Raw genomic sequence first — 108,829 nt, 5'->3', positions numbered from 1 at the left:
TCGGCGCCCGCGACCGCCTTGACCAGATCGCCCGCCGGGGCGTTCCGATCCAGAATGAAAGCGAAATCGCGGGAGAGCGGCTGGAGGTCTGCAAGTTCGAGCTTCGGCTTGATCCTTGTCGGCTTCGCCTTGGGCGCCGGCAGAACGTCGAGGACGATCTCGAACGCCGCGATCGGGCCTTCCACATCGAGGGCCTTCAGCGCGCGCGGATGCAATTCGCCGAAATGGCCGACGACGGCCTTGGGGCCGAATTGCAGCGTCGCCGAGCGGCCGGGATGGAACCAGGCCGGGCCGCCCGGAACCACCTGCAAGCCGCCCGTCGGCACGCCGAGCGCGCCAAGGAGCGCCATCACATCCGATTTCGCGTCGAACGCGCCGGCGCGCCGGGCCGGCGCCGACCAGTGCCGCCCCGCGCCCGCGAGGCCGCGGCGAATGCCGGCGGCGGCGAGGCGCTGGCCCTTTTCGGTGGGGTCGAGGAAGATCTGTCCGACTTCGAACAAATCCTGGTCGCCGAGCCCCCGCGCCGCGTTGCGGTTGGCGGCGGCGGCGAGGCCCGGCAGCAGGCTCGGCCGCATGTCGGAGAGATCGGCGGCGATGGGGTTCGCCAGCGCGAGTCCCGGTGCGCCGCCGCCGAAGGCCTCAGCCTGTTCTTTGGAGATGAAGGACCAGGTGACGGCCTCGACGAGTCCCTGCGTCGCGAGCGCGCGGCGCGTAGTGCGGGCGCGTTTCTGCATGAAGGTCAGCACGGGCGCGGCGACGCCTTCGGCGCGGGGCAGCGGCGTCGAGGGCACGGTGTCGACGCCGAGAATCCGCACGATCTCCTCGACGACGTCGGCCTTGCCCTCGATGTCGGGACGCCAGCTCGGCGCCGTCACGCGCGCGCCCTCGGTCCCGGTCTTTTCCACCGTGAAGCCCAAACGCTCGAGAATGGCCGTCGCTTCGGCCTGAGACACGTCGATCCCGGCGAGTCGTTGCGTCTCGGACCAGGGGAAATCCACGACCCGCCGCGCGCGCGGGATTTCGCCGGCGACGATGAGCGTCGACGGTTCGCCGCCGCAGAGCTCGAGGACGAGTTGCGTCGCGAGTTCGACGCCCGGCAGGGCGAAGTCGGGATCGACGCCGCGCTCGAAGCGGTAGCGCGCGTCGGTGACGATGCCGAGCTTGCGGCCCGTGTGGGCGATGTTCTGCGGGTCCCAGAGCGCCGATTCGATCAGCACGTCGGTCGTGTCGTCGTTGCAGCCCGAGACCTCGCCGCCCATGACGCCGGCGATGGATTCGACGCCATTGTCATCGCAGATGACGACCATGCCCGCGTCGAGTTCATGCGTGCGGCCGTCGAGCGCGAGCAGGGTCTCGCCCTTTCTGGCGCTGCGGACGACGAGATCGCCCTTTACCTTTTTGGCGTCGAAGACATGCAGCGGCCGCGCGCGGTCGAAGGTCATGAAATTGGTGATGTCGACGAGCGCGTTGATCGGTCGCAGGCCGATCTCGCGCAGGCGCTTCTGCATCCAGGCCGGGCTCGGGCCGTTCTTCACGCCCCTCACGAGACGCAGCGCGAAGAAGGGCGCGAGATGCTTGTCGCCCTCCGTGAAATCCAGCTTCACGCCGACAGGGCAGGGGAATTTGCCCTCGACGGGGAGAATGTCCTTCTCCTTCAGGACGCCGAGGCCGGCCGCCGCGAGGTCGCGCGCGACGCCGTAGACGCCGGCGGCGTCGGGACGGTTCGGCGTCAGATTGATCTCGATCACCGGATCGTCGAGGCCCGCCCATTGCGCATAGACCGCGCCGACCGGCGCGTCCTCGGGCAGTTCGATGATGCCCTCGCTCTCCGTCGCGAGCTCCAGCTCCTCGAAGGAGCACATCATGCCGAGCGATTCGACGCCGCGGATGACGCCCTTGCCGAGCGTGATTTTCTTGCCCGGAATATAGGTCCCCGGCGCCGAGAAGACGCTTTTCAGGCCCGTGCGCGCATTGGGCGCGCCGCAGACGACCTGTACCAGTTCCGGGCCGCCCGTATCGACCTTGCAGACGCGCAGCCTGTCGGCGTTGGGATGCTGCGTCGCCTCGACGATCTTCGCGATCCTGAAGTCTTTCAACTGCGCGGCGGGATCGTGCACGTCCTCGACTTCGAGGCCGATGCGCGTCAGCGTCTCGACGATCTCGGCGAGGGTGGCGGAGGTGTCGAGATGCTCTTTGAGCCAGGAGAGAGTGAGTTTCATGCTCGTCTTCTAGAACTTGTAGGTTTGCTTCAATAGGTCAAAGAGCTGTTTTGCTGACTCTCTTCCAAATTGGAGCGTCTGACTCTGCTTGCCTGGATTTTGGCGGTCTTCAGATCCGAAAGTGTCGATTTGGATGATGGGCGAGCTGTCTTGGATATCGAACACCTTCACGAATGCGATGACTTCGGAAGGCTGGCGACGCCCCTCTCCTTGTTTGCGCTCGACGCGTTTGACCCACGCCATCTGGACAGTTCCTTCTGGAGGAATCAGCTGCTCAACCCGCCCGAGAGCGTCGGAAAATCCAGCGGCCGGAAGCCGTAGTGCTCGAGCCAGCGCGTGTCGGCGTCGAAGAAGGCGCGAAGGTCCGACATGCCGTATTTCAGCATGGCGAGGCGGTCGATGCCGACGCCGAAGGCGAAGCCCTGATAGATGTCAGGATCGTGCCCGCAGTTGCGCAGCACATTGGGATGCACCATGCCGCAGCCCAGAATCTCCATCCAGTCCTCGCCCTCGCCGAAGCGGATTTCGCCGCCCTGGCGGCGGCACTGAACGTCCACTTCCATCGACGGTTCGGTGAAGGGAAAGAAGGACGGGCGCATGCGCAGTTTCACGCCCTTCACTTCGAAGAAGCTCTTGAGGAACTCTTCCAGCACCCATTTGAGATGGCCCATATGGGTCGACTTGTCGATGACGAGGCCCTCGACCTGGTGGAACATGGGCGTATGGGTCTGGTCGAAGTCGCAGCGATAGACGCGGCCCGGACAAATGACGCGGATCGGTGGTTTTTGCGACAGCATGGTGCGCACCTGCACCGGGCTCGTATGGGTGCGCAGAAGCTTCTTTTCGCCCGCTTCCGGCGAGAGGAAGAAAGTATCCTGCATTTCGCGGGCCGGATGGCCCTCGGGGAAGTTCAGCCTGGTGAAATTGTAATCGTCGCTCTCGATGTCCGGCCCTTCCGCCACGGCGAAGCCCATGTCGGCGAAGATGATGGAAAGCTCGTCCATCACCTGGGAAATGGGGTGGATGCGGCCGCGCTCCAGAGGGCTCGCGGCGGCCGGAAGCGTCACGTCCAGCCTTTCGGCCTTCAGCCGGGCCTCGAGCGCCGCCTCGGCGAGTTCGGCGCGGCGGACGGCGAGCGCCTCGGTCGCCTTGTCCTTGAGCGCATTGATCCGCGCGCCTTCTGTCTTGCGCGCCTCGGGGTCCATCTTGCCAAGCGTCGCGAGCAGCGCCGAAATCGTCCCCTTCTTGCCGAGCGCGGCGACGCGCACGGCCTCGAGCGCCGGTTCGTCGGCGGCTTCTGCAATCTGGCGCAGCGTTTCTTCTTCGAGTGTCGTGAGGTCGGTCATGTCGATGTTCTGGAAGGGCGCAGGACGGCCCTTCGTCCGCTTGCGTCGAGACGGCCCGCTTGGAAGCCCCCTCGGCGCAAGGGACAGGAAAGGCGTCCTGCCGGGAAATCTGTCGGTCAGCGGGGTTCTGCCACGCGCGGGCGCTTCTGTCGAGGCGGCTAGGGCGCGGGCCTCGGCCGATGGGCGAAGAGCTGGGCCAGCGCCGAGGAGGCGACCCGCGAGGCGACGTCGTCGGCGCGGCTTGTCAGCACGATGGGAACGCGGGCGCCGAGCACGATCCCAGCGGTATCCGCGCCGGCCAGAAAGACGAGCTGCTTGGCCAGTATATTCCCGGATTCGACGTCGGGCGCCACGAGAATGTCCGGGTCGCCGGCAACCTCCGAGACGATGTGCTTGGCCTCGGCCGCCTCGCGGGAGATGGCGTTGTCGAAGGCAAGCGGGCCGTCGAGGATGGCTCCCGCAATCTGCCCGCGGTCCGCCATCTTGCACAAAGCGGCGGCCTCCACCGTCGAGGGGATTTTCGGCTCCACCGTCTCCACGGCCGAGAGCAGGGCGACCTTGGGGCGCTCCAGGCCGATGGCGTGCGCGAGATCGACGGCGTTGCGCACGATGTCGCGCTTGATATCGAGCGAGGGCGCGATGTTGATCGCCGCGTCCGTGACGAGCAGCAGCTTGTGGTACGTCGGCGCGTCGATGACGAAGACATGGCTGATGCGCCGGTCCGTGCGCAGGCCCGTGCCCTCGCGCACGACGGCCGACATGAGTTCATCCGTATGCAGCGCGCCCTTCATCAGCCCATGGAGCTTGCCGCGCCGCGCCATCTCCACCGCCTGATCCGCCGCCGCATGGCTGTGCGGCGCCTCGACGATGTCGATGTCCTCGAGTGAGACTCCGGCCTGCCGCGCGGCGGCCTCGATCTTCTTGCAGGGGCCGATCAGCGTCGGCACGATCAGGCCCTTCTCGCGCGCCGCGAGCGCCCCTTCGAGCGAGGGCCGGTCGCAGGGATGCACCACGCCCATGCGGATCGGCGGCAGGGCCTGCGCCCGCGTGACGAGTTCGCCGAGCAGCGCGCCATGCGCGCGGGGAAACACCGGAGGCGCCGCCGCTTCAGTCATTCCCGTTCTCGCTCGTCACGATGCTTGCCTTTCAGGTGGCCGGATCGCGGGCGATCCGTTCGGTGAAGAACTTCGCCGCGCGCGCCCAGGATGTGTCGTTGTCGCCGCGGAAATCGAATCCCTGATGGAAGATCAGCTCTCCGGATGACGCGCGCGTGATGGAGACGCCCATGCTCAGGATCAGCGTGCTCACCTTGTTGACGAGCCCGGTCATGACGAGATCGGCGCCCGCCTTTCTCGCGAGCGCCGTCTCGCAGCCGTTGCAGGTGCGAATGTAGGTCTGTTTGAGAATCTGGTCGAGATCGGGCTGGATGACGGCGCGGTCGACGACCTCATAGGTTCTGCGCGCCGCAAGGCCCGAGGCGATCGCGTCGCGCGCCGCGGCGAGGCGCCGCGCGTGATCGGCGCGCTGATCGATTGGCTCGTTCGAAGTGTCGATGATCTCGAAATCCAGAACGAGAAGACGCTTGCCGGTTCGCTGTCCGGCCGTCTCCATTTCCGCTCTGGCCGCAAAAGGAAAGAGCGCCGCGGCGGCGATGAGGCGGCGCCGGTCGAGCGTCATTGCTTGGCTCCATATTTGTGCAGATGCGCCCCATTTGCGGATAGCCATGCTTCGGCGCGGTCGGTCTCGGGGCAGAGACGCCGCGCCAGCGCCCAGAAGCGCGGCGAATGGTCGAGGTGCCTGAGATGCGCGACTTCATGCGCCGCGAGGTAATCGAGAACGTAAGGCGGCGCCATGATGAGGCGCCACGAGAAGTTGAGCGAGCCTGCCGAGGAGCAGGAGCCCCAGCGACTCACCGTATCGCGCAGACCGACGCCACGCGGCGCCAGGCCCAGAGCCGAGGTGTGACGCGCGACGGCGCCTTCGAGATCGCGGCGCGCCTCCCGCCTGAAATGATCGAGCACGCGGCGGTGCACATGCTCAGCCTGTCCGGCGACGCAGAGCGCGACGCTTGTCTTCACCTCGTCACGCGGCTCCGTCCACACCGTGCCGCGCCGTTCCGGCATGTGCACGAGCGTGTGATCGACGCCGCGCAGCGGAACGATGGAGCCATGCGCGAAGGGAATGGTTTCCGGCAGGCGATCGAGCCGCGCCGCAATCCAGGCCGCATGGCGCTCGGCGAAGGCGCGCGCCTCCCGAAGCGAGGCGCGGCTCGGCATTGTGAGAACCGCGTCGCGCGCCGCGAAGCGAACGCGCAAGGTGAATCGTCTCGCCGTGGTCGCGCGGCGCAAGGCGACGACGATGGTTTCGCCGGCGTGCTCGAGAGTGATGAGGGACGCAGCGTCGGGAGCGGGTCCGTCACGCAGAAGTCGAAGCATGCGCTCATGCTACCCAAAGGCGCCGCGAGTCGCGAGTTCGAAAAACGCAACAGGGCCAAAATTTTTTCGTCGCTCAGAGGGGGACGTTCCGCTTCCGCGTCACAGATGGACCCTTCGCGTCAGAGATAACGCTTGAGGTCCTTCGCCGCATCTTCCGGCTTGCGGTTGACGTTGAAAGCGGTCACGAAACGGCCGTTCTTGTCCATGAGATAGACGACCGTCGTGTGATCGACAGCATAGTCTTCTTCCTTGCCGGGCGCGCGTTTGGCGTAGATGCGGTATTCCCGCAGCATGGGTTCGAGCTGCGGGCGCGGACCTGTGACGCCGATGATGCGCGAATCGAAATTGGCGAGATAATCCTTCAGGACCTCGGGCGTGTCGCGTTCGGGATCGACTGTCACGAACAGGCCGCCGATCTGCGCCTCGGGGCCGAGCGCGCGCATGATCTCCGACATTTCAAAGAGCGTCGTATGGCAAACGTCGGGGCAGTGCGTATAGCCGAAGAAAACGAGATGGGGCTTGCCGATGAGGTCTTTTTCGCTCACCTCCCCGCCGGTCTGCGAGGTGAGCTGGAACGGTCCCCCGATGGCCGAGGCCGAAGGCGCGGGCGCCGTATTGCTGGTGACGGCGACGAATGCGCCAAAGACGAGCGCGAAGACGGCGCCGGCGCCGATGAGCAGGGTTTTCGAAACAGCCGGGCCGTTTGCGGCGTTCCTGTCGCCGCGCTTTCCGGCTTTGCCGTTGCCTTTAACCGAGCCCTTGGCCATGTCCGCGTTTCCTGCTTTTCTTGTTTTGCTGTTGGCCGCCCGGCGCCGGGGGCTCTGTTGGGAGCCTAATCGACGAGGATTATGCGTCCGTCGTTGCAGAGGTCCACCACGCCAGCGTCCTTGAAGTCGTCGAACGCCCAGCGCGCCTCGAATTCGCATCCCGCTTCGCCCGAAAGCGGCAGGCGGACCGCGGCCCCGGCCGCAAGCGGCGCCGCGAGCTTCCCGACGATGCGCTCCGGTGCTCCGTTCCTGGCGGGCGCGACGATCTCGAAGGCGAGCAGCGCCACCGGACGCTTGTTCTCCAGATTGACCGCGGCGGCAGGCGCGAACGACTTCGGGGGCGCGACCTGCCCGCCCACTGTCGGCGCACAGATCGCGGGCGCGCAGACGCACCCGGCCAGTAGGCCGGCGATGACTAGACCAGACCGCATGGTTCTCCCTCTCGGGCCGGGAATTTAGCCCGGCCCGCGGCATTCGCCAAGCGGCCGCATCGAGCCATCGTTCCGGCCGCCTGATGCGGGGGTTGCGGGAATGAGGTAAATTTCATCCGCCCTTTCCGATTCCAGCCCGAAGCGCGACGATGGCCGACATGACGCAAAACCCGAACGACGCGCCCGGAAAAATTCTCATTGGCGCGACGCATGACGCGACGCCGCGCGCTTATCGCTATCTCACGCTCGCCCTCGGCAATCGCCACGGCCTGATCGCGGGCGCGACGGGCGGCGGCAAGACCGTGTCGCTGCAACTTCTGGCGGAGGGGTTCTCGAATGCGGGAACGTCGGTCTTTCTCGCGGACGTCAAGGGCGATCTCGCCGGACTGTCCCAGCCTGGCGACGGCAAGCCGCCTTTCGTGGCGCGCGCGGCGGAAATCGGGCGCGACTATCGCCCCGACCGTTTTCCGGTCGTCTTCTGGGACGTTTTCGGCGAACAGGGCCACAGGGTGCGCGCCACAGTTTCGGAAATGGGCCCTCTGCTGCTATCGCGGCTTCTCGGCCTCAACGAGACGCAGGAAGGCGTGCTCAACATCGTCTTCAAGGTCGCCGACGAACAGGGTCTGCTGCTGCTCGATCTGAAGGATTTGCGCGCGGCGCTCAATCACGTGGCCGAGAACGCCGGCGAGTTCAAACTGAAATATGGCAATGTTTCCTCCGCGAGCGTCGGCGCGATCCAGCGCCAGCTTCTCGTGCTGGAAACGCAGGGCGGCGACGAATTCTTCGGCGAGCCGGCGCTGGATATTCACGATTTCCTGGCGGTCGATCGCGAGGGGCGCGGCGCGATCAACATTCTCGCCGCCGAGCGGCTGATGCGCGCGCCGCAGCTTTACGCCACTTTTCTGTTGTGGATGCTCTCCGAACTGTTCGAGACGCTGCCCGAGGTCGGCGATGTCGACAAGCCGAAACTCGTGTTCTTTTTCGACGAGGCGCATCTTCTCTTCGAAGATGCGCCGAAGCCATTGCTGACCGCAATCGAGCAGGTGGTGCGGCTCATCCGCTCCAAGGGCGTCGGCGTCTATTTCGTCACGCAGAATCCGCTCGACGTTCCGGACACGGTGCTCGGCCAACTCGGCAACCGCATCCAGCATGCGCTGCGCGCCTTCACGCCGCGCGACCAGAAGGCCGTGCGCGCGGCCGCCGAGACCTTCCGCAAGAATCCCGCGTTCGACACCACCGAGGCGATCATGCATCTCGGCGTGGGCGAGGCGCTCGTCTCCATGCTCGGCGACAAGGGCGCGCCGGAGATTGTCGACCGCGTGCTGATCGCGCCGCCCGCCGCCCGCGTCGGCCCCGTGACGGCGGAGGAGCGCGCGGCGGTCATGGCGGCGAGCAGGGTCGCCGGCAAATACGACACGCCGATCGACCGGCAATCCGCTTACGAGACGCTCGAGGGGCGCGCGGCCGACAAGGCGGGCGGGGGCGGGCTGTTCGGGCCCATCGTCGGCGGCGTGCTCGGGACGCTCTTTGGCTCCAAGCGCGGCAAGCGCCTGTCCCCGGCTGAAATCGCCATGCGGTCGGCCGTGCAAAGCGCCGCCCGCTCGGCAGGGACCCAGCTTGCGAAGCAGGGCGGCGCCATCGCCAAGGAAATCCTGCGCAACATGCTGGGCGGCATGAGCAAATAGCCCTTTTGCGCCTTCGCTCCCGGCTGTGTTCGTCAACATGGGCAAGCGACGCTCGCCGGTCGATCGGTCGCGCTCCCGGCCGGCCGTCGGACTACGGATTATTACGGATTCTTAATCCGGGCTTTAGCCACTTGTCACGCGCAGCCGATTTTCCCGGCGGCTCTTTCCGGCCTATACTAACGTCGTTGCGATCGGCGAAGGCGCGATCGACCATTGCGGGCCCGCCGTCGCCCGGGAGCCCGTCAGGAGGGACGAGATATGGCGAATTCCTTGCCCATCGTCGCGGAAGGCGGCCTCGCCCGCTACCTTGCCGAGATCCGTCGTTTCCCGATGCTGGAGCCCCAGCAGGAATATATGCTCGCCAAACGCTGGCGCGAGCACGAAGACCCCAAGGCCGCCCAGGAGCTGATCACCTCGCATCTGCGCCTCGTCGCCAAGATCGCCATGGGCTATCGCGGCTACGGCCTGCCGATCGGCGAAATCATCTCCGAAGGCAATGTCGGTCTGATGCAGGCGGTGAAGCGCTTCGAGCCCGACCGCGGCTTTCGTCTCGCCACATACGCCATGTGGTGGATCCGCGCCTCCATTCAAGAATACATCCTGCGCTCATGGTCGCTCGTGAAGATGGGCACGACCGCGAGCCAGAAGAAGCTGTTCTTCAATCTGCGCAAGGCCAAGAGCCGCATCTCGGCCTTCGAGGAGGGCGATCTCAGGCCCGAACATGTCGAGAAGATCGCGACGCGCCTCGGCGTCTCGCAGCAGGACGTGATCGAGATGAACCGCCGCATGGGTGGCGACGCCTCGCTCAATGCGCCGCTGCGCGAGGAGGGCGAGGGCGAGTGGCAGGACTGGCTCGTCGACGACAGCGACAGCCAGGAGCACGTGCTCGCCGCGCAGGAAGAGAGCAGCAATCGCATGAAGGCGCTGCGGGGCGCGCTCGACGTGCTCAATCCGCGCGAGCGCCGCATCTTCGAGGCGCGCCGGCTGGCCGACGATCCGGTGACGCTGGAGCAGCTCTCGGAAGAGTTCGGCGTCTCCCGCGAGCGCGTGCGCCAGATCGAAGTGCGCGCCTTCGAGAAGGTGCAGGCCGCGGTGAAGAGCGGCGTCGCCCGCCTCGAGGAAGCGCAGCATCCGGCGATGTAACGGGCCGCGCTATATGACCCCCTGAGCGAGGGAGACGGCGCCATGTCGCATTGGCTGATCGCCGGGGCGAGCCGGGGCATTGGGCTGGAGCTGGCGCGCCAGCTCGCGGTGCGAGGCGAGCGCGTGACCGCCAGCCTGCGCGCCGAGAGCCTCCGGGAGCCGCTGGAAACGGCCTTGGCGCCGGCAGGAAAACGCGGCCGGATCATCGTCTTCGACACGCGAGATGCGGCGCAAATCAGCGCGGCGGCGGCGCAGGTCACGGAGCCCGTCGACGTGCTCGTGGCCAACGCCGGCGCCTATGGGCCGAGGCGCCAATCGGCGCTCGACATGGATTTCGCCGGCGCGCTGGACCTCCTCTCCATCAATACGCTCGGGCCCTTGCGCGTCGCACAGGCGTTCCTGCCGCAGCTTGCGCGGGGAGACCGGCCGCGCCTCGTCGTCATGTCGAGCGTGCTCGGCTCCATGGCCTTGCCCGGAACCTTCAATGTCGCCTATCGCGCCTCGAAGGCGGCGCTCAACAAGATCGCCCAGTGCCTCGCCGATGATCTGCGCCCGGCGGGGATCGCGGTCGTGTCCTTGCATCCCGGCTGGGTGCGCACCGACATGGGCGGACCGGACGCGACCCTTTCCGTCGAGGAAAGCGCCGAAGGGATCATCAGGGTCGCCGACGGGCTGACGCTCTCCGATACGCGCCGCTATCTCGATTATCGGGGCGTCGATCTCGACTGGTGACGATGGATCAGCGCCTTGCCGCCGCGAGCGCCTCGCGCGCCTGCGCCTCCAGCGCCTCGGCCTCCGCCTTCGACAGTCTCCCGCGGGGCGTCGGGATGTCGAGGGTCGCCACGACATGGGCGGGGCGCGGCGAGAGCAGGAAGAGTTTATCAGCGAGCGCGATCGCCTCGGCAAGATCGTGCGTCACGATGAGCGTCGTGATGCGCTTCTCCTCGATCAGCGCGGCGATCCTGTCGCGCAATTCGAGCGCGAGCGCGGCGTCGAGCGAGACGAGCGGCTCGTCGAGCAGCAGCAGATCGGGCTTGACGGCGAGAGCGCGCGCCAGCGCCGCGCGCCGCGCCAGGCCAAGCGACAATTCGCCCGGCAAATGCGTCGCATGCTCGCCGAGCCCGAGCGCCTCGAGCAGCGCGGCGATCTCCTGGGGCGTCGCCTCCGGAGCGGCGATGGCGATGTTTTCCGAGACGCTGCGCCAGGGCAAGAGGCGCGGCTCCTGAAAGACCATGCCGAGCCGCCCATGCGCGGGCAGGGCGATCCGCCCGGCAAACTCCCGGTCGAGCCCGGCGATGAGCCGCAGCAGCGTGGTCTTGCCGCAGCCCGAGGGGCCGACGACGGCGCCGGCCGCGCCCGCCGGCAGGACGAGGCGAAAATCTTCGAGCGCGCGCAGCGGCCTGCCGCTGGCGCGACGATGGTCCTTAGAGGCGATGGCGATGTCGAGCGGCGCCGCGCCGCCAGTGGGAGACGGTTCGTTCAAGGGGCTGCACCAGAATCGTTTCGACGCCGAGCATCAGCGCGACGAAGGGAAGGGCGTAGGCGAGCAGAAGCTTCATGTCGAAAAGCTGAAACGCCATGTTGATTTCGAAGCCGACGCCGTTGGAGCGGCCGAGCAGCTCCACGACGAGCACGATCTTCCATACGAGCGACAGGCCCGAACGCGTCGCCGCCGCGAAATAGGGCGCAAGCTGCGGCAGGATGAGGTGCCGCAGCCGCGCCGCGCGCGAAAAGCGGAAGGCCTGCGCCATCTCGTCGAGATGCGGATCGAGGGCGCGGGCGCCTTCGCGGATGACGACGATGGCGTTGGGCAGCTTGTTGAGCGCCACGGCGCCGATGGCCGCCGCTTCCGTCAGCCCCGCCCAGACATAGGCGAGCACGATGACGACCAGCGCCGGCAGATTGAGCAGCACGACCAGCCAGGGATCGAGCAGGCGGTCGGCGAGGCGGTTGCGCCCCATCAGATAGCCGATCGCCGCGCCGAGGCTCATGGCGAGCGCAAAGGAGGCGACGACGCGCGCGAGCGTGACGCCGAGATTCGTGAACAGGGCGCCGGAGCGCGCCTCCCCGACGATCGCCTCGAAGACGGGGAGCGGTCCCGGCAGCCGCCGCGGATCGGAAAGCCAGGCGCAAAGCTGCCACAGGCCGACCAGCGCGACGAGCGAGGCGAGGCGGATCAAGGTTTCGCGGCCTCGCCGCCCTTGTAGAAGGTTCCGGGGTCGAGGGTCTTTCCGGGGCCGACGAGCTTCTCGCCGCCGATTTCGGCCATCACGCCATAAAGCGCGGCGGCGTCGGCCTCCTCCTCGGCGACGCTGCGCTTCGGGACGCCCGCCGCATAGCGCTTGCGGTAAATGGCGAGGGTCGCGGGGTCTTTTGGCCCGATGCGCTGCGCGGCGGCGGCCCAGGCCTTGTCGTCGCTGGCGATCAGCGCCTTCGCCTTCGCCGTCATGGCGAAGAAGCGCGAGAGCGCGTCTCTGTTCTTGGCGGCGAAGCCCTCGTCGAAGACATAGCCGGTGACGACCACGTCTCCCTTGGCGCCGAGCGCCTTCTCCACGTCCGAGATTTCGATGGCCCGCGCGAACCCCTTGCCTTCGAGGTCCGCGGCGAAATTCCAGAACTCCAGCGCCGCGTCGATCTCGCCCTGAAGCGCCTTTTCGGCGATGAGCGGCGGCGCGCCGTAGAGAATGGTCGCGCTTTTCTCCAGATCGACGCCCTGTTTTTGCGCGAAGGCCTTCAGCATCAGCCAGCTCTTGTCGAGCGGCCCGCCCGCGACGCCGAGCTTCTTGCCTGTAAGATCCTTCACGGTGCGGATCGCGGGGTCTTTCGTCATCACCGCGCCGACGCCGGTGGAATAGGGAGAGAGCGTGAGCTTGGCGCCGGCCCCCCGCTCGCGCGCGACCCAGAGCCAGTCCGAAACGATGATGTCCGCGCCGCCGCCCTGAATGGCGATCTTGCCGGCTTCCGGCGCGGCGAGCTCCGTCACTTCGAGCTCGAGCCCGGCGTCCCTGTCGAGCCCGAAGGCGCGCACGACCGCGAGCTCCCAGCCGGTGGTGCCGGTCTTTTGCAAGGCGAGGCGCAGCTTTTCGGCCTGCGCGGGCACAGCGAAAAAGGCGGCGGCGAGAAGCCCGGAGACGAAGGCGCGTTGCATGTCCTGATCCCTGCGATGTCGCGACGGGTCTTAGCGCAGCTTCTCCCCGGCGTCGATTGCCGCGCCCGCGAGCATCTTCTCATAGACCGCCAGCGTCTCCGCCACATGGCGCGCGGGCGTCGCCGGGGCGGCCCAATAGGCGTCGTAAGCCCTGTGAGACATGTCGGCGATGACGGCGTCGTTGCGCAGCGCCCGGATCGCGGAGGCGAGCGAGTCGACGTCGCCGCTCCGAAACCAGAGGCCGGTCGCCTCATGCGTCACCGCCTCGCGCGCGGCGCAGCCGTCGGCGACGATCGCCGGCGTGCCCAGGGCGGCGGCTTCGAAAGCCGCAAGGCCAAAGGTCTCGTGCCAGAGCGAGGGGAAAACCAGGGCGCGGGCCGCGCGCATCGCGGCGCGCGCCTCGGCGGGATCGCGCCAGCCCAGGAGCCGCGCCTGCGGAAAGCGCGCGCGAAGCGCGCCGGCGATCGACCCGTCGCCGATGAAAAGCGGCGTCACGCCGGCGCGCCGGGCCGCTTCGGCGAAGAGGAAGGGGCCCTTCTCGGGCGAAAGCCGGCCCACGAAGAGAAAGTCGCCGCTTTGCGGATCGTTCTTGGGCCCGAGCGGCGCGACATCCACGGGGTTTGTCACGCGGTGAAGGCGCGCGGTCCTCGGCAGGCAGGTTTGAAGAACCTTCTCCTGCAAATCCGAGAGAAGGATGATGTCCGAGAAGGTTTCCGCGAAGCGCGCACGCCCGGCGACGAGGAGGCGGGCGTTGCGCCACAGCTTGATGGGATAGTTGCGCGAATCGCAGTGCGTCGCCCAGCAGGCGGCCGAGAGCGGGATCAGCGGGCAGACCTCGTTCTTCTGGAAATTGTAGAAGCCGCCATTGGGGCAGTGCAGGAAATATTCGTGCATCGTATAGGCGGCCGGAAGGCCCGACGCCCGGATGGGCCGCCCGATTGCGGGCGAGAGTGCCTTGGCCCAGCCATGCACATGGACGATCGTTTGAGAACGGGGCAGCCGCGCCAGCGTCGCGCCGAGGGCCCGCGCGGCGGCGGCGTTCCAGAGCCCGCGTCCCGCCGCCGCGAGGCGCGAGGGATCGTCGAGAATGTCGCGCTGGCCGAGGCAGACGGTCTCGATCCCCGCCTCGGCGAGCCGGGGATCGATCGGCCCGCAGGCGGAAAAGAAGGTCACCCGCGTCCCGGCCTGCGCGAGGCCGAGCGCGCTGTCGATCGCAACCTTGGCCTGCCCGCCGTTCACATGGGCGTGGTCGACGCAGATGACGACGGTGAGCTTGGGCATTCCGACCTTTCTCTTGAGGTCAAGCTTGCGCCGGGTCAAGGGGGGCGCTGATTTCGAGTCTCGAATCGCGCTAGTATGGCGCCATGGCCACCAAACCCGACCTTTTCGGCGGCGCCCCCCGCAAGGCGGCGCCCGCGACCAGACCCGCCGCAAAAAGCGCCGCTCCCGAATATTCCGCCGCCTCCATCGAGGTTCTCGAGGGGCTGGAGCCAGTGCGCCGCCGCCCCGGCATGTATATCGGCGGCACCGACGAGACGGCGATGCACCACCTCTTCGCCGAGGTGCTGGACAACGCCATGGACGAGGCCGTGGCCGGCCATGCGAGCTTCATCGACGTGACGCTCGAGCCGGGCGGCTGGCTCACCGTGACCGACAACGGCCGCGGCATTCCGGTCGGCCCGCATCCCAAGATGAAGGACAAGTCCGCGCTCGAAGTGGTGATGACCGTGCTCCATGCCGGCGGCAAGTTCGATTCTGGAGCCTATCAGACCTCGGGCGGCCTGCATGGCGTCGGCGTCTCGGTGGTGAACGCCCTTTCCGAGAAGCTCGAGGTCGAGGTCGCCATCGCGGGCCAGCTCTACCGGCAGGAGTTTTCGCGCGGGCTGCCGCTCGGCAAGCTGAAGGAGATGGGCAAGATCGCGAACAGGCGCGGCACGCGCGTGCGCTTCAAGCCCGATCCGCAGATTTTCGGCGACAGCGCCCATTGGAAGCCGGCGCGGCTCTTTCGCATGTCGCGCTCCAAGGCCTATCTTTTCGGCGGCGTCGAGATCCGCTGGCGCTGCGATCCCTCGCTGATCGAGCCGGGCGCCGACACGCCCTCCGAGGCGGTGCTGCGCTTCCCCGGCGGCCTGAAGGATTATCTCGCCCGCGAGACGCAGGGCAAGGAGCTCGTCACCGATCAGCCCTTCGTCGGCAAGGTGACGCGCGAGGGCGGCCATGGCTCGCTCGAATGGGCGGTCTCCTGGTTCGCCGAGGACGACGGCTTCGTCCATTCCTATTGCAACACCATCCCGACGCCGGACGGCGGCACGCATGAGGCGGGCTTCCGCAATGCGCTTTTGAAGGCGCTGAAGGAACACGCCGAACGCGTCAATCAGGCCAAGCGCGCCAAGGACGTCACGGGCGACGATCTCATGGGGCAGGCGGCGGCGATGATCTCCGTCTTCATCCGCGAACCGGAATTCCAAGGGCAGAACAAGAGCCGGCTGATGACGGTCGAGGCTTCGCGCATCGTCGAGAGTACGGTGCGCGACGCCTTCGACCATTGGCTCGCGGCCGCGCCGACGCAGGCCAACAAGCTCCTTGATTTCGCGGTGACGCGCGCCGAGGAGCGGCTGCGCCGCCGCGCCGAAAAGGACATCGCCCGCAAGACGGCCACGCGCAAATTGCGCCTGCCGGGCAAGCTCGTCGACTGCACCAATAATTCCGCGCAAGGGTCGGAGCTGTTCATCGTCGAGGGCGACTCGGCCGGCGGCTCGGCCAAGGAAGCGCGCAACCGCGTGACGCAGGCGATCCTTCCGCTGCGCGGCAAGATCCTGAACGTCGCCTCGGCGACGAAGGACAAGCTCCTCGCCAATCAGCAGCTCGCGGATCTCACGCAGGCGCTCGGCTGCGGGCTCGGCGCCCATTACCGCGACGAGGATCTGCGCTACGAGAAGGTCATCGTGATGACCGACGCCGATGTCGACGGCGCACATATCGCCTCGCTGCTCATCACCTTCTTCTACCGGCAGATGCCGCGCCTCATCGAGAACGGCCATCTCTATCTCGCGCAGCCGCCGCTCTACAAGCTCACGCAGGGCCCGAAGACGGTCTATGCGCGCGACGACGACCATCGTGACGAACTCATCCGCACCGCGCTGACCGGCAAGGGCAAGGTCGAAACCAACCGCTTCAAGGGCCTCGGCGAAATGAGCGCGGCCCAGCTCAAGGAAACGACCATGGACCCGACGAAACGCACCCTGCTCAAGGTCGTGCTCGCGGGAGAGGAGCGCGAAGAGGTCGCCGATTGCGTCGAGCGGCTGATGGGCAACAAGCCAGAAGCGCGCTTCGCCTTCATTCAGGAAAAAGCGGCGTTCGTGTCGGAGCTCGTCGACGTATGAACGCCCGCCCTCACGGGGAGGCGCTGGCTCCGGCGCTTCTCTTGCGGCTGGCGGATAGTCTATTGTGGGGGTCGAAAGGGGCGGGGCCGTGACCGACGCTGATCTCCTGCGCGACGAGGTCGCGCCAGAAACGAGGCGCGCCTGCGAGGCGCTCAACGATCAGGCCTATGCGCTCGAGCGCCTGCAATTGGCGCTCGACGCCGGGCGCACCGGGGTCTGGGACTGGAATCTCGCCACTGGCGAGGTGCATCTCGACGCGCGGGTGCGCCAGCTCTGGGGGCTCGCCGACGATGTGGAGGCGAACTTCGAAGTCTTCCGCAATGCCCTCCATCCGCAGGACCGACACCGAACGAAGGAGGCGGTCGGCCTCGCGCTCGATCCTGAACATGACGGAGACTACGAGATTGAATATCGTGTCGTCGGCATGGAGGACAAAATCGAACGCTGGGTGGCGATCCGCGGCCGCACCTTTTTCGAGGATGGCCGCGCCGTGCGCATTCTCGGCACCGCGCGCGATATAACGGAGCGCAAGATGCGCGAGCAGCATGTGCGCGTGCTGCTGCGCGAGCTCGTGCACCGCTCGAAGAATCTGCTTGCCGTCGTCCAGGCCATGTCGCGGCAGACGGCGGCCGGAGCGACTTCGGTGGAAGCGTTCCAGCGCAAATTCAGCGCCCGCTTGCAGGCGCTCTCCATGGCGCATGATCTGCTCGTGTCGCAGGACTGGCGCGGCGCCTCCATGCATGATCTCGTGCGCGCGCAAATGGCCTATTGCCTCGATGTCGCAAAGGACAGCCTCTCCGAACATGCCGCGATCGAGGGGCCGAAGATCATGCTGAAGCCCGAGGCCGCGCAGAATATCGGCCTCGCCCTGCACGAACTCGCCACCAATGCGCTGAGCTATGGGGCGCTGTCGCGTCCCGAGGGAAACATCTCCCTCAAATGGGGCTTCGAGGACGGCAGGCTCGTGATCGAATGGCGCGAGAGCGGCGGCCCCGCGCTCGCGACGCCGCCACAGGAAGGCTTCGGCCACAAGGTCGTGAAACGACTCGTCGCACAGGCGCTCGACGGCGCGGCCACCTTGAGCTTCCCCCCCGACGGGCTCATCTGGACGCTGTCGATCCCGGCGAGCTTCGCAACCTTGCGGCCGTGACGCCTCACGCCGCGCAATAAGCGATGCGGAACGCGCGCAGATCAGCCGCGGTCTGTCCGGCGTAGAGCATGGCGAAAGACGCCAGCGCATCGTCGAAGGCGTCGCTTTTGCCCATATATCCGGCAAGAAGCGCGGGCCGCGACGAACGGGCATGGGCGCGCGCCAGCGTGTAGCCGCAGAGTTCGGCATAACGCGGGAAAGCCTGGTCCTTCAGCAGGTCCGAGATGGAGCCGAGACGACGCGTCTTGAGATGGCGCAGGTAATAACGTCCGTCCGTCGCCTCGTCGCCGGCGCTTGCGAGAAAGATGTCGCTCGCCGCCTGCATGACGCGCTGCCCGGCGGTCACGCGCCGGCCTTGCGATCCCCGCCAACGCCCGAAGCCGAACCGCTCGAGCACGGAGGGCTTGGCTTCCTTGAGCTGCAAGGCGAGCGGCTGCTCGTCCTCCGAGACGAAAAGTCCAATGGCGCAGAACATGCCGACGCTGCCGACGCCGACCGCCTTGAAGGCCGTGTCGCAGAGCCGGTAGCGGGCGAGGAGCGTCGCCACCGGCTCCTGAAGACCGCCGGCGATCAGGCGCGAAAAGAGCGCCTCGAGATCGATGCGCGCTTCTGGATCATCTATCCTGTCGAGATGAACAAGTTTCGGCGGCTTCTCGACGAAGCGCCAGCCAGAGGGCGTTCGCTCGATCTTGGGCAGGCCGTCGATCCGGTCCTGTGGGCCGCTGCCCTTGTAGATCGCCGCGCTCAGCCTGTCGTGCAGAACGCGGTCGCGCAGGCTTCGCACGATATCGCGCAGATGGACGCGCACGTTCCAGATTTCGATCGGCGACATTGCTGCGAGTTCGAACATGCGCTCGCGATAGGCCCGGACCGCGCGCCGGGCGCATTTTCTGGCCTCTGACGCCGAATAGCTCATGTCCATCGCCGCCACGGCGACGCTCGCGGCGAGGCGGCGAAGGTCGCAGACGATGTCGATTTCGGGCAATGTTTCGTCGAAGTCGTTCACATCGAAAAGAACATTGCCCTCTGGCGAGAGAAACGCGCCGAAATTCATCAGATGGCCGTCGCCGCAGGCCTGGGCCGTGACGCCCGTCGCGCGCTGATGCGCAAGATCGAAAGCCATGACATCGGCGGCGCCGCGCAGGAAGGCGAAGGGAGTTTGCGCCATCAGCTCGACCCGCAGCCCGCGCAGGGACGCGAGCCGGTCGCCCAGCGTCGTCGCGATCACGGCGAGCGGGTCACGGCCCGCCGGCGGATCAAAGTCAGCGAGAGCCTCGCGCGGCGTGGCGTCCCGCAGACGCTTGCCGCGCTTGTATTCCTCCCGGCGGCTTTCGGCGGCCGCGTCCGTGCGAGCCTTCTCGGACATGCGCCATGCTAACTGGCGCGCCCCTGTGAGTCGATCAGCCGAGGAGGTCGATCAGGGGCGCGATAAGCGGCGCGTCGGCGGGGGGCATGTCGTACGTCCGCAAGTCGCGCGCGCGCACCCATTTCACCGCCTGCCCCTCGGCGGGCGCGACGAAGCCCTCCCATTTGCGGCAGATATAAAGCGGCATCAGCAGGTGGAAGTCCTCATAGGCGTGGCTCGCGAAACTGAGCGGGGCGAGGCAGGGCGCCTTCACGGCGATCTGAAGCTCCTCGGCGAGTTCGCGGATCAGCGCCTCTTCCGGCCGTTCGCCGGGATCGAGCTTGCCGCCGGGAAACTCCCATAGGCCCGCGAGCTGCTTGCCTTCGGGGCGCTGCGCGATCAGCACGCGATTGTCGGCGTCGATCAGCGCGCAGGCGACGACGAGGAGGAGTTTCATGGGCGCCCTTATTTGCCGGAGACGACGACCTCCACGGGCTTGGTCTCCGCGCCGGTGACGGTCACCTCCTCATATATCAGGCCGCCCTCCGGCAGGAAGGCGCCGTCAGGCTTCCAGATCAGTTGCGTCGAGACGAAATAGTCGCCCGGCGGGACGTTTTCGAAGACGAAGCGCCCGGTGGAGCCCGCCTTGGTCTGGCGCGTGTGAGCGAGATAATCGGGGTCGGGATCGTTCTTGGGGACCAGCGCCGCGGGGGCGAATTTTGCCCCCTTGAAATAATAGGCGAGCCGCGCCCTCGAATAGCTCGTCGCCGGAATGAGCCGCACGACTTCTCCCGCCGCGAAGCGGGCGTTCACATGCCCTGTCTTGTCGGGCAAAAACGCCTGGCCCGTGATTGTCGTCTTGCCGGGCTTCTCCATGAAGGCCGCCTCGGCGGCGTCGAAGCGCGCCTCCGGCGCCGGGGCCGAATTGCAGGCGGCAAGGACGAGGGGAAGGCAGACGATCAGAAAGACACGCGGGGAAAACATACGAAAACGCTCCAGCCGGACTGCCGCCATTATGGCACAGTCTCAGCTTGGCGCTCAACGCAGCTTTCCCCTTGCCCCGCCCCTGCCGGTCAGCTCCGATAGTCGCCGTTTATCGCGACATAGTCCTTTGTCAGGTCGCAGGTCCACACGGTCGCGGCGCCGGCGCCGAGTCCGATGTCGACATTGATGACGACCTCCGGCCGCTTCATGGTCTGCGACACTTCTTGCTCGTTATAGGCCGGATCGCGCAGACCCTTGTAGGCGACGCGCACGCCGCCGAACCAGATGGCGAGCTTGTCGCGCTCGGCGCGTTCGCCGGCCTTGCCCACCGCCATGACGATGCGGCCCCAATTGGCGTCTTCGCCCGCAATCGCCGTCTTGACGAGCGGCGAATTGGCGATCGAAAGCGCGATCCGCTTGGCGGCCTTGGCGCTTTCGGCGCCCGTGACGGTCACCTCGACGAATTTGCGCGCGCCTTCGCCGTCCTTGACCACCTGATGGGCGAGATCCAGCAGAGTCTCGTCGAGCGCGCGCCGGAAATCGGCGAGGCGCTTGTCGCTGGCCTTCTCGATCTTGGGCGCGCCGCGCTTCCTGGCCGCGCCCGTCGCGAAGAGGAGCAGCGTGTCGGAGGTCGAGGTGTCGCTGTCCACGGTGATCGCATTGAAGGACCCCTGCACGGCCTTGGAGAGCATGGTCTGCAAGGCTTCGGCGGCGATGGGCGCGTCGGTGAAGACGAAGGACAGCATGGTCGCCATGTCGGGCGCGATCATGCCGGCGCCCTTGGCCATGCCGCTGATCGTCACCTCGACGCCGGCGATGGTCGCCTTGCGCGTCGCGAGCTTGGGGAAGGTGTCGGTCGTCATGATGGCGCGGGCGGCCTCGAGCCAGGCGTCCGGCCGCGCCGTGCTGGCGAGATTGTCCAAAACCCCGTCGAATTTCGTCGCGTCGAGCGGTTCGCCGATGACGCCCGTGGAGGCGATGAAGATCTGGCGCTCGCTCGCGCCCGTGGCGGCGGCGGCGATCTTGGCGGAGAGCTTCACGGCCTCGGCGCCGGCCTTGCCGGTGAAGGCGTTGGCGTTGCCTGAATTCACGAGCAGCGCCCGCGCCTTGCCGCCCTTGAGCTTGGCGCGGCACCAGTCGACGGGCGCCGACGGGCATTTCGACTTGGTGAAGACGCCGGCGACCGCCGCGCCCTCGTCGAGAATCGCGAGCATCACATCGGTGCGCCCCGCGTAGCGAACGCCCGCCGCGCCGGCGGCGAAGCGCACGCCTTCGAGTGGGGGAATCTCGGGCGTCGTTGCGGGCGCGAGCGGGGAGAGGGGGGCGTCGTGGGCCATGGAATCACCCGGGGCAGGATGGGAATGCGCCGGGTTTGGCGTCGCCGCGCGGCGACGTCAAGTTTTGATTGCGTCGCAGCAATCGCAAAGGGGGGCGATTGCGGCCGGGGAAGCAACCCAGGAGCCATGGGGCGGCGCTGGATTGCTTCGCTTTCGAGCGTGGTCTACCGGCTTACTTCTTCTCCGCGGGCTTCGCGGCCGGGGCGGCCGGGGCGGCCTTGTCGCCGTCGGCGGGCTGGTCAGCGCGCTCGATCTTGGCGCCGTCGCGCAGCTTCACGACGAGATCGCTCTGCGCCTTCTGCACGACATAGCGCGCGACCTGATCCTTGATCTGGTCGAGCGGCGGGAAGGTCTTCGGGCGGGTCTCGTCGAGCTTGATGATGTGCCAGCCGAACTGCGACTTCACCGGCTCGGAGAGCTCGCCGGGCTTCAGCTTGGCGGCGGCCTCGCCGAATTCCGGCACCATGCGGTCCTTGGTGAACCAGCCGAGATCGCCGCCCTTGGAGCCGGGGTCCTTCGACATTTCGCCGGCGACCTTGGCGAAATCCTCGCCGCTCTTGAGGCGCGCCAGCGCCTTCTTCGCCTCCTCCTCGGTGGGCACGAGGATGTGATGGGCGTGATATTCGGTCTCGGGCTTCTGGTTCTTGGCCGCTTCGTCATAGGTCGCCTTGATGGCGGCGTCGGTCGCGGCCTCCTTGGCGACATTGCCGAGCAGCGTCTCCATCAGCGCCTTGTCGCGCAGATAGGCCATCTTCTTGGCGAAGTCGGGCGTCTCGGCGAGCTTGTCGGCCTGCGCCTTCTGCACGACGAGCTGCTCGTCGATCAGAAAGTCGAGCACATAGCTGTCGCGCGCCTTGCCCTGGAGCTGGTGGGGAATGCCGGGCCCGAGATCCTCTATGGCGATCTTGAGGTCGTCGTCGGTAATCTCGACGCCGTTCACCTTGGCGAGAACCTTCGCCTGCGCGGGGGCGGCCGCCATCAGGGCGACGAGGCCGAGCGTCCCCAGCGCGGCGCGGGTCAGGGAACGCGCATTCTTGCGGGCTATTGACATGAGATGCTCCGAGTAAGAGGCGGTTCGCCTCGAAAAATCGCCGCCAGCCGGCGCAAGGGGGTCCTGCGTGACGAACCGGGCGTATCTATGCCTGCGGCCCGGCCTCTGACAACTCCCTGCCACCCGACATGTCCGCGCCCTTCACGGGACCGACGACGGCGACGAAGATGTCGCGGGTCTTCTTCTCCGTCTCGGTCAGGAGCGCCTCGAGATGCGAGAGATCGGGCGAGTCGCCGACCCTCAGCAACAGCTCCGCCAGCCCGCGCGGCGCGTCCGCCGGGCGGAAGGCGCCGTCGATGGCGAGGCGCAGCAGTTGCAAAAGCCCCTGATACAGACGATAGGCGGCGAGCAGCGCCTCGGCGGCGCCGGAATCGAGCTGGCCGGCGTCGCGCAGCTTCACGAGGGCGTCCGGCGTCGTCGTCGAGAAGACCTCGGGGCGCTCCGGGCCATGCAGCAGCATCAGATATTGGGCGAGAAACTCGACGTCGATCAGCCCGCCCGCGACCTGCTTGACCTCCCAGGGGTTGGTCGAGCCCTTTTCCTTTTCCAGAAGCCGGCGCATGGCGAGCGTGTCGGTCTTCAGCTTCTCGGGGCTGCGCGGCAGGATCATCGCCGCGCGGATCGCCCCCTCGACGCGCTCCGCGAAAGCCGCCGGTCCCGCGATCACCCGCGCGCGGGTCAGGGCCATGTGCTCCCAGGTCCAGGCTTCTTCCGCCTGATAGCTGACGAAGGAGGAGAGGCTCACGGCGATGGGGCCCTTGTTGCCCGAGGGCCGCAGGCGGAAATCAGTCTCGTAGAGAAGGCCCTCGGCAGTCGGCGCGGAGAGCGCGGTGATGAGCCGCTGCGTGAGCCGGGCGTAATATTGCGGCGCGTAGAGCGCACGCTCGCCACCCACGGATTCGGCGAGCGGATCGGCCTCGTAGAGGAGCATGAGGTCGAGATCGGAGGCCGCGGTCATTTCGCGCCCGCCGAGCTTGCCCATGGCGACGACGACGGCCGCCGCGCCCGCGATGCGGCCATGGGCCTTTTCGAACTCCGTGGACACCACCTCGAACAAGGCCGAAATGAGCGTCTCGGCGAGGCGCGAATAGGCCGCGCCGGCCTCCGCCACCGAGATCGAGCCCGTCAGCACGCGCACGCCGACGAGGAATTTCTGCTCCTGCCCGAAGATGCGGGCGCTATCGAGCGCGTCCTCATAAGAGCGGGCTTCCGCAAATTGCGCCTCGAGCCGCGCGCGCAGCTCCTCCGCGCTCGGCGCATGATGGAAGAAGGCGGGCTCCATCAGCGCGTCGAGCACATGCGGGCGCCGCGAGATGGTGGCCGAGAGCTTCGGCGCCGCGCCGGTGATCGCGGCGATGAGATTGAGCAGCCGCGGCTGCGAGACGAGAAGCGAGAAAAGCTGCACGCCGGCGGGCAATTTCTGAATGAGCTTGTCGAAGGCGAGGAAAGCCTGGTCGGCGTTCTCGGTCGCGGCGAGGGCTTCGAGCAGCAGGGGCGTCAGTTCGGTGAGGCGCTCGCGCGCGACCGTCGAGCGCGTCGCGGCGTAGCGTCCGAAGTGCCAGCCGCGAATGGTCGCCGTGACCATCCTCGGGTCCTTGTAGCCCATGCGCGCCAGCGTCTCGATCGTGCCCGGATCGTCGTCGTCGCCAGTGAAGACGAGATTGCCGCCCGTGGAGGAAAGCTGCGGCGCGCTCTCGAAAAGGCGGGCGTAATGGCCCTGCACCACGTCGAGACGCCTGAGCAGGGCGTCCGAGAACGCGTCGAAACCGTCAAAGCCCATCATGCGGGCGATGGTTTCGACGCCTTCCCGCGTCTCTGGGAGCGTATGCCTCTGCTCGTCGGCGACCATCTGGATGCGGTGCTCGACGTCGCGCAGGAACAGATAGGCCTCGCGCAGATCGTCGCGGGCCTGCGGCTCCACCCAGCCGCTTTCGACGAGCTGATCGAGCATGGCGAGCGTCGCGCGGCCGCGCAGGCGCCTGTCGCGGCCGCCGGTGATGAGCTGCTGCGTCTGCACGAAGAATTCGATCTCGCGAATGCCGCCGCGCCCCAATTTGATGTTGTGGCCGATGACGGCGATCTTGCCGTGGCCCTTGTGGGCGTGGATCTGCCGCTTGATCGAGTGAACGTCGGCGATCGCCGCGAAGTCGAAATATTTGCGCCAGACGAAGGGCGACAGCTCCTCCAGGAATTGCTCGCCGGCGTAAAGGTCGCCCGCGACGGGGCGCGCCTTGATATAGGCGGCGCGCTCCCAGTTCTGGCCCATGCTTTCGTAATAGGAGAGCGCAGCCTCGAGCGGGATGGCGATGGGCGTGGCGCCGGGATCGGGCCGCAGCCGCAGATCGGTGCGAAACACATAGCCGTCGCTCGTCCGGTCGCTCATGATCTTCACGATGCGCTTCGTGAGCTTCACGAAGAGATCGACGTCCTCGAGCGGATCGGCGACGCGGGCGCGGGCGCGGTCGAAGAAGACGATGAGATCGATGTCGGAGGAGTAATTGAGCTCATAGGCGCCGCCCTTGCCCATGCCGAGGAAAATCCAGCCCGACCCGCGCTCGGGGTCGCGTTGGTCGGCGAGCTCCAGCTTCCCCGCGTGCTGGGCTTGCCGCAGCGTGAAACGGATGGCGGCGGAAAGCGTAGCGTCGGCGACGCGGGTCAGCGCCTCCGTCGCCTGGAGCGTCTCCCAGGCTTTGGAGAGATCGGCGAGCGCGATGACGAGCGCGGCCTCCTGCTTGACGAGGCGCAGCCGACGCATGAGGTCCGCTTCGTCGTCGGTCTCGATGGCGCTGGCCTCGTCGATCAGCGCCGCGACGCGGCTTTGCGGATCGGCGCCGAGCGCAGAGGCGAGCCGCGCCGGGTCGCGCGCCGCGAGGTCGGTGAGATAGGGCGAGGAGCCGAGGGCGCCGAAGATCAGCTCGCGCGCTTTCGGGTTTTCGGCAAGGAAAGCCGCGAGCGCGCCCGTGTCCTTCTCCAGAACGCGGTCGAGCGCCTGCTGGGCCTTGCCGGCGTCGGCGGGCGCGATGATGACTTTGGCTCGCTGGATGAGGGCGTTGGCGTCTGGCGTCAAAAGTCCTGTCCTCTCATCGACCTTGCGGCCGCTCGGCTTGGGCCGTCCGCTGCGGCCTTTGCCTCCCCGTATAATCCGGCTATGCCGGTAAATCAGCCCCGATGGCCAGGGAACGCGCAAGCCCCATGACGACGCCCGATATCGCCGCCAACCTTTCCCGCATCGCTGACGCCCTGGAGCGCCTCGCGCCGTCCGCGCCGCCGCCGCCGGATTTCGCCGCGGCCGAGGCCTTCGTCTGGCGCGCGGCGGGGTCGGTCTTCCACGCGGTCGAGAAGGTCAACCGCGTCGATCTCTCCCTGCTCGAGGGCATAAATCTCCAGCGTGACATTCTCTTCGCCAACACGGAGCGCTTCGCGCGGGGCCTTCCCGCCAACAATGCGCTGCTGTGGGGCGCGCGGGGCATGGGAAAGTCCTCGCTGGTCAAGGCCGTGCATGGCGCGCTCGCCGCGCAGGGGCGCCTGAAGCTCGTCGAAATCCACCGCGAGGACATAGAGGCGCTGCCCGGTCTCCTCGGCGCCCTGGCGCCGGCGCCGTTCCGCTTCATCGTCTTTTGCGACGACCTCTCCTTCGACGGGCCGGAGACGAGCTACAAGGCGCTGAAAACCGCGCTCGAGGGCGGCGTCGAGGGGCGCCCCGGCAATGTGCTGTTCTACGCCACCTCCAACCGCCGCCACCTGATGCCGCGCGACATGGTGGAGAATGAAGCGGCGGGCGCCATCCATGGCAAGGAGGCGGTGGAGGAAAAGGTCTCGCTCTCGGACCGTTTCGGCCTGTGGATCGGCTTCCACACTTGCAGTCAGGACGAGTATCTCGCCATGGTCTTCGGCTATGCGCGCCATTACGGCCTCGACGCGCCGCAAGCCGAAATCCGGGCGCAGGCGCTGGAATGGGCCATGACCCGCGGCGCGCGTTCGGGCCGCGTCGCCTGGCAGTTCGTGACCGATCTCGCCGGGCGGCTGGGCAAGTCCCTGTAGGCGCGTGCGATGAGCCGGCGCGGAGTCCTTTTTCTGGCGGCGGGCGCTGCGGCGCTCCTTCTTCTGCTGTGGTTCTTCTGGCCGGCGGGCGAGGACGAGACGGCGACGCTGATCGAACGCGGCGCCGGCCACGATCTCGTCGCCGCCTGCAACGCGGCCGCGAACGGGCGGGTGCGATTTACGCCCGGCGACGTGCGCCGGGCGTCGGCGGAAATTCCGAACGGCGTCGTCGCATTCGCGTCGATGCTGGAGGCCCGCCGCGACGGCCTCGTCTGCCGGTGGAATGGCGTCGATCCGCCGGCGATCGCCCGCGAATAGGTCAGTGATCGGGGTGGGCGTGGTCGTCGGCGGGGGGAGCCGGGATGATCGACCCCTTGCCCTCCGGCATATTGGCGGGCAGCAGCTCGAAATTCAAAAGCACGACCGGCCCCGCCCCGACATTTCTCGACTCGTGGGTCGTCGCCCCTGTCTCGGTGAAGCAGTCGCCCGGCTTGTAGATCGTCGTCTTGCCGCCGATCTCATATTTCATCTCGCCCGATTGGATGCAGCGCAGGCCGGGGCCGAGATGGTGATGGGCGTGCATGTAGCCGCCGGGCTCCATCGTCACCTCCGTGACGCGCAGGCGGTATTTGCCATTGAGTTCCGAGAGATGGCCGAGGTCAGCGAGTTCAGCTTTCACGGTCGCATGAAAGCCCTTGAGATCGACGCCGTCCGCGCGGGCGGCGGTCGCGGTAAAAAGGGCGAGCAAGGCGAGGCTGGCGGCGGGTCTTGCGAGCATGGCGTTTCCTTTATTGACTCTCGCGGTCGATTCTTGCGGAAGACTAGCCCGGCCGCCGCCTGCGGCAAGCGACCTTGTCACTGTGCCGAGCCTGGAGCGTGGCCACGACCTGGCCGAGAGGAGGATTCGCTTGCGGATTGGAGGCGCGGGCGCCCCCTTCACGCGCGCCTTCCGCTGGCCTAAGAGAAACGCCATGCGCGATACGCCCCAGCCGAAACCCGCCGCCGACACGCTTGCCGAATTGCGCGCCGAGATCGACCGCATCGATCTCGAAATGCACGGGCTGCTCATGGCGCGCGGCGAGATCATCGACCGCCTGATCGCGGTGAAGCGCGCCCAGGGCGGCGGTTGCGCCTTCCGGCCGGATCGCGAGGCGCAGATGATGCGCGCGCTGGTCGAGCGCCATCGCGGCCTTCTTCCGGTCGATGCAGTCGAGGGCGTGTGGCGCGTCATCGTCTCGACCTTCACCTATGTGCAGGCGAATTACGCGGTGCACGCGGATGATTCCGGCGGCGACGCGCAGATGCGCGACAGCGCGCGCTTTCACTTCGGCTTCACGGTCCCCTATGTGCCGCATCACGGCGCGGGCCCTGTGATCGACGCGGTCGCGGCCTCGACGGGCGATCTCGGCATGTTGCGCGCCTCGGGCGGCCTCGCCGACGGCGCCTGGTGGATGCGGCTCATCGGCGCGGACGCGCCCAAGATCATCGCGCGCCTGCCTTTCGTCGAGCGGCCCGACCATCCCGCCGGCCTGCCGGTCTTCATCGTGGCGCGCCCGGCGGCCGACGCCGCCTCGTGCGATATTTTGCTCCATGCGCTCAACGTGCCGCGCTGGTCGCATTCCATCCCGGCGGTGGTGTCGGCGCTTGAGGGCGAAATCCTCGCGAGCGCGCCCCATGCGGGCGGCCTGTCGCTGATGGTCGCGGCCCCCGGCCGGGTCGAGGCCGCGCGCTTCGCGCAGGAGCTCTCCGCCGCCGGCGTCGCCGACGCCGTCGTCGAACCCATCGGCAGCCATGCCGGCCGTTACGAACTTAATGAGGCGCGCAGCGGCGTCTTCGCGCCAAGGAGCTAAGCAAAATGTCGCGTCCCATCCCCCGCCCCACCGTGCTGGAGATCGACGCCTATGTGCCCGGCAAGAGCGCCGCGCCCGGCGCGGGGCCTGTCTTCAAGCTTTCGGCCAATGAGACGCCGCTCGGACCCTCGCCCGCCGCCGTGCAGGCGCTACGCGACATGGCCCATCAGATCGCCCTCTATCCCGAGGGCTCGTCCCGCGTCTTGCGCGAGGCCATCGCCGCGCAATATGGGCTCGACCCGGCGCGCATCATCATGGGCGCCGGTTCGGACAATATTCTGGAGCTGCTCGCGCTCGCCTATATCGGGCCTGGCGACGAGGGGCTCTACAGCCAATACGGCTTTCTCGAATACAAGATCGTGACGCTCGCCGCGGGCGGCGTTCCCGTCGTCGCGCCGGAGAAGAACTTCACCGCCGACGTCGACGCCCTTCTCGAACGGGTGACCGAGCGGACGAAGATCGTCTTCCTCGCCAACCCCAATAATCCGACCGGGAGCTATCTGCCGGCGAGCGAAGTGGCGCGGCTCGCCACGAACCTCCCCCCTCACGTTCTGCTCGTACTCGATGCGGCCTACGCCGAATATGTGACCCGCCCGGATTACGACGCGGGGATCGCGCTCGTCGATCAGTTCGACAATGTCGTCGTGACGCGCACCTTTTCCAAGATTTACGGCCTCGCCGGCCTGCGGCTCGGCTGGGGTTACGGGCCGCGTCACGTCATCGAGGCCCTGGACCGCATCCGCTCGCCCTTCAATGTCTCGACCGCCGCCAGCGCCGCCGGAATCGCCGCCGTGCGGGATGACGCCCATCTTCGGGCGGCCATCGCCCACAATGAGAAATGGCTGCCCTGGCTCACGCAGGAGATTTCGGGCCTCGGTCTCGAGGTTCTGCCGAGCGTCGCCAATTTCATCGCGATCCGCTTTCCCGACCGGCCCGGCCGAACGGCGGCGGAGGCGGATCGTTTTCTTACCTCGCGCGGTCTCGTGCTGCGGGGGATCGGCGCCTATGGGATGCCCGATTTTCTGCGCCTGACGATCGGCGTCGATGAGGCCAACAGGCGCGTCGTCGCCGCGCTGGGCGACTTCATGGCGGAGGCGAAAGCGGCGGCCCATGGCTGAGCCGGTCTTTTCGCGGGTCGCCCTCGTCGGCGCCGGCCTCATCGGCTCCTCGATTGCGCGCGCGGCGCGGGACTATGGCGTGGCCCGTGAGGTCGCCATTGTCGACGCCTCGGCCTCGGTCATGGCCCGCGTGCGGGAACTCGGGATCGCCGACGAGGCGAGCGGCGATGTTTCGCGGGCGCTCGAGGGCGCCGACCTCGTCGTCATCTGCACGCCGGTCGGCGCCTGCGCCGCGGTCGCGGCGACGCTGGCGCCGCATCTCGCGCCCGGCGCCATTCTCTCGGATGTGGGCTCGGTCAAGAGCGCCGTCGTGGCGCAAGTCGCCCCCCATGTGCCGCCGGGCGTGCAGTTCATCCCGGCCCATCCCCTTGCGGGAACAGAATTCTCCGGACCCGACGCGGGCTTCGCGTCGCTCTTTCAGAATCGCTGGTGCATTCTCACGCCGCCGGACGGCGCGGACGCGCGGGCGGTGAGCCGGTTGGCCGATTTCTGGACGCGAATCGGGGCCAGGGTCGAGACCATGAGCGCCGAGCATCACGACAAGGTGCTGGCCCTCACCAGTCATCTGCCCCATCTCATCGCCTATAATATCGTTGGCACGGCGGATGATTTCGGCGAGCAGACGCGCTCGGAGGTGATCAAATTCTCCGCCTCCGGCTTTCGCGACTTCACGCGCATCGCCGCCTCCGACCCGATCATGTGGCGCGACATCTTTCTCAACAACCGCGAAGCGGTGCTGGAAATGCTCGGCCGCTTCAACGAGGATCTGAGCGCGCTCCAGCGCATGATCCGTCGCGGCGACGGGGACGGACTCTTCGCCTTCTTCACCCGCACTCGCGCCATCCGCCGCTCCATCATCGAGCAGGGCCAGGATACGGCGGCGCCGGACTTTGGGCGGCCGAAATCCGATTAATTCTGGAAGAGTGATTTATTAACCGTCAAGGCTGAGACATTTTGCCTCTTCAACTCAAGCGCGAGCATATGATACAAGGTTGACATTAACGGCTACCCTCAAGGTCACAAGAGATGATTGTCTACCTCATCGCCGGGCAGGGCGAGCGGGACGCGATCGCCACGCTGCTTTCCGGCCATACTTATGAAATCAGGCCCTATCCGGATGTCGCGGCCTTCCTCGCCGAGGCCGATCTGGAGCCTCCCGGCTGCGTCCTCATCGATGTTCAGCCGTCGGATCCGACGGCCATGCGGGAGCTTCGGGCGATTCGTCGTTCCCTGCCGATCATCGCGCTGTCGTCGCGCGCCAATGTCGCTCTAGCTGTCAGGGCGATGAAGGAGGGCGCGGCCGATTTCCTGCAAAAACCGATCGAGCCCGAAAAGCTGGACGCCGCCGTGCGCGCCGCGCTCGACGAGAGCCGCGCCTGGTTCGAGCGCGGCCGCAAAAAAAGGGAGCTGCTCGCGCGCTTCGAATCGCTCAGCACGCGGGAGCGGGACGTCGTGGACGCCGTCATGCATGGCTGCGCCAATCGAGAGGTCGCGTCGCAACTGGGGATCAAGCCGCGCACGGTGGAGATTCACCGCTCCAATGCAATGAGCAAGCTCGGCGCCCGCACCTTGCCGGACCTCGTGCGAATCTGGCTCGACGTGGGGTCCTCCCTGGCGCAACTGAACGCCGAATAAAGCTGCGCCGCGAGCGCAGCTTTCAGGATTTTCCGATCTTGAGCACGTCGCTGGCGTTGCGGGAGACGAACTCCTTGACCCTTCCGGCGATGGCGGCGAGAAGCCAGGGAAGCTGCACCTCGATCCGCACCATGTCGGGGAGCACGTTCATCTGCGCGGAGGCCTGCTGGCCAAGCGCGCTGACCCTTATTGTCGCCACGTCGCCGGACCACGTCACTTCCGAATGGGCGATCTTGTCCACATAGTCGCGCTGGAGCATTTCCAGCCGCTCGGCCAGGCGTTTCTTCGCCGTCTCGATCCCGAGATCATGCGGCACGGTGACAGTGATCGTGTTCTGCATCGGCGTTTCTCCGCGTAGCGCCTGATGTAGGCCCGGCCCGCGGCAAAAGAAAGCCAGCGACATGCCGGGCAGGGCGGCGCGCGCCCGGGCGCAGGCGCTTTTCTCATCCGCTGAGCAAAAAAAGCCCGGAAGCGTCGCTTCCGGGCCCATTTCCCGCGCCTTTCGGTCTGCCGCGGCGCCCGACGCCGCGACAGCGAGAAGGCTCAGTAGGAGTAGTACATGTCGAACTCGACCGGATGCGGCGTCATTTCGAAGCGCATCACGTCCTGCATCTTGAGCTCGATGTAGGAGTTGATGAAGTCTTCGTTGAAGACGCCGCCGGCCGTCAGATAGGCGTGGTCGGCCTTGAGGCTCTCGAGCGCCTCGCGCAGCGAGCCGCAAACCGTCGGGATCGCCTTCAGCTCCTCTGGCGGCAGATCGTAGAGGTCCTTGTCGGCCGGTGCGCCCGGATCGATCTTGTTGATGATGCCGTCGAGGCCGGCCATCAGCATCGCGGCGAAGGCGAGATAGGGGTTCGCCGTCGGATCGGGGAAGCGAACCTCGATGCGCTTGGCCTTCGGGCTCGAGCCGAACGGAATGCGGCAGGAGGCCGAGCGGTTGCGCGACGAATAGGCGAGCAGCACCGGCGCCTCATAGCCCGGGACCAGACGCTTGTAGGAGTTGGTCGACGGGTTGGTGAAGGCGTTCAGCGACTTGGCGTGCTTGATGATGCCGCCGATGTACCACAGGCACTCCTGGGAGAGGCCGGCGTATTTGTCGCCCGCGAAAACCGGCTTGCCTTCCTTCCAGATCGACTGGTGGACGTGCATGCCCGAGCCGTTGTCGCCGAAGATCGGCTTCGGCATGAAGGTCGCCGACTTGCCGTAGGAATGGGCGACCTGATGGATCGCATATTTGTAGATCTGGAGGTGGTCGGCGACGGTGACGAGCGTCTCGAACTTCAGGCCGAGCTCGTGCTGGGCGGAAGCGACCTCGTGATGGTGCTTCTCGACCTTGACGCCCATGGCCGCCATGGCCGCGAGCATTTCGCCGCGCATGTCCTGGGCCGAGTCGACCGGCGGAACCGGGAAATAGCCGCCCTTGGTGCGGACGCGGTGGCCAAGGTTGCCGCCTTCATAGGCGGTGTCGGAGTTCGACGGCAGTTCGACCGAGTCGAGCTGGAAGCCCGTGTTGTAGGGCTCGGCGGAGAAGCGCACGTCGTCGAAAACGAAGAATTCGGCCTCGGGGCCGAAATAGGCCACGTCGCCCACGCCGACCGACTTCACATGCGCCATCGCCTTCTTGGCGATCGAGCGCGGGTCGCGGTTGTAGGGCTGGCCGGTGGCGGGCTCCACGACGTCGCAGACGATCGACATGGTCGAGGCCGCGAAGAAGGGGTCCATCGTGCAGGTTTCGAGGTCGGGCAGGAGGGTCATGTCCGACTCGTTGATGGCCTTCCAGCCAGCGATAGACGAGCCGTCGAACATGATGCCTTCGGTCAGGGCGTCCTCATCGACGATCGAAACGTCGAAAGTGACATGCTGCCACTTGCCGCGCGGGTCGGTGAAGCGGAAGTCGACGTATTTGACGTCGTTGTCCTTGATCTGCTTGATTACGTCCTTGGCCGTTGTCATGTCGGTCCTTGCCTCTTCCTTGTCGTTGGTAGTGCGCGTCTGCGCCTCGGCGCGGCGAAACAGTCTTTCCAGAAAGCTCATGATGGGGCTCGAGAAGGTTAAATTGCGTCCACGCCGGTTTCGCCGGTGCGGATGCGGATCGCGCCTTCGATGTTCGAAACAAAAATCTTGCCATCCCCGATGCGGCCGGTCTGGGCGGCCGTGCGGATCGCTTCCACCGCACGATCGACGGCCTCGTCCGCGAGAACGATTTCGATTTTCACTTTCGGCAGGAAGTCGACGACATATTCGGCGCCCCGATAGAGCTCGGTGTGCCCTTTCTGGCGGCCGAAGCCCTTCGCCTCGGTGACGGTGATGCCTTGCAGCCCCGCCGCCTGCAAAGCCTCTTTCACCTCATCGAGTTTGAAAGGCTTGATGATCGCCTCGACCTTTTTCATCGCTTGTCCCCGCTGCGCCTGAGCCCTCGCCCGCACCCGCGCTTCGCCGTCAGCCGACGCCGCCGAGCTTCTACCATTTGAGCGAATTCCGCGCCATGGCCAAACGAGTGGCGCCGGATTCGCGGGAATCGCCTGAATTTCGGCTCTAATGCCAGTTTTTTAGGCATTAGGCGACCAATTTTTAGGCTCTAGTCGACATATGAGACGACAGGGAGATCGGCGCGGCCGCCCCATTCGGACCAGGAGCCGTCATAGACCGTCGCCGGCGACCGGCCCGAGGCCGCGAAAGCCAGGCTGAGAATGCAGGCCGTCATCCCGGAGCCGCAACTCGCGATCGTGGGTTTTTCCGGATCGACCCCGGCGGCGGCGAAGGCGGCTTCGAGCCCCGGTCTGTCCTTCATGCGACCCGCCTCGACGACGGCGGAGAAGGGCAGGTTGCGGGCGCCGGGCATGTGGCCGGCGCGCAGGCCCGGGCGCGGCTCCGGAGCGCCCATGAAACGTTCGGCGCCGCGGGCGTCGACGACCTGCGCCTCGCCGGAGAGCAGCGCGGCGTTGACGCGCGCCGCGTCGGCGACGAGCGCGGCGTCGAACTTCGGCGTGAACTCGCGGGGCGCGTGGGTCGTCTCGCCGTTCTGGAGCGCGCGGCCTTCGGCTTTCCAGGCGGGCAGGCCGCCGGCGAGGATCGAGACCTTGTCGGCGCCGAACACATGCATCGTCCACCACAGGCGCGGCGCGGAGAACAGGCCGACGCTGTCATAGACGACCGCGTGCATGCCGTCGCCGAAGCCGAGACGCCGCATCTCGGCGGCGAAGACCTCGGGAGACGGGAGCATGTGCGGCAGGCCGGAGGAATGGTCGGCGACGCGGTCAATGTCGAAAAACACCGCCCCCGGAACATGTTCCGAAAGATATTCGGCGCGCGGATCGCAGTTCGTCGCGGGCATGTGCCAGGAAGCGTCGAAGACGCGCAACTCGGGAGAGTCGAGATGGTCCGCCAGCCATTGCGTGGAGACGAAAAGGGTCGAAAGGTCGATCTGTCGCGACATGATCCCGCTCTTTGGTCAGGAGGGCGCCGTCGGGAGATGCGGCGCGGCTTGCATCCGGCGCGGCGAGGATGACAATAAGCTGATTCGATTCTCACTGTCTTCCGGCGCCCAAGTCCTCATGCTCGAAATACCTGGCAAAACCTGCGGCACCTGCTCTTTCTGCTGCAAGGTGCTCGAAATCGAGGAGTTGAAGAAGACGGCTGGAAAGCTGTGCGGCCACTGCATGCAGTCGGGCGGCTGCGGCGTCTATGCGTCCCGCCCGCAAGTCTGCCGCGACTACTATTGCCAATGGAAGGAAGATCGCGGCCTGCCCGCGACGATGCGGCCCGACAAGGTGGGGACGCTGCTGATGGACGATCCCGACAGCGACGAGTACCACGCCGTCTGCGACCCCGAAAAGCCCTTTTCCTGGCGCAATCCTCTCATATTCCGGCATCTGTTGGCTGAGGCGAAGGCCGGCCGCATCGTCATGGCGAAAGCCGGGCTGCGCGCCTGGCGCATTTATGCCGACGGACACTGGCAGGAGTCGGCGTGAGGCCTGGACCCGCAGCAGAGGCGTCGATTGACATGAGCCCGACCCGGAAACGCGCGCCCGCCGCCCTCGCCGCGTTGCTCCTCTGCGCCGCCGGGACGGCGCGGGCCGAGACGATCAAGGCCCATTACGCGCTGAGCCTGATGGGGATTTCCATCGGCAGCGCCTATGCGACGGGCGTTCTCGACCGCAGCTACCGCATCGATATTTCGATGCGCACCACCGGCCTCGCCAATCTTGTGAACAACACCAAGGGCGCCGCGATGGCGAGCGGCGGATTGACCGCGGGCGGTCCCTCGCCACTCGCCTATGCGAATACGACCTCCAATGAGGAAGAGATCCGCACCGTCCGCATGTCGCTTGCGGGCAATGCCGTGCGCATGGTCGAGGTGAAGCCGGAGCCCTGGGACGTCGACCAGCGGATTCCGGTGACCGAAGGCAACAAGAAGCGCATCGTCGATCCGGTGAGCGCCCTGATCATGAGCGTGCCGCAGGGGCAGGATCTCACCGGACCGGCGGCCTGCAACCGCAACATCTCCGTCTTCGACGGCGTCACCCGTTTCGACGTCGCGCTGACCTATGCCGGGCAGCAGATGGCGAGCACGCGGGGGTATTCCGGCCCCGTCGCCGTCTGTTCGGCCCGCTACACCCCGATCTCCGGCCATCGGCCCGACAGCAAATCGACTCGCTACATGGCCGACAACCACGACATGAACGTCTGGCTCGCGCCGCTACCCGAGGCCCATGCGCTGGTGCCGATCCATATCGACATCAAGACCGCGGCCGGCGACCTCGTGATCGACGCCTCCGATTTCCAGATCGGCTCGAAGCACGCCGATACGGCGCGCTGACGCGCGCGGCGGATCGCCTGGTCAGTCGATCCGCACTTCCTTTGTCTTCTTCCGGTTGCGGCGGTCCGCCTCATATTCGAGATAGCGTATTTCCGTCGGCTCGCCGCCGGCGCGCAGGCAGAAGGCGGGACGAGGCGAGAAGCCGCCGGCCGGATTTTCGAAACAATCCGTGAAGCGGAGCTCGCACTGGAACATGGTTTCGGTCTTCGGCGCGGCCCGCGCCGCGACCGCCCTGGCCTTTTCCACCGCCTGCCGGCAAAGCGACGAGTCGAGCCCCCAGGCCTGACAATCGGCGACGCTCGCCATGTATTTGCCGTCCCCCGCGCACACGGGCGCGGAGCGTCGGGCGTAGAAGAAGGAAAAGCCGGCGGCCGCCAGCGCAACGAGGATGACGATGTATTTCAAAGGCGCGCCGGTCATGCTGGCTCTCTTGTTTGCAAACTGCGCGGACATTAGAGGCGGCGACTCCTTCGCCGCAAGCGCAATCTCCGCCAGCCAGCCGCGCCTCCGCGACATCTCGCCGCCGGGGGCGCCCGCCATGTCGCGTCCAACTCGCTTGACAAGGGTACCCGACTACAATAGTTCGTTTGCTCACCGCATTTCGGAAGCCACAGACGAAAAGCTGTGGAGCGAGATGGCTCACCGGGCGCGGACAGAGCCGATGAATGTGCGCCCGCCCTTTCGAGGGTCGCGTTTCGACGCAATGGGAACATGTCCGCGATGCATCCGAAAACGCAGATCTGACGACTCCGTCGGGAACCGGGGGAGAAGTTAGCAGCATGTCGGCAATTGAATACGACCGACATAAAGTGTGACAGAAGGAGGAGATTATGGGCGCTATTCTCGAACTGACCAGCTATGCGGCGACCCCGGTCGGCATGATCGCGATCATCGTTATCGGCGCGGCTGCTTACTTCGCGGCTCGCTGGATCTTCACCGACTAATTCGGCGAAGAGAAAAAGCCTTTTCAGGCGCGACGCGTCGGCTTTGCCGATGCGGCGCGCCTTATTTTTTTTTGATCTGAGCGCAACGTATTTTCGTCAACGACTGTCGGGTGGAAGTGTTGGGGATTTGGCTTGCGCCGCCGCGCCGCCCGAGTATTCTAGGATGGCTGGCCCACCTCGAATGGGCAGGTATGCATCCGGCGCCGTCGAAAACAAATGCCGCCCGCAAAAAGGCGCTGGCGTGATCCCATAGCGGTTTTCGGTTCTTGCGCGGATCTCGTGTGAGCCTGGAGGATATGATGGCGCCTACCTCTTCGACCGGGGCTGCAGAGAGTCAGACGGAGCTCGGAAGCAGGGGAGATGCGGAGCCGGTGCGCGCGCGGGCGCGCCCCGAGAATGACGATGGCCTCCCGCCTGTTCTGGCCGGCCGCATCGACGTCGCCATCGCCGACAAGAGCCCGCTGATCCTTGCGGGTCTCGACAAGCTGCTCTCCGACGACAAGCGCTTCCATCTGGTGCTGAAGGTGACGGATGGCGAGGAGTTTCTCGAGGCCGCGCGCCAGCAGAAATTCGCCATCGCGGTCATCGGCTGGCAATTGCCGACGCTCCATGCCCGTGACGTGCTGCGCGCCCTGTCGCGCCAGGTCTCGGCGCCCAAGATCGTTGTCTACAGCGGCACCAACGACCCGGCGGCGCCGGCCGAGACGCTGCAATTGGGCGGCGCCGGCTTTGTCTCCAAGCGCGCGCCGCCGGAGCGTCTTCTGGACGTTCTCGCCGCGGTCGCCGCCGGCGATATGGTGTTTCCCTTCGTCGACATTCGCAAGATGCGCAGCGATCCGCTGGAGAACCTCACGCTGCGCGAGAGGAGCCTGCTGTCGGCGCTCGGCTCGGGTCACACCAACAGCCAGCTCGCCAAGGATTTCGGCGTCTCGATCAACACGATCAAATTCCACCTGCGCAATCTTTTCGAGAAGCTGGAAGTCCGCAACCGCGCCCAGGCCATCGCCCTCTTCCTCGAGATGAAGCATGGCGCCTGGCCGGGCGGCGCGACCGGCCGCAGCATGGAGCCGACGACGACGACGAGAGGCCGGCGGCGCGGCGAATGATCGGCCCCGCCAGCGGGCTCTTGCGTCACGGCGCGGGAAACAGCGCGTCGGTCTTGCCCGTCAGCCTGTAGGCCGCGAGCCCCAGCCATTCGTGCAGGGCCGCCTCGGCGAGCTGGAAATTGCCGGATGCATGGCGGGGCGGACTCCAGTGCGAAAGCGAGTCGACCGCGCGGTAATCGACAGGATAGGCGACGACCGGAAAGCCAGCCTTGCGGAAAATACCCACCGCGCGGGGCATGTGCATCGCCGAGGTCACAAGCAGCCAACGGTCGCCGGGCTTCGGCTTCACGAGGTCGCGGGTCGCGACGGCGTTTTCATAAGTATTGCGCGACTGGCTCTCGTAGAAAACATCGCCCTGGTCGAGCCCCGTCTCGCGCCAGAAGACGCCAACCGCCTCCGCTTCCGTATGGATCCCGCCGAGGAGCGCCCCCGAGCCGCCCGTGAAGACGAGGCGCGCCGAGGGATATCGGCGCTTGAGCGCGATCGGCGCGGTGATCCGCTCGGCGGAGTCGTTGATCGCGACGCTGTTGTGAAGCCCGCTCATCTTCTCGTCGACCGAGCCGCCAAGCACGATGATCCCCGCCGGGGCGGGTGCGTCGCCCGGCGGGAGGGGAAACCGCGCTTCGAGCGGCATGGCGAGGAGTTCGGGGAGCGGCGAGAAGCCGAGGATCAGCAAGAGCAGAACGGCGCCGGAAAGCAGCGCACGGCCGGTCTTCGCGTAGCGGGTGAAGGCGAGCAGGACGCCCAGCGCGCCCGCGAGAATTGCGAAGTTGACGGGCGTAAGGACGAATTCAAAAATCTTGGAAAGCACAAAGAACATGGCGCAGCCCGGCCCTCGAGAAAGCTAAAGACGCTCGGCGCTTTCAATCTCTTCCCGCCGCGCGACGGCGGCGAGGCGACCTGGGGACGGCTTCCGCTCCAGGGCGCCTCGCTTCCTTCGCAACGATGGCGCGCGCGGCCTCACATATTGGGATAGTTCGGCCCGCCGCCGCCTTCCGGCGGGACCCAGGTGATGTTTTGCGCCGGGTCCTTGATGTCGCAGGTTTTGCAATGGACGCAATTCTGCGCATTGATCACGAAACGCGGATCGGTCTTCGCCGCCTCGTCGGCGTAGACGACTTCATAGACGCCTGCCGGACAATAGAGCCGCGCCGGCTCGCCGTAGATCGGCAGATTGTCTTCGATCGGGATCGACGGGTCCCTCAGTTTCAGATGCACCGGCTGGTCTTCCTCGTGGTTCGTGTTCGAGACGAAGACCGAGGAGAGCTTGTCGAAGGCGGGTTTCTGCGTGAGCTTCTGATAGACGATCGGCGTCACTTCCGAGAGCGGCTTCAGGCAGGCGTGGTCCGGCTTGCCATGCGACTGCGTGCCGAAGAAGGAGAAGCCGAACAGCGAATTGGTCCACATGTCGAGCCCGCCGAGCGCGGCGCCGAGATAGGTGCCGTATTTCGACCAGAGCGGCTTGACGTTGCGTACCGGCTTCAGGTCGCGTCCGATGTCGGACGCGCGCCAGGCGGCGTCATAGGCCGTCACTTCGTCATAGGCGCGGCCGTCGGCGACGGCGGCGGCGACATGCTCCGCGACGAGGATGCCGGAGAGAATGGCGTTGTGCGAGCCCTTGATGCGCGGCACGTTCATGAAGCCCGCCGCGCAGCCGATGAGCGCGCCGCCGGGGAAGACGAGCTTGGGCACGCTCTGCCAGCCGCCCTCGGTGAGCGCGCGCGCGCCATAGGCGAGGCGCTCGCCGCCCTCGAGCGTCGGCGCGATCATCGGATGACACTTGAACCGCTGGAACTCGTCGAAGGGCGAGAGCGTCGGGTTCGAGTAATTGAGGTGCACCACGAAGCCGATCGACACCAGGCCGTCCTCGAAATGATAGAGGAACGAGCCCCCGCCCGTGTCCGACTGCAGGGGCCAGCCGAAGGAATGCTGCACCAGGCCGGGCCGGTGCTTCTCCTTGGGGATGCGCCACAGCTCCTTGAAGCCGATGCCGAATTTCTGCACGTCGCTGTTTTCGGCGAGCCCATATTTGGCGATGAGCTGCTTGGAGAGCGAGCCGCGCGCGCCTTCGGCGAAGAGCGTATATTTGCTGCGCAGCTCCATGCCGCGCGTGAAGCTGTCCTTCGGCCTGCCCTCGCGATCGACGCCCATGTCGCCGGTGGCGACGCCGCGAACCTCGCCATTCTCGCCGTAGAGAACTTCGGCGCCGGCGAAGCCCGGATAGATCTCGACGCCCAATCCTTCCGCCTCGGCGGCGAGGAAGCGCACCAGATTGCCCAGCGAGCCGATGAAATTGCCGTGATTGTTCATCAACTTCGGCATCAGGGCGTTGGGCAGGCGAACGCCGCTCTTTTCGGTGAGCAGGAGAAACTGGTCGTCATGCACCTGCGTCTTCAAGGGCGCGTCGTCGCGCGTGCGCCAGTCGGGCAGCAGGCGGTCGAGGCCGATGGGATCGATCACGGCGCCAGAGAGAATATGCGCGCCGGGCTCCGAGCCTTTTTCGATGACGACGACGGAAAGGTCGGGCGCAACCTGTTTGAGGCGAATCGCCGCGGCGAGGCCGGCGGGGCCCGCGCCGACGATCACCACGTCATAGTCCATGCCTTCGCGCTCGGGCAATTCCGTAATCTCTTCAGCCATTTCCGATCCCTTTTTGCGACCCTTTCGCAACTGCGGCGGCGCACTGTAGCCTTTTTGCGCGCGGCGCGCCAAAAGGAGTTTCTGCCGGTTTGAGGCGGCGTTTCGCGCAAGGAGGCGGCGGATGCGACGCGTGGCCGCGTTGGCGGCGATCCTTCTCGCGCTCGGCGGCGTCTTCGCCTGGCGCATGATGCGCGACTGGCGCGCCGCCCCCGCGCCCTTCCTCGGCTATGTCGAGGGGGAGGTTCTCTACATCGGTCCCAATGAGGGCGAAAGGCTCGCGAGCCTCGCGGTGGCGGCGGGTTCGACCGTGAAACCCGGCGACATTCTCTTCGTCATGTCGACCACGCTGCTCGACCGGCAGCGGTCGGAGATCGTGGCGCGCATCGGCCAGCTCGAGGCGCAAGTGCAGAATTTGCGCGCCGCCACGAGCCGCCCGGAGCAGGTCGCAGTGTTGCAGGCCGGCCTCGAGCGCGCCGAGGCGGCCCTGAAACTCTCGCGCAACGACTACGATCGCCAGTTGAAGCTCTTCAAGTCCGGAAACGTCGCCAAGGCGACGCTGGATCGCGCTGAAATGGCGCTGCGGCGCGACGAGGCGAGCGTGAAGGAGGCGCGCCGGCAGGTGAATGCGGCGCTGATCCCCGGCCGCTCGCAGGAGATCGACGCCGCCGAGGCCGCGATCCGCCAGGCGCGGGCGCAGCTCGAAGGGATCGACATTCGCATCGGCCGCCAGAAGGTCCGCGCCCCGGCGGCGGGCGTGGTGCAGGATGTGTTCTTCCGTCCCGGCGAGGTGGTGAACGCGGGCCAGCCCGTCGTGGCGCTGCTGCCGCCGGAAAATCGCAAGGTGCGGTTTTACGTCCCGGAGCCCCGGCTCGCCGGCGTGAAGGTCGGCGAGCGGGTGAGCGTGGCCTGCGACGGCTGTCCCGCCGACCTCTTCGGCCGCATTTCCTTCGTGGCCAGCCGTCAGGAATACACGCCGCCGGTGATCTTCAGCGACGTGGAGCGGACGAAGCTCGTCTTCAAGGCCGAGGCGCGGCTTGAGGGCAGGGCGCGGGACCTGCCGCTCGGCATGCCTGTTTCCGTGACGCCGCTGGCGGCGGGGGAGGCGGGAAAGTGAAGGTGAGGGACGCGCCCGATGCCGGTTGAAAGCATGGCCCCCGCGCCGGACATCGTCATCGACGTCAAGGGCCTCACCAAGTCCTTCGGCGACCGCAAGGTCGTCGACGATCTCACCATGAGCGTCGCACGCGGGCATATTCGCGGCTTTCTGGGGCCGAATGGCAGCGGCAAGACGACGACGATCCGCATGCTCTGCGGTCTGCTGACGCCCGATTCCGGCGAGGGGCGCTGTCTGGGCTACGACATCCGCACCGAGCAGGAGGAGATCAAGCGCCGCGTCGGCTACATGACGCAGGGCTTTTCGCTCTATCGCGACCTGACCATTCGCGAGAACCTCGAATTCGTCGCGCGTATTTACGGACTCGAGTCGCCGCGCGCGGCGGCGCAGGCGGCGCTGGAGCGGCTCGGGCTCGCGGCGCGCGCCGATCAGCTCGCGGGCGAGCTTTCGGGCGGCTGGAAGCAGCGGCTCGCGCTCGGTGCCTGCATTCTGCCGGGCCCGGCGCTGCTGCTGCTCGACGAGCCGACGGCGGGCGTCGATCCCAAGGCGCGGCGCGATTTCTGGGACGAGATCCATCATCTCGCAAATGAAGGGCTCACCGTTCTCGTCTCGACCCATTACATGGATGAAGCCGAGCGCTGCCACGAGATCGCTTACATTCTCGACGGGAAGCTCCTCGTCTCCGGCACGATCGAAGAGATCCTTCGCGACGCCGGCCTGTCGACCTGGGTGGTCGTTGGCGAGGGGCTCGACGATCTCGCGCAACGTCTCAGAGCGGAGCCCAGCGTCGACATGGTGGCGCGTTTCGGCGCCGCGCTCCATGTCGCGGGGCGCGATGCGACGGCGATGGCGGCCGTCGCCGCGCGCTACGCCGGTTCCGCGCATCGCTGGGCGCAGGATCAGGCGACGCTCGAAGACGTCTTCATCGAGCTGATGATTCGCAATCATCGGAGCGGGAAATGACCGATACGCGGCAAAGCGCGACAAGGCCGCGCCGGCAGGGCGCCGTTGCGCAGGCGTGGGGGCGTTTCGTCGCCATGTTCATCAAGGAGTTCATCCAGCTGCGCCGCGACCGCCCGACGCTCGGCATGATCGTCGGCATTCCGCTCATCCAGCTCCTGCTGTTCGGCTACGCCATCAACACCGATCCAAAGCATCTGCCGACCGCGCTGCTGGCGAGCGACGACAGCTCCATCGCCCGCGCCATGATCGGCGCCCTGCGCGCGACGGATTATTTCGACGTCAAATATGTGGCTTCCGGCGAAAAGGACGCCGACCAGCTGATCCTTTCCAACCGTGTGCAATTTATCATCCAGATTCCGCCGGACTTCACCCGGCGGCTCGTGCGCGGCGAGCGTCCCGCCGTGCTCCTCATCGCCGACGCCACCGATCCGACGGCCACCGCGGGGGCCGTTGCGGCGGCGCTCGGCGCGGCCTCGCAGGCGCTCGACCGCGAACTCACGGGCCCGCTCGCGACGCTTGCGCAAAATCCGCCGCCCTTCGATCTCGTCGTGCAGCGGCGCTACAATCCGGCCGCTGAGGCGCGGCGCAACATCGTGCCCGGGCTGATCGGCACCATCCTCACCATGACCATGCTCACCTATACGGCGCTCTCCGTCACGCGCGAGATCGAGCGGGGAACGATGGAGGCCCTGCTCGCCATGCCGGTCAGGCCCGTGGAGATCATGCTGGGCAAGATCACGCCCTATGTCATCGTGGGCGGCGTGCAGATGGCGACGATTCTCGTCGTCGCGAGCTTCCTGTTCCGCGTGCCGATCGTCGGCTCGCTGTTCGTGCTTGTGTCGCTGACGTTGCTCTTCATCATCGCCAATCTGTCGATCGGCTACACGCTTTCGACCATCGCCTCGAACCAGCTACAGGCGATTCAGATGACCTTCTTTTTCTTCTTGCCGAGCATGCTGCTCTCGGGCTTCCTCTTTCCCTTCTATGGCATGCCGGTCTGGGCGCAATATCTGGGCGAGGTTCTCCCGCTCACCCATTATTTGCGCATCGTGCGCTCGGTCATGCTGAAAGGGTCGGGTTTCGCGGATCTGGCGGTGGACGCAGGCGCCTTGGCGGCTTTCACGGTGGCGGCCATGTCGCTCGCCGTGATGCGGTTCCGTCAGACGCTGGATTGATTTTCGGGACGAACCGGCCCGGCCTGACATCAAAGCGACGCCGCCCCTTTCCGTCATGTCCGCGCTCGTCGCGGCCTGAACGCCGGAAGCAGGGCGATTGACGGATGGCCGGCGCGGCCCAACATTTGAGCGGAGGGAGGCGGTCATGTCAGAGCCGGAGACGGATCCAATCACGCGCTTCAATACGATCGTGAAGGTCGCAGCCATACTCGCGCTGCTGCTCGGCGGCTACAATCTGTGGTCCTTTTTCAACAGCAGCCGCTATCAGGCGCTTTGCGGCGCTTCCTACTGGGAGCTCAATCGCGCGCAGCTGGATTCCTGCCTGGATCAGAAGCGCGAGCTCGAAGGCAAATAGCGCCGGCCCTCGTGAAGGAGGGGGATGAGATGACGAGAGCCTACGCCGTTCTTGCGATTGCAGCGCTTCTCGCGCCCGCGGCGCGGGCCGCCGAGATTCACCTCGATTGCGGGCGCTCGAATCAGACAGCGATGGTGGATATCGACACCGACCGGCAATTCCTGCAGATCATGTGGAGCGAAGGCGTCGGCGAGGAATACAAGCAGGGCGATTCCTATATCTCCGGCCCCGACAGATATGGGCGCAAGGAGAGGGTCGTTTATGTGATGAACGTCGACAGGAGCCTGATCACCTTCGGCACGGATCGGCTCTGTATGGAGGACGGCGCGAAGAAGTGCAGCGAGCAGCATGTGCGCAATACGCTCGACGTCGGCCGCGGCGAAATGAAATATGACAATGGCGACGAAATCGCCGTGATGACCTGCCATCCGGCCCCGCCAGGCCGGCGGTTCTAGCCGCCTCTCGTGAGAATCATGCGAGATTCGCCAAGCTTTGCAGGAAGAAGCCTGCAAAGAGCAGGAGGCCCGCGTCGCGGTTCGAGCGAAAGAGCTTGAGAGCGGTCTCCGTCGGCGCGCCTTCTTGCGTCAGCGACGCTTGCCAGGAAAGATGCGCGCAATAGGCCGCGACGCCAAGCCAGACGAAGAGGCCGCCGCCGATCGCATGGGCGGAGAGCGCAACGCAGAGCGCCGAGCCTGCGTAAAGCGCGCTTACGGCGCGCTTGACCTTCGCCCCGAAGAGGCGCGCGGTCGAGCGCACGCCGGCGATGGCGTCGTCGCGCACGTCCTGCAGCGCGTAGATCGTGTCGAAGCCGATCGTCCAGAGAATGCAGCTCGCGTAAAGAAGCAAGGCCGGAAGGCCGAGAGAGCCGGTCTGCGCCGTCCAGCCGAGCAGGGCGCCATAGGCGAAGGCGAATCCCAGGATCGCCTGCGGCCATGAGGTGAAACGTTTCGCGAAGGGATAGACCAGGACGATCAGCGGCGAGAGCAGGCCGAGCGCGATCGTGTAGCCGTTGAACGAAAGCAGGACCGCAAGGCCGATGAGGCATTGCGCGACGATGAACCAGAGCGCGGCGCGCGGGCTGACGCGTCCGCTGGCCAGCGGCCGGCCGCGCGTGCGCGCGACTTTCACGTCGATGTCGCGGTCCACGTAATCGTTATAGGTCGAGCCCGCGCCGCGCATGACGACGGCCCCGATGAAGAACAGCGTCAGATGCCAGAGATTGGGTGCGCGATGCAGCGCCGCCGAGGCGAGCGCGCTCGATTCCCAGCAAGGCAGCAGCAGGAGCCACCAGCCGACCGGACGATCGAGCCGCGCGAGCTGGACATAAGGGCGCAGGCTTTCAGGCGCATGGCGCCAGAGCGGATGGTCGGTCTGCGCGTCGGGCAAGGCGGCGCCGTCGCCGCCGTCGTGTGAGAGGGTCACAGCGGTCCGGACGGAAGTTTCGGCGGGGCGCCCATGCCGCCGCTCGCGGCCTGCTCGCGCTGCTGCTGCTCCATCTGTTTCATCTTCGCGGCCGCCGTGCAGGCCTGGGTGGCGAAGGTCTTGGTCTTGTTCGCGGCCTGCCTGAAGCCCTCCAGGACATTGTCGGGAATGTTGCACCATTCCTTGTTCTTGACCATGTAGCCCGCCATCTCGTTCTCGACGCCGACGAGCTTCTTGGCCGCGGGGCAGGCGGCGTTGGGGTCCATCTTGCCCTTGCCGGCCTTGCCGATGGCGTTCAGAGCCTGAATCTGCGCCATGCGGCGCTCGGACAGTTTCTGAAAGTCCTCCTGGCAGGATTGTGCGTGGGCGACGCCGCCCGCGGCGCAGAAGGCCATGAGCGACAGGCCCGCGACGACGCGCAAAAGGGAAGGGGCGCTGATCTTCATTTTGGAACCGCTCTGCAAATGTTGCTCTTCTGTTAACAGCAGGCTTGCCGCTCGCGCAAGTTTTCGCCAACCTGTCCGCGAACAAAACGGCTGCTTCATGGCGGCCGATCGGCGACGGGGCCGGCCCGCCGCGGGCTTCTCTCAGGACTTCGACACTTGTCCCACTATGATTTTTCCGCGCAGCGCCTCTTCGTCGAGGCGGCGCTGGCGCCGGGCGTCGACTTCGTTCCCCCGCCCGAGGCCGTCAATTATCTGCTCAATGTGCTGCGCCTTCGCACGGGAGATCCGATTCTTCTCTTCAACGGACGCGATGGCGAGTTTCTCGCCCATCTCGCGGAGGCCGCCCGGCGCTCGGCCAGACTGCGCGTCGAGCGGCTGACGCGGGCGCAGACTCCGCGCCCCGATCTCGACTATTGCTTCGCGCCGCTGAAACAGGCGCGTCTCGACTACATGGCGCAAAAGGCGACGGAGATGGGCGCGGGCCGGCTCACGCCTGTCGTCACCCGCCGCACCCAGGTCCGCCGCGTCAATTCGGCGCGGCTCAAGGCCAATGCAATCGAGGCCGCGGAGCAATGCGGCGTCCTCGCCGTGCCGGAGACCGCCGAGGCGGTCGATCTTGTCGATTTCCTCGCCGCCTTTCCGGCGGGGCGGCTGCTCGTCTTCTGCGACGAGGACGCCCCCGTCGCCAACCCCGTGACCGCGCTTTCCGGCCGCTCGGGGCAGGGAATATCGGTTCTCGTCGGGCCGGAGGGCGGCTTCGAGGGCGCCGAGCGCGCCGCTATCGCGCGCCTTCCCAATGTCGCCCCAATCTCGCTCGGACCCCGCGTGCTGAGGGCCGACACGGCGGCGGTGGCGGCGCTCGCGGTCGTGCAGGCCGCGATTGGCGACTGGGGCGTTAACGATTTGTAAAGGCTGTTTAATCAAACCTTTCGCGTAAACGAAAAATAAAGCGGAGCGTGTTCTTTAATACACAGGTGACGCAGGCGTCACCCGTCCGGGACACGATGCTGCCATGATGTTGAGCTCTAGTGTCCAGATCGCAGAATCGAGTCCGGCGACGTCGTCCGGCCCGTCTGCAATCGGATTTGGGCAAGAGATTGCAGACGCCTCGAGGCGCGCAATCGGAGAAAGGCCGCCAATGATGTTCGCCGACTTCCGCCCCAATGCGCCGCTGATGATCGCAGCGGCCGCTGCGCTCGCTGCGTCTCTTTCGGCCGCTCCGGCGATGGCGGAGACCTCAAATCACTGCGCGCGCTACGGCGCGGATTATGTCGCCGTTGCGGGCTCCAACGGCTGCGTCAAGATCGGCGGCCATGTCCGCGTCGACATCGCCCGCGCGCCGGTCGCCCCCATGGGCTACGCCGCCATGACCGACGGCGTGCAGCGTACCTCCCAGCTCCAGCCCATGGCGCCGTTTGGCCTGAACGATCTGTTCCCGCGCTGAGCTACGCGCTCGAGGATACCGCGCGTCATTGCGCGGTTTTCTGAGCGCCTGAAGTTGGCTGCGGGCGCGCGATGATTCGGTGGTTCTATAACGGGATCACGCAATCCGCGAAGGCGCCGTCCACCGACTCGCTCCAGGCGCCCTGATAGGCTTCAAGGCGGCGCTCGGCGAGCGTGCGGCCTTCCGCCACGATCCGTTCCAACGGCGCGAGATAGACCGTCTCATCCTGGCCCTGATCATTGGTTTTCGCGCGCCGCCTGAGGCCGGCGGCGGCCAGGGCCAATGCGTCGCGGGCGACGTCGCGCAGGCTGCGGCCGTCGATCGTCGCGCCGAGCGCCAGCGCCGGAACATCTTCGCGCAGCTTCTGCCGGGCCTCGGCGCTCCATCCCTTGGTGAGCTGGCGCGCCTGATCGAGCGCGGCGCTGTCGTAGAAAAGGCCGGCGAAGAGCGCCGGTAGCGCAGTCATATGGGCGCGGGGTCCACCGTCGGCGCCGCGCATTTCCAGATAGGTCTTGAGGCGGACCTCGGGAAAGATCGTCGAGAGATGGTTGGCCCAGTCCGAGATGGTGGCGCGTTCGCCGGGCAGTTGCGGCAGGCGCCCCTCGAGCAGGTCGCGGAAGCTCGCACCCGCGACGTCGTGATAAACATCGCCCCGCTTGACGAAATACATCGGCACGTCGAGCGCATAATCCACATAACGCTCGAAGCCGAAGCCCGCTTCGAAGGCGAAAGGCAGCATGCCGGTGCGGTCGCGATCGGTGTCGAGCCAGATGTAGGAGCGCTGGGAGAGGCGGCCCGTCGGCTTGCCGTCCAGGAAGGGCGAATTGGCGAAGAGCGCGGTCACCATCGGTTGCAGCGCGAGCCCCACCCGCATCTTCTCGACCATATCCGCCTCGCTGACGAAGTCGAGATTGGCCTGGATGGTCGCCGTGCGAAACATCATGTCGAGGCCGCGCGACCCGACTTTCGGCATATAGGAGGCCATGATCCGGTAGCGCTGCTTCGGCATGGCCGGGGTCTCGGCGCGCGACCATTTCGGACTGGCGCCGAGGTCGAGGAATTCCACGCCGAGCGCCCTGGCGACGCCCGCGAGGGCGGAGAGATGCGCGTCGAGCTCCGCGGCCGTTCCGTGAATGTCCGCGAGCGGCGCGCCGGAGAGTTCGAATTGCCCGCCGGGTTCGATGGAAATCGCGCCGCCGCCATCCGTCTGCGCAAGTCCGATCAGCGCGTCGCGGTCCATGATGGGCGCCCATCCGGTCGCCTCCTGAAGACCCTCGAGCAGCCGGCCGACGCCGCAGCGGCCGTCGACGCATTCATAGGGAACGGGTCCGCGCGTGTCCGAATAGAAGGGGATCTTCTCATGTTCCGTGCCGACGCGCAGCGTTTCCCCGACGGTCTTGCAGCCGGCGGCGAGCCACTCTACGAGCGCCTCAGGGGACTCGATCGGCCTCGTGTCTGTTACGTCGCGAGCCATGATTCGACTGAGTTTTCCATAAAATCTAGGGTGGGACGACCGAAAGGCGCGAAAGAAGGCGGCAGGGCTGCGCCGGGCTATGGCCGGGCGGCGGCAAGAGCCGACGCGCGTCACAGGCCGGATGGATGCCGTAAAAGACGGCCGGGCGCAAGAGCGGCGGCTTCGCGCCAGCGTGACCTGCTATTTGCCTCTTCCGACCCCGTGAGGAGGCTTTGGCGCAGGAGGCTTCATTGAAGGAAAGGCTTCGCCGCATTTTTGCGGAAAACGGAGGCTTCACGGCGACCGAATACGCCGTCGTCGCCTTCATCGTTTCGATCGTGATCGTGGCGGGAGCCAAGGCGATCGGCGCGAAACTGTCGATCAATTATCTTGGCGCGGTCTCGGCCAATCTCTAGCGCGCTCCAGGGCCGCGCCGGCCCGTGAGCGCGCCGGCCGGCGGTTTTCATCGCTTCCCGAGGATTTGCCCCAGGATGGCCTCGAGATCGGAGCCGCCGCTCTGGCCGGCCGGCCGATTGGTTTTCTGCCCGATCTGGAGCGTCTTCTTGATCTCGTCGATCGCCTCCTGGACCGCGGCCTGATCGAGCCCCGGCGGAAGGGCGCCTGACCCGGCGTCGGCGTCGAGCGGGCCGCCCGGCCGGACGGCTCCGCCCCCCGAAGGGGGCGCGGGGCGCCTGCCCAGCAGCGCGCCGAGAACGCTCCCGAGCAGCCCGCCCAGTCCGCCGCCCGAATTGCCCCGCGGCGCCGGTTCGGGCGCGGGCCGGGGCGCGCCGCCGCCGCCAAGGAGCTGCTCCAGGATCCGGCCGAGCGCGCCGGAACTCGCGAGTTGCCCGAGCAGGCCGCCGAGACCCTTGTCATTGATGGATTTGGTCAGCCCGCTGAGCAGCACGGAGACGAGGATTGGCAGGATCTGGCCGAGTATGTCCGCCCGCACCCCCGATTCGCGCGCGGCCGCCTGCAAAACCTGCCCGGTCGCGGCCTGGGAGCCGAACATCTCGTTCAGGAGATCGCGCCCGAGATCGACGGCGTCCTGGCTGTGCGCGGCCTCCGGCTCGTCGAAGAAGGAATAGCGCGAGGCGCCGGCGAGCGCGCCGACGGTCTTTTCGAAGACCTCCGGCTCCTCTGCGGCGCGATCGAGGCCCATGGCGAGCGCAGGGGAGAGCGCCCGGATGGCGCTTTCGATCTGCTCCTCCGTGAGGCCGAAGCGGTCGGCGAGATTGGCGACGAGCTGGCCGCCCTGGGCCGAAGAGAGAAGGGTTTCGAGATCCGACATGAATCCTCCAGCTGGCAACGAGGGGGGAAGCCTCCCCTCTCCTTGTTCGAAACCCGCGCTGGCCCGTCGGATTTTTCCTGATGTTAGCCTATGCCGGCCCGAATCGGTAGTCCGCTCCGCGGCGGGCGCGAGCGAGGCCCTTGCCGCCCCCTCGCCAGGCTGTCGGCTTGACAGAGCCCGGCTGGCGCGACATTGCTTCCTGCCGATCGACGCCGATATGGTCGCCCGGACGGGCGAAAGGCCGACGATCCGCGGCGCGGCCGCGCACAACCTTGCCGAAGGCGCCATTCATGAATGTTCAGCCCCGCGGCATGAAGCCGCCGCTCAAGATTCTTCTGTGCTCCCCCCGTGGTTTCTGCGCCGGCGTGGTTCGCGCCATCGACGCCGTCGAGCGGGCGCTCGCGAAATTCGGGCCGCCGGTCTATGTCCGTCACGAGATTGTGCACAACCGCTATGTGGTTGAATCGCTCAAATCCAAGGGGGCGATTTTCGTCGAGGAGCTCGACGAGATTCCCGACACCGCCGCGCCGGTGATCTTCTCCGCCCATGGCGTCGCCAAGGCGGTTTCGGCCGACGCGCAGTCGCGCAATCTTCTCGCGATCGACGCCACCTGTCCGCTCGTGACGAAGGTGCACCGCGAGGCGGAAATCCACTGGAAGCGCGGGCGGCGCGTGCTCCTCGTCGGCCATTCGGGCCATCCGGAAGTCGTGGGCACGATGGGTCAATTGCCGGAAGGCGCGGTGGTGCTCGTCGAATCCATCGACGACATCGACGGTCTGCGCTTCGACAACGAGGAAAATCTCGCCTATGTGACGCAGACGACGCTTTCGCTGGACGACTCGCAGGAAATCGTCAGCGCGCTTCAGCGCCGTTTTCCGTCCATCGTCGGCCCGCACAAGGAAGACATCTGCTACGCGACGACGAATCGCCAGGCCGCGGTGAAGGAAGTCGCGCCCAATGTCGACGCGGTGATCGTGGTGGGCTCTCCCAATTCGTCCAATTCCCAGCGTTTGCGCGAAGTGGCGGAGCGCGCCGGCGCCCCCGCCCAGCTCGTGCAGGGAAAGGGCGAGATCGACTGGGACATCTTCGGAAACATATCCTCGCTCGGCATCACCGCGGGCGCTTCGGCGCCGGAGGTGCTCGTCGAGGAGATCATGGACGCGTTCGCCGAACGTTACGAGGTCACGGTCGAGACCGTCTCGACGGCGGATGAAAGCGTGTCCTTCCCGCTGCCGAAGGAGCTGCGGGCGATGGCCTGAACGGGCGTTGCTCCTGGAAAAACGCCCATGGCTGTTTACACGCAGGTCGACGACGCAGAGCTGATCGCCTTTCTCGCGACCTATGACATCGGCGCCCTCCTCTCCTGCAAGGGCATCGCCGAGGGGGTCGAGAATTCTAATTACTTCCTGCATACGAGCGCGGGAAGCTTCATTCTCACGCTCTACGAAAAGCGCGTGGCGGAAGGCGATCTGCCGTTTTTCCTCGGGCTCATGGAGCATCTTTCCGCCAAGGGCGTCACCTGTCCGCAGCCGGTGCGCAACCGCGCCGGCGCAGCGCTCGGGAGGCTCGCCGGCCGTCCGGCCATGATCGCCACCTTTCTCGACGGTTATTCGGTGCATCATCCGGAGCCCGCGCATTGCGCGGCGCTCGGGGAGGCGCTGGCGCAGCTTCACCTTGCAGGGGCCGGTTTCGAATTGCGCCGGGACAATGCGCTCTCGGTCGGCGCCTGGCGCAAGCTCTTCGCGCCCGCCGCCAGCCGCGCCGCGGAAATCGCCGAGGATTTGCGCGAGACGGTGGAAGCGGAGCTCGATCTGCTCGAGAGCCGCTGGCCCGCGGGGCTCCCGACCGGCGTCATTCACGCCGATCTCTTTCCCGACAATGTCTTTTTTCTGGGCGAGAGAATTTCCGGCCTGATCGACTTCTATTTCGCCTGCGTCGACGCGCTCGCCTACGATCTCGCCATCTGCCTCAACGCCTGGTGCTTCGACGAGCGGCACGCCTATGCGCCTGAGAAGGGCGTGGCGCTGCTCGAGGCCTATGCCCGGCTGCGGCCGCTGTCGGCCGCCGAGATCGAGGCCTTCCCGCTGCTCGCGCGCGGCGCGGCCCTCCGCTTTCTGCTCACCCGCTATGTCGATTGGCTGAATGTGCCGCCGGGCGCCCTGGTGCGGCCAAAGGACCCGCGCGAATATCTCGCCAAGCTGCGCTTCCACCGCACCGTGTCGGATATGAGCGGCTACGGCCTCATACTGTGACGAAGCGCGTCTCGATCTGGACGGACGGCGCCTGCTCCGGCAATCCCGGCCCCGGCGGCTGGGGCGCGATCCTGCGCTTCGGCGACCGCGAGAAGGAGCTTTGCGGCGGCGAGCCGCTCACGACCAACAATCGCATGGAGCTAATGGCCGCCATCATGGCGCTCGAGGCGCTGACGCGGCCCTGCGCCATCGACCTCTATACCGACTCGCAATATGTGCGCGGCGGCGTGACCTCCTGGATCACGAACTGGAAAAAGCGGGGCTGGACGACCGCCGACCGCAAGCCCGTCAAGAATGTCGAATTGTGGCAGAGGCTCGAAGCCGCCGAGGAGCGCCACGACGTCGCCTGGCATTGGGTGCGCGGCCATTCGGGCGACGAGATGAACGAGCGGGCGGACGCGCTGGCGCGCGCCGGCATGGCGCCTTTTCTGCCCCGGCGCCGCGCGCCGGCCTGAGCCGCCCTTGCAGGCCGCATCCGCGCGCCTATGTGTTTATTTATACCCAGGACTCTCTTCTCTAGCCTGAGGGGCGCGGTCGTTCCCGCGCCCCTTCTTTGCGCCATCTTCTTGACACCTGCGCCCGTCAGACAAGGATGCGTTCCGAGTATGCGCGTCTTGGCTGATTCTCTCTCCACGGGGGCAGGACGTTCATGCACCAGCCCAGGAAATGGTGGATCGGGCTGCCGGTCCTCGCCGGCCTCGTCTATTTCGCGGCGCAATCGCTGACGCCCCGTATCGAAGCCGATCTCGCCGCCCGCATCGCTGCGCGGCTCGGGGTCGATCCCGCAAAAGTCGCCGTATCGGGCCGCGACGCGACGCTCTCCGGCGCGCCGCCCAATGCCCGCGCGGCGCTGCGCGACGAGCCGGGGCTACGCAGACTCGTCTTCTCCGCCGCGCCCGCCGCGGCCCCTGTCGCGGAGCCGGCGAAACAGGCCCCGCTCGCCGACGCCTATGTCTTTTCCGCGACGCTCGGCGACGGCGTCGTCGCCCTCGGCGGCGCGCTGCCGAACGAGGCTCTGAGGGAAAAGGCCGTGGCGCTCGCCTCGGCGGCCGGCGGCGGCCGCGCCGTGAGCGACGGCGCCAGGATCGACGCCCATGCGCCGCCCGGCGATTATGCGGCGGCGCTCGCCGCCGCGCTCGGGGCGCTCGGGGCGCTGGAGCAGGGCAAGACGACGCTCTCGGACGGGCGCCTTTCCGTCGACGGCAGGGGCCGCGCCAATGTGCGGGCCGAGGCGCTGGCGACGCAACTGAGGGCGCGCCTGCCGCAGGGATTCGAGCTCGCCCGCGTCGCGGTCACGCCGGGGCCGGTGTCGCCTTATCTCTTCGAGGCGGTCCGCAAGGGGGGCGCGCTGACGCTTTCGGGCTATGCGCCCGACGAGGCGGCGCGCGGGCGTCTGGTCGAGGCGGCGCGTCGGCGCGCCTTCGACGCCACGGTCGAGGATCGCCTCGAGATCGCGCCCGGCGCGCCGCAGAAATTCACCGAGGCTGCGGAGGCGGCGCTCGGGGCGCTCGCCCGTCTGGCGGACGGCCGGCTCGCGCTTTCGGACACAAGTCTCGCGCTTTCCGGCGCGGCGCGCGTCGAGGGCGCCCGCGCGTCGATCCAAAAGGGACTCGACGAGCGGCTACCCGGCACTGTCGTCAGCGATCTGCGTCTCGTCGCCCCTGCGCCGGGCGCGCCGCTCGACGCCGCCGCCTGCCGCGCCGCGCTCTCGGCGCTCTCGCAAACGCCGATCCGCTTTGAAAACGACGATTCCGCCGTCAGCGAGGAGTCGGCGGCGCTCATGGACGGTCTGACGGCGACGGCGCTGCGCTGTCGCGGCGTCTCGATCGAGGTCGCCGGGCATCTGGACGATCAGGGGGCGCCCGAGCTTGCGCGCGAGCGCAGCAAGAGGCAGGCGCAGCGCGTGGTCGACAGATTCGTCGAGGCCGGCGCGGACCCCTTTCGCGTCTGGGCCATGGGCTATGGCGCCGAGCGCCCGCTCGCGCCCAATGACGGCGAAGACAATCGCGCCCGCAACCGGCGCATCGAGTTCAACGTGAAGTAAAGGCCTGGATGACCTGAACCCTACGGAAGGAGAGCGACGAATGACCTATCTGCTCATGTTCGGTTGGCCCTGGTTCACGGGCGCGGTCGCGCTCGGGGCGCTTGTCGGTTTCCTGACGTTCTCGCGCGCCAAAGGGGCGTCCTTTTCGGGCGGCTGGATCGCGCTGCTCGGCGCCTCGGCGCTGGCGACGGGCTACGCCGCCTCCTTCGCCGAGATCCTCGACGGGCGCGAGGCGACGACGCTGGACATCGCCGTTCTCGCCGGTCTCGCCTATGCGGCGGGGCTCCCGCTCGGCGGCTGGCTGAAGTCTTCCGCGCCCGAGGCTGAAAAGAAACGGCCAGCGCCAGCGCCGATCATCGTCGCGCCGGCCGCCTCCCTGGCTGCGGAGCCGCCGGCTTTCCCCCTTGAAGAGGCGGCGCTCCTCTCGCCGGAGCCAGTCGCCCTCGGCGTCGCGCCGCTGGTCTTCGAGGCGGCGCCGCTGGTTCTCGACGCGGCGCAGCCCGGCGTCGGCGTTCTGGCCAATGGCCACGCCCGGCAGGAGAAGCCGTCCGTTGCGCTGCTGTTGGAGGCCGCCGCGCCCGCGAACGTCGAAAGCGCGCCCGCGCCGGCTCCGGCGCTTTCACAAGGCCGTCCCAAAAAGCCCGCGCCTGGCCTCCGGCCGCAGCCGCTCGCCGGTCCGCGCGACGGCGGCCCGGACGATCTCGCGCGCATCAAGGGCATTGGTCCCAAGAGCCTCGAAAAGCTCAACGGGCTCGGCGTCTTCCATTATGATCAGATCGCGGCGTGGTCGCTCGACAACGCCAGATGGGTCGGCGCCGCCATCGGCGCGCCGGGCCGGGTCGAACGCGACAAATGGATCGAGCAGGCGCGGGCGCTCGCCGGCGCCGGAATGGGACAGTGATGAAGGGTTTGCTATTGCGCGCCGCCGTCGGCGCGCTTCTTTTCGCCCCGGCGCAGATGCGCGCGCAGGACATGCTGCAAGGGGTCGATCTCTCGCAGCCGGCCTATTCGCAGTCCGAACTGACGCGCGCCGAGGTCGAGGCGGCGCTGAAGGCGGGCCGAACCGATTTCTCCGGCAAGAGCCTCAATGGCCTCGATCTCTCGGGGCTCGACCTCTCGAAAGTCAATTTCCGCGCCGCGCGGCTCAACAAGGCGCGCCTGTCGGGCGCGCGGCTCGACGGCGCCATTCTCGATCAGGCCTGGCTGATGCAGGCGGACCTCACCGGCGCCTCGCTCAAGGGCGCGCAGGCCTTCGCCGCGCAGATGCAGCGGCTGCGGGGCGACGGGGCGGATTTCTCGGGCGCGCGACTCGCGGGCGATCTGACCGGCGCCTCGCTCAAGGGCGCCAAATTCGACGGGGCCAATCTTTCGGCGGACATGAAGAATCAATCCATGGGTCTGATGCGCGCCGTGCTGCGCTCGACGTTTCTGGAAGACGCGACTTTCGCCAGGGCCAATCTCATGAGCGCCGATCTGCGCTTCGCCCATGCCGGCGGCGCGGATTTTCGCGGAGCCAATCTCGTAAACGCCGACGCCTCGGGCGCGGATTTCACCGGCGCGCTTTTCGAGGGGGCGGCGGCCAGGGACCTGGACCTCGATTCCGCGCAGATCGACAGGGCGGCGGAAGGCGCCTTGCAGCAGGCGCAGCATCTCGACCGCGCCCGCAGGCAGTGAGCGATCCATGAGCGAGGAATCGATTCGGATCGGCGTCGATCTCGGCGGCACCAAGATCGAGGCGATCGCGCTCGATTTTTCCGGTGAAATTCTGGCCCGCCGCCGGGTCGCGACGCCCGCACAGGACTATGACGAGATCATCCGCGCCGTGGCCGCCCTCGTGCGCGACATCGAGATGGAGACGCAGCGGCGCGGAACCGTGGGCGTCGGCGCGCCGGGGTCGATCTCGGCCCATACCGGCCTCGCCAGGGGCTCCAATACGCAGGTCGTGAACGGCCGGCCGCTCGACGCCGATCTCTCGCGGGCGCTGGCGCGTCCGGTGCGGGTCGAAAACGACGCCAATTGCTTTGCGCTGTCCGAAGCCGTCGACGGCGCGGGGCAGGGCGCGCGCGTGGTCTTCGGCGTCATCCTCGGCACGGGCGTCGGGGGCGGCGTCGTCATCGACGGCAAGGTAATGGCCGGGCGCAACCGCATCGGCGGCGAATGGGGCCATACGCCGCTGCCCTGGATGACGGCCGAGGAATTTCCCGGCGCCCGCTGCTTCTGCGGGCACGCAGGCTGTATCGAGACCTTCCTTTCGGGACCGGGCCTCGCGCGGGATCATGCGCGGCGCGCCGGCGAGACGCTGCGCGGCGAGGAGATCGTCGCGCGCGCCGATCAGGGCGAGCCGGCGGCGCTTGCGGCGCTCGAGACCTATCAGGACCGCCTTGCGCGCGCGCTCGCCATGGTGATCGACATTCTCGACCCGGACGCAATCGTTCTCGGGGGCGGCCTTTCGAATATCGGGCGGCTCTTTGCAGGTCTGAGAGAGCGCGTCGCGACACACGCCTTCACCGATGCGCTGGATACGAAACTTGTCCGCAACGCCCATGGCGACTCCGGAGGCGTTCGCGGCGCCGCCTGGCTGTGGCGTTGAGGGCCGCCTTTCATTCCCCGGGCCCGGCGTGTATCGGATTGTCGACGCACTCTTTGGAGCCACCCTCGCATGGGCGCCGCGGGCGAAGCCTCGAACGCAACCCGTAAACTGGCCTTCCTCTCCTCGGGCACGCCCGAGGCCGAGGAGGCGCGGCTGCGTCTCGTCGAGAAATATGGCGACGTTCCGCCCGAGGATGCGGATTGCATCGTGGCGCTCGGCGGCGACGGGCTGATGCTGCGCACGCTGCACAATTACATGGATTCGAGAAAGCCGATCTATGGCATGAATCGCGGCTCGGTCGGCTTTCTGATGAACCAGTATCGCGAGACCAGCCTGCGCAAGCGCATCGGCGAGGCCAAGGCCTCGATCATCCATCCGCTGCTGATGCACGCGACCAATGTGCACGGCGACGAATTTTCAGCCCATGCGATCAACGAGGTCTCTCTCCTGCGCCAGACCTCGCAGATCGCGAAGCTGCGCATTCTCATTAACGGTCACGAGCGCCTGCCCGAGCTCGTCACCGACGGCGTGCTGGTCTCGACCCCCGCCGGCTCGACCGCCTATAATCTTTCGGCGAACGGCCCCATCCTGCCGCTCGACGCGCCCTTGATGGCGCTTACGCCCATCTCCGCCTTCCGCCCCCGCCGCTGGCGCGGGGCGCTGCTGCCGGACGCCGCGAAAGTGCGCATCGAAGTGCTCGAATCGGAGAAGCGCCCCGTCTCAGTCGTCGCGGATCACGATGAATTCCGCGACGTGACCTTCGTCGATATCGAGATGGACCACGCCACCAATCTCGTCCTGCTGCACGATCCCGGCCATTCGCTGGAGGAGCGCATTCTGCGCGAGCAGTTCGGCTATTGAGGAGCGACGCCAGCGTGTCCGACATCGACCCCTTCCGGCTCCACGTCTTCGTCTGCACGAACAAGCGCGACGGCCGTCCCGCCTGCGAGGATCACGGGGCCAAAGCGGCGCTCGCCCAGGCGAAGGCGGCGCTGAACGCTTTGCCCGCAGCTGACCGCGACGGCGTCCGCCTCTCCGCCGCCGGCTGCCTCGGCCGCTGCCCGCACGGGCCGGTCGCGGTGGCCTATCCGGCGGGAGAATGGATCAGCTACGGGTCGGCGGAGGCGCTGACCGCCTTCGTGGTCGACGCCGCCAAAAGGCCCTGACGGACTACGCGGCCTGCCGCAGCTCTGCGTCGAAGGCGGCGAGGTCGATGAGCGGCGGCCTCGGCGCGGGCTGCGGAACCGGTTCAGCTTCCGGCGCCGGCTCCGGGGCGGCGAGGGCCGGCGGTTCGGGGGCCGGCGGTTCGGCAAGGAGCGCCTCGGGCGCCAACGCCTCGGCAGCGAGGCGGGCGGTCTCGCGGCGCGCGTCCTCCAGCGCCGCTTCGCGTTCGAAACGGCGCAGCAGCGCCATCAGCGGATCGAACTCGGCGTCGCCGATGCCGGCGCAGACGGCGATGGCGCTGCGGATCAGCGGAAGCGACAGGCGCGCGTCGGTCGCTCGCTCCGCTCCCTGCGCCTGCTGCGCGGCCAGCACGGCGCGGAAGGCGGGCAGGAATTTTTCGGGCAGGCCGGCGCGGGCGTAGAGCGCCGCGAAGCCGGCGCCGCGAAAGTCCCGCGTCAGCCCGGCGACGCGATCGTCTCTTAGTCCCGACAATTCCGCGAGCGCCGCCTCGAAGAGGTCGCGATTGTCGGAGAGAAGCCCGCGCAGGAGCAGGCTTGCGGTGAGCTGGCCGGAGGCGCAAAGATGCTGCACCAGATCGCGCACGCCGACGCGGCCGTCCTGTTCGACCGTGTCCGCGACGATGATCACATTGGCCTTGTCGCGCTCCTCGCGCGAGAGCCGCTCCGCCCGCGCCGGCGTGAGCCAGCCGCAGTTGACGACGAAGGCCGAAAGACTCGCGGCGGCGGCGTTGACGAGCGCGTTGCGTACTGCCGCGGGCAGAAAGGGGCGCGACAGAAGCGCCTCCCGCGCCTCGCCGTCCGCGCCGAACCGCTCCACCATGCGGCGCAGAGAGAATTCGGCGATGTCGGCGCCCGGATTGATCGCGAGCGAGATCGCCGCCTCGCGTGCGCCGATCTCCGCCAGCGCGGCGCAGACGCCGGAGGACACGCGGGCGCGCAGCGCGATGGCGGTCTGCGCGAAGGCGTCGCCGATGGCGGCGCAGTCGATGAGCTCGGCCTCGCTCAGCAGGGGCGAGCGCGACAGGATGGGGCTTGCGACCTCGGACTGGTCGCAGGCCAGGGCCGAGACGAGCGCGCGCGGCGCGTCGACGGCGCTCGCCAGGCTCTCGGCGAGCGCGCGGCGCACCAGCGGCGAAGGATCGTCGGCGAGCGAGGTCAGCGCGATCTCGGCCTCGCGGCGCTGCGCCGGGTCGAGATCGGCATGGAGATAGGCGCGCGCGAGCGCGTCCGCGGCTTCCGCGCGCCGTGCGGCGCTGGCGGTCTGCGCCCAGCAAAGGAAATGACGCAGGATCATGGAAGGGCTTCCCTGTGAAAGTAACAGTCAAGGTTAAGCGATCATGTGCATTCATGGTAAATGCGGGGTTTAAGGGCGCGGCCCGCTGATGCGCTCGGTTCTGGCCTTGCCGGCCGACAGGCGGAAATCCGCCATTGACGCGCTGTCCTGCGGGGCGTCGGCGCTCCTCCTGCGTCTGGGGCCCGCAGGGGGACTGGCGCGCGACGAGGCGCGGCTCTGGGCGCGGGGCTTCATCGAGGCCGCGCGCGGGCGTGAGGGCCGGCCGCGGTTCTTCGTGCAAATCCCCGCGCTGCGGGAGGAGGCCGCCGAGGAGGATGTCGCGGCGCTGTCGATTGCGGGGGTAGATGGATTTTTCCTCGAGGGCTGCGAAGGCGTAGCCGATCTCCAGCATTTGTCCGTGCGGCTGGCGGTTCGGGAGGCCGAGGCGGGCCTTGCGCCGGGGGCGCTGCGCATCGTCGCGCTCGCCGCGCAGACGCCCGCCGGCGTCTTCGCGCTCGGAAAATACGCCGGCGCCTCGACGCGACTCGCGGCGCTCGCCATGGACGACGCGCCGCTCCCCGGCGGCGCGTCGGCGCGGGCGATGGCGCGCACGCTTCTGACGCTCGGCGCGGCGGCCGCTGGCGTGGGGGCGCTCGCCGCCGCGCCGCCGTCGCGTGGCAGCGCGCTGGAGGCGGGCTGTCAGGCGGTCCTCCGCGACGGGTTCTCCGGCCTCGTCACCGCCGCCGCAGGCGAGATTCCGGTCATCAACCGCGTCTTCGGCGGGCCGTGATCGACAAAAGGCCACGATCGGGCGCATAGAGGTTTCCATGAGGAAAACGACATTCCGGCTCGCCGGCTGGCCTCTCGCCCTCGCCCTCGCGCTGGCGCCCGTCGCGGGCGCGGCGCTGGCGCGCAGCGGCCATTCCCCGCAGGATCAGAATGCGCCGCAGGCGGCGGGCGCGACGACGGCGGGGGGCGCCTTGCGCCTCAGCGCCACGCTCGGCGCCGCCGACGCCCAGCCCGTGCGCAGCGGCATGGTCTGGCGGATTTTCGAGGAAGCCGTCCAGCCGGACGGGTCGCACAAGCTCGTCGCGCAGTCCGAGGAGGCGACGCCCACCATTGCGCTGCCGGATGGCGCTTACATCGTTCACGCGGCCTATGGGCTCGCGGGGGCGACGCGCCGCGTGGCGATCGAGGGCCGCCATGTTTCGGAACGCCTCCCGCTCAACGCCGGCGCCCTGAGGCTCGTCGACATGCTGGGCGAGGCCAAAATCCCGCCGCAGCGTCTCTCCATCTCGATATATGTGCCGGAGCGCGGCAATTCGGAAGCCAAGCTCGTGCTCGCCAACGCCAGGGGCGACGAAGTCATCTGCCTGCCGGAAGGCGCCTATCACATCGTCTCGACGCTCCTCGACACGACGCAGGGCGCGCAGGGCGGCAACAACGCCACCAACTCCGTCGTCACGGCGGATCTCAAGGTGCCGGCCGGCAAGCTGATCGAGGCGACGCTCAAGCACCATGCCGCGACGATCACCCTGAAGCTCGTGAAGGCGCCGGGCGGCGAGGCGCTGGCCAATACGAGCTTTTCAATTCTCACGCCCGGCGGCGACGTGATCCGCGAACTGATCGGCGCCTTTCCCTCGCTCGTGCTGGCGGAAGGCGAATATGTCGCCATCGCCCGTCATGAAGGAAAAACCTACCAGAACACCTTCCGCGTCCAGTCGACGAAGGACGCGGACGTCGAGGTCGTCCTGAAGGACGACAAGGCCCCCGAGGAAGCGCCCCAATAGAGGCGGCCGCCGGCCGAGGGGCGCCGCGTGCGCTCCTGCTGGCGCCATGCCTAAAGGCGATCGTGGCGCCGGGTGGCCCTTTTGTGTGGCTGCGTCTCTGTCTATATTTTAATCATAGTGATTGCGATCTAATCGTTCACTGCACAAATTGCAGCCCCTCTGGCTGCCAGACGGACAGATCAGCCAAGGGATTTCGCTCATGTGGTTCCATCGCGCCGCGCACCTCGTCCTCCTGTCCGGTTTCTGCCTTGCCGCTCTGGCCTCCGCGCAGGCGCGCGACCACGGCGTCCGCCAGCCGGCGCAGCAGGACCGGGAGTTTTACGCTACGGCTCCGGCGCCGAGCGAGGCGGTGGTCACGCCGGCCGCGAGCCATGGCTGCTTCGTCACGAACAGCCCCATGGAGTCGACGAAGGGCATCCGCCACTGGAGCAACCACTGCTGAGGCTGCGCCGAAGCAAAAAAGAAAGCCGGCGAACGCTGTCGCCGGCTTCTTTCATTTCAGGGGTTTCCCTCGCTGCGATCAGAGCAGGGTGAAGGGAATGATCACGTCCATGTTGAACATGCCCTGAGAGCGGCTCTGGCCGTTGCCATTCGGGCCATTGAGGCCGCGGAAGAAGGGCGTCGTGCCATTGACCGCCGTGTCCCAACGGAATTCCGGACGCAGGATCAGGCCGGTGATGATCGGCAGCTTCGGCAGTTCCGGGGTGATCGTCGTGCCGACGGTGAGCGCGAGATAGCTCGTGCCGACATTCGAGGGCCGGAAGGTGCAGGACGGGCAGAAGAAGCCATGCAGGGCGTTGATCGCGTCGAAATAGCCCGGATAGCCGGCGACGAAGAAGTTGTTGGCGTCGCGGTAATATTCGACACGGCCATTGATCTTGAAGATGTCGTTGACCTTGTAGGACGCATATTGCGCGACCGCGTAGGACTCCGCGCCCTTCGGATATTGCGGCAAATAGGAGAGCGCCGTCGTCGGCCAGCCGGTCGGGGCCGTGAAGCCCGGGAAGAACTGGTCGTAGAGCGGGTAGGAGTTCTGCGGAATGCCGCCGAGCGCCGAGGCCGGGTTCCAGCCGCTCTCGCGGTTGAAGGCCATGTCGGTGATGAGGGTCAGATTTTCCGTCACCTTCCAGGTCGTGGTCAGATTGGCGTAGGTGCGGTTCGTGGCGTTCGGATTACAGACGCAGGCGAAGGGCGTGTTCGGCCAGGAGGCTATCGGCAGGCCAAATCCCGGGTCATACGGGCCGCCGATCTGCTTGGGGTTCTCCGGACCCGTATGCACAATGCCGAGGATCGTCAGATTGCCATCGAGCAGGTTGAGGCCGAAGCCGCCGTGGAAGGACGCCGCCGCATTGTTGTCGCCCGGCCAGCCGAGGAAGGTGTTCACGCCGGACGTCACGCCGGCATAGACGTCGAGCCATTCGCGGACGTGGGTCGTCGTCATGACGCCGGTGTGAAGGAAGGGCCCGAAGTTGAAGATGTAGGAGTGGCTGTAGAAGAGGTTGTCCTTGGCGTACATGACTTCGGCGCCATTGTACGTCGGGAAGATGCCGGCCTTGACGTCGATGCCGCCCTCCGAGAGGAAGGTCTTCCAGGGCAGATGCGCCTGGACGTTGGCTTCGAGCGGACCGACCTGGGTGTTAGTGTGCATCCAGTATTCGGTCGTGCCGGTCAGATGGTTGTAGCGCATGTCCTCGCCGAGCTGGACCTGCGCCTTGAAGCCGAAATCATAGGTGTCCGACTTCGGATCGAGCGGACGCTGCATCGTGACGACGAGGCCGTTGAAGGTCGGCTGGTTGGCGTCCGACGTGTAGAGATGGCCCCAGTTCCACTTGTTGAAGGGCTGGTTGAAGTTCATGGCGACGCCGCCCTCGACGTAGCCGTCGATGCTCAGCGTATCGAGCCAGGCAGGCGGCGGCGGCGGAGGCGCTTCGACCTTGGCCTTTTTCAAATCGGCCGCCTGGGCCAGGCTGGCGGCAAGCGACGCCGCGGTCACAAGGGGGAGGTAGTACCACTTCATGCCAGGAGCTCCGGTGTCGGGGAGGCGAGGACTTCAACGATAACAACGCCGGGGCCGTCCGCCTTCAAGCTCATCTGTGGCGCAATTGCCTATCGTTTGGGCAAATCAGGTTGTTGCTGAAAAATGTCTGGCCTGCTGTGGCGCCGATGTCACATTTCGACCGCGCCTCGGAGAGCCCGCCCTTTCCAATTAGTTAACCATACGCAGCTTGAGCGGCGCTTTTCCGGCGGCGGCCGCGGTGAGGCTGTCTTTGAGTGATTCGCGCCGCCATCTGCTTGCCTGCGGCCCAGCGGCTCCCACCTCACCAGAGGCGGCCGCGTTCACGACGTCGCCGGAAAGAGGGGGTAAATGTCTCAGGATGAAGAAATAACCGGTCCCGACTTCGCGCTGGGAATCGACATGGGCGCGGTCGTGGACGGGACGCCGGTCGGCGGGCATGTCGGCGGCAAGGCCGCGATCATGGTGCGCAAGGGCGACGAGGTCTTCGTCGTCGGCGCCTTCTGCACCCATTACCACGGGCCGCTGGCGGAGGGGCTCGTGGTGGACGAAACGATTCGCTGCCCCTGGCACCATGCCTGTTTCAGCCTGCGCAGCGGCGAGGCCGAGCGCGCGCCGGCCTTCGACGCTCTGGCGCGCTGGCGGGTCGAGCAGACCGGGGGCAAGATTTTCGCCCGCGAACGGATCAGGACGGCGGAGCCGAGGCCCGCGCCGGCCCGATCGCCGCGCAATGTTGTGATCGTCGGGGCCGGCGCCGCCGCCTTCGCCGCCGCCCACAGACTGCGGGCCGAGGGCTATGACGGCGTGATCGAGATGCTCGGGGCCGACGCCGCCGAGCCCTATGACCGCCCCAATCTCTCCAAGGACTATCTCGCCGGCACGGCGCAGCCCGAATGGCTCCCGCTTCGCGATCCCGCCTGGTACCGGGACAATCGCATCGATCTGCGCCTTGGGCGCCGGGTCGAGGCGCTCGACCTGGCCCAGCGCCGCGTCGTGCTGGCGGGCGGGGAGGGCGTCGGATTCGATGCGCTACTGCTCGCTACGGGGGCCGATCCGGTGCGCCTGCCCATTCCCGGAGCCGAGGGGCCGAACGTCCATTATTTGCGCAGCCTCGCCGACGCCGACAAAATTATCGCCGCGACGGCGGGCGCGCGCCGCGCCGCTGTCATCGGCGCGAGCTTCATCGGCCTCGAAGTCGCCGCTTCGCTGCGCACGCGCGGGCTCGAGGTGCATGTCGTGGCGCCCGAGGCGGTCCCCATGGCCCGTATTCTCGGCCCCGAGCTCGGCGCGCACATCAGGCGCCTGCACGAAGACCATGGCGTCGTCTTCCATCTGGAGGATACGGCGACGGAGATCGCCGCCGGGGGCCTGACGCTCAAGAGCGGGGGAACGCTCGCGGCGGATGTCGTCGTCATCGGCGTCGGCGTGCGGCCCAATACGGCGCTCGCCGAAGCCGCCGGCCTCGCCGTGGACAAGGGCGTGCTGGTCGATGAGTTTCTCGAAACCAGCGAGCGCGGCGTCTATGCGGCGGGGGATATCGCCCGCTGGCCGGACAAGATCACCGGCGCGCGCGTCCGGGTCGAGCATTGGGTGGTGGCGGAGCGCCAGGGGCAGACGGCGGCGCGCAATATGCTCGGACGCGGCGAGCGTTTCGACGCCGCGCCCTTCTTCTGGTCCCAGCATTACGATCAGGCGATCTCTTACGTCGGCCATGCGCCGGCCTTCGACCGCACGGAACTGTCCGGCGATCCGGCTGCGGGAGAATGCGCGGTGACCTTCTATGCGGGGAGCCGCAAGCTCGCCGTGGCGACGCTCGGGCGCGATCTCGAAAGCCTGCAGGCGGAAGTCGCCTTCGAACGGGCGATCGGCGCGCTCTAGAAAAGGGAAGGGCGCGGGGCTTTATCGGCCCGCGCCCTTTTGCTTATTCGAACCGGCCCGCCGCGTGGCCGAGCATGGTGTAGACCTTGCCGGCGTCGCTCGTGAGCAGATCGAGCGCCTTGCCGCCGTCGCGGTCGCCGCGGCTCGTTTCGAGCAGAAGCTCCTCGAAATGGCGCACATAGTGGTCGAGCGTCGCGCGGAACTCGGGATCGGTTCGGTAGCGGCGCCGGATTTCCTCGAAGGTCTGATGGCCCTGCGTCGTGTAAAGGCGACGGCCGAACAGCCCGCCTTTTTCGCCGCGCTGATAGCGTCGCCACAATTCGGAGACCGCGGCGTTGTCGACCATGCGGGCGATGTCGAGCGTCAGGCCGTCGAGCGCCGCGCCGCCGCCACGCGCGGGACGCGGCCGGCCGCTCTCGTCTCCCTCGTCGCGCGAGGCGCGGGCGAGGAGATCGCTCAGCCAGCCCCCCTGCGCGTCACGCGCGCCCGCCGCCGCGCCCGTGTCGGCCGCGCGCGGCGCGGGAGCCGGCGGCGGCGGAGCGGCGACGCGCGGACGCGGCGGCTCGGCGCGCGGCGCCTCATAGGCCCGGCGCGCAGCGGCAGGCGGCGCCTGTTCGGCGATGTCGTAGACGCGGCCCGAGCGCGCCACGAGGTCGGTCAGCTCGTTGAGCGCCTTCACCTGATCGCCGACCACGCGGCGCAGCGCCGCCGCCTGTTCGGCCGTGTCGCGCGGCAGTTCGATGGCGCCGCGGCGCACTTCCTCGCGCGTCTCCTCGAGTTCGCGATGAACCTCCTTCGACAGCGCGCGGATTTCATCGGCCGTGGACTGGAAGCGGGCGCTCGCCTCGCCGAAGAGGCGGTTGATCTCCTCATTGGCCTTGGCGAAAGTAGCGCGCATCGACTCTTCGGTCTGGGCGCGCTGGCCTTCCGCCGCCGAGCGGATTTCCGCGAAGCGCGCCTCGACGAGCGCGGCCGTCTCCCGCGTCGTCGCGGAGAGGGCGCCGCCGACGGAGCCCGAGCGGCTCTCGATGGCGCGGAACGCCTCCTCCATCTTTTTGGCGAACTCCGCCATCGTGTTTTCGACTTCGGCGCGCTTGCCGTCGACGAGCGTCAGAACGCCCTCGAGCGAGCGGCGGCGCGCATCGAACGCCTCGTCCAGCGCCTTCTGGCTCTTGGCGAGCTGGGCGGCGCTCTCGGAGAGGGTCTCCTGCCGTTCGCTCAGCGTCTCCACGATGTCATAGGCGTTGGCGACCGTGCCGCTGGCGGCTTCGTTGATGCTCTGCACCTGGGCGGACACGTCGCGGATCGCCGTCTGGAACTCGGAGAGCCGCGCGCCGAGGGCGCGTTCGAGCGTGACGAGATTGCCGCCGGTCTTGTCCATGATGGCGTGCAGCGAGCTGTTGGTCTGGCCGAGCTTGTCGAGCAGATTGGGCAATTCGGCGCGGATCTTGTCGTTCATGGCGACGAGCGCGCCGATCGAGCTCTGCGCTCCGGCGTCGAGCGCCGAGCCGAGAGAGGCCGCCGACTGGTCGATCGCCTCCGCGAGTTCCTCGCGCTTGTCGCCGAGATGGCGCACGATCGCGGCGCCGCGCGTCTCGATCGTCTTGGCGATGAGCTCGCCGACGCTGGCCAGTTCGTTGGTGACGGCGCCGCCGCGTTCGCCGAGCGTCGTCTCGATCTGCGCGAGCCTGTCGTCGAGCGCTGTCTGGATCTGGGCGAGGCGGGAATCGAGTGCACCGCTGATTTCGCCCACCCGCTCGCTGAGCGCCTTGCCGAGATCGCCCGTCCGCGCATGCATGGTGGCGTCGAGCTCGCGCCGCGCCTCGGCCAGCGTATGGTTGATGTCTTCGAGGCGCGCGCTGATCGATTCGATGACGCCCCGGCCGCGTTCGTCGATCTCCGAAGAGACCGCGCCCAGGCGCTGGACGACGTTCTTCTCGAAGAGGTCGATGCGCCCATCGAGCGTCTCGGCGAGATCGCGCGCCCGGCCGCCGAGCGTGTCGTTGATTTCGGAGGCCTTGGCGGCGAGCGTCTCGGCGATTTCCGAGGAGCGCGACAGCAGCACCGAATCGACGTCCTTGATCTTCTCGTCGAGGCTGCGGACGACCTCGCGGCCGCCTTCGCCCATCACGCGGGCGACCTGCAGCGCATGGCTCGCGAGCGAGGCCTGAAGCTTCTGGCCGCCGGCGCCAAGTCCCGCGTCGAGCTGCCTGGCGAGCGCCTCGACGCGTTCGGTCGCCTCGCGCGTGCGGGCGTCGCTGACGGTCTCGAAGGCTTCGATCTTGTTCGCCATGGCGGAGGCGAGATCGATCGCGCGGTTTTCGAGCTTCTCGACGAGCGCCTCCCCCTTCTCGCCGATCGTGTGGTCGATGGCGTCCAGCTTGGCGCTGACGTCGCTTGCAAGCTTCCCGACCTCCTCGCTGATGCGCGAGAAGGCTGAGACCGCCGTGGCGTCGAGCTCATTGACGAGCCGCGAGCCGCGAACCGAAATCGCTTCGTCGAGCGACTCGAGCCGCGTGTCGATTTCATGCGCAAAGTGACGGGAGTTGTCGCCGATGCGCGAGGCGAACTGATCGACCTGCTCGGAAAGCTTCTCGACGAAGACGCCGCCGTTGACGCTCATCGTCTGGTCCAGCGCGTCGAGCTTGGCGTCGAGCGCCTGATAGAGCTCCTGCGAACGTTCATCGAGGCGCGAGACCAGGCGATCGGACTGCGCCGCGAGACTGTCGACGAGCCTGCCGCCCTCGGTCGACACGGCGCCGTCGAGGGCGCTGAGCCGCGCTTCGATCTCCTCGGCGAAGTGGCGGGAGTTGTCGCCGATGCGCGTGGCGAAATAATCGGCCTGCGCGGCGATGCGCTCGACGAGCGCGCCGCCCTGTCCGGCGATGGCGTGGTCGATGGCGTTCAGCCGGTCGTCGACGCTCGAGACGAATTTTTCGGTCTGGGCGCCGATGCGGGCGTCGGCGTCCTCGGTGCGCTCCGTGAGGCTTTGCACCAGCTCCGTGCCGCGGCCGCCGATGACTTCCTCGATAACGGTGAGTCGCTGCGCCACGTCGTCGGAGAGCCGCGCGGCGTGAGCCGCGACGCGATCGGCGATCTGCTCGCCGTCGCGCACCACCGCATTCTCGAACTGACCAAGCTGCTGGCCAACGGTCTCGGCGATGCGGTCGCCGTGCTCGGCAAGCGCCGAGACGACCTCCTGGCCCTGCGACAGGACCGATTCCTCGAAGGCGACGAGACGGTCGGACAAGAGTTCGTTGAGCCGCTCCCCCTGGGTCGCGATGGCCACGACGGCGTCGCCCGCCGTGGCGGCGAAACGCTCGTGCAGCCGATCGGAATTGTCGGCGAGCGCGGCGCTCGCCTCCTCGACGACGCGGTGCAGATTTTCGCGCAGGGCGGCGCCATGGGCCTCGAAATCCTGCATGGCGCGCTCGCGCGTCGTCTCCATGGTGTGCGCGACCGCCATGCCCGCGGTCTCCAGCGCGGTGAGCCGCTCGCCGAGCAATTCGTCGACGCGCTGCGCATGTTCCGCGACGATCGCCGCGACATTGTCGCCGTGGCGCCTGACCGAGTCCTCGAAGGTCCCGACGCCGCTCGTCAGCGCGCCGGCGACGCGGGCGCTCTCTTCTTCGAGGCGCCGCGCGGTTTCGGCGTTCGCCTGCTGCACGGCGCTCTCGAAGGCGCGCAGCCTTTCGGACAGCTCCTCGCTGCTGAGAACCGCCTGATCGAGCACCCGCTGCGCGACTTCCGGCCCCTGCCGCAGGAACGTGTCTTCGAAGAGGGAGAGTCCCCTGGCGAAGGCGGCGTTGACCTCCTCGGTCTTCGAGGAGATGCGGCTCGCGGCGTCGCCGCTGTGGAGCGCGACGGCGTCGGCGAAGGCGGCGAGCCTCTCCGTGATGACGGCGGCGGCGTGGTCGCCGTGCTGCGCCACGCGGGCCGTGACGGTCTCGCTCTGGCGCAAAATGGCGTCTTCGAGCGAGGCGAGCCCGACCGAGAGATTGGTCAGCGCGCGGTCGCCCTGTTCGGCGACGCGGGTCGCGGCTTCCTCGCTCTTGCGGGCGACAGTCTCTTCGAGCGTGGCGATCTGGTGGGCGAGCTCCGCCGTAGCGCGCTCGCCATGGGTCGAGACGAGCGCCGCGACCTCCTCGCTCTTGCGGGCGACGGTCTCTTCGAGCGTGGCGATCTGCTGGGCGAGTTCGGCGGTGGCGCGCTCGCCATGGGTCGCGACGAGGGCCGCGACTTCCTCGCTCTTGCCGGCGACTGTCTCCTCGAGCGCGGCGATCTGCCGGGCAAGCTCCTCCGCGGCGCGGCCGCCCTGGGTCGACATGAGCGCCGCAACCTGCTCGCCGCTGCGGGCGATGGTCTCTTCGAGCGCGGCGAGCTGGAGAGCGAGTTCCGCTGTTGCGCGCTCGCCATGGGTTGCGACGAGCGAGGCGACTTCCTCGCTCTTGCGCGAGACGGTCGCTTCGAGCGTGGCGATCTGGTGGGCGAGCTCCGCCGTGGCGCGTTCGCCATGCGCGGAGACGAGGGCCGCGACTTCCTCGCTCTTGCCGGCGACGGTCGCTTCGAGCGTGGCGATCTGGTGGGCGAGTTCCTCCGCGGCGCGGCCGCCCTCCGTCGACATGAGCGCGGCGACCTGCTCGCTGCTGCGCGCGACGGTCTCTTCGAGCGTGGCGAGCTGGCGGGCCAATTCGCTGGCGGCGCGCTCGCCCTGGGAGGCGACGGCCAGGGCGACTGTCTCGCCGTGGCGGGAGACGTTGTCCTCGAAAGCGGCGAGCCCGTCGGCGAGGAGGGTGCGCGCGCGTTCGCCTTCCGAGACGACATGGGCGGCGACCGCCTGGCTCTGCTGGAGCACCGCATTCTCGAAGACGGCGAGGCCGGTCGCGAGATTGTTGAGCGCGCGGTCGCCGCTCTCGGCGACGCGCGTGACGATGTGGTCGCTGTGGGCGCCGACCTGCTCGGCATGCGCGGCCATGGCCTGCTCGAAAACCGAGAGCCGCTCCGCGAGCGTCTCCGCCGATCTTTCGCTCTGCTCGGCGAGGCGGGTCGTCAGCTCCTCGTGCCGCTGCGCGAAGGCGTTTTCGAAGCGGGCGACCTGATCTGCGAGCGTCGCCGCGGCGTTGGCGCCGCCGACCGTGAGGCGGACGGCGATGTCCTCGCCCTGCTGGGCGACGGCGGCCTCGAGCGCGACGATCTGGCGGGCGATCTCGCGCGCGGCGCGATCGCTCTGCTCGGTGACGCGCACGGCGGCGTCTTCGGTGCTGCGCGAGAGCGTCTCCTGGAAGTCGGCAAGGCGCGAGGCGAGGGTGTTGGTGGCGCGATAGCCGTGCTCGGTCACGCGCGCGGCGAGCTCCTCGCCGCGGGTGGCGAACACTTCTTCGAAGGCGGCGAGCCGCTCGGCGAGCGTCGCGTCGAGCTGGCCGCCATGTTCGGCGACGCGTGTGATCATCTCTTCGCCGCGCGTGAGCACCATGCGCTCGAAATTGCCGAGCCGCTCCGCGAGGGTCTCGTTGACGCGGTCGCTGTGGGCGCCGAGCGCCGACACCGCGTAAGCTGCGAGATCGGCGAAGCGGTCCTGGATCGTCTGGCCCTGATCGGCCAGGGCGGCGGCCGTCTCGTCGATGGTGCGCCCGAGCGACTCGCGTAGCGCAGCGCCGCGCTGTTCGAATTCCTGCTGCGTCCTGGCGCTGGAGTCGTCCATGGCTCCGAGGAGGCGCGTTTCCGCGCCCTCGAAGACGGTTCTGGCTTTCTCCACCTGCGCCGCGACGCCGGTGGTGAGGCGTTCGGTCGTCTCGGCGAGAGACTTGTCGAGCGCGCCGCCATGGGTCGTGACCGCTTCCTGAATGGCGCCGCCGGTCTCGGCGAGGCGGGCGACGAGCCGGTCGCCCTGGCCGCCGATCGTCTCCGTGAATGTCGAGCCGAGCGTCTCGAAACGCTCGACGATCTCGGCGCTGCGCGCGCCGAAATCGGTGGTGGCGGCCTCGCTCGCCTTTTGCAGCTTCTCGCCGACCTCCGCGACGCCGTCGGTGAAGCGGCGGCTCACGTCGTCGGAGGCGTCGCCGATCTTCTGCGCGACGGCGTCCCCCGTCTGCGTCAATACGCCGACGACGCGGCCGCCATGCGAGGCGAGCGTATTTTCGAAAGAGTCGCCCGCCTTTTCCAGCGCGAGCTTGATCTCTTCGCCCTTGGAGCCGAGCGAGGAGGTGACCCGCGCGCCGGCCGCGCTGACCGTCTCGGCGAGATGCGCGGAGGTCGCGGCGAGCTCCTGCGAGAGTGAATCGCGCGCGCCATAGAGCGCGGTGCGGGCGTTGTCGGCGTTGACGAGGATCGCTTCGCGCTCGCGCGTCAATTCGTCGATCAGGAGGCGGATTCGGCGTTCGTTCTCGGTGTACGAGCGTTCGAGATTGGAGACCTCCGTGCGCACGATGACTTCGAGCTCGCCGGCGCGCGCCAGTGCCCGCTCGATGCCATCGCCCATCGAGGCCGCCTCGCGGCGGATCGCCTGCGACAGGGAGACGACCTGCTCGGTCGCGATGGTCTCGGGCTCGATGAGGCGGATCGCGACTTCGGTCATGGAATTGGCGATGAGCCGCATCTCATGCGCGCGCCGCGCCATCAGGCCGGTGATGAAGAGAAAGATCGTCGGGCCGACGAGCGCGCCAATCGCCAATATCGGCTTGGGCGCGAGCAGCGAGCCGTCGGGGTCGATGATTTCGCTTTGGTGAAAATACACATAGAAAATCCAGCACACCGCCCAGAGCCCGATCGAGGCGAAGGTCATGCCCATGATCGAGCGGTTCGGCGCGATTTGCAGCGCGGCGCGCAATTCGCCGACCGTGCGCCGGTCGTCATTGGCGGGCGCGAGCGCCGGCGCGACGACGGAGGCGGGCTCTCGCGCCTCCGCTTTGCGGGACATCGCCTGGGCAAGGCTGGGCTGAGCGGGGCTCGGCGCCTGTTGGCCGGCCGGGTCCTCGGCTTTTTCCGGCGCGTCCGACCTGCCGGTCTTCCCGCCCGGCTTTTGCGGTCCCGGCTGGGCCGCCCCGTCGTCGCCCGGCGGCGGAGCGCCAAGATCGAGCGCGTCCTCGATCGCGGATAGAGCAGCAGAGGCCGCGTCCTGAATTTTGCCCGATTTCGACATTCGACGATCTCCGGGCGGCCGGACGAGCGCGGGCGCCCTCTGCTGCGCGCCGCAGGGCGCGGAAAGGATTAACCAATTATTACAGCCCCTCTCCCGCAATGGAAACACAGGGGTCCGACGTAATCGGAAACTTCGTTAACGCGCCTTTCAGGACTCCGCGCGAGGCTTGGCGTCTCACCCTCTCGACCGGGCCGGCAAGTTCCCCAGATATCGTTGTAAGCTCGGCGGTTTTTTTGCAAGGCGGGGGGGCGCGGGGGCAAGAACGGAGCATATGATGGCGAATCCGGCTGCTGTTAACCTTTCCCGCAAACATCCCAGCGGCGACCCCGATCCAGCCGAGGCCGTTCTCGATCTCGTCCATCTCTCCCGCCAGACTTTCGGCGATCACGCTCTGGAGACGGAGCTTCTCGCTCTCTTCGAGCGGCAGGCGTCGCAGCTTTCGAGGCGTCTCGAGGCGCCCCGCAGCATGGGCGACGCCAGCGCTCGCATCGATCTCGCTCACATGCTGAAAGGGTCGGCCCGGTCGGTCGGCGCCTTCGCCGTCGCCGCGGCCGCCGAGGCCTACGAGACGGCGCTGCGCGCCGGCGATGCGCGCGAAGCCGCTCTCTGCGGCAGGTTGCTGGCCGAGATCGAGGCGGTGCGGGGAGCCATCGCCGACATTCTTTAGCCCTCGCCGCGAATTGCAACTCGTAACAAGACTTAACTATTTGCAACGGCTCGCGCGACGGCCGTGCAGGAAGAAAACTACGTTTATCCTTCGCCGCGTTCCTTCGCCTCGGTGAGGCGGGTTATCTCCTCATGAGCGTCCAGCACCATCTTGCTGAGTTTGGAAATGGTCCTGACGGCGAGCAGGGCGCTCTCCGCCAGAAGAACGTAAGCCAGGAACGCACCGAGAAAATTCACGCAAAGAGAGAGCGTTGCGAAATATTTTTGAGAAACTGCAAATGAGACGGCGAAGAGCGTCGCGGAAAAGGCCGAGAAAAGGAAGCCGATGAACCTGTCTTCCAGGAAGCCGGTGAGAATGACGATCACGCACAACAAGGGGCGGACGGTCACGTCCTTTCCAGTGGCGATGTCCAATGCCCATATGGCGCAGGAGGCCACGGCGAGAACCGCGGCGGCCCTCAGTTTCGTCCGCATATCCGGCGCCGCCGGCTAAAGAAATCGCAAAATCAAGAAAGCCAGGCTACCCGTCAATTCCTCTCGGCGGGACATAAGTTATTTCCAGTCTAGAGGAATGCCTATTGATTCATGTCGAGCGCCGTGGAGAGGCTCATGAGATCCTTGAGTCTCCTGGCGATGAACGGCTCGATCGGCAAATCGACGGCCGGCCGGCCGTCCACGGTTTTGAGTTGCCAGCCGCCCTCATTGTCTTTCTCGACGAGCCCTTTCTTTTCCAGAGCCATCAGTTTTCTGCGGGCCGTCTCTCTCGGGATGTTGAGCTTGCGCACGAGGTCCATGAGCCGGACGCCCTTTGCAGTGAAATCCAGGCATCCGCCCGTTTGACGCGCGACAAGCTCCTCTCGTTTCTGTCGCTGGTGAATGACTGCGATGATCAGCGTGTCGTGAAGGTCGTCGTCAAATGTGTCGGAGAGATCACGAAGCAGCGACACGAACATCTTGATGGTCCGATATTCCGTCAGCGTCTTGCTGGACGCTTCCTGCTGGTGATCCTCAAATGGCGCAAACATAGTCATTTTCGAGCATCGCTTTCACAATCGCCAGGCTCAAATGCCCAGCGAAACGAGTAACATTATGTCACAATCTCGCAGTGGTGAAAAGCTTTGGCGTTAGATGATTGCGGCCGGTTTCATGACGCGGAGGGCGTTTTCCAGCGCCTCGACCGAGGCCGGCTTTGTCAGATGCGCGTCGAAACCGGCTTCTTTGGTCCGCTCGCGGTCGCTGGCCTGGCCCCAGCCTGTGAGCGCCACGAGCCTCACATCGCCCCCGGCTGCGCCGGCCCTGATCCGCCGCGCCGTTTCAAAGCCGTCGACGGGCTGCATGCCGAGGTCCACGAGCGCTACCTGGGGCAAGAATGTTTCGACGAGCCTCGCCCCTGCGGCGCCATCGTAGGCGACGCGAACGGCGGCGCCGAAACTTTCCAGCATCAACCTCAGGCTGTCCGCGACGTCGCGCTCGTCGTCGATGACGACGACCCGAAGTCCGTGAAGGTTCGGCTGTGCCGCCGTCTTCTCCGGTCCGCGGCCGGCGATCGCGGCCTCCCTTGGCGCGAGCGGAAGCGTGACGACGAATTCGCTGCCTGCGCCCGGTCCGGGGCTCGACGCCTCGACCGTGCCGCCGTGAAGCTCGATGAGCCTGCGCACGAGGGCAAGCCCGATTCCGAGACCGCCCGCCCCGCGGTTGTTGTGGTCGATCTGCGTGAAGAGATCGAAGACATGCGGCAGAGCATCGGGCGGAATGCCCCGCCCATTGTCGCGCACGCGAAGAACGCCTTCCTGGCCGCGCCTTTGAGCCTCTATCTCGATCAGCCCGCCGTCCTGCGTGAATTTCGCGGCGTTGTTGATCAGATTCGTCACGGCCTGCGACAGCCGCATCGGATCGCCGTCGATGGGGAGCGGTTCGCCGCCAAGCCGCATGACGAGCCGATGCCGGCCTTTCTCGATCTGAAGCTGGCTGGTTTCGAGCGCCATCCGGACGATGGCGGCGAGATCCGTCGGCTCCCTGCGCAGCTCTATCTTGCCGCGGTCGATGCGCGAAATCTCGAGCAGATCGTCGACGAGCTTGACGAGTTGGCCAACCTGGCGCTCCATCATGCCGAGCAAGCGGAGATTGCCGTCCGCCGTCGTCTTCAGCAACTGCACGCCATAGCTGATGGGCGCCAGCGGATTTCTCAGCTCATGGGCGAGCGTCGCCAGAAACTCGTCCTTGCGTCGGCTGGCGTCGAGCAGCGCCGTCTCCGCCCGTTTGCGTTCGCTCACGTCGCGATTGGCCTCGAGGACGAGTCGCCGCTCGCCCGTCCGGATCAGCTGTTGGCGACTCTCTACGCAGATCTCATGCCCGTTTTTGGCGATGTGTCGCAATTCGCCGGCCCATTCCCCCGAAAGAGAAATCTGCGCCTCATAGTGTTCCAGGGAGACCGGAAAGCGGGTCTGAAGCAGCTTGTGGCTCGATTGGCCGAGCGCCTCGGCGCGTGAATAGCCGTAGAGCTGCTCACATCCGCGGTTCCAGGTCACGATCCCGCCATCCCAGTCCCAGACGAAGATCGGGTCGAAGGAGAGGTCGATGAGGCGGGACTGCTGCTCCAGAGACTGCTCGATCTGGCGACGTTCCGTTATGTCGATGGCGACGCCGCCCGTGCCTCTGACCGCGCCGGAGCCGTCCTTCATGGGGAATTTGCTGACCAGCGAATGATGCAGGACGCCGTCGCCATGCGCGAGGGTCTCTATCGCGACGACGCCCGTGTCGCTGGCGAGCGCCCGCAGATCGTTGTAACGGAACGCCTCGGCCGTCGCGGAATCGAATATTTCGTGGTCCGTCTTGCTGTAAATCTCTTCCAGCGGTCGCTGAAACGCGGCCTCCGCGGCCTCGTTGACGTAGATGTAGCGACCCTCTGCGTCCTTGATCCAGGCGAGCCCCGGAAGATGCCGCATGAAGCTTGCGAAACGCGCCTCGCTCTCGCGCAGCGCGTCCTCGACGTCCTTTATTTCGGTGATGTCCGTGTTGGTCCCGAACCATTTCTTTATGCGCCCGCGGTCGTCTTTCAGGGGCACGGCGAGCGTGTGGAACCAGCGATAGACTCCATCATGCCTCCTGATGCGGAAATCGAGGACGAAATCCTCCCCGCGCGCGTTTGCGGCGCGCCATTGCTCGATCGCGCCTCGCCGGTCGTTTGGGTGAAGCCGCTGAAGCCAGCCGTCCCCGAGTTGCGCGTCTTCGGGTATCCCGGTGTAGGCGACCCATTGGGGGCCCAGATAGTCGCAGGCGCCGTCCGGCGCGCAGGTCCAGACCATTTGCGGAAGCGACTCGACGACCTGCTTGAAACGCTCCTCGCTTTCGCGCAAGGCGGCGTCGGCCTTACGCTTTTCTGTCACGTCGCGGATGACGCCGAGCACGGCGTCACGCCCCTCGTAACGGATGCGCTGGGTGGAGAGCTCCACGTCGAGCCGCTGGCCGTTCTTCCTGATGAACTGGAGCGGATAGTGCTGGGGCGGTTCGGGACCTTTGGCGACGCGCGCCTCGAAGCGCGTCGTCCAGAGCGCCAGATCCTCCGGCGCGACGACGCTTTCAAAAGGCAGGCCCTCGAATTCGCCGGGAGCATAGCCGAGTATCGCCGGCAGCCTCGGATTGGCGAAAATGAAACGGTCATCACGCGCGATGAAGACTCCGTCGGCGATCGCGCCGAGGAGGGTTCGGCAGAAGGCGTCGCTATCGGCGGAAACGTCGGGGGCGGCGTCGATTTCTCTCACCGAGCCGATCAAGCCGAGGCAGCGGCCATCGGTCTCGACGCGCGGCGTCCCCACGGCGAGTGCTGGCCGGTAGGCGCCGTCAGAGCGGCGCAGGCGGAGCCGCAGGGTGAAAGGGGCGCGGGTGGCCCAGGCGCGGCGCCATTCATGCGCCGTCGCGGCGCGATCGTCCGGGTGGATGGCCTCGAGCCAGCCAAAGCCGAGCGCCGCCTCCTGGCTTTGGCCGGTGAAGGTCAGCCAGGCGGGGTCGACGAAGACCCAGCCCGCGTCGCCTTCGGCCATCCAGCTTGCGATCCAGGCGTCGAACGCTCGCATTGCCTCTTTCGGCGCTCCCTGCCGCGTCCCGATGGTGAAGATATTGCGCGCCTTTCCGAAGGAAGCCCCCTGCTTCCGATCGGCCCCGAGGCCTTCTGGCGTTCCGGCGATTCGTCAGAAGGGGCCGACGGGGAAATATTTCAGGTAAAGCTCGCCCAGCGCCCCGCGCCGATCGAGCCGGGCCAGTGCATAATCTAGGGCGCGGCGAAGCGGTTCGTTGCCCTTTTTGACGGCGACGCCGACGCCTTCGCCGAAAAAGCGCGGATCGGTGAAGGGGCCGTCCTTGAAGGCGCAGCAGCCGCCGGCCTCGGCGCCGTTCAGCCAGAAGGACAGGCTGACGGCGTCGCCGAAATGGGCGGCCACCTTGCCGCTCTTCAGCGCATTGCGGGCGAGCGCCGGCGTCTCGAAGGTCACGAGTTCGACGCCCGGATAGAAGGCCTTGAGAAACGCCTCGTGACGCGAGCCGGCGACGACCGACACCTTGCGATCGCCGATCGCTTCGGGCGTCGCGGCCGTCAGCGTGGTGTCGGCGAACATTGCGAAGCGGCCGGGCGTCAGGAAATAGGGCGCCGTGAAATCCGCCTGCTTGCGCGTGTCGTCATTGATCGCGAGGGAGGCGATGACGGCGTCGCCGCCGTTGTCGTTGAGCGCCGGGATCAGAAGGTCCCAGCTGCGCCGCTGGATCGTGCAGGGAAGCTCCAGCTCTGCGCAGATCGCGCGGGCGAGATCGACATTGTAGCCGGCGAGCTGTCCGTCCGGGAGAAGGAAATTGAACGGCGGAAAGTCGTCTTCCGTGAGAAAGCGGATTTGCCGGAGACGGGAGAGGTCCGGCTTCTGCAACGGATGGTGGGGATCGAAAAAGGATGGAATCGCCGCCCCGGCGCGCGCCGGGCCGGAACCGGCCGCAAACGCCAGCAGGAGACAGGCGGCGAGGACGCTCGGGCGAAAACGAAGCAAGGGCGCTCCCTGGGGATAAGCGAAAACCCAACCTTTGGTTGCTTGCAGGAAAACCGCCGGCGACCAATAGTCAAGTCTAAGCGGCTTCCCTCAGTGAGTTTTAATTCATGTCCGAGGCGTCGGTCGACCCTTATTACGCCGATCCGTCTCCCCGCCTCCGGGAGGAGGGGCGCAAGACGCGGCGCCCGGGCGCGCCCGCCGCCTCGACCCGGCGCGGCGCGGGGCGCGCCGAGACCTCGCCGCGCCCGCCCGCCGTCGAGATCGCCTTTCTGGCCAGGTATGGCGTGCCGTTGGAGGCGCTCCATTACGCGACGGCGCTGGCGCGGCGGCAAGGCGTCTCGGCGGACGCCGCGCTGCTTGCCGAGGGGCTCGTGACGGAGGGGGTCTTCTATCGCGCCCTTGCGGATCATCTGGGCGTGGATTTCATCGAGGACGAGATCGAGCTTCCGTCCGGCGTCGCCGGCGCCGCCGAATGCGGCTATGTCCCTTTCCGCGACGGCCGCGACGGCCGCGACGGACTGCGGTGGCTGCTCGCTCCCGCGGGAACCGAGATTTTCCGGTTGATGAGCGCGGCGCGCATCGCCCGCGGACGGCCGCTATTCGCGCTGACGACGCGCGAACGCTTCGTTCGGGCGCTGCGCGGCGCGCGGGCGGACGAGGTCTGCCGGGCCGCGAGCCTCTCGGCCGAGCGCGCCGATCCGCGGCTCTGTGTCCGCAGCGCGTTGCAGCGAGGCCCTCTCGCTGTCGGGACCGCCGTTCTCTTCGGGCTTGTCGCTTGCCTTTTCGCACCCTGGGAGGGTGTTCACCTTGCCGCCGCCTTCCTTCTCGCCGCCGCCTTTCTGGCGGGAATCATGCTGCGTCTCTCCGCATGCTGGGCGAGCGTCGGAGCAAGGGACGACGCCTCGCCCATCGATGACTCCCGGCTGCCCGTCTATACGGTGGTGATCGCCCTCTACAGGGAGGCGGCCGTCGCGCGACAACTCGCCCGCGCGATCGACCGGCTCGACTATCCGCGCGCCAAGCTCGACGTAAAATTCGTCGTCGAGCAGGACGACGCGGCCACGATCGCCGCCTTGCGGGCGCATCCGCCGCGCACGCCGCATGAGATCGTGGTCGCGCCCGATGGGGCGCCGCGGACGAAGCCGCGCGCGCTCAATATCGCCATGCCGCTCGCGCGGGGGTCGCTTGTCGCCGTCTTCGATGCGGAAGACCTGCCCGAGGCGCGCCAGCTGCGCCGTGCCGCCGCGCTTTTCGACGCCGCGCCGGAGGAGGTCGCCTGCCTCCAGGCGAGCCTCGTCATCGACAATGGCGGACTGAACTGGATGACGCGCCTATTCGCGCTCGAATACGCCGCGCTTTTCGACGTCGTCAACAAGGGGCTGGCGGCGCTTGGGCTGCCGCTCTTTCTGGGCGGCACGTCCAATCATTTCAGGCTCGCCGCGCTCCGCGCAATCGGCTTCTGGGACGCCTACAACGTCACGGAGGACGCCGATCTCGGGCTGCGTCTCATTCGGGACGGCTATGCGGTGCGCATGTTCGACTCCGAGACTTTCGAGGAGGCGCCCGCGACCTTCCGGGCGCTGGTGAAACAGCGCACACGCTGGTTGAAAGGCTGGATGCAGACGGCCATCGTTCACTGCCGCCACCCCGCGCGGTTTCTCGACGATCTCGGGCCCCGTGGCGCCCTCGCCGTCCTGGGTCTGTTCGCGGGAGGGATTCTGGGCCCCCTGTTCGGGCCGCTGGTCATCTGCCGTCTTCTTCACGACGCGCTTTTTGGCCAGCTGCTGTCTCCCCATGAGGCTCTGGAGGCCGCCGCCGTCGGGTTATGGATTTTCGTCGCGGCCTCGGGCCTTTTGTCGCTGATCCTGCCATTGCTGATGGGCGCGCGGCGTCGCGGGTTTACGGGCTCCCTCGGCGCATTGATGTTCCTGCCGCTATGGCTCTCGATGTTGAGCCTCGCCTGCTGGCAGGCCTTTTTCGAGCTCTGGCGTCGGCCGTTCCATTGGGAAAAGACCGAACATGGGCTCACCCGGCGCGGCCCCTGCGATGAAGCGGCGAACGAGGCGGCTTCCGGCGCCGCGGTTCCGCTCGATTTCGAGGCGGCGACGTTCTCCGACTCCTGCTGGAATTTGATAGACCCGGACGAGGGGGCGAGCTGCGCCGCGCCACGCTTCCTGTGAGCCTTACCGCATGACTCACTCTGGCGCATTCAGCTTCGACAAGGCTTCGGAAGCCCTCGCCCGGATCAAGGCGACCAAATCGGCGAGGGAGTTCGAGCGCGTCTTTCTCGAAGTCGTTTCCGAAATTGGCTACCGCTTTTTCGTCATCAGCGGAATCCCGGGAAATGGAGAAAGTCTGGCGGATCTGCTCATTGTCGCACATGTGCCGGACGCCTGGCGGAATATTTATTTCGCGTCGAACTATATCGAGATCGACCCCATCGCGAGGCGGTGCGCCGTCGCCCCCGAGCCTTTTTTCTGGATCGAGGTCATTTCTCAGCTCGAGCGCGATTCGCCCGAACATGCACTCATGCGAAGGGCGGAAGAGCATGGATTGATCAATGGCGTGTGCTTTCCCGTCCATGGGGTCAACGGGCTCGAGGCGGGCGTCTCACTCAGCGGAAAAGCAGGGACGCTAAATCCGTCCGACATGCGAAACCTGCATCTCTTTTGCCTCTATGCATTCAACAGGCTGAAATCGATCGCCAGAGGGAGCGCGATCAGCGTCCCGTCACTGACGAAGCGCGAGCGCGAGATATTGCTGTGGAGCGCCTTCGGCAAGACGAACCGGCAAGTGGCCGACATTCTCTTTCTCTCGGAAGAGACTGTCGCAACGCATATGAAAAACATCATCAAGAAACTATCGGCGCAAAACAAGGCGGAGGCCATTGCCGTCGCCTTGCGGGCGGGGCTCATCCCCGGTTAGCAGCCTGCCGTCCGAAATCGGCTAACTCGTGCAGAATGCGCTTTCTTTCCTGCGCCGGGATTCGCATTGCGGCCAGCACCAGCGGCTTGATGCAAGGTTCCTCTAGAAAATAAAGCAGCATCATGGTTTCAGCCGCGCCATCGGCCGCCGTCCCGAGCGCATGTCTGGCGAGCGTGAGGTTGGGGCTCTGCGTGGCGTCGTCGAAGAGGTTGCTCAACAACCGCGCGAGAGTCAGCTCGACGCCGATGCGGCCGGGATATTTTCTTCTCGAAGGCGAAAGGCGTTCATCTTGGTCGGCTTTATCCATAAAGGTCGCTCGGGGTGGTCTGCGCGATGCCTGGTGAGTGAAAAAGTTCTTGCGTCAAGAATTTACCGGCGCGCATCCCCGTTGAAAGCGCGGGGGTCGCCGTAAGCGATGGCTCCGTAATCCGGCGAAATTGATCTGAGTGGATAGTAGCTGCCATCCACCCCGACTCCGCAATACCCGAAACCGGGTATTTTCTGGCGCCGCGGCGCCGCCCAGGCGGATCAGGCGAAGAGCCATTGTTTGAGCAGAAAGCCGGCGCTGAGCGCCTTGCTGTAATGTTCGTACAGGGCGGTATGCGTCATCCCCGCGCGCGGCAAGTCGCTTTTCTTGAGACGCCGGAAGAAGGGAATGACGACTTCTTCAAAATTGCCGACCGTATATTTTCCGCCATGCCGGTCGGCGACGCGCTCTGCCACATTGGTGAACAGCAGCATAAGCGCCTTGAACAGCGCCGGATTTGCGATGTTATCGTCGATGCCGTGCAGCCCCAGTCCGTGGCGGCAGGCGCGCAGATAGGCGTTGAGCGCGGCATAGACCTCCTCGGGCGGCGCGCCCACGAAGGCGCTCTTGATGGAGCGCAGGGCGGCGTTGAAGGTGACGCGCGAGATCATGCCTTTCTTGCGCTCGGCCGGGCTGAGCAGGCCCGCGAGCGCGCTGTCCTTGCGCGCGTGAAAGAGGTCGAAGACATTGTGGAGCAGCGCCTCCGTTTCCGTTTCGACCTCGGAAAGACGGCGTATGTCGAGCAGCAGCTCGTTTGGAACGGGCCGCTGCTTGGTGTTGATGTCCATGAACAGGCGGCATTCCTGGGCCCGGGTGAGCCTGTTGTAGATGACGACAGGCACGCTCACCGAGGATTTGGCGAGCCGGAACCCATAGATGCGATGCTGGCCGTCGATGATGAGAAAGGCCTTTCTGTCCTTGCGGAAGGTAAGCGCGCCTTTGTCCTTGTCATAGGTCAGATGCGCCCGCGCCTGCGCGGACAGAACCACCGCTCCCGGCACGGTGCCGAAGCCCGCGTCGATATAGCGGGCAATGGATTTGGCCCGGCGTTCGTCGAGCAGGCGCTGAAAGCCGTCGATCGGGTTTTCGATACGCGGCTCCACCATACAGGTCGCCGCCAGGAGGTCGCTCGGAAGGACAAGCGAATAGAAACGATGCTTGCCCTGTGTGACGACGAGCCCCTTTTCGCAGATCGTCTCTACACTTGCGCCTGCCTCGCGGGCCGTGGAAAGGGCGGCGTCGTTCTCACGAAAGGGGGAGGAATCGGCGAGATCGCCCAGCGTGTCCCGATCCATGTCTGTGATCCTCATCGCAGCGCGAACTTGACAGCGTTCGCGGAAGCTGACTCAGACGAATCAATCGGCACTCATGACAAGGCTAGGCGCGAAACAGCCATGAAACAAGAGTTTGGGCTTGAAAGCGCGGGCAGAGCCGCTTTTCAACCTTCCTTTGGACGCCGGACGGATGTAGATATGCGTCAAGGCGGCCCGGCGGGCTGGAGGCGTATCGCCCATGTGGTCGATCATCAGGTCGCTTCGACGGCTGACGGGACAGCCGCTGACGCGGCGGCTCAACAGAAGATTTCGGATGAACCGTTACGAACGCACCCCCCAACCGGCTGGCGAGGCCGAGGTCGAATATCTCGACGGCGAATATCGCGTTCGCAAACCGGGCGCCTATGTGCGCTGCGCGGTCACCGGCGAACCGATCCCGCTCGAGGATCTGCGCTACTGGAACGTCGATCTGCAGGAGCCGTACAGCGGCCCGCACGCCAAGCTGATGAAGCTCGGGCTCAAGAAACCCGACTGAGCCGCGCCGCGGAGAGCCTTGCGGCGAGCGCCGCAGCCACGGCGTCGGCGTCGTCGAAGACGAGTCGCACAGGGAGGACGTCGACTTCCGTCGCGCCCTCGGGCAGGCGGACAACGTCTTTTTCCGTCGTGACGAGTCGCGCCTCGTGGCGGCGCGCCAGCGTGGCGAGCTGCTCCAGATCGCGCGCGCTGAAGCGATGGTGGTCCGGGAATGCGCGCCGGGCGACGAGTTCGGCGCCGACATTCTCGAGCGTGCGGAAGAATTTCTCCGGCCGGCCGATCCCGGCGAAGGCCACGACGCGCCGGCCGCTCCATGTCTGCGCGGCGGGCTGCGCGCGCAGCCTTGCCCAGAACGCCGGTTTTTCAGCCGTCGCCATGAGGGCTGCGGCGGCCGCACCGTCGCCGATGACGATCAGCGCGTCGGCGGCTGCGAATTGGGCCGCGAGCGGCGCGCGCAGCGGCCCGGCCGGCGCGCAGCGGCCATTACCCGCGCCATAGTGCGAATCGACGACGAGGAAAGAGAAATCCGGCGCGATGCGCCGGCTGTGGAAGCCGTCGTCGAGGATCAGCGCGGTCGCGCCCATGTCCCGCGCGAGTTTGGCGCTCGTCGCCCGGTCCGCCCCGACGATGGTCAGCCCATGGCGCGCGAGCAGCAGCGCCTCGTCGCCCGTCCTGTCGGGACTGGCCGTCGCGTCGACGGCGAAGGGGCTCGCGCGGGCGTCGCGCCGCCCATAGCCGCGCGTCAGAAGAGCCGGGCGCTCTCCCTCTGCGACAAGCAGCCTCGCGAGCGCAATCGCCGTCGGCGTCTTGCCGTCGCCACCCGCCGTCAGCCCGCCAACCACGATCGCAGGCAGGGCGGGGCGCGGCGATTCGCGTCGCAGCCGCCGTTGCGCAAGGGCGCCCGTGAGCGCGCCGAGCGGCGCCAGCAGACGCGCGGCCACGCCGTCGTCACGCCAGAAGGCGGGCGCGCGCGGCAGGCTCATCGTCCCGCGATGGCGACCTGGGCGAGGAAGGGCTCCACGGCCGCGATGATGCCTCTCGCGGCGCCGCCGAGTTTCTCGACCGTCTCGGCGCCGGCGCGGCCCATGCGCCGCATGCGGGCCGGATCGGCGAGGAGATAATGAACCGCCCGCGCCAGCGCCTCCGCGTCATTGACGCGCGCGGCCGCCTTGGCGGCGGCGAGTTCACCATAGACCTCGCTGAAATTGTCGACATGCGGTCCGAACAGAACGGCGCAGCCGAGCTTCGCGGGCTCGATCGGATTCTGCCCCCCGCCCGGCGTGAACGACTTGCCCATGAAGACGACGCCGGCGCTGCGGAAGACGAGGCCGAGTTCCCCAACCGTATCGGCCACATAGACGCCGATGTCGCGGCGAGGCTCGCCGTCGCGCGTGCGCAGGCCGACGGCCAGACCGCGCGCCGCCGCCAGTTCCGCGATCGCCGCGCCCCGCTCGCGATGACGCGGGACGATGACGGTCAGAATCGAGGGGATCTTGCGGGCGACCTCGGCATGGGCGGCGAGGATGATCTCCTCCTCCCCGTCATGGGTCGAGACGGCGGCCCATACGGGGCGGGCGCCGACCGCGCCGCTGAATTCGGCCAGCCGGGCGGCGTCGGCCGGAGGCGGGGGCACGTCATATTTGAGATTGCCGGCGACGCGCACGCAGGGCGCGCCGAGCGCAATGAGGCGCGCCGCATTTTCGGAGTCCTGGGCCAGGCAAAGATCAATGGAGCCAAACAGCTTGCGGGCGGCGCCCGGCAGCCGCCGCCAGCGCTCCGCGGATTGGCGGGAGATTCGGGCGTTGGCGAGAACGAGGGCGATTCCGCGTCCGTGCAGCGCCGTCACCATATTCGGCCACAGCTCTGATTCCGCGAAAATGGCGATGTCCGGCCGCCAGTAATCGAGGAACAGATCGACGAATCCGGGGGCGTCGAGGGGAAGATATTGATGGAACGAGCCCGCGGGCAGCCTGGCCGTCAAAAGGCGCGCGGAGGAGACCGTGCCGCTGGTCACGAGCACTTCCGCGCCGCGCTGGATGAAGCGCTCCACAAGCGGCAGCAGGGAGAGCGTCTCGCCGAGGCTCGCGCCATGCAGCCAGACGAGTCGGCCCGGCGGCCGCTCCCGGGAGGGAAGCCCCAGGCGCTCGTCCAGCCGGGCCGGGTCTTCCTTGCCCCGCGACGCGCGCCAGTTGAGCGCGGCGCCGGCAAGGGGCGTCAAGGCGATCGTCGCCAGTCGATAGAGCTTCAGAAGCGGCATGATCCCCGTGCTTTTGAACTGGCCGCGCCTTGCGTCAGGGCCTTGCGCGCCGGCGGGATGAGTGTTCTCTGCGCCCTCCCCGAAGGCCCCCTCTATTGCTCTTGAAAGCTGGCTTAATTTTGGAAGCGCCTGGCGGCCTGCCTGATATCAGAGCTTGTCGTGATCCGGGTCCAGCAGCTTGTAGAGATGCACGACGAAATAGCGCATATGGGCATTGTCCACGGTCGACTGCGCCTTGGCTTTCCAGGCGGCGAGGGCGCTGTCGTTGTCGGGATAGATGCCGACGATGTCGAGCTTCGACGGGTCGCGGAAGGACACGCCGTCGAGCGTCTCGAGCTCGCCGCCGAAGACGAGATGCAGCAACTGCTTTTCCTGTTTCGGGGGCGTCGCGTGCTTTGTCATGACCAGTTTATTCCTTTCGAAACGGTCCGGGCGATGGCGAGGGTTTCCTCGATGAGGGGCTTGGGCGCGGCGACCAGCATGCCGCGCTTCGACGAACTGCGATTGTAGGTGAGGGCGCCGCCCTCCACCTCCGCGAGCGCGACGCCGGCCTCGCAGAGAATCACGTCGGCGGCGGCGATGTCCCAGTCCCGGGCGTTCGGCGAGGAGATGACGAGATCATGGCGGCCGGCGGCGATGTCGACGAGCCGGAGCGCAAGGGAGGGCGTGCGCGGCGCAAGCCCGATGTTCTGCGGCAGTTCGGAAAGGCGCGCGTGAAGCGGCCGCGGCGCGATCGCCAGCGCGCCGGAAAGCGATTCCCGCGCCGGCGGGTCGAGCCGCTCGCCGTTCAGAAAGGCCCCCAGCCCGCGCGCGGCCGTGAAGGTCTCCCCCCGCGCGGGGGCGTGGACGACGCCGGCCGTGGGTCGGCCGCTTTCGATGAGCGCGATGGAGACCGCCCAGCGTTCGTCGCCCTGCGTGAAGGCGTTGGTGCCGTCGATGGGATCGACGATGACGATGCTCTCGCGCGACAGCCGCGCGTCGGTGTCGGCGGTCTCTTCCGAAAGCCAGCCGGCCTGGGGCGCAAGGCGGCGCATCCGCTCGAAAAGGAAGCGGTCGACGGCGAAATCCGCCTCCGTGACCGGCGAGCCGCCGCCCTTGTAGGAAATGGCCGCCGCCGTGCGCGCGCCGCGCCTGAAATAAGCCATGGCGATGTCGCCGGCTTCGCGCGCGACATCCTCGAGGCGAGACAGGAAGGCGGAGAGATCGGATTCGGAAAGGGGCATTGCCTTGAAGCAGTAGGGGAGGCGTCGCGGCCTCGCAAGCCGGTCTAGGGAGCGAATTGCCGACAATTTGAACGATCCGGTTTGCCGCCGCTATACCGTGAGGCCGTAATCCTGCCGGAAAAGCAATGGTTTATGCCGGATTTACCGTCGTTTTTAGCAAATTCCGGCGCGCTCTCGGGCAAGAATTCGCCTCATCGGAAGCGTTCGAGCCTTTGGGCCGCGAGGAGGAAATCATGTTCGAAGCCGGTCAAGCGATGAAAAGCGACGAAGCGTTTTTCGTGCAGCGCGACTGGCGGGCGGATGGCGGGGCGCGCCGTGTGCGGGTCACGCGCCGCGATATTCTCATCGCCCGACGCTTCAACGGGGTCGACATGAAGATCGCCGTGCCGGTGCCTGCCTATCGGGGCGTGCTGCTCGACGTGGCGGCGGGCGAGGCGGGCGCGCCCTGTTACCGTCTGCTGCTGGCGCATCGCGACCGCGACCTCGACGTGGTGCTCGGTGAGACAGGGGACAGCACGGCCGCCGCCGCCGACTGGAAATATTGGGCCGCCTGGCTCGATCTGCCGCGCCTCGCCGCAGAGAACGGCGACTTTGCGGAGGTCGACGCCCCGGTTTGCGGAGCGGCCGCGCCGGGGCGGCGCGGCGGCTCCTCCGTTCGCCGGAGGCGCCCCCGTTTTCTCGCCCTTCGCCGGAGCGGGGACGCCCGCCGCTTGGCGGAGGTCTTCGCCGGCGAGCGCGAGATCATCTGTTACGAGTGAAGGGGCCTTTACAGCTTTTCCTTCACCTTCTTGGCGTCCGCCTCGACGGCGCGCCAGGCGTTCTTGACCTTCGTCATGAAGGAGCCGCTCGTCTCCTTCTTGCAATCGTCGATGACCATGGGAACCACCTTCTCGGTTCCCTCGATGTCGACGATCGAACCCGGCTTGCCGCTCTTGGCTTTGGCGGTCGCCCAGTAAATCACCTTCGGCTGGATGTCCCCTTCCACGGCGAGAAATTCCTCGCAGCTCCAGTTGGAGACAGGCTTCTTGTCGTCCGCGAAGGCGGCCTGGGCGCAAAGGGCGGCCCCGGCGAGCACGAGATAACGTAGCTTCATGAAAAAGCTCCTGAATGTTGATGGCGAATGGCGGGCGCCCGCTGTGGCCTGCGAGCGGCAGGCGAAGCGCCTGCCGCCATGAGCTTTTTCGCTCCGATCGAGCTCCTTTTCAAAGCTTTTTCGGAGCGAAGGACAGTCGCCTCAGCCGATCAATAGAAGGTCGTGCCGTAGGGCGCGTTCTGGCGCTGAAGGATGAGGCCGTTCACGAAGCCGGTCTGACCCTCGTAGCGCACCTTGCACCAGCCGTAGAGCCAGCCCTGGGAGCAATAGGCGACGTCGACCTGCGTTCCCGAGGGAATCACCGCCAGCGAGGGCCAGTTGGTTCCCGGCCCCTTGCGCAGATTGACGATGTCAGTGGTGACGATCGGCGCGACGATGACGTCGTTGGCGCCCGACGGCGCAAGCGCGCCGACCTGCACATAGCCCTTCACCTTCTTCCACTGGACGGCGCACCAGCCGCCCCCCCATCCCGAGTAGCAGCCGGAGACATTGACATCGACGCCGGCGGGGATACGGGCGATGGTCGGCCACTGGATGCCGGGGCCGGACCGAACGGTCGCCGGACTGACCATGGAATGGGCGGCGGCCTCTCCGGCGCCGACGGCGAAAACCGCCGCGCAAGCGCCGACAAGAGTCAAAACTTTGTTCTTCATGACGTTTCTGTCCCTGTAACGGCGTTTCTCAGCCGATGCGGCGGGATAGGAGCACAGGCCCGCAAACTTGGCCACTCGCTTGGTGGCCATTTTGAGCAGTCTCCGCCTTGACGCTGTGAACTTGCCTTGTTCCCTGACGGTTATAAGCTCGGCCGGTAATGCAGGATCGCTGATGCAACTTACACGCGAAAAATACCGGCTCATTCAGTATCACTTCGTGCAATTCTTCGCCGAGCATCTGTCTGACGCCTCGAAAGCCTTCGACGGGGATCTTCAGGAGATGCTGGTGCTGGCCGTCATTGGCCAGGTGGCTTTACAGGCCGACGGGCAGGGCCGAGGGAATGCGTCGATCAGCGCCTCCCGCCTCTCCGACGTGACCGGCGTTCCGCGGCAGACCGTGCGCAGAAAACTGGAATCGCTCAAGGACCGGGGATGGATCGAGAAGGTCGAGGACGCCGGGTGGCGTCTGCTCGTCGAGCAGGACCAGGCCGCGCCGGCGCAGGTCGATCTTCTCGAGCTCGACGCCAGAGGCATGGAGCGCATCATCAAACTCGTCAGAACGCTCGGCCCGTATGTTTGACCGCCGCCGCCCGAACCTGCGCGGGAAGCGCGAAAATTCACGGGCGGGGCGAAGGCTCAAAACGAGCAGGGTCTGCGTTGACTTTGTTCCCGGCTTCCGTCGTTAGCCTTCATCACCCGCATCGCACGGGCAGAGACGAGAGCACTGCAAACCCAGGGAGTCCCCTTGTGACTTTGAACGATTTTACCTTGTCGCTTCCGGACCACGAAACGCTCAAGAAGAATTGGGGATGGACGGTCGCGTTCGGCGCGCTGCTCGCCATCGCCGGCGGCTTCGCGCTGAGCACCGTCGTGCTGACGACCGCCGCGACCGTTCTCTTTGTGGGCTTCGCGATGATCATCGGCGGCTTCGCGGAAGTCTTGCACGGTTTCGCCATGCGCAGCTGGAAGCATTTCTTCTGGATGCTCGTCATGGGCGGCTTTTATATTCTGGCTGGCGCGCTCGTCGTCCGTAATCCGATGCTCGCGGCGAGCTTCCTCACCTTGCTGATCGGGGCGAGCCTCATGGCCTCCGGCATCGTGCGCACCTATGTCTCGGTGCAATTGCCGAGCGGCGGCGCGAAGGGCTTTCTGATCTTCTCCTCGATCCTCACGCTTGTCGTCGGCACGCTGATCATCGCGCAGTGGCCGAGCTCCAGCCTCTGGGTGATCGGAACCTTCCTCGGCGCCGATCTCTTCTTCTCCGGCATGGGCTGGGTCGGTCTCGGCCTCGCCATGCGCAAGGCTTGACGGGCGCATGTCGTTCACGCGCCGGCCTTGAGATGCCGGCGCGCCTTTCCTTTCATTTGCAAGACACATTCAGCCATGAGACAGCGCCTTCGGCCCGGACGCAAAGGCGGCGGCAAGAACGACGCCGGCAAAAAGGGCGGCGCCATTCTGCGCCCCTGGACGTCACTGGCCACCCGCCGCGTCGCCTTTCGCATGCGGCTCCTCGAGCGGCGTCGCCTTCTTCTCGATCTGGCCCGAAATGGTGACGCGGTCGGAGAAGGCGAAGAGAAAGGTCGATAGGACGAAGGTCAGGTGGATGGCGATGTAATAGGTGAGCTCGACCGCTTCGAATTTCGGCACGTCCATGAAGACTTCGAGCAGCTTGATCGCCGAAATCGCGACGATGGTCGAGAGGAGCTTCAGCTTGAGCTGCGTGAAGTCTATCCCGCCCATCCAGTTCGGCCAGCCTTCGCGCCGCGTCGCCGGCACGCCGGAGACGAAATTCTCGTAAACCGAGATGGTGACGATCATCACCAGCGCGCCGGTAAGCGTGAGGTCGATGAGCCCCAAAAGCTCGAGAATGATCCTGTCTTCGCTGGCGGAGCCGATGGAGAAGAGAATCCCGACGAGGTGACGCGCCGCGTTCACCATGAGGGCGAGAAGCCCCAGAGTCAGCATGACGAAGAAGGGCGCGAGCAGCCAGCGCGACAGGAACAGATAATGCTCCAGCAAACGCTTCAGCATGCCGGCCCCTCGGGCGCGACATGCGCCGCTCCCTTAACGAATTAGGCGCGGCCCGGCAGGGAGCAACCGCCGCCGCCGCCGCGCCGCGTGAGCGGTGCGCTGATGGCCGTTCGTCAGGCGACCGCCTCTTCGAACCCCTTGCGGATCGCGTCCTCCTTCAGCTTGCGCCCGATGAAGACGAGGCGCGACTCGCGCGCCTCGTTCTCGCGCCACTCGCGTTGAAGGTCTCCGTCGAGAATCATGTGCACGCCCTGGAAGACGAAGCGTCGCGGCTCGTTCTTGAAGGCGACGATGCCCTTGCAGCGCAGAATGTCCGGCCCCTCGCGCTGAACGAGGTCATTGAGCCAGGGCAGGAACCGCTCGGGATCGACCTCGCCTTTATGGCGAAGGGAGAGCGACTGCATCTCCGTGTCGTGGATCGCCTTCAGATGGCCGTGGGCGTCGTGGTCGTGGCCATGCGCGTGATGATCATGATGGTCGTGAAGATCATGGCCGCAGCCGGGGCCGCAGGCGTGATCGTGCTCGTGATGATGCTCGTGCTCATGATGATGGGCATGATCGTGGCCGTGGTCATGAGCGTGATGCGCGTGCTCGTGATCGTGTTCTTCCGGCTCGAGAAAATTCGGCTCGATCTTCAGGATACGGTCGAGATCGAAGGCGTTGCGCTCGAGCACCGCTTTCAGCGGCACATCGGCCTTCACGGCCCGGTGCAGCGTGGCGTAGGGGTTGATGCCGCGAATGCGCGCCTCGATTTCCTCGAGCTCTTGCGGCGTGACGAGGTCCGTCTTGTTGAGGATGATGACGTCGGCGAAGGCGATCTGCGTCTTCGCCTCGGGCGCGTCCTTCAAACGGTGGCTCAGCCATTTGGCGTCGGCGAGGGTCACCACGGCGTCGAGTCTCGCGGCGTCCTTCACGTCGGCGTCGACGAAGAAAGTCTGGGCGACGGGGGCCGGATCGGCGAGACCGGTGGTCTCGACGATGATGGCGTCGAACTTGCCCCGCCGGCGCATCAGCCCCTCGATGATGCGAATGAGGTCGCCGCGAACGGTGCAGCAGATGCAGCCGTTGTTCATCTCGAAGACTTCCTCGTCGGCGCCGACGACGAGGTCGTTGTCGATGCCGATTTCGCCGAATTCATTGACGATGACGGCGTAACGGCGGCCGTGCTCCTCGGTGAGAATGCGGTTGAGGAGAGTCGTCTTGCCGGCGCCGAGATAGCCGGTGATGACGGTCACGGGAATTTTATCGGTCACGGGAATGTCCTGCGTCAGGGTCTCAGTGCTTGGGCCAATTGTCTAACATTGTGGCGCATCATGTCGATATAGGTTCCGCCGCCCTCGCCGGGCGCCGACAGCGCGTCGGAATAGAGCGTGCCGCCGATGCGGGCGCCCGTCTCGGCGGCGATGCGCTTCGCGAGGCGGGGGTCGGAGACGTTCTCCAGAAACACCGCGCCGACCTTGTGCTGCTTCACCGACTGAATGATGCGGGCGATGTCGCGGGCGCTGGCCTCGGCCTCGGTCGAGACGCCTTGCGGGGCGATGAAGGCGACGCCGTAACGGGCCGAGAAATAGCCGAAGGCGTCATGGGTCGAGACCACGCGGCGCCGGTCCGCGGGGATGGCGGCGAGCGTCTGGACGATGTCATTGTCCAGCGCGTCGAGCCGCGCGAGATAGGCGCCCGCGCGCGCCTTGTAGTCCTCGGCCCCCGCCGGATCGGCGGCGACGAGAGCGTCACGAATCTCGGCCACGTAGATTTTGGCGTTGGCGACATCCTGCCAGGCGTGCGGATCGGCGCCGTCCTCGCCGGCGCGCGGAGCGACGCCCTTGCCGAGCGTCACCACCTCGCCCTTGCCCTTGTCCTTGCCCTTGGCGGCGGCGATCAGCCGGTCGAGCCAGCCCTCGAAACCGAGCCCGTTGACGAAGATGAGCTTCGCCTGTGCGATGCGTCGCCCGTCGGCGGGCGTCGGCTGATAGACATGGGCGTCGCCGTCGGGCCCGACGAGCGTCGTGACCGCGACGCGGTCGCCGCCGACCTCGCGAACGAGATCGCCGATGATCGAAAAGCTCGCGACGACGGGGAGGCTGTTTTCCTGGGCGGCGGCGGGCGTCGCGAGCGCGGCGAGAGACAAAGCGAGAAAAGCGCGGCGGGTCGGCATGAAGATCACCCTTCGAGATGCCGGCGTGGCCGCCTGAGGCGCAGCGCGCCGCCGGCGCGTCCAAAAATCAGCGAGAAGAAATAGGCCAGTCCGGCCGCGAGGATGATCGCCGGTCCCGTCGGCGCGCCGGTTTCGTTGGAAAAGACCAGCCCCGCATAGACGCAGAGCGCGGCCACGAGCGCGGCGAGCGGCAAAGCGACCGAAAGCTCGTGCGTCCAGAGGCGCGCGGCGGCGGCGGGCAACATGATCAGGCCGACCGCCATGAGCGTCCCGAGGGCCTGAAAGCCCGCGACCAGATTGAGCACGACGAGCCCGAGAAAGAGCGAGGGCACGAATTCGCCGAAACGCGTGGTCTGGCGCAGGAACAGCGGATCGAGCGTGTCCATCACCAGCGCGCGGTAGAAGACGGCGAGGGCGAAAAGCGTGAGCGTGGAGACCCCCGCGAGCAGGTAGAGCGAGGCGTCGTCGAGGCCGAAGACCGAGCCGAAGAGCACATGCAGCAGATCGACGCTGGAGCCGCGCAGCGAGACGAGCACCACGCCGAGCGCCAGCGAGACGAGGTAGAAGGCCGCGAGAGAGGCGTCTTCGCGCAGCGTTGTGAAACGGGAGGCGGCGCCGGTGGCGAGCGCCACCAGGAGGCCCGCGACGAGGCCGCCGAAGGTCATGGCCGGCAGGGACAGGCCCGCGACGAGATAGCCGACGGCGGCGCCCGGCAGAACCGCGTGGGAGAGCGCGTCGCCCGCAAGCGACATGCGCCGCAGGATGAGAAAGACGCCGAGCGGCGCGCCCGACACCGCGAGCGCCAGCGCGCCGACGAGCGCGCGGCGCATGAATTCGTAATCGAGGAACGGGGCGACGAAGATTTCAGTGAACATGCGCCGCGTCCTCGTCGCGCAGACATTCGCGGGCCTGCCGATCATAGGCTTCGGACATGGCGCGCGCCCGCGCCAGGTTTTCGGCGCAGAGCGCGGCGCGGGTCTCGCCCCAGGCGATGCGCTCGCGGGCGAGAAGCAGCGTCTGCGGAAAGGCGCGGCGGGCGAGGTCGAGTTCGTGCAGAACGGCGACCACCGTGCGGCCCTCCGCGCGCCATTGCGCGACGAGGGCGAGAAGATCCTGCGTCGTCGCCTCGTCGATGGCGCCGAAGGGCTCGTCGAGCAGAATCACGCGCTGATCCTGCACGATGAGACGCGCGAACAGGACGCGCTGCATCTGGCCGCCCGAGAGCGTGTCGATCGGGCGATCGTCCATGCCGCCCATGCCGACGCGGTCGAGCGCCTGCGCCGTGCGCGCGCGCTCGGCGGCGTCGATGCGCCCGAAAAGCCCGACCCGGCGCATGGCGCCCATGGCGATGAAATCGCGCACATTGATGGGGAAAGAGCGGTCCACCTCGAGGAGCTGGGGCAGATAGGCCGTCTCCCGCGCCGACGCGCCCGCCCGCTCGATGCGGCCGCCGAGGGGCGCGAGCAGGCCGGCGAGCGCCTTGAGAAGCGTGGATTTGCCTGCGCCGTTCGGACCGCAGACCGCGAGCCCCTCTCCCGGCGCGATCTCGCCATAGAGATGATGCACGGCGGGTCGCCGGTCGTAGCCGAGCGTCAGATTGACGAGACGAATGGCGCCCGGGGCGGCGGTCAGGCTCAATGGAGCGCCCAATAGACCCCCGCCCAGAGCAGGGCGGCGGCGACAGAGGCCCCTATGAGCCGGGCGCCAGACGAGGCCTCGAGCAGAGACGCGCGCGCGGGCAGGGCGCGCGAGGCGGCCTGGCGCAATCGGTCATGCTCCGCGGCGCCCAGCGATTCGCCGCTGGCGCTGTCATGGGCGTGGCTATGGCCTTGAGTGGTCGCGTCGGTCATGTCAAAACGTTATAATATAACGCGAGGGCAGAACAAGGCCCCGGTTTGTCCGCCGCCGGCCGCCGTTTTTGGCCCCTTGCGGATGGACAGGGCGCAGCGACTCTGCTATTCCCCGAGCACGGGTCAGGCGCTCCGCAAGCGCCCGGAGACCTATTCCCTATTCGGACTGCTCGGCTTCAGATGATGCGCCGGGTCGCCCCACAAAAGCAGGATGGTTTCGTGCAAGTTCTCGTTCGCGACAACAATGTCGATCAGGCTCTGAAGGCGCTGAAGAAGAAGATGCAGCGCGAAGGCATCTTCCGCGAGATGAAGCTGCGCGGCCATTATGAAAAGCCCTCCGAGAAGCGCGCCCGCGAGAAGGCCGAGGCCGTCCGCCGCGCCCGCAAGCTCGCCCGTAAGAAGCTGCAGCGCGAAGGCCTGCTGCCGGTGAAGGCGAAGGCTACCGGCCGCTAAGGCTTTTTTTGCCGTTTGGTAAACGCTTTTTTAAGAGCCGGCCCGGCAAAAACGGGCTCGTTTGGAAGCGTTGAAGGACGAGAGGGTTTCAGACATGGGCTTTCGCCTTACGGCTTGCCGCTGGCTTTCGCTCGGCGGCGCGGCGCTGTCTGTCCTCGCGCTCGGCGGCTGCGAGACGGCGAGCGGCATCCGTCCTCCGGGCCGGGGCATCGCCGAGATCGCGGACACGGACGCCAAATCCGCTTCGGCGAATATCGAGTCCCTCTCGGAGGTCATCCGGCGCAATCCGAACAGCGCGGAGGCCTATAACACGCGCGGCGTCGCCTATGCCCGCGTCGGCTCCTTTCAGGAGGCGATCGCCGATTTTACCCAGGCGACGAAGCTCGATCCCAATAACGCCGCCGCCTATACCAATCGTGCGCTCGCCAGCCGCCAGGCTGGGCAGAACGAAGCGGCTCGCGCCGATTTCGACCGTGCGGTTCAGGCCAATCCCAATCATGCCCCCGCCTATGTCGGCCGCGCCAACCTGCTGCGCGCCCAGGGCAATCTCGATCAGGCGCTCTCGGACCTGGACACGGCGATCCGCCTCAATCCTGAAAATGCGCAAGCCTTCCACGCGCGCGGGCTGATCCATCAGAAGCGCGGCGACAACGCCCGCGCCGTCACCGATTTCGACAATGCGATCGACCGCGACCCCTTCGCGGCTGCGCCCTACCAGGCGCGTGGCGAGAGCTTCGTAGCGCTCGGCAAATATGACAAGGCGATCGAGGACTTCAACGCCGCGCTGAACGTCGACAACAAGAACGCGCTCGCCTGGGCCTGGCTCGGCGTCGCCTATGACAAGAGCGGAAACCGCGCCAAGGCGGTGGATAATTACCAGCGCGCCTTGCAACTCGATCCCCAGCAGCCGATCGCCAAACAGGGCCTGCGGGGCTAGCCGGCGGAAATCTCCTTTGGGAATTGCTCTCGGGAGGGCGTGGGCTTTCCCGCGACGCGCCCGCGCGCCTGGCGATGCGGCCCCGGATTGCTGCGTCGGCTCCGCCTCTCGCAATCACGGGGCTCTGATTCCATCAGGACTGCGTCTTGATCCCGATGAAGGTTCCGCGCATGTCGGTGTGATAATACCCTTCCGTCATGCTTTTCGCCATCTCCTCGCCGAGGCCGTCGAATTGCTCGAGGACCAGATCGAAGCCGGCGTCACGGATCGTCTGGAGAAGATATTCTCTCTGAATCCAGAATGAACGCGTGTTGTCCCAGGAGGACCAGCGATGATCTTCCCGCTTGCGGAAGGAGTCCTTGTCGGTAAATTCGGCGAACCAGCGACCCGGCAGGCCCTCATTCGTCGTCAGCGGCGACAGATTGTGGGTCGCATGCTCGACATCGTAAGCGGCGGCGAAATGGGTCTGGAAGATTGCGATCTTGCTGGTCACGGACGAGACCATCTCGATGAACTTGCGCGGTTGGTCGAGATGATACAGCAGGCCGCAGCAGAACACGCCGTCGAACGTCCCGTATTTGGGCAAATTCCAGGCGTTGTCCTTCACGAAGGTCAGATTCGGCAGGTTCGTTTTCGACCTGACGGATTCGCAGGCGGCGAAATTCGATTCCCTGACTTCCAGCCCCGTGACCGAAAAGCCCAGCCTCGCGAATTCGACCGAATATCCACCCTCCAGACAGCCCAGATCGGCGATGCGAACGCTTCCCCTGTCAGCCGGGAAGACCGTGGTCAGGAGACGGCGCGCCGCAAGAAACCACGGGAGCTCATCCATCGGCGGGACGTCGGGCTTGGTGAAGCTGCCGTCGTCGAGACGAATGTTGTGGGCGGTAAAAGTCGGAACGCCCTGAGCCTGGCCCTGACCGATCAACTTGCGAAGACTGAAGAATGACAACTTGTCTGCCCGCTTTCTATTGAGATTCAGGGAAAGAAATTAGCAGAGGGGCCAAGCCCCGGCAACCTGGGCGACCTCATCGCGAACGAACCGAGGCGTGCGCTTCTTGAAGCAGCGACGGCGGACGGTCGTTCGAATCTCTAGCTGCGACGCTTTTCCCCGTCGCGCTGATCGTCCCGCCACTGGCGATAGGCCTGTATCAGAAAGGCCAGGGCGAGCACGATGACCGCGCCGCCGATGCATAGGGCGCGTTCGAGCGAGGCATGATCGAACCCTTGCAGTCTTTCGAGAAGCGCCGGGTCGGTCGCGGCCATGTCGCCGGCGACCCAGCCCAGCAGGCCCGCTCCCGCCCAGACCAGCGCCGGGAAACGCTCGAGAACCTTCAGCAGGAAGCCGGCGCCGAACATGACGATCGGAACGGAGAGCGCGAGGCCGAAGACGATGAGATGGGTGGAGCCGCGCGCCGCGGCCGCGATGGCGAGCACATTGTCGAGCGACATGACGGCGTCCGCCATGATGATCGACGTCACCGCGCCAATGAGATCGGGTTTGGCCTTTACGTCCGAATGTTCCGTCTCGTCGATGAGCAGCTTCACCGCGACGAAGAGCAGGAGCAGCGAGCCGAACGCTTTCAGATAGGGAATGCTCATCATCTGCACGACGAGCAGCGTGAAGATCACGCGCAGGACGACGCCGCCGAGCGCGCCCAGAAACACGCCCCATCGCCGCTGCTTGACGGGCAGGCTGCGGCAGGCGAGCGCGATGAGGATCGCGTTGTCGCCGGAGAGCAGAATATTGATCCAGATGATCTCGAGGACTTCCCAGCCGATGGTGAGTTGCAAGTCCATGGATTCCTTCCTGCGGGGGCGGCTGCGCGCCACTTGATTAGCCTGTTTCGCCGCGGGGCGAAAGCTTCGGCTTTTCTACGCCTTTTCCGCCGGATCTGGGCGAAACCTTCAGCCCTTCGCCGTCTGCGCGGGGAACATTCGAAGGCGACGACAGGTTCACTGGGCTCAGCGGACCTCAAAAAAGGTTCACAAGCGGCTTCGAGGAGGCGACGATGGGAACGGCGATGCAAGGCGGCAATCTGATCTCCAGCGAGAACGTCGAAGGCACGGCCGTTTATGATCCTTCCGGCAACAAGATCGGTCAGATCGACCACCTGATGATCGACAAGGTCTCGGGCGTCATCCGCTATGCGATCATGACGTTCGGCGGCTTCCTCGGCATCGGCGAGGGTGAGCATCCGCTGCCGTGGAAGGCTTTCAAATACGACACGAACCTCGGCGGATATGTGACGAGCGTCACCGAGGACCAGCTCAAGAATGCGCCGGAATACACGGATCAGAGCTGGTCGGATCGCAATTGGGAAGAGCGTCTTCATCAGCATTTCGGCTCGCGTCCCTATTGGGAAGAGAGCGGCGCCGGCTCCATGGGCTCCTCCGCGAGCGCACAGTCAGGCCGTGGAACCGACCAGACCGCCGGGTTCTGAGCAAACGACACATGGGCAGGGCCGCCGCGGGGCGGCCTTGTCTTGTACGTGGGTTGCGCGTCTTTGACGCGCTCGTTTTTTCTTGTTCCGGCGCATTGAAGACGCACAAGCGGCCAGCGGCTGCCTCGAAGGATTCTGCCGCGCTCGGCCTGCCTTTGGAGGGTTTCAGGCGGGATCGAGGTCGACCTCGAGCGCGCGTCCGTCGTGCGCCGTCACGCGCGCATCTATCATGCGGCCGGGGTCGAGGCCCGGCGTGCGCGCCAGCGTGAAATCCGCCGCGCGCGCCATGCCGCCGCGTTCGACGAGCAGGCGCAGGGTCTTTCCCCGCTGCGCCTCGAGATGGCGCATGAGCGCCTGTTCGCCTGCTTCCCGCAGCCGCGCCGCTCGCGCCCTGGCGACGTCGCGCGCGACCTGCGGCATGCGCGCCGCCGGCGTGCCGGGTCGCGGCGAGAAGGGGAAGACATGGAGATGCGTGAGGCCGCAGTCGGCGACGAGCGCCAGCGTCCCGGCGAACATTTCTTCCGTCTCCGTCGGAAAGCCCGCGATGAAGTCGGCGCCGAAGACGATGTCGGGCCGGGCGGCGCGCATGTCGTCACAAAAGCGGATGGCGTCGGCGCGCGAATGGCGCCGCTTCATGCGCTTGAGGATGAGATCGTCGCCGGACTGAAGCGAGAGATGCAGGTGCGGGCACAGGCGCTCTTCCTCCTCGAGCGCGGCGAGGAGATCGTCGTCGACCTCGATGCAGTCGATGGAGGAGAGGCGCAGTCGGGCGAGGTCCTTCACCTCGCGCAGCAGGCGGCGCACGAGTCCGCCGAGCTTCAGGCCACCGGCGTCGTAGCTCGTGAGGTCGACGCCGGTGAGCACGATCTCCTGCTTGCCCCTCTCGACGAGCGCGCGCGCCTGCGCCACCGCCTCCTGCGGCGACACCGATCGCGCGGCCCCACGCCCGGCCGGAATGATGCAGAAGGTGCAACTGTGATCGCAGCCATTCTGTACGGCGAGGAAGCCGCGCGTGCCTTCCTCCGCGGCCGCCGCGCGGTTTTCCGGCTGCTCGGCGACGACCTCGGCGACGCCCGGCATGGCCGCGAAGCTTTCGGGATCGATGCGCGCCGCGCAGCCGGCGACGACGATCCGCGCCTCTGGCCTGTCGCGATGCAGGCGGCGGATGGCTTGCCGCGCCTGTCGCGTCGCCTCGCTGGTGACGGCGCAGGTGTTGACGACGAATGTGTCGGGCGCGCCCGCGTGCTGGCGCGCCAGCTCTTCGGAATCCACCATGTTCAGCCGGCAGCCGAAGGTAATCGTCTTCCCCTGTCGCGCCGGGGCGCTCACGCTGCCGTCCCCTCGAAAAGGGCGGTCGTCAGCCGCGCCTCGAATTCGAATTCCACGGGGCCTGTCATCATCACGTGGTTATCCGCGCGCCATTCGACATGGAGATCCCCGCCCGGCAGGCGCAGCCGCGCGCGCCTTGCGCTCGATCCGGCGCGCGCGGCGGCGACGAGCGTGGCGCAGGCCGCGGAGCCGCAGGCCTTGGTCGCGCCCGTGCCTCGCTCCCAGACGCGCAGCAAAATGTCGTCTGGGGCGACGATCTGCGCGAAGGAGATATTGGCGCGCTCGGGAAAGATCGGATGGGTTTCAAGCGCCGGGCCCAGCGTTTCGAGCGAGACGGCGCGCGCATCCGGCACGAAGAACACCGCATGCGGATTGCCCATGCTGACCGCGGAAAATTGCGAGGGCGCGCCCGGAACGGGGGGCTCCAGCGCCACGGCGCGCGTGTCGGCCGCGCGCGCCAGCGGAATTTCGCGCCAGTCGAGCCGGGGCTCGCCCATGTCGACGGTGAAAACGGTCTCGCCCTCGCGCCGCGTCTCGATCCGGCCGGCGTCGGTGGCGAGCGCCAGCCGTTCCTTCCCCTCGCGCGCCAGAGCATAGGCGACGCAGCGCGTTCCATTGCCGCAGGCGCCGGAGAGCGAGCCGTCGACATTGTAGATGCGCATGAAGGCGTCGTCGCCCGGCGCGCGCGGATCGTGCAGCGCCATGAGCTGGTCGAAGCGCAGGCCCGGCGCTGCGGCGATGGCGCGCGCCTCCTGGGGCGCGAGCACATGGTCGAGCCCGCGCAGGTCGAGCACCAGAATTTCATTGCCCGCGCCATTCATGCGCAGGATGGGGCGATTGTCGAGCGGATGCGGCATTCGATCCTTCCAGGCGGCGACCCGTATATAGAGACTGCGCCGCCCAAGGGCTACTTCGATGCGGGCTACTTGGATGCGGGCTACTTCGATGCGCCGGCTTTGCCACGCCCTTACCTCTGTCGCATTTTGACGCCAGGAAGGCAGGCGATTCGCTTGAGACGCGGAAGGACGCATCGAGGCATGGACGAGGAACCCGGTCTGATCGACAGCTTGCGGACGCATTGGCGGCCGCTGGCGATTTTCACGCTGCTGGTCGCGGCGGCGGCGATCTTCGCCGAGCGCCGCTTCGCCGCCGTTCCCGAGGAAGGGGCGGAGAAACCGGCCGCCGCGACGCCGGCCGTAAAGCCCGAGGCCGCTTCGCCGCAGGCGCAGGACGAGGCCGCGAAGCCCGCGACGCCCGACGCCGCGCCCGCGGTCGCGAGCGAGACGGTCACGGTCGACGCCCGGCCGGCGGCGATCCTGAAGGGCCAGGGCAAATGGGAGGGCGCCGCCAAGACGCTTTCCGAGGCGATCCGGAAGCTCAACGCCGCCGTCGCAAAGGCGGGCCTCACGGTCAATGGCCGGACCATCGCCGTCTTCACCAAGACGGACGATACGGGCTTCACCTTCGAGGCCATGGCTCCGCTCGGCGCCGCGCCCGAAGGCAAGCCCAAGCTCGCCGACGGGGTGGAGATCGGCTCATCGCCCTCGGGCAAGGCGATGAAATTCCAGCATCGCGGCGCCTATGACGAGATCGACGCCACTTATGAGGCGATCGCCGCCTATCTCGACGAGAAGGGGCTCGACACCAAGGACCTCATCATCGAGGAGTATCTGAACGATTTCAAAGGCGACGACGCCGAAGTGGATGTCGATATCTACGTCTTCCTGAAATAGGGGCCGGCGGCCCCTTGGCCTTGGGGATGCCCGGCGCCAGTTGGGGGCGTAACCAGGAGAACAGGATGGATCGGGAAAGCGCGGTGCGCCACAACCCTCAAAAGAGCCGCTTCGAACTGTTGGTCGACGGCGAGCTGGCGATCGCAGACTATGTTCTGCGCGATGGGGTAATGGATTTCACCCACACCGAAACGCCCCCCGCGCTACAGGGCCGAGGCATTGCCTCGCAGCTTGTGGGGGGCGCGCTGCGCTCGGCGCAGGAGCAGGGGCTCAAGATAAGGGCGAGCTGCTCCTTCGTTGCGGCTTTCCTGAAGCAGCATCCAGAGTTTGCCCATTTGCAGGGGTGAACGGCCGCCGCCGCGCGGAAGCCATGCGGTTGCGACTCGCCCCCTCCAGTCCGGGCGGCCGCTTCAGGCCGACTCCGCGTCGCTGGCCAGCTCCAGCCATTGCTCTTCCGCGCTGGCGAGCGCGCGGGCGAGCTCCTCGCGCTGCGCCGCGAGCTTCGCCGCCTCCTGGGGGTTGCGCGTGAAGGCGTCGGGGGCCGCAAGCGCCTCGTCCACGCGAGCCAGGAGGCCGGCGAATTTTTCGACCTTCTCCTCCGCGGCCGCGAGCTTGCGCCTCATCTGTCCGGCGTCCCGGCGCTTCGGCGCGGCGGAGGACGATGCGGGGACCGCTTCGCGCTTGGGCTCCTCGCCCTTGGTCTTCGACAGAACGAGGCGCGCATAATCATCCATGTCGCCGTCGAAGGGACGCACGGTCCCTTCGTCCACGAGCCAGAGCCGGTCGGCGCAGGCTTCGAGCAGATAGCGATCATGCGACACCAGCACCACCGCGCCCTCATATTCATTGATCGCCTCGATCAGGGCGGCGCGGCTGTCGATGTCCAGATGGTTGGTGGGCTCGTCCAGAATCAGCAAATGGGGGGCGTTGAAGGAGGCGACCCCGAGAAGGAGGCGCGCCTTCTCGCCGCCCGAGAGATGCGCGACCTTGGTGTCCGCGCGCGCGCCGGAAAATCCGGTCTGCGCCGCCCGCGACCGCACGCGCGCCTCCGGCGCGTCCGGCATCAGCCGCGAGAAGACGAGATAGGGCGTGTCCTCTTCGTTGAGATCGTCGATCTGGTGCTGCGCGAAGAAGCCGGCTTCGAGCTTCGCGGCGCGGACCGTTCGGCCGTCCATCGGCGAAAGCCGTCCGCCGAGCAATTTGGCGAAGGTGGATTTGCCATTGCCATTGGCGCCGAGAAGGCCGATGCGGTCGTCGTTGGAGAGCGACAGCGTCAGGCGCGAGAGCACGACGCGCGCGCCATAGCCGACGGAAACCCGCTCCAGCGCCACGATCGGCGGTGAGAGCGGCTTTTCGGGCGAGGGCAGGTGGATGGGAAGGACGCTGTCGTCGACGATGGCGGCGACGGGCTCCATCTTCTCGAGCATCTTGAGGCGCGACTGCGCCTGCCGCGCCTTGGTGGCCTTGGCGCGGAAACGATCGACGAAATCCTGGAGATGCTTGCGCCGCTCCTCCTGTTTCCGCGCGCCCTTGGCGGCGATGAGTTGCGCCTCGCGCCGCTGTTTCTCGAAGGATGAATAGTCGCCCTTGTAGAGGGCGAGCTTGCCGCGCTCGAGATGCAGAATATGCGTCGCGACGGCGTCGAGCAGATCGCGATCGTGGCTGATGACCAGCACGCTCGCGGGGTAGCGCGCGAGATAATCCACGAGCCACAGAGTGCCCTCGAGGTCGAGATAGTTCGTCGGCTCGTCGAGCAGCAGCAAATCGGGCTGGGAGAAGAGCACCGCCGCCAGCGCGACGCGCATGCGCCAGCCGCCCGAGAATTCCGACAGGGGCCGGCGCTGGGCGGCGTCGTCGAAGCCGAGACCATGGAGAATCGCCGCGGCGCGGGCCGGCGCGGAATGGGCGTCGATGTCCGCCAGGCGGGTCTGGATGTCGGCGATGTCATGGGCGTCATGGGCGGTCTCGGCGCGGGCCAGGAGCTCCGCGCGTTCAAGATCCGCCGCCAGCACGAAATCGATGAGGCGCGTCGGCCCGCCGGGCGCCTCCTGCTCCACGCGGCCGAGCCGCGTGCGCGCGGGCAGGGAGATGGAGCCGGACTCGGCCGAGATTTCGCCGGCGATCAGGCGGAAGAGCGTGGTCTTGCCGGCGCCGTTGCGGCCGACGAAGCCGGCGCGGCATCGCCCCGGGAGAAAGACGCCCGCATGGTCGAATATGAGCCGGTCGCCAATCCGGTAGGTAAGGTCGTTGATGGTGAGCATGGTCGGGAAGCCCAGTAACAGGCCGCGGCCGGCGCCGCCAGATGCGTGTTTGGCCATGGCGCGCGTCGGCGGGCCTTGGCTGGCCCCGCCGCGGCCAATCGCTGCTGCGGCAAGTGGCCCTGTTATTGCTTGGCCTGTGAGGCCGCTGAGACAAAGGGGAGAGCCCGAGGCAGTTCAACCCGAGAAGCGAGGTTCGCTCATGCACCCCGACATGGAAACCTATCTGTGGATCACATTGAAGGCCTTCGGTTTCGCGCTCGTGGGCATCTACGCCACGCGCCTCGGCCTCTATGCCTATGAAGCGATTAGGTGGGGCATTTGAGATTGCGGCGCGCGAGCCCTGCCGAGCAAAATGCTCGCCGACAAGGCTTGTCTTACCGGCCGCGCGCCTCTATACAGCCCTCGCTGCGCCGCTTCACGCCGCGCAGGCCCGCGCCCATCGTCTAGAGGCCTAGGACGTCGCCCTTTCACGGCGAAAACAGGGGTTCGAATCCCCTTGGGCGCGCCAATGAAATCAATCAGTTAGGAGCCTTTTTCGAGCTAAAAAGGCTTCGATTTGTCTTTTATTTGTGCAATACGCTGGGGCGGATCAGGACGCAGTTTTGCGCAACCCGGCGAAGGCGAGTGACATTCTAGCGGCGGGGGGCGATCCGGCCCTTGCTTTTCAATGCTTTACGAGCGGTTTTCTCGCAAAACCCCTGAAAACGGGGTACCGGTTACTTGCTCTTCGGATGCGTCGGCTTCGGCTTCTCGGCCGGATGCTGCGCGACGCCTTCCGGCGGCTTCGGTTTGTCCGGCGCCGGCTTGCTCGCCGCCGGCGGCGTTGCGGGCGTGCTGGCCTTCAAGCGCTGCGGATCGTCGGAAATGCCCATCATGCCGCCAGCGGGGGCCGCCTGCGTCACGACAAAGGACGTCGGCACGAAATAGTCGACGTTCGTTCCCGCCGGTCACGTCCTGCTCGGCCCCCGTGCGCTTATCACGCCAAACGAACTTGCCGACCTCGACGCCATAAGCGCCGGCGATATCAGTGGCGGCTTTTTGCACTAACGATCGTGCGAGGGATGCTAGTGAAAAACTGCCCTAAGACGAGCGGCGCGTTCTGAACGTTCACTTGTGCGAGGTTGCGAAGCATGGCGGCGTGTCCTTTGTACGAAGCTCTGCCAATTTGCAACGCTAGAATTCTCAAAGTGGCCGGCGGGCGAAGAGGCCCCACCCTTAAAGCCGCCCGCCCGCTCTCGACCCAACTGGAGGCACGAAAGGGCCTTCGTCCTGAACCAGCCGCATCGGCGCGGAGGCTTAATTGAGTCTCTCGCTCTGGATAAATTGCGATGGTAAGGTTGAAGCGCTTGCAGTGGCTAGCGTAAGCATGCACTAGCGGCATCGCGGCGGTGAAGGGACCGGCGGAGCCTGACGAAACCCCCAACCAGACGTCAGTGAGCATGGGCCAAGGCCATGGACGGCGCGTGCTCGGCTCGGAGACTTTTTCCCTGCAATGAAGGCCCAACACTCACGCGCCGGGGGCGCCAAGTCCGCCTCTGCGGAGGCCCATCAGCGGCGCGTGCGATCCACTCGGGCTGATGTAGCTGGCACGTGACGACTCCCCCCTAGCGGCGGCCAGAGGGCGACAGCGGCAGGGGAAATAGGCTGGCTCTATGTCAGAACGCAACGAATAGCGGCTACGCAGGAAGCTGCTCCCATTTGAAGCGTTTTTCCGACTGGCGTCACGGGGAGCGCCCCGAGGCAAGCCGACGGCGAGAGCCGACGAGAGAGGACGGCGCCATCGATCCCGCGGACCGCTGGCGGATGTCTTCTCTCGTCGGGGCAGCTTTTGTTCGCGGCCGTCGCGACGATCCGCAACGACCGAAACCGGCGCTCTTAGAACTGTCCGTAGCGTTGGTGACCCGGACAGATTGTGGAGCGGTCAAAACGGCCCGCGAACAGGTAGGGGAACAGCTTGTTGGCCTCGGCGTCTTGGAATTCGGCGAGAACAGAAGTGCCCAGGATGGGGTTAGAGTACACGCTCCACGCGCCATACAGTGGCTTTACGACCGAGAGCTCAGCCCAGGGGTCGTCAAGGGAGGGTTCCATGGCGATCGATTTGATCGCACCGGGCTCACAGACTTCAAAAGCGTTCACGTTGTCGTAATTCAGCAGACGCGCCCTCGAAAGCATGATGCCGTCCGCCGGGACGCTGCCCACCCTCAGCTCGGTGGTAAATACAAAGCAACTCCCTCTCTCTTTCGCACCTCGCTTTGCCTTCGCTGCCTTTGCGAGTTCTGGCATCCCTGGCGGATTGAGCTCGACCTCGACATCGAAGATGCGTCTGCCCTTGGCTTCGACGAAGGCGCGGGCGTAATCGTCGGTGCGTTCGACGATGATCCGCTCGCATAATTTCTTTGGCAGGCCGGAACCCTCGCGCCCTGTGCACAACCCCATTAGCGCCCCTGGACCGCTGAGCTGGAGATTGAGTAGTGTGATGCCGGGTATCTCACGATAGCGGCATAGCAGCCCGATGCAGGCTTCCATGTACCATGGGGCGAATGTGGGCTCGCGAATGTTAACCACATAGGCGGATACGACTGGGTGCTGCGGGTCGATCAGCTCAAGCGGTGGGGGTAGGATCCGGCGCGCAACGGCCGGGTCGGTCTCCCAAGACAGGAGAAGGCCCTCGCAATTTTTCATTTCCGGGTTTTTCATAAACCCTGCGAGCTGCTCTGTCGGGACGAAGAAACTGCCGTTTTTCATAATGCTTTCTCCCTCTAATTTTTTGTTTGTCAGAGAGCCACCTCGCCAGCGCGGCGCTTTCGGGCCGCCTCGGCCAGGATTTTGTCCCACATGTCCGAAAAATCGGGATTGAGGCCGTATCTTGCGCTAACAGCGTCCCCTTTTTCGCCAAGCGCTAGCCTGTCTCCGATTACGAGCCGCTCGTTCTTCGCCACGCCGGCCAGGATCGCCTGCGCAGACAGTTCCGGAGTCTGGGCCGTGGGAGGCATCGCTTTGCCCTGGAAGATCGCCGTGGCAGTCGTGCCCGGCGTCGCGGAGGTGACGCGAATGGCTTCATCCCAGAGCTCGGCGCGCAGGGCGAGCGTCATGCCGTTCAGCGCCGCCTTGGTGGCGGCATACATTGTTTGTTCTGGCATCGGATAGAAGGCGATGCCCGAAATAATATTGACGATGTGGCCGCCGCCTTGCTTGCGCAGGATCGGCAGCACGGCGCGGACGCCATAGAGCGCACCGTAGAAATTGAGCGCGAAGGCCTTGGCCCAGTCGTCATTGGTGAGCTGATCGAACGCCCCGGCTAGACCGGCGCCCGCATTGTTGAATAGCAGGTCGATCCGCCCGCCGAACTCTTCGGCCTTATGGATCATTTGGCGGACGTCATCTTCCTTCGTCACATTGCAGTGCAGCCCCAGAACCTTGTCAGGGTAAGCCAACTTTAATCGAGCCGCTTCGCGATTGAGATTCTCGTCATTGAAGTCGGCCATGATCACTTTCTTGGCGCCATAGGAGAGCATTGTCTCCACAAGGGCCAAGCCGATGCCGGACGCCGCGCCGGTTACGACTGCGACTTTGTCTTTGTAATAGTCACTCGGAGTGCTCATGGGTGTTTCCTTCTTCGAAATCACTATGACCCGAACTTTGTGAAATGATTTGCGTGCTGACGATGTCTCTGAGAACGCGCCTCAACCCTCCTGTCTTCTCCTCAGCAGCTCAGGGCTCGAATACGAACGCCTGGCCGTAGGCATCCTGCGTCGAATCGACGATCCTTCCACCGCGCACCGCGTCGCCAATCACGCGCGCGTCAGGAAAAGCCGCCTTGAAGCGATCGACGACGTCCTGACGCGGCCGCACGCCCATGGCGAGAATTACGGTGTCCGCCGGCACGAAAACAGACGCTCCGCTCACCAGCGACTGAAGCTCCACGCCTTCAGGCGTGATCTCCAAAAGCTTGTGACTCGTCAAATAGGTCGGCTTAAACGGCTCCATGCGCTGTTTCAGATCGAGAATGTTTGGCAAATAGGTACCCGCGCCGACCTGTGGAAGCATGTCCGCGACGGTCGTTTTATGGCCGGCCATCAGCACCGCCTCCGCCGTCTCGAGGCCGGTCATGCCCGAACCGACGACGAGACAATCGCCGGTGACCTCTGCGGGCAAGAAATCGGCTTTGGCGGCGGGCGCAGAAATGTCTTTGACCGCATCTCCCGTCTCTCCCGCACCGACAACCACGACGTTACCTCTCATGTCGGCTTGTCCCAGCAGCACACTCTCGGCGGTAAAGACGTTCTTCCCATCGAGGCCCGGGACCGCCGGCAGGAAGGGTTGGGCGCCGCAGGCGATGAATACGCCGCAAGGAGAAAGCGCCTGAACTTGCTCGATGGTCGCTTCTTCGCCGAGGCGCAACTCCAGCCTCTTCTCTTCGGCCTGCGCGATCATCGAGTCGACGAAGCGCGTGATCTTCTCGCGGCCGGGCGCCTTGTCTGCGACGTTGAGCGCCCCGCCGAGGCGGCGCGCTGAATCGAAGATCACGGGATGAAAACCCCGCTCATGCAGGACCATGGCCGCCGTGAGCCCTGCGGGGCCTCCGCCGATTACCGCCACCTTTCGATCCGCACCATTGCGATTGGGCTCGGCAAACTCGCGCTCCCGCCCCGTCGTCGGATTGACCGAGCACTTGACGTGCCGAGGCGCTACGATCTCCTCGAAGCATACGAGGCAGCCGATACACTTCGTGATCGTCTCGGCCCTTCCGGCCTTCGCCTTGCGACACCAAGCGGGATCGGCGAGATGCCCGCGCGCGATGCCCACGAGATCGCAGCATCCCTCTTGAAGAATCGCCTCCGCTACATCCGGCTCCTTGATATTCGCGACTGCGATCACCGGGACCTGCACATGCTTCTTGATCTCGGCGGCCATATATTTCTTCCAGCCCTGATCAAACGTGCCCGGCTCGATGCAGGCCAGGGCGCCGGAGACGCTTTCGCCGATCGCGCTGCTAATGTCGAGAAAGTCGACCCCGGCCCTTTCCAGCGCCACGGCGATGCGGCAACTCGCGGCGAGGTCATTCCCCTTGTCTCCAACGAACTCCTCAGCCGACAGACGCACGCCGAGGGGAAAGTTCTTGCCGCAGGCATCACGTATGCCCGAGACAATCTCGAGCAAAAATCGCATGCGATTCTCGAAATTGCCGCCGTAGCTATCCTCGCGCCGGTTGAGGTAAGGCGACAGAAAGCAATTGATCAAATAGCCGTGAGCGCCATGCAGCTCGACGCC

At 66.6% G+C, this 108,829-nt stretch carries 109 protein-coding genes, 1 tRNA gene and 1 pseudogene (2 of these 111 running past the window's edge); 49 read left to right on the top strand and 62 right to left on the bottom strand.

The features are described from left to right. The 8 genes from pheT to WOC76_RS16235 form a co-directional block, all read right to left on the bottom strand. On the bottom strand, positions 1 to 2,219 hold the 5' portion of the coding sequence (pheT, locus tag WOC76_RS16270; RefSeq protein ID WP_341105386.1) for a phenylalanine--tRNA ligase subunit beta. It extends 193 nt beyond the left edge of the window; 2,219 of the gene's 2,412 nt are visible here — the first part of the coding sequence; the start codon lies at positions 2,217 to 2,219; its stop codon lies beyond the left edge, outside the window. Positions 2,220 to 2,228: 9 nt separating this feature from the next. Continuing rightward, positions 2,229 to 2,462, bottom strand: a complete 234-nt coding sequence (locus WOC76_RS16265) for a hypothetical protein (RefSeq protein ID WP_341105387.1) — start codon at positions 2,460 to 2,462, stop codon at positions 2,229 to 2,231. Between the two features lie 23 nt (positions 2,463 to 2,485). Beyond that, positions 2,486 to 3,565 carry a phenylalanine--tRNA ligase subunit alpha gene (pheS, locus tag WOC76_RS16260; protein WP_341105388.1) on the bottom strand — a complete coding sequence of 360 codons (1,080 nt, stop codon included), beginning with the start codon at positions 3,563 to 3,565 and terminating at the stop codon, positions 2,486 to 2,488. A gap of 158 nt (positions 3,566 to 3,723) precedes the next feature. Beyond that, positions 3,724 to 4,680, bottom strand: coding sequence for a bifunctional enoyl-CoA hydratase/phosphate acetyltransferase (locus tag WOC76_RS16255; RefSeq protein ID WP_341105390.1), 957 nt, complete (start codon positions 4,678 to 4,680; stop codon positions 3,724 to 3,726). Positions 4,681 to 4,711: 31 nt separating this feature from the next. Beyond that, a complete protein-coding gene (locus tag WOC76_RS16250) occupies positions 4,712 to 5,242 on the bottom strand; it encodes a DUF3280 domain-containing protein (protein ID WP_341105392.1) in 531 nt (176 codons plus the stop codon). After that, positions 5,239 to 6,000 (bottom strand): M48 family metallopeptidase, encoded by a 762-nt coding sequence (locus WOC76_RS16245; protein WP_341105394.1) that lies wholly within the window; start codon positions 5,998 to 6,000, stop codon positions 5,239 to 5,241. The genes WOC76_RS16250 and WOC76_RS16245 overlap by 4 nt, the downstream gene beginning before the upstream one ends. Before the next feature lie 119 nt (positions 6,001 to 6,119). After that, positions 6,120 to 6,767 carry an SCO family protein gene (locus WOC76_RS16240; RefSeq protein WP_341105396.1) on the bottom strand — a complete coding sequence of 216 codons (648 nt, stop codon included), beginning with the start codon at positions 6,765 to 6,767 and terminating at the stop codon, positions 6,120 to 6,122. 65 nt (positions 6,768 to 6,832) lie between these two features. Further along, the gene (locus WOC76_RS16235) at positions 6,833 to 7,198 is read right to left on the bottom strand and encodes a hypothetical protein (protein WP_341105397.1); all 366 of its coding nucleotides are present in this window, start codon (positions 7,196 to 7,198) and stop codon (positions 6,833 to 6,835) included. A gap of 158 nt (positions 7,199 to 7,356) precedes the next feature. On the opposite strand from WOC76_RS16235, the gene WOC76_RS16230 reads away from it, so the two are divergent. From WOC76_RS16230 to WOC76_RS16220, 3 genes are all read left to right on the top strand, one after another. Continuing rightward, on the top strand, positions 7,357 to 8,883 hold the full coding sequence (locus WOC76_RS16230) for a helicase HerA-like domain-containing protein (RefSeq protein WP_341108742.1): 1,527 nt from the start codon (positions 7,357 to 7,359) through the stop codon (positions 8,881 to 8,883). Between the two features lie 258 nt (positions 8,884 to 9,141). Next, positions 9,142 to 10,026, top strand: coding sequence for an RNA polymerase sigma factor RpoH (rpoH, locus tag WOC76_RS16225; RefSeq protein WP_341105398.1), 885 nt, complete (start codon positions 9,142 to 9,144; stop codon positions 10,024 to 10,026). A gap of 42 nt (positions 10,027 to 10,068) precedes the next feature. Continuing rightward, positions 10,069 to 10,758, top strand: coding sequence for an SDR family oxidoreductase (locus tag WOC76_RS16220; protein WP_341105400.1), 690 nt, complete (start codon positions 10,069 to 10,071; stop codon positions 10,756 to 10,758). A 7-nt stretch (positions 10,759 to 10,765) separates the two neighbouring features. Here the strand turns inward: WOC76_RS16220 and WOC76_RS16215 are convergent, their stop codons facing one another. From WOC76_RS16215 to WOC76_RS16200, 4 genes are read right to left on the bottom strand one after another with little or no spacing between them, the layout of a single operon-like run. Beyond that, a complete protein-coding gene (locus WOC76_RS16215; protein WP_341105401.1) occupies positions 10,766 to 11,509 on the bottom strand; it encodes an ATP-binding cassette domain-containing protein in 744 nt (247 codons plus the stop codon). Next, positions 11,451 to 12,206 carry an ABC transporter permease gene (locus tag WOC76_RS16210; protein ID WP_341105402.1) on the bottom strand — a complete coding sequence of 252 codons (756 nt, stop codon included), beginning with the start codon at positions 12,204 to 12,206 and terminating at the stop codon, positions 11,451 to 11,453. Before WOC76_RS16210 ends, WOC76_RS16215 begins: the two co-directional genes overlap by 59 nt. Continuing rightward, entirely contained in the window at positions 12,203 to 13,174 is a 972-nt protein-coding gene (locus WOC76_RS16205) for an ABC transporter substrate-binding protein (RefSeq protein WP_341431496.1), read from the bottom strand. Before WOC76_RS16205 ends, WOC76_RS16210 begins: the two co-directional genes overlap by 4 nt. A gap of 30 nt (positions 13,175 to 13,204) precedes the next feature. Further along, a complete protein-coding gene (locus WOC76_RS16200; RefSeq protein ID WP_341105403.1) occupies positions 13,205 to 14,455 on the bottom strand; it encodes a glycosyltransferase family 4 protein in 1,251 nt (416 codons plus the stop codon). Positions 14,456 to 14,538: 83 nt separating this feature from the next. On the opposite strand from WOC76_RS16200, the gene parE reads away from it, so the two are divergent. Together parE and WOC76_RS16190 are read left to right on the top strand one after the other, a co-directional pair. Continuing rightward, positions 14,539 to 16,557 (top strand): DNA topoisomerase IV subunit B, encoded by a 2,019-nt coding sequence (gene parE / locus WOC76_RS16195; protein WP_341431495.1) that lies wholly within the window; start codon positions 14,539 to 14,541, stop codon positions 16,555 to 16,557. 88 nt (positions 16,558 to 16,645) lie between these two features. Further along, the gene (locus WOC76_RS16190) at positions 16,646 to 17,707 is read left to right on the top strand and encodes a sensor histidine kinase (RefSeq protein ID WP_341431494.1); all 1,062 of its coding nucleotides are present in this window, start codon (positions 16,646 to 16,648) and stop codon (positions 17,705 to 17,707) included. Between the two features lie 4 nt (positions 17,708 to 17,711). Here WOC76_RS16190 and WOC76_RS16185 read toward each other — a convergent pair whose 3' ends face one another. The 6 genes from WOC76_RS16185 to WOC76_RS16160 form a co-directional block, all read right to left on the bottom strand. Beyond that, positions 17,712 to 19,073: a DUF2252 domain-containing protein gene (locus tag WOC76_RS16185; protein WP_341105404.1), complete on the bottom strand. Its 1,362-nt coding sequence runs from the start codon at positions 19,071 to 19,073 to the stop codon at positions 17,712 to 17,714. Between the two features lie 34 nt (positions 19,074 to 19,107). After that, positions 19,108 to 19,509, bottom strand: a complete 402-nt coding sequence (locus tag WOC76_RS16180; RefSeq protein WP_341431493.1) for a (deoxy)nucleoside triphosphate pyrophosphohydrolase — start codon at positions 19,507 to 19,509, stop codon at positions 19,108 to 19,110. Between the two features lie 8 nt (positions 19,510 to 19,517). Then, positions 19,518 to 20,036, bottom strand: a complete 519-nt coding sequence (locus tag WOC76_RS16175; protein ID WP_341105407.1) for a carboxypeptidase regulatory-like domain-containing protein — start codon at positions 20,034 to 20,036, stop codon at positions 19,518 to 19,520. 89 nt (positions 20,037 to 20,125) lie between these two features. Further along, positions 20,126 to 21,373, bottom strand: a complete 1,248-nt coding sequence (argJ, locus tag WOC76_RS16170) for a bifunctional glutamate N-acetyltransferase/amino-acid acetyltransferase ArgJ (protein ID WP_341389012.1) — start codon at positions 21,371 to 21,373, stop codon at positions 20,126 to 20,128. Between the two features lie 172 nt (positions 21,374 to 21,545). After that, positions 21,546 to 22,424, bottom strand: coding sequence for a peptidylprolyl isomerase (locus WOC76_RS16165; RefSeq protein WP_341105411.1), 879 nt, complete (start codon positions 22,422 to 22,424; stop codon positions 21,546 to 21,548). An 85-nt stretch (positions 22,425 to 22,509) separates the two neighbouring features. Beyond that, on the bottom strand, positions 22,510 to 25,491 hold the full coding sequence (locus WOC76_RS16160) for a bifunctional [glutamine synthetase] adenylyltransferase/[glutamine synthetase]-adenylyl-L-tyrosine phosphorylase (protein ID WP_341105412.1): 2,982 nt from the start codon (positions 25,489 to 25,491) through the stop codon (positions 22,510 to 22,512). A gap of 125 nt (positions 25,492 to 25,616) precedes the next feature. Here WOC76_RS16160 and WOC76_RS16155 point away from each other — a divergent pair, with 125 nt between their 5' ends. Beyond that, the gene (locus WOC76_RS16155) at positions 25,617 to 26,465 is read left to right on the top strand and encodes an ATP-binding protein (RefSeq protein WP_341105414.1); all 849 of its coding nucleotides are present in this window, start codon (positions 25,617 to 25,619) and stop codon (positions 26,463 to 26,465) included. Positions 26,466 to 26,474: 9 nt separating this feature from the next. Next, positions 26,475 to 26,783 (top strand): hypothetical protein, encoded by a 309-nt coding sequence (locus WOC76_RS16150; RefSeq protein ID WP_341105415.1) that lies wholly within the window; start codon positions 26,475 to 26,477, stop codon positions 26,781 to 26,783. Between the two features lies 1 nt (position 26,784). Here WOC76_RS16150 and WOC76_RS16145 read toward each other — a convergent pair whose 3' ends face one another. Further along, a complete protein-coding gene (locus WOC76_RS16145; RefSeq protein WP_341389008.1) occupies positions 26,785 to 27,243 on the bottom strand; it encodes a cupin domain-containing protein in 459 nt (152 codons plus the stop codon). A gap of 193 nt (positions 27,244 to 27,436) precedes the next feature. Here WOC76_RS16145 and WOC76_RS16140 point away from each other — a divergent pair, with 193 nt between their 5' ends. The 4 genes from WOC76_RS16140 (at position 27,437) to WOC76_RS16125 (ending at position 31,068) form a co-directional block, all read left to right on the top strand. Next, positions 27,437 to 28,315 (top strand): chorismate mutase, encoded by an 879-nt coding sequence (locus WOC76_RS16140; protein ID WP_341105417.1) that lies wholly within the window; start codon positions 27,437 to 27,439, stop codon positions 28,313 to 28,315. 5 nt (positions 28,316 to 28,320) lie between these two features. Further along, positions 28,321 to 29,433 carry a histidinol-phosphate transaminase gene (gene hisC / locus WOC76_RS16135; protein WP_341431492.1) on the top strand — a complete coding sequence of 371 codons (1,113 nt, stop codon included), beginning with the start codon at positions 28,321 to 28,323 and terminating at the stop codon, positions 29,431 to 29,433. Further along, complete coding sequence (locus tag WOC76_RS16130) at positions 29,426 to 30,346, top strand: prephenate/arogenate dehydrogenase family protein (protein WP_341105419.1); 921 nt, start codon at positions 29,426 to 29,428, stop codon at positions 30,344 to 30,346. Before hisC ends, WOC76_RS16130 begins: the two co-directional genes overlap by 8 nt. Positions 30,347 to 30,459: 113 nt before the next feature. After that, entirely contained in the window at positions 30,460 to 31,068 is a 609-nt protein-coding gene (locus tag WOC76_RS16125; RefSeq protein ID WP_341431491.1) for a response regulator transcription factor, read from the top strand. Between the two features lie 22 nt (positions 31,069 to 31,090). Here WOC76_RS16125 and WOC76_RS16120 read toward each other — a convergent pair whose 3' ends face one another. From WOC76_RS16120 to sseA, 4 genes are all read right to left on the bottom strand, one after another. Then, positions 31,091 to 31,408, bottom strand: coding sequence for a polyhydroxyalkanoic acid system family protein (locus tag WOC76_RS16120; protein WP_341105422.1), 318 nt, complete (start codon positions 31,406 to 31,408; stop codon positions 31,091 to 31,093). 203 nt (positions 31,409 to 31,611) lie between these two features. Continuing rightward, positions 31,612 to 33,021, bottom strand: a complete 1,410-nt coding sequence (gene glnA / locus WOC76_RS16115) for a type I glutamate--ammonia ligase (protein ID WP_341108743.1) — start codon at positions 33,019 to 33,021, stop codon at positions 31,612 to 31,614. A gap of 98 nt (positions 33,022 to 33,119) precedes the next feature. Continuing rightward, on the bottom strand, positions 33,120 to 33,458 hold the full coding sequence (locus tag WOC76_RS16110; protein WP_165052984.1) for a P-II family nitrogen regulator: 339 nt from the start codon (positions 33,456 to 33,458) through the stop codon (positions 33,120 to 33,122). Positions 33,459 to 33,646: 188 nt separating this feature from the next. Further along, complete coding sequence (sseA, locus tag WOC76_RS16105; RefSeq protein WP_341105426.1) at positions 33,647 to 34,504, bottom strand: 3-mercaptopyruvate sulfurtransferase; 858 nt, start codon at positions 34,502 to 34,504, stop codon at positions 33,647 to 33,649. 118 nt (positions 34,505 to 34,622) lie between these two features. Here sseA and WOC76_RS16100 point away from each other — a divergent pair, with 118 nt between their 5' ends. Further along, positions 34,623 to 35,039 (top strand): hypothetical protein, encoded by a 417-nt coding sequence (locus tag WOC76_RS16100; protein WP_341105428.1) that lies wholly within the window; start codon positions 34,623 to 34,625, stop codon positions 35,037 to 35,039. 32 nt (positions 35,040 to 35,071) lie between these two features. Further along, the gene (locus WOC76_RS16095) at positions 35,072 to 35,887 is read left to right on the top strand and encodes a DUF3108 domain-containing protein (RefSeq protein ID WP_341105429.1); all 816 of its coding nucleotides are present in this window, start codon (positions 35,072 to 35,074) and stop codon (positions 35,885 to 35,887) included. A 21-nt stretch (positions 35,888 to 35,908) separates the two neighbouring features. On the opposite strand, the gene WOC76_RS16090 is transcribed toward WOC76_RS16095, so the two are convergent. Continuing rightward, entirely contained in the window at positions 35,909 to 36,307 is a 399-nt protein-coding gene (locus WOC76_RS16090; RefSeq protein ID WP_341105430.1) for a DUF1190 domain-containing protein, read from the bottom strand. An 823-nt stretch (positions 36,308 to 37,130) separates the two neighbouring features. On the opposite strand from WOC76_RS16090, the gene WOC76_RS16085 reads away from it, so the two are divergent. Then, complete coding sequence (locus tag WOC76_RS16085) at positions 37,131 to 37,937, top strand: response regulator transcription factor (RefSeq protein ID WP_341105431.1); 807 nt, start codon at positions 37,131 to 37,133, stop codon at positions 37,935 to 37,937. 25 nt (positions 37,938 to 37,962) lie between these two features. On the opposite strand, the gene WOC76_RS16080 is transcribed toward WOC76_RS16085, so the two are convergent. Then, positions 37,963 to 38,757 carry a YdcF family protein gene (locus tag WOC76_RS16080; protein ID WP_341105432.1) on the bottom strand — a complete coding sequence of 265 codons (795 nt, stop codon included), beginning with the start codon at positions 38,755 to 38,757 and terminating at the stop codon, positions 37,963 to 37,965. Between the two features lie 140 nt (positions 38,758 to 38,897). Beyond that, positions 38,898 to 40,577 (bottom strand): electron transfer flavoprotein-ubiquinone oxidoreductase, encoded by a 1,680-nt coding sequence (locus WOC76_RS16075; RefSeq protein WP_341105434.1) that lies wholly within the window; start codon positions 40,575 to 40,577, stop codon positions 38,898 to 38,900. A 121-nt stretch (positions 40,578 to 40,698) separates the two neighbouring features. Between WOC76_RS16075 and WOC76_RS16070 the strand changes: the two genes are divergently transcribed. From WOC76_RS16070 to WOC76_RS16050, 5 genes are all read left to right on the top strand, one after another. Then, on the top strand, positions 40,699 to 41,691 hold the full coding sequence (locus WOC76_RS16070; protein ID WP_341105435.1) for an HlyD family secretion protein: 993 nt from the start codon (positions 40,699 to 40,701) through the stop codon (positions 41,689 to 41,691). A 33-nt stretch (positions 41,692 to 41,724) separates the two neighbouring features. After that, on the top strand, positions 41,725 to 42,654 hold the full coding sequence (locus WOC76_RS16065; RefSeq protein WP_341108744.1) for an ABC transporter ATP-binding protein: 930 nt from the start codon (positions 41,725 to 41,727) through the stop codon (positions 42,652 to 42,654). Next, positions 42,651 to 43,829, top strand: a complete 1,179-nt coding sequence (locus WOC76_RS16060; protein ID WP_341105437.1) for an ABC transporter permease — start codon at positions 42,651 to 42,653, stop codon at positions 43,827 to 43,829. Before WOC76_RS16065 ends, WOC76_RS16060 begins: the two co-directional genes overlap by 4 nt. Before the next feature lie 145 nt (positions 43,830 to 43,974). Beyond that, positions 43,975 to 44,184 (top strand): hypothetical protein, encoded by a 210-nt coding sequence (locus WOC76_RS16055; protein ID WP_341105438.1) that lies wholly within the window; start codon positions 43,975 to 43,977, stop codon positions 44,182 to 44,184. Between the two features lie 29 nt (positions 44,185 to 44,213). Next, on the top strand, positions 44,214 to 44,639 hold the full coding sequence (locus WOC76_RS16050; protein WP_341105439.1) for a hypothetical protein: 426 nt from the start codon (positions 44,214 to 44,216) through the stop codon (positions 44,637 to 44,639). Positions 44,640 to 44,655: 16 nt separating this feature from the next. Here WOC76_RS16050 and ubiA read toward each other — a convergent pair whose 3' ends face one another. Further along, entirely contained in the window at positions 44,656 to 45,606 is a 951-nt protein-coding gene (gene ubiA / locus WOC76_RS16045) for a 4-hydroxybenzoate octaprenyltransferase (RefSeq protein WP_341105440.1), read from the bottom strand. Next, entirely contained in the window at positions 45,603 to 46,052 is a 450-nt protein-coding gene (locus tag WOC76_RS16040; protein ID WP_341105441.1) for a hypothetical protein, read from the bottom strand. Before WOC76_RS16040 ends, ubiA begins: the two co-directional genes overlap by 4 nt. 156 nt (positions 46,053 to 46,208) lie before the next feature. Between WOC76_RS16040 and WOC76_RS16035 the strand changes: the two genes are divergently transcribed. Both WOC76_RS16035 and WOC76_RS16030 read left to right on the top strand, forming a co-directional pair. Then, positions 46,209 to 46,961, top strand: a complete 753-nt coding sequence (locus tag WOC76_RS16035) for a 16S rRNA (uracil(1498)-N(3))-methyltransferase (protein ID WP_341105443.1) — start codon at positions 46,209 to 46,211, stop codon at positions 46,959 to 46,961. Between the two features lie 229 nt (positions 46,962 to 47,190). Then, positions 47,191 to 47,496 carry a hypothetical protein gene (locus tag WOC76_RS16030; RefSeq protein ID WP_341105444.1) on the top strand — a complete coding sequence of 102 codons (306 nt, stop codon included), beginning with the start codon at positions 47,191 to 47,193 and terminating at the stop codon, positions 47,494 to 47,496. Between the two features lie 85 nt (positions 47,497 to 47,581). On the opposite strand, the gene WOC76_RS16025 is transcribed toward WOC76_RS16030, so the two are convergent. Then, a complete protein-coding gene (locus WOC76_RS16025; protein ID WP_341105446.1) occupies positions 47,582 to 48,970 on the bottom strand; it encodes a glutamate--cysteine ligase in 1,389 nt (462 codons plus the stop codon). 230 nt (positions 48,971 to 49,200) lie between these two features. On the opposite strand from WOC76_RS16025, the gene WOC76_RS16020 reads away from it, so the two are divergent. Beyond that, complete coding sequence (locus tag WOC76_RS16020; protein WP_341388996.1) at positions 49,201 to 49,365, top strand: Flp family type IVb pilin; 165 nt, start codon at positions 49,201 to 49,203, stop codon at positions 49,363 to 49,365. Between the two features lie 47 nt (positions 49,366 to 49,412). Here WOC76_RS16020 and WOC76_RS16015 read toward each other — a convergent pair whose 3' ends face one another. Both WOC76_RS16015 and WOC76_RS16010 read right to left on the bottom strand, forming a co-directional pair. After that, entirely contained in the window at positions 49,413 to 50,240 is an 828-nt protein-coding gene (locus WOC76_RS16015; RefSeq protein ID WP_341388994.1) for a DUF937 domain-containing protein, read from the bottom strand. 88 nt (positions 50,241 to 50,328) lie between these two features. Continuing rightward, complete coding sequence (locus WOC76_RS16010; protein ID WP_341105449.1) at positions 50,329 to 50,532, bottom strand: hypothetical protein; 204 nt, start codon at positions 50,530 to 50,532, stop codon at positions 50,329 to 50,331. Between WOC76_RS16010 and ispH the strand changes: the two genes are divergently transcribed. The 9 genes from ispH to WOC76_RS15965 all read left to right on the top strand — a co-directional run bounded on the left by ispH (position 50,531) and on the right by WOC76_RS15965 (position 58,292). Next, entirely contained in the window at positions 50,531 to 51,499 is a 969-nt protein-coding gene (ispH, locus tag WOC76_RS16005) for a 4-hydroxy-3-methylbut-2-enyl diphosphate reductase (protein WP_341105451.1), read from the top strand. The genes WOC76_RS16010 and ispH overlap by 2 nt on opposite strands. 27 nt (positions 51,500 to 51,526) lie before the next feature. After that, positions 51,527 to 52,492, top strand: coding sequence for a homoserine kinase (locus tag WOC76_RS16000; RefSeq protein ID WP_341105453.1), 966 nt, complete (start codon positions 51,527 to 51,529; stop codon positions 52,490 to 52,492). Then, on the top strand, positions 52,489 to 52,947 hold the full coding sequence (gene rnhA / locus WOC76_RS15995; RefSeq protein ID WP_341105454.1) for a ribonuclease HI: 459 nt from the start codon (positions 52,489 to 52,491) through the stop codon (positions 52,945 to 52,947). Before WOC76_RS16000 ends, rnhA begins: the two co-directional genes overlap by 4 nt. Positions 52,948 to 53,141: 194 nt before the next feature. Beyond that, complete coding sequence (locus WOC76_RS15990) at positions 53,142 to 54,536, top strand: OmpA family protein (RefSeq protein WP_341105455.1); 1,395 nt, start codon at positions 53,142 to 53,144, stop codon at positions 54,534 to 54,536. A 40-nt stretch (positions 54,537 to 54,576) separates the two neighbouring features. After that, positions 54,577 to 55,437 (top strand): hypothetical protein, encoded by an 861-nt coding sequence (locus tag WOC76_RS15985; RefSeq protein WP_341105457.1) that lies wholly within the window; start codon positions 54,577 to 54,579, stop codon positions 55,435 to 55,437. Further along, entirely contained in the window at positions 55,437 to 56,210 is a 774-nt protein-coding gene (locus WOC76_RS15980) for a pentapeptide repeat-containing protein (protein ID WP_341108745.1), read from the top strand. The genes WOC76_RS15985 and WOC76_RS15980 overlap by 1 nt, the downstream gene beginning before the upstream one ends. Before the next feature lie 7 nt (positions 56,211 to 56,217). Then, the gene (locus tag WOC76_RS15975; protein WP_341105458.1) at positions 56,218 to 57,126 is read left to right on the top strand and encodes an ROK family protein; all 909 of its coding nucleotides are present in this window, start codon (positions 56,218 to 56,220) and stop codon (positions 57,124 to 57,126) included. Between the two features lie 69 nt (positions 57,127 to 57,195). Continuing rightward, positions 57,196 to 57,987, top strand: a complete 792-nt coding sequence (locus tag WOC76_RS15970; RefSeq protein ID WP_341105459.1) for an NAD kinase — start codon at positions 57,196 to 57,198, stop codon at positions 57,985 to 57,987. Between the two features lie 14 nt (positions 57,988 to 58,001). Further along, positions 58,002 to 58,292, top strand: a complete 291-nt coding sequence (locus WOC76_RS15965; RefSeq protein ID WP_341105461.1) for a (2Fe-2S) ferredoxin domain-containing protein — start codon at positions 58,002 to 58,004, stop codon at positions 58,290 to 58,292. Positions 58,293 to 58,296: 4 nt separating this feature from the next. On the opposite strand, the gene WOC76_RS15960 is transcribed toward WOC76_RS15965, so the two are convergent. Further along, positions 58,297 to 59,604: a DUF2336 domain-containing protein gene (locus WOC76_RS15960; RefSeq protein WP_341105463.1), complete on the bottom strand. Its 1,308-nt coding sequence runs from the start codon at positions 59,602 to 59,604 to the stop codon at positions 58,297 to 58,299. A gap of 88 nt (positions 59,605 to 59,692) precedes the next feature. Between WOC76_RS15960 and WOC76_RS15955 the strand changes: the two genes are divergently transcribed. The 3 genes from WOC76_RS15955 (at position 59,693) to WOC76_RS15945 (ending at position 61,815) form a co-directional block, all read left to right on the top strand. After that, positions 59,693 to 60,373, top strand: coding sequence for an aldolase (locus tag WOC76_RS15955; protein ID WP_341105464.1), 681 nt, complete (start codon positions 59,693 to 59,695; stop codon positions 60,371 to 60,373). 37 nt (positions 60,374 to 60,410) lie between these two features. Then, a complete protein-coding gene (locus tag WOC76_RS15950) occupies positions 60,411 to 61,373 on the top strand; it encodes a hypothetical protein (RefSeq protein ID WP_341388990.1) in 963 nt (320 codons plus the stop codon). Positions 61,374 to 61,521: 148 nt separating this feature from the next. After that, positions 61,522 to 61,815 (top strand): hypothetical protein, encoded by a 294-nt coding sequence (locus WOC76_RS15945; protein ID WP_341388988.1) that lies wholly within the window; start codon positions 61,522 to 61,524, stop codon positions 61,813 to 61,815. A 78-nt stretch (positions 61,816 to 61,893) separates the two neighbouring features. On the opposite strand, the gene WOC76_RS15940 is transcribed toward WOC76_RS15945, so the two are convergent. After that, a complete protein-coding gene (locus WOC76_RS15940) occupies positions 61,894 to 63,390 on the bottom strand; it encodes an outer membrane beta-barrel protein (protein WP_341105470.1) in 1,497 nt (498 codons plus the stop codon). A 348-nt stretch (positions 63,391 to 63,738) separates the two neighbouring features. Between WOC76_RS15940 and WOC76_RS15935 the strand changes: the two genes are divergently transcribed. Then, positions 63,739 to 65,265, top strand: coding sequence for an FAD-dependent oxidoreductase (locus WOC76_RS15935; protein WP_341105471.1), 1,527 nt, complete (start codon positions 63,739 to 63,741; stop codon positions 65,263 to 65,265). 43 nt (positions 65,266 to 65,308) lie between these two features. Here WOC76_RS15935 and WOC76_RS15930 read toward each other — a convergent pair whose 3' ends face one another. Beyond that, entirely contained in the window at positions 65,309 to 72,403 is a 7,095-nt protein-coding gene (locus WOC76_RS15930; RefSeq protein WP_341388984.1) for an apolipoprotein A-IV repeat region-like domain-containing protein, read from the bottom strand. 274 nt (positions 72,404 to 72,677) lie between these two features. Here WOC76_RS15930 and WOC76_RS15925 point away from each other — a divergent pair, with 274 nt between their 5' ends. Beyond that, positions 72,678 to 73,070: an Hpt domain-containing protein gene (locus tag WOC76_RS15925; protein WP_341388982.1), complete on the top strand. Its 393-nt coding sequence runs from the start codon at positions 72,678 to 72,680 to the stop codon at positions 73,068 to 73,070. Between the two features lie 83 nt (positions 73,071 to 73,153). Here WOC76_RS15925 and WOC76_RS15920 read toward each other — a convergent pair whose 3' ends face one another. From WOC76_RS15920 to WOC76_RS15905, 4 genes are all read right to left on the bottom strand, one after another. Then, entirely contained in the window at positions 73,154 to 73,543 is a 390-nt protein-coding gene (locus WOC76_RS15920; RefSeq protein ID WP_341105475.1) for a hypothetical protein, read from the bottom strand. Between the two features lie 101 nt (positions 73,544 to 73,644). Then, positions 73,645 to 74,094, bottom strand: a complete 450-nt coding sequence (locus WOC76_RS15915; protein WP_341388980.1) for a hypothetical protein — start codon at positions 74,092 to 74,094, stop codon at positions 73,645 to 73,647. Between the two features lie 99 nt (positions 74,095 to 74,193). After that, the gene (locus tag WOC76_RS15910) at positions 74,194 to 77,142 is read right to left on the bottom strand and encodes a PAS domain S-box protein (protein WP_341105479.1); all 2,949 of its coding nucleotides are present in this window, start codon (positions 77,140 to 77,142) and stop codon (positions 74,194 to 74,196) included. Between the two features lie 114 nt (positions 77,143 to 77,256). Further along, positions 77,257 to 78,099, bottom strand: a complete 843-nt coding sequence (locus WOC76_RS15905; RefSeq protein WP_341105481.1) for a transporter substrate-binding domain-containing protein — start codon at positions 78,097 to 78,099, stop codon at positions 77,257 to 77,259. 107 nt (positions 78,100 to 78,206) lie between these two features. Here WOC76_RS15905 and WOC76_RS15900 point away from each other — a divergent pair, with 107 nt between their 5' ends. Together WOC76_RS15900 and WOC76_RS15895 are read left to right on the top strand one after the other, a co-directional pair. Continuing rightward, entirely contained in the window at positions 78,207 to 80,279 is a 2,073-nt protein-coding gene (locus WOC76_RS15900) for a glycosyltransferase (protein WP_341105483.1), read from the top strand. 10 nt (positions 80,280 to 80,289) lie between these two features. Next, entirely contained in the window at positions 80,290 to 81,024 is a 735-nt protein-coding gene (locus WOC76_RS15895) for a helix-turn-helix transcriptional regulator (protein ID WP_341105485.1), read from the top strand. Here the strand turns inward: WOC76_RS15895 and WOC76_RS15890 are convergent. The 3 genes from WOC76_RS15890 to WOC76_RS15880 all read right to left on the bottom strand — a co-directional run bounded on the left by WOC76_RS15890 (position 81,011) and on the right by WOC76_RS15880 (position 82,857). After that, entirely contained in the window at positions 81,011 to 81,331 is a 321-nt protein-coding gene (locus WOC76_RS15890; RefSeq protein WP_341105487.1) for a hypothetical protein, read from the bottom strand. The two genes, WOC76_RS15895 and WOC76_RS15890, sit on opposite strands and share 14 nt — an antisense overlap. A gap of 221 nt (positions 81,332 to 81,552) precedes the next feature. Next, positions 81,553 to 82,626, bottom strand: a complete 1,074-nt coding sequence (locus tag WOC76_RS15885) for a DGQHR domain-containing protein (protein WP_341105490.1) — start codon at positions 82,624 to 82,626, stop codon at positions 81,553 to 81,555. A 60-nt stretch (positions 82,627 to 82,686) separates the two neighbouring features. Then, positions 82,687 to 82,857, bottom strand: coding sequence for a hypothetical protein (locus WOC76_RS15880; protein WP_341105492.1), 171 nt, complete (start codon positions 82,855 to 82,857; stop codon positions 82,687 to 82,689). Between the two features lie 61 nt (positions 82,858 to 82,918). Here WOC76_RS15880 and WOC76_RS15875 point away from each other — a divergent pair, with 61 nt between their 5' ends. Beyond that, positions 82,919 to 83,140, top strand: a complete 222-nt coding sequence (locus WOC76_RS15875) for a DUF2093 domain-containing protein (RefSeq protein WP_341105493.1) — start codon at positions 82,919 to 82,921, stop codon at positions 83,138 to 83,140. Here the strand turns inward: WOC76_RS15875 and lpxK are convergent. The 4 genes from lpxK to WOC76_RS15855 form a co-directional block, all read right to left on the bottom strand. Next, complete coding sequence (gene lpxK, locus WOC76_RS15870; protein ID WP_341105495.1) at positions 83,124 to 84,122, bottom strand: tetraacyldisaccharide 4'-kinase; 999 nt, start codon at positions 84,120 to 84,122, stop codon at positions 83,124 to 83,126. The two genes, WOC76_RS15875 and lpxK, sit on opposite strands and share 17 nt — an antisense overlap. Continuing rightward, positions 84,119 to 85,396 (bottom strand): 3-deoxy-D-manno-octulosonic acid transferase, encoded by a 1,278-nt coding sequence (locus WOC76_RS15865; RefSeq protein WP_341105497.1) that lies wholly within the window; start codon positions 85,394 to 85,396, stop codon positions 84,119 to 84,121. The genes lpxK and WOC76_RS15865 overlap by 4 nt, the downstream gene beginning before the upstream one ends. Before the next feature lie 147 nt (positions 85,397 to 85,543). Next, complete coding sequence (locus tag WOC76_RS15860; protein ID WP_341105498.1) at positions 85,544 to 85,798, bottom strand: DUF4170 domain-containing protein; 255 nt, start codon at positions 85,796 to 85,798, stop codon at positions 85,544 to 85,546. Then, entirely contained in the window at positions 85,795 to 86,619 is an 825-nt protein-coding gene (locus tag WOC76_RS15855) for an inositol monophosphatase family protein (protein WP_341431490.1), read from the bottom strand. The genes WOC76_RS15860 and WOC76_RS15855 overlap by 4 nt, the downstream gene beginning before the upstream one ends. A 233-nt stretch (positions 86,620 to 86,852) precedes the next feature. Between WOC76_RS15855 and WOC76_RS15850 the strand changes: the two genes are divergently transcribed. Beyond that, positions 86,853 to 87,377 (top strand): DUF6101 family protein, encoded by a 525-nt coding sequence (locus tag WOC76_RS15850; RefSeq protein WP_341431489.1) that lies wholly within the window; start codon positions 86,853 to 86,855, stop codon positions 87,375 to 87,377. An 8-nt stretch (positions 87,378 to 87,385) separates the two neighbouring features. On the opposite strand, the gene hdeA is transcribed toward WOC76_RS15850, so the two are convergent. Both hdeA and WOC76_RS15840 read right to left on the bottom strand, forming a co-directional pair. Next, entirely contained in the window at positions 87,386 to 87,712 is a 327-nt protein-coding gene (hdeA, locus tag WOC76_RS15845) for an acid-activated periplasmic chaperone HdeA (protein WP_341105502.1), read from the bottom strand. A gap of 149 nt (positions 87,713 to 87,861) precedes the next feature. Continuing rightward, entirely contained in the window at positions 87,862 to 88,455 is a 594-nt protein-coding gene (locus WOC76_RS15840; protein WP_341388972.1) for an SH3 domain-containing protein, read from the bottom strand. Positions 88,456 to 88,537: 82 nt separating this feature from the next. Between WOC76_RS15840 and WOC76_RS15835 the strand changes: the two genes are divergently transcribed. Continuing rightward, entirely contained in the window at positions 88,538 to 88,945 is a 408-nt protein-coding gene (locus WOC76_RS15835; protein WP_341105506.1) for a MarR family transcriptional regulator, read from the top strand. A 167-nt stretch (positions 88,946 to 89,112) separates the two neighbouring features. Continuing rightward, positions 89,113 to 89,673 (top strand): HdeD family acid-resistance protein, encoded by a 561-nt coding sequence (locus WOC76_RS15830; protein WP_341105507.1) that lies wholly within the window; start codon positions 89,113 to 89,115, stop codon positions 89,671 to 89,673. 162 nt (positions 89,674 to 89,835) lie between these two features. Here WOC76_RS15830 and WOC76_RS15825 read toward each other — a convergent pair whose 3' ends face one another. The 6 genes from WOC76_RS15825 to WOC76_RS15800 form a co-directional block, all read right to left on the bottom strand. Beyond that, positions 89,836 to 90,396 carry a YqhA family protein gene (locus WOC76_RS15825; RefSeq protein WP_341105509.1) on the bottom strand — a complete coding sequence of 187 codons (561 nt, stop codon included), beginning with the start codon at positions 90,394 to 90,396 and terminating at the stop codon, positions 89,836 to 89,838. 113 nt (positions 90,397 to 90,509) lie between these two features. After that, positions 90,510 to 91,649, bottom strand: coding sequence for a CobW family GTP-binding protein (locus tag WOC76_RS15820; RefSeq protein ID WP_341105511.1), 1,140 nt, complete (start codon positions 91,647 to 91,649; stop codon positions 90,510 to 90,512). A gap of 14 nt (positions 91,650 to 91,663) precedes the next feature. Next, a complete protein-coding gene (locus WOC76_RS15815; RefSeq protein WP_341105513.1) occupies positions 91,664 to 92,551 on the bottom strand; it encodes a metal ABC transporter substrate-binding protein in 888 nt (295 codons plus the stop codon). Positions 92,552 to 92,556: 5 nt separating this feature from the next. Then, positions 92,557 to 93,426, bottom strand: coding sequence for a metal ABC transporter permease (locus WOC76_RS15810; protein WP_341105515.1), 870 nt, complete (start codon positions 93,424 to 93,426; stop codon positions 92,557 to 92,559). After that, complete coding sequence (locus tag WOC76_RS15805) at positions 93,416 to 94,189, bottom strand: metal ABC transporter ATP-binding protein (RefSeq protein ID WP_445730614.1); 774 nt, start codon at positions 94,187 to 94,189, stop codon at positions 93,416 to 93,418. The genes WOC76_RS15810 and WOC76_RS15805 overlap by 11 nt, the downstream gene beginning before the upstream one ends. Then, on the bottom strand, positions 94,186 to 94,401 hold the full coding sequence (locus tag WOC76_RS15800) for a hypothetical protein (RefSeq protein WP_341105517.1): 216 nt from the start codon (positions 94,399 to 94,401) through the stop codon (positions 94,186 to 94,188). Before WOC76_RS15800 ends, WOC76_RS15805 begins: the two co-directional genes overlap by 4 nt. 219 nt (positions 94,402 to 94,620) lie before the next feature. On the opposite strand from WOC76_RS15800, the pseudogene rpsU reads away from it, so the two are divergent. Further along, a pseudogene (gene rpsU / locus WOC76_RS15795) lies at positions 94,621 to 94,839 on the top strand (30S ribosomal protein S21); the annotation flags it as partial. Between the two features lie 109 nt (positions 94,840 to 94,948). Continuing rightward, positions 94,949 to 95,791, top strand: coding sequence for a tetratricopeptide repeat protein (locus WOC76_RS15790; protein ID WP_341105523.1), 843 nt, complete (start codon positions 94,949 to 94,951; stop codon positions 95,789 to 95,791). A 133-nt stretch (positions 95,792 to 95,924) separates the two neighbouring features. Here WOC76_RS15790 and WOC76_RS15785 read toward each other — a convergent pair whose 3' ends face one another. Continuing rightward, positions 95,925 to 96,743: a class I SAM-dependent methyltransferase gene (locus tag WOC76_RS15785; RefSeq protein ID WP_341105524.1), complete on the bottom strand. Its 819-nt coding sequence runs from the start codon at positions 96,741 to 96,743 to the stop codon at positions 95,925 to 95,927. A gap of 140 nt (positions 96,744 to 96,883) precedes the next feature. Continuing rightward, complete coding sequence (locus tag WOC76_RS15780; protein ID WP_341105526.1) at positions 96,884 to 97,591, bottom strand: TerC family protein; 708 nt, start codon at positions 97,589 to 97,591, stop codon at positions 96,884 to 96,886. 212 nt (positions 97,592 to 97,803) lie between these two features. Here WOC76_RS15780 and WOC76_RS15775 point away from each other — a divergent pair, with 212 nt between their 5' ends. Then, on the top strand, positions 97,804 to 98,235 hold the full coding sequence (locus tag WOC76_RS15775) for a PRC-barrel domain-containing protein (protein WP_341105528.1): 432 nt from the start codon (positions 97,804 to 97,806) through the stop codon (positions 98,233 to 98,235). Between the two features lie 165 nt (positions 98,236 to 98,400). Here the strand turns inward: WOC76_RS15775 and WOC76_RS15770 are convergent, their stop codons facing one another. Both WOC76_RS15770 and dapF read right to left on the bottom strand, forming a co-directional pair. Beyond that, entirely contained in the window at positions 98,401 to 99,564 is a 1,164-nt protein-coding gene (locus WOC76_RS15770; protein ID WP_341105530.1) for a MiaB/RimO family radical SAM methylthiotransferase, read from the bottom strand. After that, entirely contained in the window at positions 99,561 to 100,421 is an 861-nt protein-coding gene (gene dapF / locus WOC76_RS15765) for a diaminopimelate epimerase (RefSeq protein ID WP_341388958.1), read from the bottom strand. Before dapF ends, WOC76_RS15770 begins: the two co-directional genes overlap by 4 nt. 180 nt (positions 100,422 to 100,601) lie before the next feature. Between dapF and WOC76_RS15760 the strand changes: the two genes are divergently transcribed. Together WOC76_RS15760 and WOC76_RS15755 are read left to right on the top strand one after the other, a co-directional pair. Further along, positions 100,602 to 101,297, top strand: a complete 696-nt coding sequence (locus WOC76_RS15760; RefSeq protein WP_341105532.1) for a GyrI-like domain-containing protein — start codon at positions 100,602 to 100,604, stop codon at positions 101,295 to 101,297. Between the two features lie 65 nt (positions 101,298 to 101,362). Beyond that, complete coding sequence (locus WOC76_RS15755) at positions 101,363 to 101,644, top strand: GNAT family N-acetyltransferase (protein WP_341105534.1); 282 nt, start codon at positions 101,363 to 101,365, stop codon at positions 101,642 to 101,644. A 63-nt stretch (positions 101,645 to 101,707) separates the two neighbouring features. Here WOC76_RS15755 and WOC76_RS15750 read toward each other — a convergent pair whose 3' ends face one another. After that, on the bottom strand, positions 101,708 to 103,558 hold the full coding sequence (locus WOC76_RS15750) for an ABC-F family ATP-binding cassette domain-containing protein (RefSeq protein ID WP_341108749.1): 1,851 nt from the start codon (positions 103,556 to 103,558) through the stop codon (positions 101,708 to 101,710). 199 nt (positions 103,559 to 103,757) lie between these two features. Between WOC76_RS15750 and WOC76_RS15745 the strand changes: the two genes are divergently transcribed. Together WOC76_RS15745 and WOC76_RS15740 are read left to right on the top strand one after the other, a co-directional pair. Continuing rightward, positions 103,758 to 103,880, top strand: a complete 123-nt coding sequence (locus tag WOC76_RS15745) for a hypothetical protein (RefSeq protein WP_341105536.1) — start codon at positions 103,758 to 103,760, stop codon at positions 103,878 to 103,880. A gap of 110 nt (positions 103,881 to 103,990) precedes the next feature. After that, a tRNA-Glu gene (locus WOC76_RS15740) sits at positions 103,991 to 104,066 on the top strand. A gap of 208 nt (positions 104,067 to 104,274) precedes the next feature. Here the strand turns inward: WOC76_RS15740 and WOC76_RS15735 are convergent. The 4 genes from WOC76_RS15735 to WOC76_RS15720 all read right to left on the bottom strand — a co-directional run. After that, complete coding sequence (locus WOC76_RS15735; protein ID WP_341105537.1) at positions 104,275 to 104,478, bottom strand: hypothetical protein; 204 nt, start codon at positions 104,476 to 104,478, stop codon at positions 104,275 to 104,277. A 955-nt stretch (positions 104,479 to 105,433) separates the two neighbouring features. Continuing rightward, positions 105,434 to 106,303 (bottom strand): acetoacetate decarboxylase family protein, encoded by an 870-nt coding sequence (locus WOC76_RS15730; RefSeq protein WP_341105540.1) that lies wholly within the window; start codon positions 106,301 to 106,303, stop codon positions 105,434 to 105,436. Positions 106,304 to 106,332: 29 nt separating this feature from the next. Then, positions 106,333 to 107,184, bottom strand: a complete 852-nt coding sequence (locus WOC76_RS15725; RefSeq protein ID WP_341105542.1) for an SDR family NAD(P)-dependent oxidoreductase — start codon at positions 107,182 to 107,184, stop codon at positions 106,333 to 106,335. Between the two features lie 85 nt (positions 107,185 to 107,269). Next, positions 107,270 to 108,829: the 3' portion of an oxidoreductase gene (locus tag WOC76_RS15720; RefSeq protein WP_341431488.1), read on the bottom strand. The gene runs 474 nt beyond the window's last position; the window shows 1,560 of its 2,034 coding nt (coding positions 475-2,034); its start codon lies beyond the right edge, outside the window — the gene reads right to left on this strand; it ends in the stop codon at positions 107,270 to 107,272.

Source organism: Methylocystis sp. IM3, from assembly GCF_038070105.1.
In the GTDB taxonomy this organism is placed as follows: Bacteria; Pseudomonadota; Alphaproteobacteria; order Rhizobiales; family Beijerinckiaceae; genus Methylocystis.
Note: the sequence above shows the minus strand (reverse complement) of the source record. Positions and strands in the feature narration are given on the sequence as shown.

What these genes read in the sequence shown, in the direction of transcription:
- WOC76_RS16265 (WP_341105387.1), bottom strand. Translation starts at nt 2,462, where the DNA reads ATGGCGTGGGTCAAACGCGTCGAGCGCAAACAAGGAGAGGGGCGTCGC.
- pheS (WP_341105388.1), bottom strand. Translation starts at nt 3,565, where the DNA reads ATGACCGACCTCACGACACTCGAAGAAGAAACGCTGCGCCAGATTGCA.
- WOC76_RS16255 (WP_341105390.1), bottom strand. Translation starts at nt 4,680, where the DNA reads ATGACTGAAGCGGCGGCGCCTCCGGTGTTTCCCCGCGCGCATGGCGCG.
- WOC76_RS16250 (WP_341105392.1), bottom strand. Translation starts at nt 5,242, where the DNA reads ATGACGCTCGACCGGCGCCGCCTCATCGCCGCCGCGGCGCTCTTTCCT.
- WOC76_RS16245 (WP_341105394.1), bottom strand. Translation starts at nt 6,000, where the DNA reads ATGCTTCGACTTCTGCGTGACGGACCCGCTCCCGACGCTGCGTCCCTC.
- WOC76_RS16240 (WP_341105396.1), bottom strand. Translation starts at nt 6,767, where the DNA reads ATGGCCAAGGGCTCGGTTAAAGGCAACGGCAAAGCCGGAAAGCGCGGC.
- WOC76_RS16235 (WP_341105397.1), bottom strand. Translation starts at nt 7,198, where the DNA reads ATGCGGTCTGGTCTAGTCATCGCCGGCCTACTGGCCGGGTGCGTCTGC.
- WOC76_RS16230 (WP_341108742.1), top strand. Translation starts at nt 7,357, where the DNA reads ATGACGCAAAACCCGAACGACGCGCCCGGAAAAATTCTCATTGGCGCG.
- rpoH (WP_341105398.1), top strand. Translation starts at nt 9,142, where the DNA reads ATGGCGAATTCCTTGCCCATCGTCGCGGAAGGCGGCCTCGCCCGCTAC.
- WOC76_RS16220 (WP_341105400.1), top strand. Translation starts at nt 10,069, where the DNA reads ATGTCGCATTGGCTGATCGCCGGGGCGAGCCGGGGCATTGGGCTGGAG.
- WOC76_RS16205 (WP_341431496.1), bottom strand. Translation starts at nt 13,174, where the DNA reads ATGCAACGCGCCTTCGTCTCCGGGCTTCTCGCCGCCGCCTTTTTCGCT.
- WOC76_RS16200 (WP_341105403.1), bottom strand. Translation starts at nt 14,455, where the DNA reads ATGCCCAAGCTCACCGTCGTCATCTGCGTCGACCACGCCCATGTGAAC.
- parE (WP_341431495.1), top strand. Translation starts at nt 14,539, where the DNA reads ATGGCCACCAAACCCGACCTTTTCGGCGGCGCCCCCCGCAAGGCGGCG.
- WOC76_RS16185 (WP_341105404.1), bottom strand. Translation starts at nt 19,073, where the DNA reads ATGTCCGAGAAGGCTCGCACGGACGCGGCCGCCGAAAGCCGCCGGGAG.
- WOC76_RS16180 (WP_341431493.1), bottom strand. Translation starts at nt 19,509, where the DNA reads ATGAAACTCCTCCTCGTCGTCGCCTGCGCGCTGATCGACGCCGACAAT.
- WOC76_RS16175 (WP_341105407.1), bottom strand. Translation starts at nt 20,036, where the DNA reads ATGTTTTCCCCGCGTGTCTTTCTGATCGTCTGCCTTCCCCTCGTCCTT.
- argJ (WP_341389012.1), bottom strand. Translation starts at nt 21,373, where the DNA reads ATGGCCCACGACGCCCCCCTCTCCCCGCTCGCGCCCGCAACGACGCCC.
- WOC76_RS16165 (WP_341105411.1), bottom strand. Translation starts at nt 22,424, where the DNA reads ATGTCAATAGCCCGCAAGAATGCGCGTTCCCTGACCCGCGCCGCGCTG.
- WOC76_RS16155 (WP_341105414.1), top strand. Translation starts at nt 25,617, where the DNA reads ATGACGACGCCCGATATCGCCGCCAACCTTTCCCGCATCGCTGACGCC.
- WOC76_RS16150 (WP_341105415.1), top strand. Translation starts at nt 26,475, where the DNA reads ATGAGCCGGCGCGGAGTCCTTTTTCTGGCGGCGGGCGCTGCGGCGCTC.
- WOC76_RS16145 (WP_341389008.1), bottom strand. Translation starts at nt 27,243, where the DNA reads ATGCTCGCAAGACCCGCCGCCAGCCTCGCCTTGCTCGCCCTTTTTACC.
- WOC76_RS16140 (WP_341105417.1), top strand. Translation starts at nt 27,437, where the DNA reads ATGCGCGATACGCCCCAGCCGAAACCCGCCGCCGACACGCTTGCCGAA.
- hisC (WP_341431492.1), top strand. Translation starts at nt 28,321, where the DNA reads ATGTCGCGTCCCATCCCCCGCCCCACCGTGCTGGAGATCGACGCCTAT.
- WOC76_RS16130 (WP_341105419.1), top strand. Translation starts at nt 29,426, where the DNA reads ATGGCTGAGCCGGTCTTTTCGCGGGTCGCCCTCGTCGGCGCCGGCCTC.
- WOC76_RS16125 (WP_341431491.1), top strand. Translation starts at nt 30,460, where the DNA reads ATGATTGTCTACCTCATCGCCGGGCAGGGCGAGCGGGACGCGATCGCC.
- WOC76_RS16120 (WP_341105422.1), bottom strand. Translation starts at nt 31,408, where the DNA reads ATGCAGAACACGATCACTGTCACCGTGCCGCATGATCTCGGGATCGAG.
- glnA (WP_341108743.1), bottom strand. Translation starts at nt 33,021, where the DNA reads ATGACAACGGCCAAGGACGTAATCAAGCAGATCAAGGACAACGACGTC.
- WOC76_RS16110 (WP_165052984.1), bottom strand. Translation starts at nt 33,458, where the DNA reads ATGAAAAAGGTCGAGGCGATCATCAAGCCTTTCAAACTCGATGAGGTG.
- sseA (WP_341105426.1), bottom strand. Translation starts at nt 34,504, where the DNA reads ATGTCGCGACAGATCGACCTTTCGACCCTTTTCGTCTCCACGCAATGG.
- WOC76_RS16100 (WP_341105428.1), top strand. Translation starts at nt 34,623, where the DNA reads ATGCTCGAAATACCTGGCAAAACCTGCGGCACCTGCTCTTTCTGCTGC.
- WOC76_RS16095 (WP_341105429.1), top strand. Translation starts at nt 35,072, where the DNA reads ATGAGCCCGACCCGGAAACGCGCGCCCGCCGCCCTCGCCGCGTTGCTC.
- WOC76_RS16090 (WP_341105430.1), bottom strand. Translation starts at nt 36,307, where the DNA reads ATGACCGGCGCGCCTTTGAAATACATCGTCATCCTCGTTGCGCTGGCG.
- WOC76_RS16085 (WP_341105431.1), top strand. Translation starts at nt 37,131, where the DNA reads ATGGCGCCTACCTCTTCGACCGGGGCTGCAGAGAGTCAGACGGAGCTC.
- WOC76_RS16080 (WP_341105432.1), bottom strand. Translation starts at nt 38,757, where the DNA reads ATGTTCTTTGTGCTTTCCAAGATTTTTGAATTCGTCCTTACGCCCGTC.
- WOC76_RS16075 (WP_341105434.1), bottom strand. Translation starts at nt 40,577, where the DNA reads ATGGCTGAAGAGATTACGGAATTGCCCGAGCGCGAAGGCATGGACTAT.
- WOC76_RS16070 (WP_341105435.1), top strand. Translation starts at nt 40,699, where the DNA reads ATGCGACGCGTGGCCGCGTTGGCGGCGATCCTTCTCGCGCTCGGCGGC.
- WOC76_RS16065 (WP_341108744.1), top strand. Translation starts at nt 41,725, where the DNA reads ATGGCCCCCGCGCCGGACATCGTCATCGACGTCAAGGGCCTCACCAAG.
- WOC76_RS16060 (WP_341105437.1), top strand. Translation starts at nt 42,651, where the DNA reads ATGACCGATACGCGGCAAAGCGCGACAAGGCCGCGCCGGCAGGGCGCC.
- WOC76_RS16055 (WP_341105438.1), top strand. Translation starts at nt 43,975, where the DNA reads ATGTCAGAGCCGGAGACGGATCCAATCACGCGCTTCAATACGATCGTG.
- WOC76_RS16050 (WP_341105439.1), top strand. Translation starts at nt 44,214, where the DNA reads ATGACGAGAGCCTACGCCGTTCTTGCGATTGCAGCGCTTCTCGCGCCC.
- WOC76_RS16040 (WP_341105441.1), bottom strand. Translation starts at nt 46,052, where the DNA reads ATGAAGATCAGCGCCCCTTCCCTTTTGCGCGTCGTCGCGGGCCTGTCG.
- WOC76_RS16030 (WP_341105444.1), top strand. Translation starts at nt 47,191, where the DNA reads ATGATGTTCGCCGACTTCCGCCCCAATGCGCCGCTGATGATCGCAGCG.
- WOC76_RS16025 (WP_341105446.1), bottom strand. Translation starts at nt 48,970, where the DNA reads ATGGCTCGCGACGTAACAGACACGAGGCCGATCGAGTCCCCTGAGGCG.
- WOC76_RS16015 (WP_341388994.1), bottom strand. Translation starts at nt 50,240, where the DNA reads ATGTCGGATCTCGAAACCCTTCTCTCTTCGGCCCAGGGCGGCCAGCTC.
- ispH (WP_341105451.1), top strand. Translation starts at nt 50,531, where the DNA reads ATGAATGTTCAGCCCCGCGGCATGAAGCCGCCGCTCAAGATTCTTCTG.
- WOC76_RS16010 (WP_341105449.1), bottom strand. Translation starts at nt 50,532, where the DNA reads ATGAATGGCGCCTTCGGCAAGGTTGTGCGCGGCCGCGCCGCGGATCGT.
- WOC76_RS16000 (WP_341105453.1), top strand. Translation starts at nt 51,527, where the DNA reads ATGGCTGTTTACACGCAGGTCGACGACGCAGAGCTGATCGCCTTTCTC.
- WOC76_RS15990 (WP_341105455.1), top strand. Translation starts at nt 53,142, where the DNA reads ATGCACCAGCCCAGGAAATGGTGGATCGGGCTGCCGGTCCTCGCCGGC.
- WOC76_RS15985 (WP_341105457.1), top strand. Translation starts at nt 54,577, where the DNA reads ATGACCTATCTGCTCATGTTCGGTTGGCCCTGGTTCACGGGCGCGGTC.
- WOC76_RS15980 (WP_341108745.1), top strand. Translation starts at nt 55,437, where the DNA reads ATGAAGGGTTTGCTATTGCGCGCCGCCGTCGGCGCGCTTCTTTTCGCC.
- WOC76_RS15975 (WP_341105458.1), top strand. Translation starts at nt 56,218, where the DNA reads ATGAGCGAGGAATCGATTCGGATCGGCGTCGATCTCGGCGGCACCAAG.
- WOC76_RS15970 (WP_341105459.1), top strand. Translation starts at nt 57,196, where the DNA reads ATGGGCGCCGCGGGCGAAGCCTCGAACGCAACCCGTAAACTGGCCTTC.
- WOC76_RS15960 (WP_341105463.1), bottom strand. Translation starts at nt 59,604, where the DNA reads ATGATCCTGCGTCATTTCCTTTGCTGGGCGCAGACCGCCAGCGCCGCA.
- WOC76_RS15955 (WP_341105464.1), top strand. Translation starts at nt 59,693, where the DNA reads ATGCGCTCGGTTCTGGCCTTGCCGGCCGACAGGCGGAAATCCGCCATT.
- WOC76_RS15950 (WP_341388990.1), top strand. Translation starts at nt 60,411, where the DNA reads ATGAGGAAAACGACATTCCGGCTCGCCGGCTGGCCTCTCGCCCTCGCC.
- WOC76_RS15940 (WP_341105470.1), bottom strand. Translation starts at nt 63,390, where the DNA reads ATGAAGTGGTACTACCTCCCCCTTGTGACCGCGGCGTCGCTTGCCGCC.
- WOC76_RS15935 (WP_341105471.1), top strand. Translation starts at nt 63,739, where the DNA reads ATGTCTCAGGATGAAGAAATAACCGGTCCCGACTTCGCGCTGGGAATC.
- WOC76_RS15930 (WP_341388984.1), bottom strand. Translation starts at nt 72,403, where the DNA reads ATGTCGAAATCGGGCAAAATTCAGGACGCGGCCTCTGCTGCTCTATCC.
- WOC76_RS15925 (WP_341388982.1), top strand. Translation starts at nt 72,678, where the DNA reads ATGGCGAATCCGGCTGCTGTTAACCTTTCCCGCAAACATCCCAGCGGC.
- WOC76_RS15920 (WP_341105475.1), bottom strand. Translation starts at nt 73,543, where the DNA reads ATGCGGACGAAACTGAGGGCCGCCGCGGTTCTCGCCGTGGCCTCCTGC.
- WOC76_RS15915 (WP_341388980.1), bottom strand. Translation starts at nt 74,094, where the DNA reads ATGTTTGCGCCATTTGAGGATCACCAGCAGGAAGCGTCCAGCAAGACG.
- WOC76_RS15910 (WP_341105479.1), bottom strand. Translation starts at nt 77,142, where the DNA reads ATGCGAGCGTTCGACGCCTGGATCGCAAGCTGGATGGCCGAAGGCGAC.
- WOC76_RS15900 (WP_341105483.1), top strand. Translation starts at nt 78,207, where the DNA reads ATGTCCGAGGCGTCGGTCGACCCTTATTACGCCGATCCGTCTCCCCGC.
- WOC76_RS15895 (WP_341105485.1), top strand. Translation starts at nt 80,290, where the DNA reads ATGACTCACTCTGGCGCATTCAGCTTCGACAAGGCTTCGGAAGCCCTC.
- WOC76_RS15890 (WP_341105487.1), bottom strand. Translation starts at nt 81,331, where the DNA reads ATGGATAAAGCCGACCAAGATGAACGCCTTTCGCCTTCGAGAAGAAAA.
- WOC76_RS15885 (WP_341105490.1), bottom strand. Translation starts at nt 82,626, where the DNA reads ATGGATCGGGACACGCTGGGCGATCTCGCCGATTCCTCCCCCTTTCGT.
- WOC76_RS15880 (WP_341105492.1), bottom strand. Translation starts at nt 82,857, where the DNA reads ATGATCGACCACATGGGCGATACGCCTCCAGCCCGCCGGGCCGCCTTG.
- WOC76_RS15875 (WP_341105493.1), top strand. Translation starts at nt 82,919, where the DNA reads ATGAACCGTTACGAACGCACCCCCCAACCGGCTGGCGAGGCCGAGGTC.
- lpxK (WP_341105495.1), bottom strand. Translation starts at nt 84,122, where the DNA reads ATGAGCCTGCCGCGCGCGCCCGCCTTCTGGCGTGACGACGGCGTGGCC.
- WOC76_RS15865 (WP_341105497.1), bottom strand. Translation starts at nt 85,396, where the DNA reads ATGCCGCTTCTGAAGCTCTATCGACTGGCGACGATCGCCTTGACGCCC.
- WOC76_RS15860 (WP_341105498.1), bottom strand. Translation starts at nt 85,798, where the DNA reads ATGACAAAGCACGCGACGCCCCCGAAACAGGAAAAGCAGTTGCTGCAT.
- WOC76_RS15855 (WP_341431490.1), bottom strand. Translation starts at nt 86,619, where the DNA reads ATGCCCCTTTCCGAATCCGATCTCTCCGCCTTCCTGTCTCGCCTCGAG.
- WOC76_RS15850 (WP_341431489.1), top strand. Translation starts at nt 86,853, where the DNA reads ATGTTCGAAGCCGGTCAAGCGATGAAAAGCGACGAAGCGTTTTTCGTG.
- hdeA (WP_341105502.1), bottom strand. Translation starts at nt 87,712, where the DNA reads ATGAAGCTACGTTATCTCGTGCTCGCCGGGGCCGCCCTTTGCGCCCAG.
- WOC76_RS15840 (WP_341388972.1), bottom strand. Translation starts at nt 88,455, where the DNA reads ATGGCCACCAAGCGAGTGGCCAAGTTTGCGGGCCTGTGCTCCTATCCC.
- WOC76_RS15835 (WP_341105506.1), top strand. Translation starts at nt 88,538, where the DNA reads ATGCAACTTACACGCGAAAAATACCGGCTCATTCAGTATCACTTCGTG.
- WOC76_RS15825 (WP_341105509.1), bottom strand. Translation starts at nt 90,396, where the DNA reads ATGCTGAAGCGTTTGCTGGAGCATTATCTGTTCCTGTCGCGCTGGCTG.
- WOC76_RS15815 (WP_341105513.1), bottom strand. Translation starts at nt 92,551, where the DNA reads ATGCCGACCCGCCGCGCTTTTCTCGCTTTGTCTCTCGCCGCGCTCGCG.
- WOC76_RS15810 (WP_341105515.1), bottom strand. Translation starts at nt 93,426, where the DNA reads ATGTTCACTGAAATCTTCGTCGCCCCGTTCCTCGATTACGAATTCATG.
- WOC76_RS15800 (WP_341105517.1), bottom strand. Translation starts at nt 94,401, where the DNA reads ATGACCGACGCGACCACTCAAGGCCATAGCCACGCCCATGACAGCGCC.
- WOC76_RS15790 (WP_341105523.1), top strand. Translation starts at nt 94,949, where the DNA reads ATGGGCTTTCGCCTTACGGCTTGCCGCTGGCTTTCGCTCGGCGGCGCG.
- WOC76_RS15780 (WP_341105526.1), bottom strand. Translation starts at nt 97,591, where the DNA reads ATGGACTTGCAACTCACCATCGGCTGGGAAGTCCTCGAGATCATCTGG.
- WOC76_RS15775 (WP_341105528.1), top strand. Translation starts at nt 97,804, where the DNA reads ATGGGAACGGCGATGCAAGGCGGCAATCTGATCTCCAGCGAGAACGTC.
- dapF (WP_341388958.1), bottom strand. Translation starts at nt 100,421, where the DNA reads ATGCCGCATCCGCTCGACAATCGCCCCATCCTGCGCATGAATGGCGCG.
- WOC76_RS15760 (WP_341105532.1), top strand. Translation starts at nt 100,602, where the DNA reads ATGGACGAGGAACCCGGTCTGATCGACAGCTTGCGGACGCATTGGCGG.
- WOC76_RS15755 (WP_341105534.1), top strand. Translation starts at nt 101,363, where the DNA reads ATGGATCGGGAAAGCGCGGTGCGCCACAACCCTCAAAAGAGCCGCTTC.
- WOC76_RS15750 (WP_341108749.1), bottom strand. Translation starts at nt 103,558, where the DNA reads ATGCTCACCATCAACGACCTTACCTACCGGATTGGCGACCGGCTCATA.
- WOC76_RS15745 (WP_341105536.1), top strand. Translation starts at nt 103,758, where the DNA reads ATGCACCCCGACATGGAAACCTATCTGTGGATCACATTGAAGGCCTTC.
- WOC76_RS15730 (WP_341105540.1), bottom strand. Translation starts at nt 106,303, where the DNA reads ATGAAAAACGGCAGTTTCTTCGTCCCGACAGAGCAGCTCGCAGGGTTT.